Source organism: Serratia sp. LACPHL-BACT-2024-00286 (assembly GCF_043109535.1).
GTDB lineage: Bacteria > Pseudomonadota > Gammaproteobacteria > Enterobacterales > Enterobacteriaceae > Serratia > Serratia sarumanii.
This window is the reverse complement of record NZ_JBICNA010000001.1, coordinates 337,690-447,556: the sequence shown is the minus strand read 5'-3', so window position 1 is coordinate 447,556 and position 109,867 is coordinate 337,690. Positions and strand designations below refer to the sequence as shown.

121 protein-coding genes, 1 pseudogene and 1 riboswitch (2 of these 123 running past the window's edge) are annotated in these 109,867 nt (G+C 58.2%); of the genes and pseudogenes, 54 read left to right on the top strand and 68 right to left on the bottom strand.

Annotated features, from left to right (window positions below):
- Window positions 1–351, top strand: the 3' end of a protein-coding gene (locus tag ACF8MC_RS02225) for a glycoside hydrolase family 18 protein (protein WP_164104805.1). 927 nt of this gene lie to the left of the window's left edge; the window shows 351 of its 1,278 coding nt (coding positions 928–1,278); its start codon lies off the left edge, out of view; it ends in the stop codon at window positions 349–351.
- A gap of 46 nt (window positions 352–397) precedes the next feature.
- Here ACF8MC_RS02225 and ACF8MC_RS02220 read toward each other — a convergent pair whose 3' ends face one another.
- Both ACF8MC_RS02220 and msrB read right to left on the bottom strand, forming a co-directional pair.
- On the bottom strand, window positions 398–670 hold the full coding sequence (locus tag ACF8MC_RS02220; RefSeq protein WP_033634809.1) for a YeaC family protein: 273 nt from the start codon (window positions 668–670) through the stop codon (window positions 398–400).
- Window positions 671–733: 63 nt separating this feature from the next.
- Window positions 734–1,147, bottom strand: coding sequence for a peptide-methionine (R)-S-oxide reductase MsrB (msrB, locus tag ACF8MC_RS02215; protein WP_004932219.1), 414 nt, complete (start codon window positions 1,145–1,147; stop codon window positions 734–736).
- Window positions 1,148–1,495: 348 nt separating this feature from the next.
- Between msrB and gapA the strand changes: the two genes are divergently transcribed.
- Both gapA and ACF8MC_RS02205 read left to right on the top strand, forming a co-directional pair.
- Window positions 1,496–2,491, top strand: coding sequence for a glyceraldehyde-3-phosphate dehydrogenase (gene gapA / locus ACF8MC_RS02210; RefSeq protein WP_004932222.1), 996 nt, complete (start codon window positions 1,496–1,498; stop codon window positions 2,489–2,491).
- 83 nt (window positions 2,492–2,574) lie between these two features.
- Window positions 2,575–3,450, top strand: coding sequence for a D-hexose-6-phosphate mutarotase (locus ACF8MC_RS02205; protein WP_033634810.1), 876 nt, complete (start codon window positions 2,575–2,577; stop codon window positions 3,448–3,450).
- A 94-nt stretch (window positions 3,451–3,544) separates the two neighbouring features.
- On the opposite strand, the gene ACF8MC_RS02200 is transcribed toward ACF8MC_RS02205, so the two are convergent.
- Both ACF8MC_RS02200 and ACF8MC_RS02195 read right to left on the bottom strand, forming a co-directional pair.
- A complete protein-coding gene (locus tag ACF8MC_RS02200) occupies window positions 3,545–4,309 on the bottom strand; it encodes a MipA/OmpV family protein (protein WP_033647613.1) in 765 nt (254 codons plus the stop codon).
- 108 nt (window positions 4,310–4,417) lie between these two features.
- Window positions 4,418–4,693: a hypothetical protein gene (locus tag ACF8MC_RS02195; RefSeq protein WP_154067234.1), complete on the bottom strand. Its 276-nt coding sequence runs from the start codon at window positions 4,691–4,693 to the stop codon at window positions 4,418–4,420.
- A 42-nt stretch (window positions 4,694–4,735) separates the two neighbouring features.
- Here ACF8MC_RS02195 and yeaG point away from each other — a divergent pair, with 42 nt between their 5' ends.
- The 5 genes from yeaG to ACF8MC_RS02170 all read left to right on the top strand — a co-directional run bounded on the left by yeaG (window position 4,736) and on the right by ACF8MC_RS02170 (window position 9,952).
- A complete protein-coding gene (yeaG, locus tag ACF8MC_RS02190; protein ID WP_004932230.1) occupies window positions 4,736–6,670 on the top strand; it encodes a protein kinase YeaG in 1,935 nt (644 codons plus the stop codon).
- A gap of 132 nt (window positions 6,671–6,802) precedes the next feature.
- A complete protein-coding gene (locus tag ACF8MC_RS02185; RefSeq protein WP_033634813.1) occupies window positions 6,803–8,071 on the top strand; it encodes a YeaH/YhbH family protein in 1,269 nt (422 codons plus the stop codon).
- 337 nt (window positions 8,072–8,408) lie between these two features.
- Window positions 8,409–8,639 carry a hypothetical protein gene (locus tag ACF8MC_RS02180; protein WP_004932237.1) on the top strand — a complete coding sequence of 77 codons (231 nt, stop codon included), beginning with the start codon at window positions 8,409–8,411 and terminating at the stop codon, window positions 8,637–8,639.
- 53 nt (window positions 8,640–8,692) lie between these two features.
- Window positions 8,693–8,971 carry a hypothetical protein gene (locus tag ACF8MC_RS02175; RefSeq protein ID WP_164104806.1) on the top strand — a complete coding sequence of 93 codons (279 nt, stop codon included), beginning with the start codon at window positions 8,693–8,695 and terminating at the stop codon, window positions 8,969–8,971.
- 804 nt (window positions 8,972–9,775) lie between these two features.
- Complete coding sequence (locus ACF8MC_RS02170; protein ID WP_033634815.1) at window positions 9,776–9,952, top strand: GhoT/OrtT family toxin; 177 nt, start codon at window positions 9,776–9,778, stop codon at window positions 9,950–9,952.
- Between the two features lie 266 nt (window positions 9,953–10,218).
- Here the strand turns inward: ACF8MC_RS02170 and ACF8MC_RS02165 are convergent, their stop codons facing one another.
- Window positions 10,219–10,512 (bottom strand): hypothetical protein, encoded by a 294-nt coding sequence (locus ACF8MC_RS02165; protein ID WP_033647615.1) that lies wholly within the window; start codon window positions 10,510–10,512, stop codon window positions 10,219–10,221.
- A gap of 225 nt (window positions 10,513–10,737) precedes the next feature.
- Between ACF8MC_RS02165 and ACF8MC_RS02160 the strand changes: the two genes are divergently transcribed.
- Complete coding sequence (locus ACF8MC_RS02160; RefSeq protein WP_033654383.1) at window positions 10,738–11,220, top strand: hypothetical protein; 483 nt, start codon at window positions 10,738–10,740, stop codon at window positions 11,218–11,220.
- An 11-nt stretch (window positions 11,221–11,231) separates the two neighbouring features.
- On the opposite strand, the gene ACF8MC_RS02155 is transcribed toward ACF8MC_RS02160, so the two are convergent.
- Window positions 11,232–11,384, bottom strand: a complete 153-nt coding sequence (locus ACF8MC_RS02155) for a hypothetical protein (protein ID WP_223479875.1) — start codon at window positions 11,382–11,384, stop codon at window positions 11,232–11,234.
- A gap of 141 nt (window positions 11,385–11,525) precedes the next feature.
- Here ACF8MC_RS02155 and ACF8MC_RS02150 point away from each other — a divergent pair, with 141 nt between their 5' ends.
- Both ACF8MC_RS02150 and ACF8MC_RS02145 read left to right on the top strand, forming a co-directional pair.
- Window positions 11,526–12,086 carry a 3'-5' exonuclease gene (locus ACF8MC_RS02150; RefSeq protein ID WP_033634819.1) on the top strand — a complete coding sequence of 187 codons (561 nt, stop codon included), beginning with the start codon at window positions 11,526–11,528 and terminating at the stop codon, window positions 12,084–12,086.
- Between the two features lie 77 nt (window positions 12,087–12,163).
- Window positions 12,164–13,357: a multidrug effflux MFS transporter gene (locus tag ACF8MC_RS02145; protein WP_033647617.1), complete on the top strand. Its 1,194-nt coding sequence runs from the start codon at window positions 12,164–12,166 to the stop codon at window positions 13,355–13,357.
- 8 nt (window positions 13,358–13,365) lie between these two features.
- Here the strand turns inward: ACF8MC_RS02145 and dadX are convergent, their stop codons facing one another.
- Together dadX and ACF8MC_RS02135 are read right to left on the bottom strand one after the other, a co-directional pair.
- Entirely contained in the window at window positions 13,366–14,439 is a 1,074-nt protein-coding gene (dadX, locus tag ACF8MC_RS02140) for a catabolic alanine racemase DadX (protein WP_103829582.1), read from the bottom strand.
- A 76-nt stretch (window positions 14,440–14,515) separates the two neighbouring features.
- Entirely contained in the window at window positions 14,516–15,820 is a 1,305-nt protein-coding gene (locus tag ACF8MC_RS02135; protein WP_074026446.1) for a D-amino acid dehydrogenase, read from the bottom strand.
- 540 nt (window positions 15,821–16,360) lie between these two features.
- Here ACF8MC_RS02135 and ACF8MC_RS02130 point away from each other — a divergent pair.
- Entirely contained in the window at window positions 16,361–16,678 is a 318-nt protein-coding gene (locus ACF8MC_RS02130) for an antibiotic biosynthesis monooxygenase (RefSeq protein ID WP_060418882.1), read from the top strand.
- Window positions 16,679–16,724: 46 nt separating this feature from the next.
- Here the strand turns inward: ACF8MC_RS02130 and zinT are convergent, their stop codons facing one another.
- Window positions 16,725–17,354 (bottom strand): metal-binding protein ZinT, encoded by a 630-nt coding sequence (zinT, locus tag ACF8MC_RS02125; protein WP_181423049.1) that lies wholly within the window; start codon window positions 17,352–17,354, stop codon window positions 16,725–16,727.
- Between the two features lie 319 nt (window positions 17,355–17,673).
- Between zinT and ACF8MC_RS02120 the strand changes: the two genes are divergently transcribed.
- The gene (locus tag ACF8MC_RS02120) at window positions 17,674–19,209 is read left to right on the top strand and encodes a SpoVR family protein (RefSeq protein ID WP_004932268.1); all 1,536 of its coding nucleotides are present in this window, start codon (window positions 17,674–17,676) and stop codon (window positions 19,207–19,209) included.
- Between the two features lie 57 nt (window positions 19,210–19,266).
- Here ACF8MC_RS02120 and fadR read toward each other — a convergent pair whose 3' ends face one another.
- On the bottom strand, window positions 19,267–19,986 hold the full coding sequence (fadR, locus tag ACF8MC_RS02115) for a fatty acid metabolism transcriptional regulator FadR (RefSeq protein WP_033634827.1): 720 nt from the start codon (window positions 19,984–19,986) through the stop codon (window positions 19,267–19,269).
- Window positions 19,987–20,229: 243 nt separating this feature from the next.
- On the opposite strand from fadR, the gene nhaB reads away from it, so the two are divergent.
- On the top strand, window positions 20,230–21,795 hold the full coding sequence (gene nhaB / locus ACF8MC_RS02110) for a sodium/proton antiporter NhaB (RefSeq protein WP_049212905.1): 1,566 nt from the start codon (window positions 20,230–20,232) through the stop codon (window positions 21,793–21,795).
- 120 nt (window positions 21,796–21,915) lie between these two features.
- The gene (gene dsbB / locus ACF8MC_RS02105) at window positions 21,916–22,446 is read left to right on the top strand and encodes a disulfide bond formation protein DsbB (protein ID WP_060438577.1); all 531 of its coding nucleotides are present in this window, start codon (window positions 21,916–21,918) and stop codon (window positions 22,444–22,446) included.
- A 663-nt stretch (window positions 22,447–23,109) separates the two neighbouring features.
- On the opposite strand, the gene ACF8MC_RS02100 is transcribed toward dsbB, so the two are convergent.
- From ACF8MC_RS02100 to ACF8MC_RS02085, 4 genes are all read right to left on the bottom strand, one after another.
- Entirely contained in the window at window positions 23,110–23,556 is a 447-nt protein-coding gene (locus ACF8MC_RS02100) for a YcgN family cysteine cluster protein (RefSeq protein WP_025159803.1), read from the bottom strand.
- Between the two features lie 119 nt (window positions 23,557–23,675).
- A complete protein-coding gene (locus ACF8MC_RS02095) occupies window positions 23,676–24,332 on the bottom strand; it encodes a fumarylacetoacetate hydrolase family protein (RefSeq protein WP_033634830.1) in 657 nt (218 codons plus the stop codon).
- Between the two features lie 58 nt (window positions 24,333–24,390).
- The gene (locus ACF8MC_RS02090) at window positions 24,391–25,413 is read right to left on the bottom strand and encodes a lytic transglycosylase domain-containing protein (RefSeq protein WP_049212899.1); all 1,023 of its coding nucleotides are present in this window, start codon (window positions 25,411–25,413) and stop codon (window positions 24,391–24,393) included.
- Window positions 25,414–25,441: 28 nt separating this feature from the next.
- A complete protein-coding gene (locus ACF8MC_RS02085) occupies window positions 25,442–25,714 on the bottom strand; it encodes a YcgL domain-containing protein (RefSeq protein WP_033634832.1) in 273 nt (90 codons plus the stop codon).
- A 136-nt stretch (window positions 25,715–25,850) separates the two neighbouring features.
- Here ACF8MC_RS02085 and minC point away from each other — a divergent pair, with 136 nt between their 5' ends.
- Genes minC through minE form a run of 3 tightly spaced genes read left to right on the top strand, consistent with a single transcriptional unit; the run spans window position 25,851 to window position 27,657 of the window.
- Window positions 25,851–26,546 (top strand): septum site-determining protein MinC, encoded by a 696-nt coding sequence (gene minC / locus ACF8MC_RS02080; RefSeq protein ID WP_025303113.1) that lies wholly within the window; start codon window positions 25,851–25,853, stop codon window positions 26,544–26,546.
- A gap of 25 nt (window positions 26,547–26,571) precedes the next feature.
- Window positions 26,572–27,384 (top strand): septum site-determining protein MinD, encoded by an 813-nt coding sequence (minD, locus tag ACF8MC_RS02075; protein WP_016927452.1) that lies wholly within the window; start codon window positions 26,572–26,574, stop codon window positions 27,382–27,384.
- Window positions 27,385–27,387: 3 nt separating this feature from the next.
- Complete coding sequence (minE, locus tag ACF8MC_RS02070; protein WP_004932303.1) at window positions 27,388–27,657, top strand: cell division topological specificity factor MinE; 270 nt, start codon at window positions 27,388–27,390, stop codon at window positions 27,655–27,657.
- A 237-nt stretch (window positions 27,658–27,894) separates the two neighbouring features.
- Here the strand turns inward: minE and rnd are convergent, their stop codons facing one another.
- From rnd to ACF8MC_RS02045, 5 genes are all read right to left on the bottom strand, one after another.
- Window positions 27,895–29,016, bottom strand: coding sequence for a ribonuclease D (gene rnd, locus ACF8MC_RS02065; protein ID WP_164104807.1), 1,122 nt, complete (start codon window positions 29,014–29,016; stop codon window positions 27,895–27,897).
- Window positions 29,017–29,097: 81 nt separating this feature from the next.
- Window positions 29,098–30,786 (bottom strand): long-chain-fatty-acid--CoA ligase FadD, encoded by a 1,689-nt coding sequence (gene fadD, locus ACF8MC_RS02060; RefSeq protein WP_033654397.1) that lies wholly within the window; start codon window positions 30,784–30,786, stop codon window positions 29,098–29,100.
- Window positions 30,787–30,994: 208 nt separating this feature from the next.
- Window positions 30,995–31,585: a Slp family lipoprotein gene (locus tag ACF8MC_RS02055; protein ID WP_164104808.1), complete on the bottom strand. Its 591-nt coding sequence runs from the start codon at window positions 31,583–31,585 to the stop codon at window positions 30,995–30,997.
- A gap of 100 nt (window positions 31,586–31,685) precedes the next feature.
- Window positions 31,686–32,387, bottom strand: coding sequence for a tRNA (adenosine(37)-N6)-threonylcarbamoyltransferase complex dimerization subunit type 1 TsaB (gene tsaB, locus ACF8MC_RS02050; RefSeq protein WP_164104809.1), 702 nt, complete (start codon window positions 32,385–32,387; stop codon window positions 31,686–31,688).
- 79 nt (window positions 32,388–32,466) lie between these two features.
- Entirely contained in the window at window positions 32,467–34,383 is a 1,917-nt protein-coding gene (locus ACF8MC_RS02045) for an ATP-dependent DNA helicase (protein ID WP_164104810.1), read from the bottom strand.
- Window positions 34,384–34,516: 133 nt separating this feature from the next.
- Between ACF8MC_RS02045 and ACF8MC_RS02040 the strand changes: the two genes are divergently transcribed.
- Window positions 34,517–34,861, top strand: a complete 345-nt coding sequence (locus tag ACF8MC_RS02040) for a RidA family protein (protein ID WP_033634838.1) — start codon at window positions 34,517–34,519, stop codon at window positions 34,859–34,861.
- A gap of 62 nt (window positions 34,862–34,923) precedes the next feature.
- Here ACF8MC_RS02040 and mdtI read toward each other — a convergent pair whose 3' ends face one another.
- From mdtI to zwf, 4 genes are all read right to left on the bottom strand, one after another.
- Window positions 34,924–35,253 (bottom strand): multidrug/spermidine efflux SMR transporter subunit MdtI, encoded by a 330-nt coding sequence (gene mdtI, locus ACF8MC_RS02035; RefSeq protein WP_033634839.1) that lies wholly within the window; start codon window positions 35,251–35,253, stop codon window positions 34,924–34,926.
- Window positions 35,240–35,608 carry a multidrug/spermidine efflux SMR transporter subunit MdtJ gene (mdtJ, locus tag ACF8MC_RS02030; RefSeq protein WP_033634840.1) on the bottom strand — a complete coding sequence of 123 codons (369 nt, stop codon included), beginning with the start codon at window positions 35,606–35,608 and terminating at the stop codon, window positions 35,240–35,242. The genes mdtI and mdtJ overlap by 14 nt, the downstream gene beginning before the upstream one ends.
- Before the next feature lie 549 nt (window positions 35,609–36,157).
- Window positions 36,158–36,799 (bottom strand): bifunctional 4-hydroxy-2-oxoglutarate aldolase/2-dehydro-3-deoxy-phosphogluconate aldolase, encoded by a 642-nt coding sequence (locus tag ACF8MC_RS02025; RefSeq protein WP_033634842.1) that lies wholly within the window; start codon window positions 36,797–36,799, stop codon window positions 36,158–36,160.
- A gap of 154 nt (window positions 36,800–36,953) precedes the next feature.
- Complete coding sequence (gene zwf / locus ACF8MC_RS02020; RefSeq protein ID WP_033634844.1) at window positions 36,954–38,429, bottom strand: glucose-6-phosphate dehydrogenase; 1,476 nt, start codon at window positions 38,427–38,429, stop codon at window positions 36,954–36,956.
- 447 nt (window positions 38,430–38,876) lie between these two features.
- Here zwf and ACF8MC_RS02015 point away from each other — a divergent pair, with 447 nt between their 5' ends.
- From ACF8MC_RS02015 to ACF8MC_RS02005, 3 genes are all read left to right on the top strand, one after another.
- A complete protein-coding gene (locus tag ACF8MC_RS02015; RefSeq protein WP_033634845.1) occupies window positions 38,877–39,749 on the top strand; it encodes a MurR/RpiR family transcriptional regulator in 873 nt (290 codons plus the stop codon).
- A 189-nt stretch (window positions 39,750–39,938) separates the two neighbouring features.
- Complete coding sequence (gene pyk, locus ACF8MC_RS02010; RefSeq protein WP_019452801.1) at window positions 39,939–41,381, top strand: pyruvate kinase; 1,443 nt, start codon at window positions 39,939–39,941, stop codon at window positions 41,379–41,381.
- 88 nt (window positions 41,382–41,469) lie between these two features.
- Window positions 41,470–42,351 carry a leucine-rich repeat domain-containing protein gene (locus ACF8MC_RS02005; protein ID WP_041035471.1) on the top strand — a complete coding sequence of 294 codons (882 nt, stop codon included), beginning with the start codon at window positions 41,470–41,472 and terminating at the stop codon, window positions 42,349–42,351.
- 49 nt (window positions 42,352–42,400) lie between these two features.
- Here ACF8MC_RS02005 and lpxM read toward each other — a convergent pair whose 3' ends face one another.
- The 3 genes from lpxM to znuA all read right to left on the bottom strand — a co-directional run bounded on the left by lpxM (window position 42,401) and on the right by znuA (window position 45,809).
- The gene (gene lpxM, locus ACF8MC_RS02000; protein ID WP_164104811.1) at window positions 42,401–43,369 is read right to left on the bottom strand and encodes a lauroyl-Kdo(2)-lipid IV(A) myristoyltransferase; all 969 of its coding nucleotides are present in this window, start codon (window positions 43,367–43,369) and stop codon (window positions 42,401–42,403) included.
- 151 nt (window positions 43,370–43,520) lie between these two features.
- Window positions 43,521–44,843, bottom strand: a complete 1,323-nt coding sequence (mepM, locus tag ACF8MC_RS01995) for a murein DD-endopeptidase MepM (RefSeq protein WP_033654402.1) — start codon at window positions 44,841–44,843, stop codon at window positions 43,521–43,523.
- 21 nt (window positions 44,844–44,864) lie between these two features.
- Window positions 44,865–45,809 (bottom strand): zinc ABC transporter substrate-binding protein ZnuA, encoded by a 945-nt coding sequence (gene znuA, locus ACF8MC_RS01990; RefSeq protein ID WP_033654440.1) that lies wholly within the window; start codon window positions 45,807–45,809, stop codon window positions 44,865–44,867.
- A gap of 78 nt (window positions 45,810–45,887) precedes the next feature.
- On the opposite strand from znuA, the gene znuC reads away from it, so the two are divergent.
- Together znuC and znuB are read left to right on the top strand one after the other, a co-directional pair.
- A complete protein-coding gene (gene znuC / locus ACF8MC_RS01985; protein WP_004932357.1) occupies window positions 45,888–46,646 on the top strand; it encodes a zinc ABC transporter ATP-binding protein ZnuC in 759 nt (252 codons plus the stop codon).
- Complete coding sequence (gene znuB, locus ACF8MC_RS01980; protein WP_060427422.1) at window positions 46,643–47,428, top strand: zinc ABC transporter permease subunit ZnuB; 786 nt, start codon at window positions 46,643–46,645, stop codon at window positions 47,426–47,428. Before znuC ends, znuB begins: the two co-directional genes overlap by 4 nt.
- 66 nt (window positions 47,429–47,494) lie before the next feature.
- Here the strand turns inward: znuB and ruvB are convergent, their stop codons facing one another.
- From ruvB to ACF8MC_RS01945, 7 genes are all read right to left on the bottom strand, one after another.
- A complete protein-coding gene (gene ruvB, locus ACF8MC_RS01975; protein ID WP_049196087.1) occupies window positions 47,495–48,499 on the bottom strand; it encodes a Holliday junction branch migration DNA helicase RuvB in 1,005 nt (334 codons plus the stop codon).
- Between the two features lie 19 nt (window positions 48,500–48,518).
- Complete coding sequence (gene ruvA / locus ACF8MC_RS01970; protein ID WP_033634852.1) at window positions 48,519–49,133, bottom strand: Holliday junction branch migration protein RuvA; 615 nt, start codon at window positions 49,131–49,133, stop codon at window positions 48,519–48,521.
- Window positions 49,134–49,245: 112 nt separating this feature from the next.
- Entirely contained in the window at window positions 49,246–49,767 is a 522-nt protein-coding gene (gene ruvC, locus ACF8MC_RS01965; protein ID WP_004932367.1) for a crossover junction endodeoxyribonuclease RuvC, read from the bottom strand.
- Window positions 49,768–49,824: 57 nt separating this feature from the next.
- Window positions 49,825–50,568: a YebC/PmpR family DNA-binding transcriptional regulator gene (locus tag ACF8MC_RS01960; RefSeq protein WP_033647638.1), complete on the bottom strand. Its 744-nt coding sequence runs from the start codon at window positions 50,566–50,568 to the stop codon at window positions 49,825–49,827.
- Window positions 50,569–50,587: 19 nt separating this feature from the next.
- Window positions 50,588–51,034: a dihydroneopterin triphosphate diphosphatase gene (nudB, locus tag ACF8MC_RS01955; RefSeq protein WP_004932373.1), complete on the bottom strand. Its 447-nt coding sequence runs from the start codon at window positions 51,032–51,034 to the stop codon at window positions 50,588–50,590.
- Window positions 51,034–52,818: an aspartate--tRNA ligase gene (gene aspS, locus ACF8MC_RS01950; protein ID WP_392423142.1), complete on the bottom strand. Its 1,785-nt coding sequence runs from the start codon at window positions 52,816–52,818 to the stop codon at window positions 51,034–51,036. The genes nudB and aspS overlap by 1 nt, the downstream gene beginning before the upstream one ends.
- A 74-nt stretch (window positions 52,819–52,892) precedes the next feature.
- Window positions 52,893–53,084: an FmdB family zinc ribbon protein gene (locus tag ACF8MC_RS01945; protein WP_033632845.1), complete on the bottom strand. Its 192-nt coding sequence runs from the start codon at window positions 53,082–53,084 to the stop codon at window positions 52,893–52,895.
- A gap of 254 nt (window positions 53,085–53,338) precedes the next feature.
- On the opposite strand from ACF8MC_RS01945, the gene ACF8MC_RS01940 reads away from it, so the two are divergent.
- From ACF8MC_RS01940 to cmoB, 5 genes are all read left to right on the top strand, one after another.
- Window positions 53,339–53,917, top strand: coding sequence for a hydrolase (locus ACF8MC_RS01940; protein ID WP_164104812.1), 579 nt, complete (start codon window positions 53,339–53,341; stop codon window positions 53,915–53,917).
- A gap of 53 nt (window positions 53,918–53,970) precedes the next feature.
- Window positions 53,971–54,786: a DUF72 domain-containing protein gene (locus tag ACF8MC_RS01935; RefSeq protein WP_139286539.1), complete on the top strand. Its 816-nt coding sequence runs from the start codon at window positions 53,971–53,973 to the stop codon at window positions 54,784–54,786.
- 102 nt (window positions 54,787–54,888) lie between these two features.
- A complete protein-coding gene (locus tag ACF8MC_RS01930; RefSeq protein WP_004932387.1) occupies window positions 54,889–55,284 on the top strand; it encodes an MAPEG family protein in 396 nt (131 codons plus the stop codon).
- 102 nt (window positions 55,285–55,386) lie between these two features.
- Window positions 55,387–56,130 (top strand): carboxy-S-adenosyl-L-methionine synthase CmoA, encoded by a 744-nt coding sequence (gene cmoA / locus ACF8MC_RS01925; protein ID WP_164104813.1) that lies wholly within the window; start codon window positions 55,387–55,389, stop codon window positions 56,128–56,130.
- Complete coding sequence (gene cmoB, locus ACF8MC_RS01920; protein WP_033634857.1) at window positions 56,127–57,098, top strand: tRNA 5-methoxyuridine(34)/uridine 5-oxyacetic acid(34) synthase CmoB; 972 nt, start codon at window positions 56,127–56,129, stop codon at window positions 57,096–57,098. The genes cmoA and cmoB overlap by 4 nt, the downstream gene beginning before the upstream one ends.
- A gap of 36 nt (window positions 57,099–57,134) precedes the next feature.
- On the opposite strand, the gene ACF8MC_RS01915 is transcribed toward cmoB, so the two are convergent.
- From ACF8MC_RS01915 to cutC, 3 genes are all read right to left on the bottom strand, one after another.
- Window positions 57,135–58,967 carry an FKBP-type peptidyl-prolyl cis-trans isomerase N-terminal domain-containing protein gene (locus ACF8MC_RS01915; protein WP_164104814.1) on the bottom strand — a complete coding sequence of 611 codons (1,833 nt, stop codon included), beginning with the start codon at window positions 58,965–58,967 and terminating at the stop codon, window positions 57,135–57,137.
- Complete coding sequence (locus ACF8MC_RS01910; RefSeq protein WP_033654407.1) at window positions 58,964–59,368, bottom strand: hypothetical protein; 405 nt, start codon at window positions 59,366–59,368, stop codon at window positions 58,964–58,966. Before ACF8MC_RS01910 ends, ACF8MC_RS01915 begins: the two co-directional genes overlap by 4 nt.
- 428 nt (window positions 59,369–59,796) lie before the next feature.
- Window positions 59,797–60,555, bottom strand: coding sequence for a copper homeostasis protein CutC (cutC, locus tag ACF8MC_RS01905; protein WP_033634860.1), 759 nt, complete (start codon window positions 60,553–60,555; stop codon window positions 59,797–59,799).
- A gap of 101 nt (window positions 60,556–60,656) precedes the next feature.
- On the opposite strand from cutC, the gene ACF8MC_RS01900 reads away from it, so the two are divergent.
- Complete coding sequence (locus ACF8MC_RS01900) at window positions 60,657–61,805, top strand: MalY/PatB family protein (RefSeq protein WP_164104815.1); 1,149 nt, start codon at window positions 60,657–60,659, stop codon at window positions 61,803–61,805.
- Here the strand turns inward: ACF8MC_RS01900 and ACF8MC_RS01895 are convergent.
- Window positions 61,802–62,368, bottom strand: coding sequence for a VOC family protein (locus ACF8MC_RS01895; RefSeq protein ID WP_033647652.1), 567 nt, complete (start codon window positions 62,366–62,368; stop codon window positions 61,802–61,804). The two genes, ACF8MC_RS01900 and ACF8MC_RS01895, sit on opposite strands and share 4 nt — an antisense overlap.
- A gap of 828 nt (window positions 62,369–63,196) precedes the next feature.
- On the opposite strand from ACF8MC_RS01895, the gene argS reads away from it, so the two are divergent.
- Complete coding sequence (gene argS / locus ACF8MC_RS01890; protein ID WP_033634864.1) at window positions 63,197–64,927, top strand: arginine--tRNA ligase; 1,731 nt, start codon at window positions 63,197–63,199, stop codon at window positions 64,925–64,927.
- A 62-nt stretch (window positions 64,928–64,989) separates the two neighbouring features.
- Here argS and murJ read toward each other — a convergent pair whose 3' ends face one another.
- The 4 genes from murJ to rimJ form a co-directional block, all read right to left on the bottom strand.
- The gene (gene murJ / locus ACF8MC_RS01885) at window positions 64,990–66,525 is read right to left on the bottom strand and encodes a murein biosynthesis integral membrane protein MurJ (protein ID WP_033654412.1); all 1,536 of its coding nucleotides are present in this window, start codon (window positions 66,523–66,525) and stop codon (window positions 64,990–64,992) included.
- Between the two features lie 106 nt (window positions 66,526–66,631).
- Complete coding sequence (locus ACF8MC_RS01880) at window positions 66,632–67,552, bottom strand: Gfo/Idh/MocA family protein (protein ID WP_041035483.1); 921 nt, start codon at window positions 67,550–67,552, stop codon at window positions 66,632–66,634.
- Complete coding sequence (locus ACF8MC_RS01875) at window positions 67,545–68,192, bottom strand: YceH family protein (protein WP_033647660.1); 648 nt, start codon at window positions 68,190–68,192, stop codon at window positions 67,545–67,547. The genes ACF8MC_RS01880 and ACF8MC_RS01875 overlap by 8 nt, the downstream gene beginning before the upstream one ends.
- Window positions 68,193–68,201: 9 nt before the next feature.
- Window positions 68,202–68,786: a ribosomal protein S5-alanine N-acetyltransferase gene (gene rimJ, locus ACF8MC_RS01870; protein WP_033638511.1), complete on the bottom strand. Its 585-nt coding sequence runs from the start codon at window positions 68,784–68,786 to the stop codon at window positions 68,202–68,204.
- Between the two features lie 345 nt (window positions 68,787–69,131).
- Between rimJ and mdtH the strand changes: the two genes are divergently transcribed.
- The 5 genes from mdtH (at window position 69,132) to ACF8MC_RS01845 (ending at window position 73,823) form a co-directional block, all read left to right on the top strand.
- Window positions 69,132–70,337: a multidrug efflux MFS transporter MdtH gene (gene mdtH / locus ACF8MC_RS01865; protein ID WP_033654414.1), complete on the top strand. Its 1,206-nt coding sequence runs from the start codon at window positions 69,132–69,134 to the stop codon at window positions 70,335–70,337.
- Between the two features lie 73 nt (window positions 70,338–70,410).
- On the top strand, window positions 70,411–70,659 hold the full coding sequence (locus tag ACF8MC_RS01860) for a hypothetical protein (RefSeq protein ID WP_033634870.1): 249 nt from the start codon (window positions 70,411–70,413) through the stop codon (window positions 70,657–70,659).
- Window positions 70,660–70,786: 127 nt separating this feature from the next.
- Window positions 70,787–71,434, top strand: coding sequence for a glutaredoxin 2 (gene grxB / locus ACF8MC_RS01855; protein WP_033634872.1), 648 nt, complete (start codon window positions 70,787–70,789; stop codon window positions 71,432–71,434).
- A 32-nt stretch (window positions 71,435–71,466) separates the two neighbouring features.
- Window positions 71,467–73,107 (top strand): AarF/ABC1/UbiB kinase family protein, encoded by a 1,641-nt coding sequence (locus ACF8MC_RS01850; protein WP_164104816.1) that lies wholly within the window; start codon window positions 71,467–71,469, stop codon window positions 73,105–73,107.
- Window positions 73,108–73,259: 152 nt separating this feature from the next.
- Window positions 73,260–73,823, top strand: a complete 564-nt coding sequence (locus ACF8MC_RS01845; protein ID WP_004927555.1) for a lipoprotein — start codon at window positions 73,260–73,262, stop codon at window positions 73,821–73,823.
- Window positions 73,824–73,879: 56 nt separating this feature from the next.
- Here ACF8MC_RS01845 and yebF read toward each other — a convergent pair whose 3' ends face one another.
- From yebF to cspC, 5 genes are all read right to left on the bottom strand, one after another.
- On the bottom strand, window positions 73,880–74,239 hold the full coding sequence (gene yebF, locus ACF8MC_RS01840) for a protein YebF (RefSeq protein WP_164104817.1): 360 nt from the start codon (window positions 74,237–74,239) through the stop codon (window positions 73,880–73,882).
- 70 nt (window positions 74,240–74,309) lie between these two features.
- The gene (gene yqfB, locus ACF8MC_RS01835) at window positions 74,310–74,618 is read right to left on the bottom strand and encodes a N(4)-acetylcytidine aminohydrolase (RefSeq protein ID WP_004927562.1); all 309 of its coding nucleotides are present in this window, start codon (window positions 74,616–74,618) and stop codon (window positions 74,310–74,312) included.
- 39 nt (window positions 74,619–74,657) lie between these two features.
- On the bottom strand, window positions 74,658–74,981 hold the full coding sequence (locus ACF8MC_RS01830; protein ID WP_033654419.1) for a YebG family protein: 324 nt from the start codon (window positions 74,979–74,981) through the stop codon (window positions 74,658–74,660).
- A gap of 88 nt (window positions 74,982–75,069) precedes the next feature.
- Window positions 75,070–76,452, bottom strand: coding sequence for an ATP-dependent RNA helicase DbpA (gene dbpA / locus ACF8MC_RS01825; protein WP_164104818.1), 1,383 nt, complete (start codon window positions 76,450–76,452; stop codon window positions 75,070–75,072).
- A 147-nt stretch (window positions 76,453–76,599) separates the two neighbouring features.
- Window positions 76,600–76,809 (bottom strand): cold shock-like protein CspC, encoded by a 210-nt coding sequence (gene cspC, locus ACF8MC_RS01820; protein ID WP_004927572.1) that lies wholly within the window; start codon window positions 76,807–76,809, stop codon window positions 76,600–76,602.
- Between the two features lie 246 nt (window positions 76,810–77,055).
- On the opposite strand from cspC, the gene purT reads away from it, so the two are divergent.
- Window positions 77,056–78,234 (top strand): formate-dependent phosphoribosylglycinamide formyltransferase, encoded by a 1,179-nt coding sequence (gene purT / locus ACF8MC_RS01815; RefSeq protein ID WP_164104819.1) that lies wholly within the window; start codon window positions 77,056–77,058, stop codon window positions 78,232–78,234.
- A gap of 34 nt (window positions 78,235–78,268) precedes the next feature.
- Here purT and ACF8MC_RS01810 read toward each other — a convergent pair whose 3' ends face one another.
- Both ACF8MC_RS01810 and ACF8MC_RS01805 read right to left on the bottom strand, forming a co-directional pair.
- Window positions 78,269–78,514 carry a YoaH family protein gene (locus tag ACF8MC_RS01810; RefSeq protein WP_033634881.1) on the bottom strand — a complete coding sequence of 82 codons (246 nt, stop codon included), beginning with the start codon at window positions 78,512–78,514 and terminating at the stop codon, window positions 78,269–78,271.
- A 70-nt stretch (window positions 78,515–78,584) separates the two neighbouring features.
- The gene (locus tag ACF8MC_RS01805; protein ID WP_049211961.1) at window positions 78,585–79,586 is read right to left on the bottom strand and encodes a glycosyltransferase; all 1,002 of its coding nucleotides are present in this window, start codon (window positions 79,584–79,586) and stop codon (window positions 78,585–78,587) included.
- Between the two features lie 520 nt (window positions 79,587–80,106).
- Between ACF8MC_RS01805 and pabB the strand changes: the two genes are divergently transcribed.
- The 4 genes from pabB (at window position 80,107) to ACF8MC_RS01785 (ending at window position 85,720) form a co-directional block, all read left to right on the top strand.
- Window positions 80,107–81,480 carry an aminodeoxychorismate synthase component 1 gene (gene pabB / locus ACF8MC_RS01800; RefSeq protein WP_164104820.1) on the top strand — a complete coding sequence of 458 codons (1,374 nt, stop codon included), beginning with the start codon at window positions 80,107–80,109 and terminating at the stop codon, window positions 81,478–81,480.
- On the top strand, window positions 81,477–82,055 hold the full coding sequence (locus ACF8MC_RS01795) for a CoA pyrophosphatase (protein ID WP_033654422.1): 579 nt from the start codon (window positions 81,477–81,479) through the stop codon (window positions 82,053–82,055). The genes pabB and ACF8MC_RS01795 overlap by 4 nt, the downstream gene beginning before the upstream one ends.
- 446 nt (window positions 82,056–82,501) lie before the next feature.
- Entirely contained in the window at window positions 82,502–83,866 is a 1,365-nt protein-coding gene (sdaA, locus tag ACF8MC_RS01790) for an L-serine ammonia-lyase (RefSeq protein ID WP_033634884.1), read from the top strand.
- 267 nt (window positions 83,867–84,133) lie between these two features.
- The gene (locus tag ACF8MC_RS01785; protein ID WP_164104821.1) at window positions 84,134–85,720 is read left to right on the top strand and encodes an EAL domain-containing protein; all 1,587 of its coding nucleotides are present in this window, start codon (window positions 84,134–84,136) and stop codon (window positions 85,718–85,720) included.
- 16 nt (window positions 85,721–85,736) lie between these two features.
- On the opposite strand, the gene ACF8MC_RS01780 is transcribed toward ACF8MC_RS01785, so the two are convergent.
- Entirely contained in the window at window positions 85,737–87,281 is a 1,545-nt protein-coding gene (locus ACF8MC_RS01780) for a TerC family protein (protein WP_164104822.1), read from the bottom strand.
- A 563-nt stretch (window positions 87,282–87,844) separates the two neighbouring features.
- On the opposite strand from ACF8MC_RS01780, the gene manX reads away from it, so the two are divergent.
- The 5 genes from manX (at window position 87,845) to mntP (ending at window position 92,015) form a co-directional block, all read left to right on the top strand.
- Window positions 87,845–88,804, top strand: coding sequence for a PTS mannose transporter subunit IIAB (manX, locus tag ACF8MC_RS01775; protein WP_033654424.1), 960 nt, complete (start codon window positions 87,845–87,847; stop codon window positions 88,802–88,804).
- A gap of 56 nt (window positions 88,805–88,860) precedes the next feature.
- Window positions 88,861–89,661, top strand: a complete 801-nt coding sequence (locus tag ACF8MC_RS01770) for a PTS mannose/fructose/sorbose transporter subunit IIC (protein WP_033634888.1) — start codon at window positions 88,861–88,863, stop codon at window positions 89,659–89,661.
- Window positions 89,662–89,676: 15 nt separating this feature from the next.
- Window positions 89,677–90,519 carry a PTS mannose transporter subunit IID gene (locus tag ACF8MC_RS01765; RefSeq protein ID WP_033634889.1) on the top strand — a complete coding sequence of 281 codons (843 nt, stop codon included), beginning with the start codon at window positions 89,677–89,679 and terminating at the stop codon, window positions 90,517–90,519.
- 54 nt (window positions 90,520–90,573) lie between these two features.
- A complete protein-coding gene (locus ACF8MC_RS01760; protein WP_033647681.1) occupies window positions 90,574–91,032 on the top strand; it encodes a DUF986 family protein in 459 nt (152 codons plus the stop codon).
- A 218-nt stretch (window positions 91,033–91,250) separates the two neighbouring features.
- A riboswitch (yybP-ykoY riboswitch) is annotated at window positions 91,251–91,438 on the top strand.
- A gap of 7 nt (window positions 91,439–91,445) precedes the next feature.
- Entirely contained in the window at window positions 91,446–92,015 is a 570-nt protein-coding gene (gene mntP, locus ACF8MC_RS01755) for a manganese efflux pump MntP (RefSeq protein WP_033647683.1), read from the top strand.
- 66 nt (window positions 92,016–92,081) lie between these two features.
- On the opposite strand, the gene rlmA is transcribed toward mntP, so the two are convergent.
- Entirely contained in the window at window positions 92,082–92,900 is an 819-nt protein-coding gene (gene rlmA / locus ACF8MC_RS01750; protein WP_164104823.1) for a 23S rRNA (guanine(745)-N(1))-methyltransferase, read from the bottom strand.
- Window positions 92,901–93,061: 161 nt separating this feature from the next.
- Here rlmA and pgeF point away from each other — a divergent pair, with 161 nt between their 5' ends.
- On the top strand, window positions 93,062–93,778 hold the full coding sequence (gene pgeF / locus ACF8MC_RS01745; protein WP_033634893.1) for a peptidoglycan editing factor PgeF: 717 nt from the start codon (window positions 93,062–93,064) through the stop codon (window positions 93,776–93,778).
- Window positions 93,779–93,830: 52 nt separating this feature from the next.
- Here the strand turns inward: pgeF and cspE are convergent, their stop codons facing one another.
- The 3 genes from cspE to ACF8MC_RS01730 form a co-directional block, all read right to left on the bottom strand.
- Complete coding sequence (cspE, locus tag ACF8MC_RS01740) at window positions 93,831–94,040, bottom strand: transcription antiterminator/RNA stability regulator CspE (protein WP_002221949.1); 210 nt, start codon at window positions 94,038–94,040, stop codon at window positions 93,831–93,833.
- Between the two features lie 41 nt (window positions 94,041–94,081).
- On the bottom strand, window positions 94,082–94,198 hold the full coding sequence (locus tag ACF8MC_RS01735; RefSeq protein ID WP_002211058.1) for a DUF2627 domain-containing protein: 117 nt from the start codon (window positions 94,196–94,198) through the stop codon (window positions 94,082–94,084).
- A 682-nt stretch (window positions 94,199–94,880) separates the two neighbouring features.
- Complete coding sequence (locus ACF8MC_RS01730) at window positions 94,881–95,915, bottom strand: MBL fold metallo-hydrolase (RefSeq protein ID WP_164104824.1); 1,035 nt, start codon at window positions 95,913–95,915, stop codon at window positions 94,881–94,883.
- 220 nt (window positions 95,916–96,135) lie between these two features.
- Here ACF8MC_RS01730 and ACF8MC_RS01725 point away from each other — a divergent pair, with 220 nt between their 5' ends.
- On the top strand, window positions 96,136–96,426 hold the full coding sequence (locus tag ACF8MC_RS01725) for a hypothetical protein (RefSeq protein WP_033654429.1): 291 nt from the start codon (window positions 96,136–96,138) through the stop codon (window positions 96,424–96,426).
- Window positions 96,427–96,472: 46 nt separating this feature from the next.
- Here ACF8MC_RS01725 and ACF8MC_RS01720 read toward each other — a convergent pair whose 3' ends face one another.
- From ACF8MC_RS01720 to ACF8MC_RS01710, 3 genes are all read right to left on the bottom strand, one after another.
- Complete coding sequence (locus ACF8MC_RS01720; protein ID WP_041035524.1) at window positions 96,473–97,834, bottom strand: amino acid permease; 1,362 nt, start codon at window positions 97,832–97,834, stop codon at window positions 96,473–96,475.
- A 175-nt stretch (window positions 97,835–98,009) separates the two neighbouring features.
- Complete coding sequence (locus ACF8MC_RS01715; RefSeq protein WP_025303167.1) at window positions 98,010–98,246, bottom strand: DUF4060 family protein; 237 nt, start codon at window positions 98,244–98,246, stop codon at window positions 98,010–98,012.
- 74 nt (window positions 98,247–98,320) lie between these two features.
- Window positions 98,321–98,623 carry a phage protein NinX family protein gene (locus tag ACF8MC_RS01710; protein WP_004927682.1) on the bottom strand — a complete coding sequence of 101 codons (303 nt, stop codon included), beginning with the start codon at window positions 98,621–98,623 and terminating at the stop codon, window positions 98,321–98,323.
- A 170-nt stretch (window positions 98,624–98,793) separates the two neighbouring features.
- Between ACF8MC_RS01710 and fos the strand changes: the two genes are divergently transcribed.
- Window positions 98,794–99,201 (top strand): fosfomycin resistance glutathione transferase, encoded by a 408-nt coding sequence (gene fos / locus ACF8MC_RS01705; protein ID WP_033647693.1) that lies wholly within the window; start codon window positions 98,794–98,796, stop codon window positions 99,199–99,201.
- A gap of 36 nt (window positions 99,202–99,237) precedes the next feature.
- Here fos and ACF8MC_RS01700 read toward each other — a convergent pair whose 3' ends face one another.
- Together ACF8MC_RS01700 and ACF8MC_RS01695 are read right to left on the bottom strand one after the other, a co-directional pair.
- A complete protein-coding gene (locus tag ACF8MC_RS01700) occupies window positions 99,238–99,513 on the bottom strand; it encodes a YebO family protein (RefSeq protein WP_033647694.1) in 276 nt (91 codons plus the stop codon).
- Window positions 99,514–99,594: 81 nt separating this feature from the next.
- Complete coding sequence (locus tag ACF8MC_RS01695; RefSeq protein WP_004927688.1) at window positions 99,595–99,753, bottom strand: PhoP/PhoQ regulator MgrB; 159 nt, start codon at window positions 99,751–99,753, stop codon at window positions 99,595–99,597.
- A gap of 161 nt (window positions 99,754–99,914) precedes the next feature.
- Between ACF8MC_RS01695 and ACF8MC_RS01690 the strand changes: the two genes are divergently transcribed.
- Window positions 99,915–100,148, top strand: a complete 234-nt coding sequence (locus ACF8MC_RS01690) for a YobH family protein (RefSeq protein WP_004927690.1) — start codon at window positions 99,915–99,917, stop codon at window positions 100,146–100,148.
- A gap of 40 nt (window positions 100,149–100,188) precedes the next feature.
- On the opposite strand, the gene ACF8MC_RS01685 is transcribed toward ACF8MC_RS01690, so the two are convergent.
- Entirely contained in the window at window positions 100,189–100,428 is a 240-nt protein-coding gene (locus ACF8MC_RS01685) for a DUF2766 family protein (protein ID WP_004927692.1), read from the bottom strand.
- 184 nt (window positions 100,429–100,612) lie between these two features.
- On the opposite strand from ACF8MC_RS01685, the gene ACF8MC_RS01680 reads away from it, so the two are divergent.
- Window positions 100,613–100,825 carry a YccJ family protein gene (locus ACF8MC_RS01680; RefSeq protein WP_004927694.1) on the top strand — a complete coding sequence of 71 codons (213 nt, stop codon included), beginning with the start codon at window positions 100,613–100,615 and terminating at the stop codon, window positions 100,823–100,825.
- A 446-nt stretch (window positions 100,826–101,271) separates the two neighbouring features.
- Window positions 101,272–101,658 carry a helix-turn-helix domain-containing protein gene (locus tag ACF8MC_RS01675; RefSeq protein ID WP_004927697.1) on the top strand — a complete coding sequence of 129 codons (387 nt, stop codon included), beginning with the start codon at window positions 101,272–101,274 and terminating at the stop codon, window positions 101,656–101,658.
- A 21-nt stretch (window positions 101,659–101,679) separates the two neighbouring features.
- Here the strand turns inward: ACF8MC_RS01675 and ACF8MC_RS01670 are convergent.
- The 5 genes and pseudogenes from ACF8MC_RS01670 to lysM all read right to left on the bottom strand — a co-directional run bounded on the left by ACF8MC_RS01670 (window position 101,680) and on the right by lysM (window position 104,562).
- A pseudogene (locus tag ACF8MC_RS01670) lies at window positions 101,680–102,034 on the bottom strand (DUF1304 domain-containing protein).
- Window positions 102,035–102,461: 427 nt separating this feature from the next.
- The gene (locus ACF8MC_RS01665; protein ID WP_353038271.1) at window positions 102,462–103,403 is read right to left on the bottom strand and encodes a pirin family protein; all 942 of its coding nucleotides are present in this window, start codon (window positions 103,401–103,403) and stop codon (window positions 102,462–102,464) included.
- A 105-nt stretch (window positions 103,404–103,508) separates the two neighbouring features.
- Window positions 103,509–103,673 carry a hypothetical protein gene (locus ACF8MC_RS01660; RefSeq protein WP_162846224.1) on the bottom strand — a complete coding sequence of 55 codons (165 nt, stop codon included), beginning with the start codon at window positions 103,671–103,673 and terminating at the stop codon, window positions 103,509–103,511.
- Between the two features lie 23 nt (window positions 103,674–103,696).
- A complete protein-coding gene (locus ACF8MC_RS01655; RefSeq protein ID WP_162846225.1) occupies window positions 103,697–103,837 on the bottom strand; it encodes a hypothetical protein in 141 nt (46 codons plus the stop codon).
- Window positions 103,838–104,115: 278 nt separating this feature from the next.
- The gene (gene lysM / locus ACF8MC_RS01650; protein ID WP_033634902.1) at window positions 104,116–104,562 is read right to left on the bottom strand and encodes a peptidoglycan-binding protein LysM; all 447 of its coding nucleotides are present in this window, start codon (window positions 104,560–104,562) and stop codon (window positions 104,116–104,118) included.
- 228 nt (window positions 104,563–104,790) lie between these two features.
- Here lysM and ACF8MC_RS01645 point away from each other — a divergent pair, with 228 nt between their 5' ends.
- Together ACF8MC_RS01645 and ACF8MC_RS01640 are read left to right on the top strand one after the other, a co-directional pair.
- Window positions 104,791–104,982 carry a YebW family protein gene (locus ACF8MC_RS01645; RefSeq protein WP_004934567.1) on the top strand — a complete coding sequence of 64 codons (192 nt, stop codon included), beginning with the start codon at window positions 104,791–104,793 and terminating at the stop codon, window positions 104,980–104,982.
- 122 nt (window positions 104,983–105,104) lie between these two features.
- Window positions 105,105–105,329, top strand: a complete 225-nt coding sequence (locus ACF8MC_RS01640; RefSeq protein ID WP_033634903.1) for a biofilm development regulator YmgB/AriR family protein — start codon at window positions 105,105–105,107, stop codon at window positions 105,327–105,329.
- Window positions 105,330–105,571: 242 nt separating this feature from the next.
- Here ACF8MC_RS01640 and ompC read toward each other — a convergent pair whose 3' ends face one another.
- The 4 genes from ompC to astD form a co-directional block, all read right to left on the bottom strand.
- Window positions 105,572–106,654 (bottom strand): porin OmpC, encoded by a 1,083-nt coding sequence (gene ompC, locus ACF8MC_RS01635; RefSeq protein ID WP_353038266.1) that lies wholly within the window; start codon window positions 106,652–106,654, stop codon window positions 105,572–105,574.
- Window positions 106,655–107,221: 567 nt separating this feature from the next.
- Window positions 107,222–108,205: a succinylglutamate desuccinylase gene (astE, locus tag ACF8MC_RS01630; RefSeq protein ID WP_353038264.1), complete on the bottom strand. Its 984-nt coding sequence runs from the start codon at window positions 108,203–108,205 to the stop codon at window positions 107,222–107,224.
- 10 nt (window positions 108,206–108,215) lie between these two features.
- On the bottom strand, window positions 108,216–109,556 hold the full coding sequence (gene astB, locus ACF8MC_RS01625) for an N-succinylarginine dihydrolase (RefSeq protein ID WP_164104826.1): 1,341 nt from the start codon (window positions 109,554–109,556) through the stop codon (window positions 108,216–108,218).
- A gap of 52 nt (window positions 109,557–109,608) precedes the next feature.
- Window positions 109,609–109,867, bottom strand: the end of a protein-coding gene (astD, locus tag ACF8MC_RS01620; protein WP_103798923.1) for a succinylglutamate-semialdehyde dehydrogenase. 1,214 nt of this gene lie beyond the right edge of the window; the window shows 259 of its 1,473 coding nt (coding positions 1,215–1,473); the start codon falls outside the window, past its right edge; its stop codon occupies window positions 109,609–109,611.

Here is a 109,867-nt window from a genome sequence, read left to right as displayed (position 1 = left end):
TTCAGCGCGCGAGAAACCGCCCTGTTCAGCGCGCTGGGGCTGGATCTCAGCAAAGACACTTACTTTAAATACCACGATATCGTCAGTAAATTGCTCAACGATCCGCAGCATCGTTTTCGCGAGCACTGGGATGACGACGCCAAAGTGCCTTATCTGACGCTGCAATCCGCCGAAGGCAAGCCGCTGTTCGCAATCTCCTACGAGAATCCGCGTTCGGTGGCCATCAAGGCCGAATACATCAAAAGTCAGGGATTGGGCGGTGCGATGTTCTGGGAGTACGGCGCGGACGATAACAACCAGCTGGCGCAGCAGCTGGCGGAATCGCTGGGGATTAAGGGCGAAAAACGGTGAATCGACGGGGCGATGGCGACATCGCCCCGCTTTCATTAGGGAAGCCTTACTGCGGTTTGAGTTTGGCCAACGGCTCGGCAACGAACTGCTGTTTCAGCTCTTGCTTGCTCTTCATCACGATCTGCCCGTCGGTGCCGATGCTCATGTGCTGCGGATCGACGTTGTTCATCGACTGCCACAGCATCACCGCCTGCAGGCTGTTTTCTTTTTGCTCCGGCGTCAGCGCCACGCCGTCCGGCCATTTGCCCAGCTCAACCGCCTGTACCAGGCGCTGGTATATCTCGGGCGTCATCGCCGCAATCAGATCTTTCACGTCCATCAGAGCCCTTCTCGCTTACGGATGAATAATTAGCTGAATCGATTTTGTTGGTTAAATTACCACTTAACCGGCCGTTTGGTCGCCATTTTCGCCATCGGTAAAGCTCAGTGAAGCGGAATTGACGCAGTAGCGATCGCCGGTCGGCTGCGGGCCATCGGGGAAAACGTGCCCCAGGTGCGCGTCGCAATGGCCGCAGCGGATTTCAACACGATGCATATTATGTGAATTATCATCAAGATAACGGATAGCATCGGCGGAAACCGGCTCATAAAAGCTCGGCCAGCCGCAGCCGGAATCGTATTTGGTCTCGGAATAGAACAGCGGCTGGTTACAGCACAGGCAATGGTACACGCCCTCGCGCTTGTTGTGCAGCAATTTGCCGCTGAACGGCGCTTCGGTGCCGCGCTGTTGCGTCACATAACGTTGGATTTCATTCAGTTCCGTGACCGGATGACCGGGGGTTGTCTCTTTAGCCATTTGTGCTTATCTCTGAATGTGGATAATGTCAACGAAAACAATGATTAATAATAACAAAAAATTAACACCGCTGCAGGGGTTTTTGGCCTAAACTGTAGCCCATAAAGGCCACGTCACGATGATATGTGATAGCGATCACACATCTTGCGTATGCTGACTTTATACTTGGCGGCTTGTCCCCATATAACGGATGAGGCCGAGCGCAAATGGACTGTGCAATAAGCGTGCAAAACCACCCTTCCGGTTTGACTTGCCGCAAGAATTGACACGATTCCGCTTGACGCTGGGTAAGGTTTTTGTAATTTTACAACCAACCTTTTATTCACTAACAAATAGCTGGTGGAATATATGACTATCAAAGTAGGTATCAACGGTTTTGGCCGTATCGGTCGCATTGTTTTCCGTGCTGCTCAAGAACGTTCTGACATCGAGATCGTTGCAATCAACGACCTGTTGGACGCAGAGTACATGGCTTACATGCTGAAGTATGACTCTACTCACGGCCGTTTCAACGGTACGGTAGAAGTTAAAGACGGCCACCTGGTTGTTAACGGCAAAACCATCCGTGTTACCGCAGAGAAAGACCCGGCTAACCTGAAGTGGAACGAAGTGGGTGTTGACGTGGTTGCTGAAGCGACCGGTATCTTCCTGACCGACGAAACCGCACGTAAGCACATCACCGCCGGCGCCAAAAAAGTGGTTCTGACTGGCCCATCCAAAGATGCGACCCCAATGTTCGTGCGCGGCGCCAACTTTGATAAATATGCCGGCCAGGACATCGTGTCCAACGCCTCTTGCACCACCAACTGCCTGGCGCCACTGGCTAAAGTCATCAACGACAACTTCGGTATCGTTGAAGGCCTGATGACCACCGTTCACGCGACCACCGCCACTCAGAAAACCGTTGATGGCCCGTCCCACAAAGACTGGCGCGGCGGCCGCGGCGCATCCCAGAACATCATCCCTTCTTCTACCGGCGCAGCGAAAGCGGTTGGCGTTGTTCTGCCAGAGCTGAAAGGCAAACTGACCGGTATGGCGTTCCGCGTACCGACGCCAAACGTATCCGTTGTTGACCTGACCGTGCGTCTGGAAAAAGCGGCTACCTACGAAGAAATCAAGAAAGCCATCAAAGACGCCGCTGAAGGTTCTATGAAAGGCGTTCTGGGCTATGTTGAAGACGACGTGGTTTCCACCGATTTCAACGGCGAAGTGCTGACTTCCGTGTTCGATGCCAAAGCCGGTATCGCACTGAACGACAACTTCGTGAAACTGGTTTCCTGGTACGACAACGAAACCGGTTATTCCAACAAGGTTCTGGATCTGATCGCTCACATCTCCAAGTAATGGCATGATGTTAAGCTGATAATGAGGGCGACATTTTTGTCGCCCTTTTTTATTTGTCTCTCCGGCAAACAATAGGTCATGAAATGAACGAGAAAATTTTCACCCTGCCCGTTTCCGAACAGATTTCGCCATACATCAGCCAGCGGCAACTCGATGAGCTGGGCGTGGTTGTGGTGTCGCATCCGAAAGTGCGCGCGGCCGTCGCGCTGCAGGGCGCCCATTTGCTGGCCTGGCAGCCCAGCGGTGAGCAGCCGGTGATTTGGCTCAGCAACAATACCCCCTTCGCCAAAGGCAAGGCCATCCGCGGCGGCGTGCCGATCTGCTGGCCGTGGTTCGGCCCGGTGGCGCAACCCTCCCACGGTTTTGCCCGCAACCAGCCCTGGAGCCTGACGGCGCACGATGAAGATGACAACGGCGTCATCCTGACCTTTACGCTGAAAGACAATGAGCAGACCCGCAAACTGTGGCCGCACGCCTTCACGCTGATTGCCCGCTTCAAGCTGGGTGCGGAGTGCGAAATCGAACTGGAATCGCACGGCGATTATCAGGCCACGGCGGCGCTGCACAGTTACTTCCAGGTCGGCGACATCGATCGGGTCAGCGTGGCGGGCCTGGGCGAGCCTTATATCGACAAGGTGGCGGGCGGCGCAGAGGCGCTTCAGGAAGGCGAAGTGACCTTCGTCGGCCAAACCGACCGCGTCTATACCCGCCCGGAGGCCTTCAGCCAGATCCGCGATCCGGCGCTCGCGCGCACCATAGAGGTTCACCACCATCATATGAGCGACGTCATCGCCTGGAACCCCGGCGTGGAGCTCTCCTGCAGCATGGGGGATATGCCGAACGACGGTTACAAGACCATGGTCTGCATCGAGACCGGGCGCGTCAGCAAACCGCTGGTCGCCGCCGGCGAGCAACCCGCCCGTTTGGGCGTGACCTTCCGCAGCCGTAAGAAGGCCTGAGGCGCCGCGCGCGACAGCGCACTGCAGATGTGCAAAAGGGGCGCCTGCGCCCCTTTTTGATGCACGCCATGCACGATAATCGTGCAATGCGTGATTAGAAGGTGTAGCTCACACCCGTCATCAACAAACCGGTGTAGGATTTATCCACCATCGGGCTGTCTTTCACTTCATCCGACAACTTCACATAGCGGCCGAGGAAGAAGGCGTTCCAGCTTTTGTTGATCTGGTAATTGGCGCTCAGTTCGAGATACGGCGCCCAGCTATCGCCTGGGGTGTAGCTGTCCAGGCCGCTGCGGCGCGATTCATTGGCGCTAACTCCGTAGTAATATTTGTTCTGGTTTTTGCTGTTCCACATCACGCCTACGCCCGGGACCAGCGTCAGCGCGTCCAGATCAAACTTGTACAGATAAGCCACGTCGCCCACCAGCCCGTTGCTGTAGTTCAACGTGTCGCCGGTGAAGGTGGTGCGGAGGGTGCCCCACTCCGCGTGGTGCGAATAAGCCAGGCCGGCCATCAGCGTGCCGCGGCGTTTGTCGAGACGCTTCATGCGATCGTCATCGCTGTCGCCAGGGCGGTAGCCCCATGGCGTGTAGTAACCCATGATGCTCAGCTGGTTTTCTTGATCTTTCCACAGGTAGTAACCGGCGGTCAGAGTACGGAAGTAGAAGTCGTCACCTTCATAGTCGATGACGGGCACCGGATATACGCGATCCTGATAACCGCGATACGCGTCCGGGCTAACCAGCGCGCCGGCGCCGAGTGACCAGGTTCCCGCCTGAGCACTTTGCGCACAAACCATTGCGGAAGCGATAATTGCTAGCGTTTTGAGTTTTGAAATCTTCACTGGTTCTTTTTCCATAAATTACAGGGTTAATAGCCGCAATAGTTTATGTGAAAATTTAGTTGCGCGCCTAATCTTTACAATAGAAAACGACCAAGATCGAATAACTTATAGCGGAATTATGAATTAATCATGGCGGAACGATGACGTTTCATCCTGCAGGCCGCGCCAGACAAGGCATTTGGCTTCCACTGTAATAACTGAGTCATTGATATGACTTAAAAAAAGCTTTTTCTGCGGCAGGAAATTTTCCGGCAAGCAAACTAAGCTTAAATCAGAAGGTGAATTTATCCTGAGCCCAGTGGCAAACAGCGCAACTCGCGATAATAAGCGCACCAAGTTGGCATACGGGTTGCTGTACTCAGGCGTATTCTCATCTTCCGGGGGCCAGAACACTATCACACGCTCTCTTTAACCTGTGCTAATAACGAAAGGACGGGCATCATGAACATATTTGACCACTATCGCCAGCGCTACGAAGCTGCCAAGGACGAAGAGTTCACACTGCAGGAATTTCTTACCATTTGCCGGCAAGATCGCAGTGCCTATGCCAACGCGGCCGAACGTCTGCTGATGGCTATCGGTGAACCTGTGATGGTCGACACTGCGCTAGAATCACGCCTGTCGCGCCTGTTCTCCAACCGCGTGATCGCACGCTATCCGGCCTTTGAAGAATTCTACGGCATGGAAGAGGCCATCGAACAGATCGTCTCTTACCTGAAACACGCCGCGCAGGGCCTGGAAGAGAAGAAACAGATCCTTTACCTGCTCGGCCCGGTGGGCGGCGGTAAATCCTCGCTGGCGGAGCGTCTTAAGGCGTTGATGCAGCGCGTACCCATCTACACCCTCAGCGCCAACGGCGAACGCAGCCCGGTCAACGATCATCCGCTGTGCCTGTTCAACCCGCAGGAAGATGCCTCGATCCTGGAAAAAGAGTTCAACATCCCGAGTCGCTATCTCGGCACCATCATGTCGCCGTGGGCGGCGAAGCGCCTGCATGAGTTCGGCGGCGACATCACCAAGTTTAAAGTCGTCAAAGTGCGCCCTTCCATCCTGGAGCAGATCGCCATCGCCAAAACCGAACCGGGCGATGAGAACAACCAGGACATCTCGGCACTGGTCGGTAAAGTGGACATCCGTAAGCTGGAGAACCATGCGCAGAACGATCCGGACGCCTACGGCTACTCCGGCGCCCTGTGCCGCGCCAACCAGGGGATTATGGAGTTCGTCGAGATGTTCAAAGCGCCGATCAAGGTGCTGCACCCGCTGCTGACGGCGACCCAGGAAGGCAACTACAACGGCACCGAGGGCATCTCCGCCCTGCCGTTCAACGGCATCATTCTGGCGCACTCCAACGAATCCGAGTGGGTGACCTTCCGTAACAACAAGAACAACGAAGCGTTCCTCGACCGCGTGTACATCGTCAAGGTGCCTTACTGCCTGCGCGTGTCGGAAGAGATCAAGATTTACGACAAGCTGCTGGATCACAGCGAGCTGACCCACGCGCCCTGCGCGCCGGGCACCCTCGAAACGCTGGCGCGCTTTAGCGTGCTGTCGCGGCTGAAAGAGCCGGAAAACTCGAGCATTTACTCGAAAATGCGCGTGTATGACGGCGAAAGCCTCAAGGATACCGATCCGAAAGCCAAGTCCTATCAGGAGTACCGCGACTACGCCGGGGTTGACGAAGGCATGAACGGCCTCTCCACCCGTTTCGCCTTTAAAATCCTCTCGCGGGTATTCAACTTCGATCACGCCGAGGTGGCGGCCAACCCGGTACACCTGTTCTATGTACTGGAACAGCAGATCGAACGCGAGCAGTTCCCGCAGGATTTGGCAGAGAAATACCTGGAGCACCTGAAAGGCTATCTGATCCCGAAATACGCCGAATTTATCGGCAAAGAGATCCAGACCGCCTATCTGGAATCCTACTCGGAATACGGGCAGAACATTTTTGACCGTTACGTGACCTACGCGGACTTCTGGATCCAGGATCAGGAGTATCGCGATCCCGACACCGGTCAGTTGTTCGACCGCGAGTCGTTGAACGCCGAACTGGAGAAAATCGAGAAACCGGCCGGCATCAGCAACCCGAAAGATTTCCGTAACGAAATCGTGAACTTCGTGCTGCGCGCCCGCGCCAACAACAACGGCCGTAATCCGAACTGGACCAGCTACGAGAAGCTGCGCACCGTGATCGAGAAGAAAATGTTCTCCAATACCGAAGAACTGTTGCCGGTCATTTCGTTTAACGCCAAAACATCGACGGACGAGCAGAAGAAACACGACGACTTCGTCGACCGCATGATGGAGAAAGGCTATACCCGCAAGCAGGTGCGCCTGCTGTGTGAATGGTATCTGCGGGTCAGAAAATCCTCATAACGCCTCAGGTAAGCGGCATTATCAGGGCCATGTCCACAGTCATGGACGTTGCAGCGCAGCCCAGGGAGGGGCTGGCACATTGCGCTGTCGCGGCCGGGACATGAAGAGTTGGCAACGTCGTTTGGGGGAAGTATGGCCTATTTCATTGACCGGCGGCTGAACGGCAAAAACAAGAGCATGGTGAACCGCCAGCGCTTCTTGCGCCGTTATAAGTCGCAAATCAAACAGTCGATTGCCGAAGCCATCAACAAGCGTTCGGTCACCGACGTAGACAGCGGGGAGTCGGTCTCCATCCCCACTGACGATATCAACGAACCGATGTTTCATCAGGGGCGCGGCGGCACTCGCCATCGCGTTCACCCGGGCAATGACCACTTCGTGCAGAACGATCGCGTTGAGCGGCCTCAGGGCGGCGCAGGCGGTGGCGGCGGCCAGGGCAACGCCAGCCAGGACGGTGAAGGCCAGGATGAATTCGTCTTCCAGATCTCCAAAGACGAGTACCTCGATCTGCTGTTCGAGGATCTCGCCCTGCCCAACCTGAAAAAGAATCAGTACAAGCAGCTGACCGAGTTCAAAACCCATCGCGCCGGCTATACCGCCAACGGCGTGCCGGCCAACATCAGCGTCGTGCGTTCGCTGCAGAACTCGTTGGCGCGACGTACCGCCATGACCGCCGGTAAAAGACGCGCGTTGCACGAGCTGGAAGACGCGCTGACCCAGCTGGAAAACACCGAACCGGTGCAATTGCTGGAAGAGGAGCGGCTGCGCAAGGAAATTGCCGAACTGCGCAAGAAAATCGAAAGCGTGCCGTTTATCGATACCTTCGACCTGCGCTACAAAAACTATGAGCGCCGGCCGGAGCCTTCCAGCCAGGCGGTGATGTTCTGCCTGATGGACGTGTCCGGTTCAATGGATCAGGCGACCAAAGACATGGCCAAGCGCTTTTACATTCTGCTTTATCTGTTCCTGAGCCGAACCTACAAGAACGTCGAGGTGGTCTATATTCGCCATCACACCCAGGCGAAAGAGGTGGACGAACAGGAGTTCTTCTATTCGCAGGAAACCGGCGGCACCATCGTCTCCAGCGCGCTGAAGTTGATGAACGACGTGGTCGAAGAGCGTTATGACCCGGCGCAATGGAATATCTACGCCGCGCAAGCGTCGGACGGCGACAACTGGGCCGACGACTCACCGCTGTGCCATGAGCTGTTGGCGAAAAAGATCCTGCCGATGGTGCGTTATTACAGCTACATAGAAATCACTCGCCGCGCTCATCAAACGCTGTGGCGCGAATATGAGGATCTGCAGGCAAGATTCGATAACTTCGCCATGCAGCATATCCGAGAACCGGACGATATCTATCCGGTATTCCGCGAACTGTTTCGCAAACAGACCGTGTGAATAACGTCGCGTGAATGTCACCACAGCCGGAAAACGCCGTTTTCCGGCTGTTTCTTTTTCGCATTATATATTTACATCACCTATGTTTGATTTTTAGGCAATGGCAATATCAATAATAAGTCAGATTCCCCAGAACGGCCGTCTCTATTATTTGTTCTTCTGAGGTTATTCCTAAACATTCGCCTCTGTGCCCACACGGCTTGATAGGAATATTCCCATTCAGTTATCGTTACCCCGTCGCTTAAGTCTCTTCCTAAGCGAAATTTGCCTCATTTTATTTTTCTATGGCTTCTCAGCCCGCTGCGGCGGGCATTTACCTGTCAGCAGGTTAGACATCATGATCGATTACACCCTCTATGGCCTCAACAAGCACGATGTTGATGAATACCATAAGCAAATATGCTGCCTGCTCGGCAAAAACGTGCTGCTGGTGCTGACCGCCAACAAGCCGATAACCAAACAGAACCTGCTCGCCAGCCTTATCCAGGAGATAGAAAAACAGCCCGATGATTATTTTCAGCGGTTGCATCGTGCAGCCATAGAAATGATCGGCGTTAACGGACGCTAAGGCGATATACGTAAGGCAGGCATCTACGCCATTATTGCCGCCGCCGCGTGTCGATGATGCTGTTGATTATTAATATCGATAGCGATATCAGCGAAGGGATAGCCTGCCGCAGAATGTCATCTTTTAGTCCGAAAACCCTTTCTGCCCTTGCTGTATTTCGCGCCGGCCGCCTCATCAATCAAACCCGCCACCTCATCGGCGTGGAAACCAGCGAGGTCAACGCATTTCCACCGAATGAATCGCCGAATATCCCCTGCGCGACGCCGTCCCAGAATCAGCGTACCAGCACGATAATGGGTTGCGTGCTCATTGCCGACTCCTTCATCTCATAGACTGCGCCGTAGACAGATGAATGGCTCCCCTTAAGGGAGGCGCGTGGCTGCCTTCGGCGCCACGCAGTCCCCATTTTCTATAGTCAGCCTCAGGCGTTCAGCAATGGCGACGACGAGTTAGCGTTCCCGGTTTTCCGGCGTCGCCACGGCCTTATCGAAGCGGCTTACGCCGCAAGGGGGGAGAAAAAAACGATTAAAACTAGGATTTTTACCCATGTCGATCTAAAATTTCGCGCAAAAACAAAGAGAAGTAAATTTAGCCCAACGGGAAAAGGAATGAAGTTGTGAAGGAAATGATCTCCATTGTTTTTATGGCATGCCTGCTGGCGCTGCTGTTTTCGTGGCTGTTCGTCTACGGTCTTAACATTCATTAAACCCGCAACGTCCACAATCCCCCTCCCTGGCCGGCTGGCGGCGCATCGTGACAGATGCGCTAAAACCGGCACCTGAAGGGTTCACGTACCGCCAAACCCACGCCAGCTCACCTTAGCCGTCCGTCCGCCAATACATCATTAATTTTTATGAGTCATAACCCCCATCGCGTTCCCCCCTTCACCGGCTCTTTTACTGCTTAGGGGAGTCACCTCCAGAAAAAGGGTTTGCCTGACGCGAAATGTTACCGGTAACTATGCTGTTGATTTCTTTTGGTAATAAACGTAAGACCGTTAATAACCCTACGTTCTTTATAGAAATAAATTATGCATCCTTATGGATAAAGGTTTGAATAAACGGCCTTTAGTCATTGATTATCACCCGCCAAGCTCCTAGAATTCGCGCGTAAAAATACAACTGGGATCGGGTTTCATGTCGTCGCTGTGGGTTGCAACGCAATACTGTTATTTTATCGGCCTGTTAGTTTCTATGATTTTCACCTACCTGGTTAGCCGGGACACCGTCAAAATTCGCTGTATCAGCGCACTGACCATCGGGTTAACCTGGCCGTTAAGCCTGCCGGTGGTGTTGCTGTTTTCGCTGTTCTGACGCCCCCAATACCTCGCGTGGGTTTTTAACAGGCATGCTAATGAAAAGAGGCCGACCACCGGCGCAGTGGATTTTTGGCGCGGGATAAAAAAACGCCAGCGCAAGGCTGGCATGAAAACTGGAAGCAATGTGAGCAATGTCGTGCCGGATCGGGGGGCACAGAAGGAGACAACCCTTTTCCCCTCACCGGCGATTCAAATGATAATACGTCTCATTATTGAGTGTAAAGTCATTTCCCTGCGTAACTCTTCCCTCCTGGAAAAATATCAGCCGCGCGGCGCACGCCAGCGTTGATACAGCCGCCCTGCGCCCCACACCAGCAGCCAGAGAAAAATATTCAACCCCAACCATAACATCAGCAAGTAGAAGAAAGTCTGATAACCGGGTATGCCCCGATCGGCTGAAAACGGGTTAAAGTGGAAAAATTTAACGATCGCAAACGGGTTAAGATTGAAACGGTCAAACACGGCCGCCGTCAACAACGGCGGCAACAACGTATAAAACGCCAGGCTGAACAGCAGCAGGATTTTTGTGCCCGAAGTGTTTTTATAATCTTTCATATCAATGCATTACGTCTTCCATTGTGGTGCGAACACCGCCAAGCGTTCACACGCCAATCGACCCCGCAAGCGCAAAAGAGTTCCAGGCAAACGCGGAAATAAAGCCGATCCGGCGTTTAATTGTCATTTAGCGCTCGGGTGATATATACCCTGTGGATTTTAAATTACGATGTCGCCGCGCCGCCTTCAACCGCAGCGTTCGCATGGCATCATCAGGAGGCATTAATGAAACCGGACGCACTCTCTCTGCCGCCGAACCCGAAAAAGCTCAAGGTCATCTACGGCTGGTATATTTACGTGATCTATAGCCTGCTGGTTTTCAACATTTACATGGCGGTCTACAACGTCTGCGTTCGGCATCCGATCGAGGCCCCGCTGCTGTCGCTGTTTCACAGCCTGTTCCTCGCGCTGATGCTGCAACAGGTGCTCAAGAAGAACGTCGTTTTCGCCTGGGTCTTGCTCAGCTATTTTATTCTGATGCGCCTGTATTACGCCAATGTGCTGCATGTTGAGTTCACGCTGGTGAGCCGTGGCCTGGTGCTGCTGATTCTGACGCTGCTGCTTACCGGCGCCGTGGCCGTCGGGCAACTGGCCACGCCGCCGCAGCGGCATGACTGGCTGGCGAGGCTGGGCTGGCGGCAATGGGGAGCGCTCACGGCGCTGGCGGCCATCCTGACGCCGCTGATTACCACCGACTATCTGGGATAAACAGGGGGCTATTAGGGGATGTGCGGTTCGGAAATGTCTACGATACGGCAGATTTTAGTGTAGTTACCCGCCTTCTCACAGATCTTGTCCGTGACGAACATGCCAAGGTAGCCCAGCAGCAGCAAGTAGCCGACCATGCACAGAATAAAGATAAGCGTTCTCACCGATAGCGACCAACCTGACAAGAGTATCCCGAATATCATAACCTGAACGCGGCGCTTTAAAAGGATTTCATGCGCACACAGCCCTCATCGGCGCACGTTCTGTAGTAACATTAAGCCACCACGCAACCGCCGGATACGCCGATGCACCATCTGATGTTAGACATTGAAACCTTGGATATAAAACCCAGCGCCGTCATTCTGGTGGTGGCGGCGGTGTTTTTCGATCCCCGAACCGGGGAGCTGGGCGCCGAATTCGAAGCCGCCGTCAGCAGCCAGAAAGACCAGCCGGGCCGTACCATTAGCCTGGATACGGTCGCCTGGTGGGCGAAACAGTCCGATGAGGCCCGCAAACAGGCCTTCAGCGGCACCGAGAGCCTGAAACGCGTGCTGAGCAGCCTCAGCCGCTTTATCCATATGAACAGCACAGACACGGTGAAAGTCTGGGGCAACGGCAAAGAGTTCGACTGCGCGATCCTCGAACACGCCTTCCAGCAATTGGAAATGCCCTGCCCGTGGAAATTCTGGGATACCCAGGACGTGCGCACGGTGATCACGCTGGCGGAACTGCACGGCTTTAACCCGAAAAAAGCCCGCCCGTTCGAAGGTATGCCGCATCGCGCGCTGGATGATGCTCGCCACCAGGCCCGTTATGTGGCCGATACCGTCTCGGCGCTCTATTACCGCCAAGGGGCGCAGCGCTGACCCGCTTTGCCCCTTTTCATTTGCCGCCAGAGTCTCTACTCTAGCCCTCTTTGTCACTTGGACGTGCCTTTCCTGTTATGCAAAAGTTTCTGTTTATGCTTCTCAGCCTGGTGCTGCTCGGCCCATTAGGCATCGATCTTTACCTGCCGACCATTCCCGCCATTGCCGTCGGCCTGGGCAGCAGCGAAGCGCTGATCCAATCCACCATTTCACTGTTTATTCTGGTGCTTGGCCTCGGCCAGGTCATCGCCGGGCCGCTGGTGGATAACTATGGCCGCAAGCCGGTGGCGCTGGCCGGCATTATCCTCTACATGATCGGCGCCGCGATGGCGGCGCTGGCCACCAGCCCGACGATTTTCATCGCTTCGCGTCTGCTGCAAGGGGTGGCGGTTTGCTGTACCGCCGTCGTCGCCTTCAGCGGCGTGCGCGATCGCCTGAATGGCGACGATGCCGCCCGCGCTTTCGGCTTTCTCAACGGCACGCTGAACATCATCCCGGCGCTGGCGCCGCTGCTCGGCGGCCTGCTCGCCGAAGCCTTCGGCTGGCGCGCCCCCTTCTGGTTCCTGGTCGGCTACGCGCTGCTGGTGTTGGTGCTGATCGCGCTGCGCCTGCCGGAAACTCGCCCTGCCGACACCGTGCCGGTCAAAGGGCTGCCGGTGCGCCAATACGCGCGCATCCTCAGCGATCGCCGTTTCCTCTCCTTTGCGGTGGTGAACTCCGGGGCGATGGGCATGGCGCTGACCTACGTTTCTCTGGCGCCGAACGTGCTGATGGGCACCGCCGGCCTGACCCCGCTGCAATTCTCGCTGGTGTTCGGCGCCAACGGTTTCTGGATCATGCTGGTCAGCTTCTTCGCCAACCGCATCATCCACAAGGTCGGCCGCCCGGTTTGTCTGGCGACCGGCGGCATGTTGATGGGGCTGGGCTGTCTGGGCCTGCTGCTGGGCGTTATGCTGCTGCCCGCGACGGCGCAAGCGCACTGGCTGGCATACATGTTGCCGGTCGCCAGCGCCTGCGCCGGGTTGGCGTTCGTGATGGGCCCGGCCACCAGCTACGCGCTGGAACCGTATTCCAATGAGGCCGGCGTCGCGTCCGCGCTGGTCGGTTTCGTGCAGATGGCGGGCGGTGCCGCGCTGGGTCTGGTGGCGATGGCGTTGCCGCTGCAACCGAAGCTGTCGCTGGCGCTGGTGATGCTGGCAGGCTGCCTGCTGGCGCTGCACGCGCGGCGGCTCAGCAAGCAGATTAAAGGGCAGATCAGAAAAGTCGCCTGAGCCGCGGCTCAGGCTTCAATGGCGACCGGCACCCGCGCCGCTAACGCCGACAGCAGCTCATAGCCCAACGTCCCTGCCGCCGTGGCCACCTCGTCCACCGGCAGGCGTTTCCCCCACAGCTCCACTTCGGCGCCCAGCTCGACTTGCGGACAGGGCGTCAGATCCACCGCCAGCATATCCATCGATACCGTTCCCAGGGTGCGCGTCAGCACGCCGTCAACCCATACCGGCGTGCCGGTCGGCGCATGACGCGGATAGCCGTCGGCGTAACCGCAGGCCACCACGCCAATACGCTGCGCGCCGGCGGCGCTGTAACGGCCGCCGTAACCCACGCGATCGCCAGACTTCAGCTGCTGAATGCCGATGATCTCGCTGCTCAGCGTCATCGCCGGCTGCAACCCCGTCGCCGCAACGTCATTCCAGCACCCACTCGGCGAAGCGCCATACAGAATGATCCCTGGGCGTACCCAACTGCCGTGGGTCGAAGGATGCCACAGCGTGGCGGCCGAGTTGGCCAGGCAGCGCGGCAGCGGGATATCGGCAGCGGCCGCCTCGATGGTAGCCATCTGCTGAGTCACGCCTTCCGGGCCGTCGGCGGTGGCGAAATGGCTCATCAGCGTAAGCTCGCCGATGTTGGCAATCGCCTGCGCCCTGCGCCACACCTCGTGCAGCCGCTCGGGTGCGAACCCCAGCCGATTCATGCCGCTGTTCACTTTCAGATAGACATTGAGCGGCGCGCTCAGCGTGGCATCGGCGATCGCCGCCAGCTGCCAGTCGCTGTGCACCGCCGTCGTCAGGCGATAACGATCGAGCAACGCCAAATCCTGCGGCTGGAAGAAACCTTCCAGCAGAAGAATCGGCCCTTGCCAACCCGACTCACGCAGCAGCACCGCTTCGGCCAGATCCAGCATGGCGAAGCCGTCGGTTTGCGCCATGCTACGCCAAACGTGTTTGATGCCGTGGCCATAGGCGTTGGCCTTGACCACCGCCCAGACTTTGGCGCCGGGGGCGAAACGGCGCACCACCTGCAGGTTATTTTCAATTGCGCCAAGATGCATCGTGGCGGTTATCGGACGGGGCATCGCTTCTCCTTGGGGCAGCGTACAGCGGCCACGCGCGCCTGCGCGTGGCCGGGAAAGTCTATGACAGCGTCGACGATTAACGCGCGGGATGCACGTCGTTCAGCGGAACCGCGTGTTGCTGGCGAAACCCGGCGCTGTAACGCGCCACCGCCAGATCATCGGAAGGGATCGCCGGCGTAATGCCGGACATCAGATCGGACAACAACTGCCCGGAACCGCAGGCCATCGTCCAGCCCAACGTGCCATGCCCGGTATTGAGATACAGGTTCTTCAGCGAAGTGCGGCCGACAATGGGCGTACCGTCCGGCGTCATCGGCCGCAGGCCGGTCCAGAACGTCGCGTCTTCCACTCTGCCGCCGTTCGGGTAGAGATCGCGCACCACCATCTCCAGCGTTTCGCGCCGTTTTTGCTCCAACTGCGTATTGAAACCGACGATCTCCGCCATGCCGCCGACGCGGATGCGCTGATCGAAACGGGTGATGGCGATTTTGTACGTCTCGTCCAACACCGTGGAGAACGGCGCCGCCGCTTCATCGGTGATCGGAATGGTCAGCGAATAGCCCTTCAGCGGATAAACCGGGATAGAAACCAGGCCGCGCAGCAGCGCCGTGGAATACGAACCGAACGCCACCACGTAGCTGTCGGCTTTAAACACGTCCTCGCCGCACTGCACGCCGGCGATCTTGTCGCCCTCAACCAGCAGGCGGTCAACGCTGCGGTTGAACAGGAAGGTTACGCCCGCCTGCTGCGCCATTTTCGCCAGCTGCTGCGTAAACAGCTGACAATCGCCGGTTTCGTCGTTCGGCAGTTGCAGGCCGCCGGTCAGCTTGTGCGCCACCTGTGCCAGCGCCGGCTCGACGCTGCCGAGTTGGCCGGCTTCCAGCAATCTGTAAGGCACACCGGCATCTTCCAATACCGCAATGTCTTTCGCTGCGTTTTCGAACTGTTGTTGGGTGCGGAACAGCTGCAGCGTGCCGCCCTGGCGACCTTCGTACTGGATGCCGGTCTCCTGACGCAGCGCCTTGATACAATCGCGGCTGTATTCCGCCAGGCGCACCATGCGGCCTTTGTTGGTCATGTAGTGTTCGGTGTTGCAGTTTTTCAGCATCTGCCACATCCAGTTCAACTGGAAGCTGCTGCCGTCGAGGCGGATCGCCAACGGCGCATGGCGCTGGAACATCCACTTGATGGCCTTCAACGGCACGCCCGGTGCCGCCCAGGGTGCGGCATAACCCGGTGAAATCTGCCCGGCGTTCGCCGCGCTGGTTTCCAGTGCCGGGCCAGGCTGACGATCGATCACCGTCACCTCATGCCCTGCCTTCGCCAAATACCAGGCACTGGCTACGCCCACCACTCCACTACCTAAAATTACCACTCGCATCGCTGACTCCAGCCCAAGGCTTCACAAAGCATAATCTTCTGCTCACAGGAAATTAACTCAGTGAAAAAATCCGTCCAACAACTTCGTCATCAAACGTGACAATATTCACAATTAATTTATCGTCGATGAGCCGAGCATTTGCAATAGCCGCTCGTAAATAGCGATAAGATGCGGTTTAGAAGGGATTATAGCGTCAGACCGTCGCTGAATCGATAGCAACGCTATCAATGACAGCAGTCAAAAAAGGCGTAATAAGCAACATAGATTTAACAGAATATAAAAACACCAGCCAACACATAGACAGAATAAAAAACCGATAAAATAAAAAATACCAACATAACAGACAAAATGAATCCCCTCTCCCCGCAGCAGAAAAAACGCGTAAAATTTCGGCAAAAAATTAACCTTGTTTTCACTACTGGATTAAAACAGCCGAGCCCTTAGCCCCGCCCGTTTATGTTGAACGCGGCAGCACGATATGAACGTTGAAGCCAGAAGCAGATCCTAAAGTTCACACTGTCGCTTTTCTGGAGACCCCTTATGTTCATCGCCATCTACCGGTTCTCAGTCAAAACCGGGCACGAACATGCCTTTCGTCTGGCCTGGCTTGAGTTGACCCAAGGGATCTATCTGCAGCGCGGCAGCCTCGGCTCGCGCCTGCATCGAGATATGAGCGGGAAGTTTATCGGCTATGCGCAATGGCCAAGCCGAGCCGCATGGGAAAACGCCGGTGATATTCAGTTGGATGAACGCTACCGGCAAGCCCGGGAGCGAATGCGGGCGACCCTGTTGGCGGATGAAACGCTGTTTGAAATGGCAGTGACGGACGATTACCTGCAAATCAGACCGTTTGACTGAGCACAAGCCCACATAAGCGGGCTTGTGGTGACGTGAGCGAGTGGCATCAATGATGCAGCATCTCGTCCACGACTTCTTTGGTCTGCAGTTGGAATGGGTAATAAGTCGGCCAGTTGTCCATTTCTTTCAGCAACGCTTCCTGCGACGTGTTGCCCATAAAGATATGGAAATGCGCCGATTTGCGCGGGCCGATAATATGATCGCTGAACTGCACGAATTTCGGCGCCAGGCTGCCGGCATCCTGGCATTCGAACAGATAACGCACGCCCTTCTTACCAGAGACATACGTCAGGATCTTATGCCCGGCGTACTTATACTGACAGGCGCTGGATTGGTCGCCGCGATGAAACTCCATGACGCCGTTTTCAATGCCGATGGTATCCACATCGGTAGCATACCCTTTTCGGTAATACGCTTTTACTTCCTCGAAGGTCTTGCTCTTATCCTTTGCCGCTTTCTTCTTGAACACCGGGTCAAGATCCCCATTGAGCAGATAAGGATACACGGATTGCCAGACGCCCTCCCAATCCGCCAGATTGCGATCTTTGACGTCCTTATCGTCGAACACGCCCGCCTCCGCTTTTTTTTCCACCTCCGTCAGCGGCTTGCCATGTGAATGATGCCCGTGGGCAAACGCCTGCCCGCTGATAAACAGTGCGGCCAGCGCCACCGCCAGTTTGCCAAAATGCCTCGCCAAAATGCGCTCCTTGTCCGTTATTGAGAAAAATTAAAAGTTACAATATAACATAACATTTTTCAATCCCTGTCGCGCGGCAGGCAGTGTGTTGCGCGCCCTTGCCGCAGGGCTATACTCGGAGAGGGAGCCAAGTGCTGAGGCGCTTTCTGCCGGGACGGGCGCCGGATTCACCGCCGCTCGCTCCCTTGCGTACCGGCATTTTTATTTCACTGATTTGCAATGGTTAATTATGACTTGAACTATGCTTGATACAGGGTCTGCCGTTTGAGCAAGACCCGTGAATAATGAGGGTGCGCTGATGACTACTTCAACACATGAAAAGGTCAAGGATGACAAACGTCTGAGCGATGGACCGGACTGGACGTTCGAACTGCTGCAGGTGTATTTGGAGCAGATTGACCGCGTCGCCAAGCATTACCGGCTCGACACCTACCCCCATCAGATCGAGGTGATCACCTCCGAGCAGATGATGGACGCCTATTCGAGCGTCGGCATGCCGATCAACTATACCCATTGGTCCTTCGGCAAGAAATTCATCGAAACCGAACAGCGCTACAAACAGGGCCAGCAAGGGCTGGCGTATGAAATCGTCATCAACTCCAATCCCTGCATCGCCTACCTGATGGAGGAGAACACCATCACCATGCAGGCGCTGGTGATGGCGCACGCCTGCTATGGCCACAACTCGTTCTTCAAGAATAACTATCTGTTCCGCAGTTGGACCGACGCCAGCTCCATCGTCGATTATCTGCTGTTCGCCCGCCACTACATCAGCCAGTGCGAAGAACGCTACGGCGTCGATGAAGTGGAGCGGCTGCTGGACTCCTGCCACGCGCTGATGAACTACGGGGTCGACAGGTACAAACGCCCGCAGAAAATCTCACTGGTGGAAGAGAAAGCACGCCAGAAAAGCCGCGAAGAGTATCTGCAAAGCCAGGTGAACACGCTGTGGAAGACCCTGCCCCGCGTCGAACGTGAAGAGTCGCCGGAGCAGGCGCGCCGCTATCCGAGCGAGCCGCAGGAAAACATCCTCTATTTTATCGAGAAAAATGCGCCGCTGCTGGAACCCTGGCAGCGTGAGGTGCTGCGCATCGTGCGCAAAGTCAGCCAGTATTTTTATCCGCAAAAACAGACTCAGGTGATGAACGAGGGCTGGGCCACTTTCTGGCACTACACCATCCTCAACCATTTGTACGACGAGGGCCGTGTGACCGAGCGGTTTATGCTGGAGTTTTTGCACAGCCACACCAACGTGGTGTATCAGCCGCCGTACAACAGCCCGTACTATAACGGCATCAACCCTTATGCGCTGGGCTTCGCCATGTTCCAGGACATCAAGCGAATCTGCCAGTCGCCAACCGAAGAAGACCGCTACTGGTTCCCGGACATCGCCGGCAAAGACTGGCTGGACACCTTGCACTTCGCCATGCGCGACTTCAAGGACGAGAGCTTTATCAGCCAGTTCCTGTCGCCCAAAGTGATGCGCGATTTCCGGTTGTTCACCGTGCTGGACGACGATCGCAACAACTATCTGGAAATTGCCGCGATCCACAACGAGGCCGGTTACCGGGCGATCCGCCAGGAGCTGTCGGCGCAATACAACCTGAGCAATCACGAGCCGAACATTCAGATCTGGAACGTGGATCTGCGCGGCGATCGCTCGCTGACGCTGCGCTACATCCCACAGGAACGCGCACCGCTGGATAAGAGCCGCCGCGACGTGTTGAAGCACCTGCATCGCCTGTGGGGCTTCGACGTGATCCTCGAACAGCAAAACGAAGACGGCAGCGTGGAGTTGCTCGATCGCTGCCCGCCGCGGCCGACGCCGCTGTAACCGCCACAACGACAAAGGGCGCCGCATGGCGCCCTTCGTTATTTCATCGACACGCGATTAGCGACGCGCTTCGGTCAGATCGCTCGGCATGGTGCCCTGCATGCTCTGCCAAATCGCCCCGCTGTCTTTACCGTAGTTGCGCACGGTATCCATCACCTGGTCGTACAGCTTCTCATGGCACAGCGTGGACAGCTTGCTGTAGAAGGCCAACGCCAGCTTGCGCGCTTCCGGGTTGGAGAAGTAGTAACGGCCCACGCGGGTATACAGCCCTTTCAGGCCGTTGAAAATCAGGCCGTAGATCGGGTTGCCGGAAGCGAACGCCAAGCCGCGGAAGATCTCGTAATCGAGCAGATTGAAAGCGTCCGCCTGATCTTCCACCTCGGCGGCTTTCGCCAGCACTTCCTGCGCCTGCTCAGGATGATTGCGCACCGCGGCGCGAATAAAGATCGACGCGATATTGGTGCGCACGGACAACAGGTTATCGATCAGCTGCGGGACGCTTTTGTGATCGAGACGGGCTACGGTCTCAAGGATATTGAGGCCGGACGTTTCCCAGAAATTGTTCACTTTGGTCGGTTTGCCATGCTGAATGGTCAACCAGCCATCGCGGGCCAGACGTTGCAACACTTCACGTAACGTAGTGCGCGTGACGCCAATCAACTCCGAAAGCTCACGCTCCGCGGGCAAAATAGAGCCAGGGGGGAAGCGATTATTCCAAATACTCTCAATAATGTACTCTTCCGCGAAACCGGCAGGACTCTGCGCCTTTATGACCATGTGTTTGACGTTCCGTTGCGACGATAAAATCAGTAAAAGTAATCAGCTCATCATACCAGATCGCGCTGACATGACATAGCGTGAGCGAAAAACAATAAACGAAAGTGTGCATAACGTGGCAAAAAACGAGCAAAAACACCGGCCGGCAGAAATTTGCCGCCGTAAAACAAGCTCCGGTTGCGCCCGCCCCCGCCGCATTGTTAGGGTACGTGCTACGACTGATTTAAGGATGCATAAAGGACAATGGAAACAACCTTGCGCAGCGCCCTGCTCAAAAATTTTCTGGGGCAATCTCCCGACTGGTACAAACTGACCATTCTCATTTTTCTGGCGATCAACCCCCTGGTGTTCTTTTTCGCCAGCCCGTTTATCGCGGGCTGGCTGCTGGTGGTCGAGTTCATCTTTACCCTGGCGATGGCGCTGAAATGCTATCCGCTGCTGCCGGGCGGCCTGCTGGCGCTGGAGGCGGTGGCCATCGGCATGACCAGCCCGGCGCAGGTTTCGCAGGAAATCGAACATAACCTGGAAGTGCTGCTGCTGCTGATCTTTATGGTGGCCGGCATCTACTTTATGAAGCAGCTGCTACTGTTCGTGTTCACCAAGCTGCTGCTCAATATCCGTTCGAAAACGCTGCTGTCGCTGGCGTTCTGCCTGGCCGCCGCCTTACTTTCCGCCTTCCTCGACGCGCTGACGGTCGTGGCGGTAGTGATCAGCGTGGCCACCGGCTTTTATTCCATCTATCACAACGTGACCTCGAATCGCCCCGATGGCGACATCGGCGATGACAGCGATTTCGCCGGTGAAGAGCGTAAACAGACGCTGGAGCAATTCCGCGCCTTTCTGCGCAGCCTACTGATGCACGCCGGCGTCGGCACCGCGCTCGGCGGGGTCATGACCATGGTGGGCGAGCCGCAGAACCTGATCATCGCCAAAAACGCGGGCTGGGGCTTTATCGATTTCTTCCTGCGTATGGCGCCGGTCACGCTGCCGGTGCTGGTGTGCGGCCTGCTGGTTTGTTGGCTGGTAGAACGTTTTCGCCTGTTTGGCTACGGCGCGCAGTTGCCGGAGGCGGTGCGCGACGTGCTGAAAGAGTATGACCGCAAGGCCACCGCGGGCCGCAGCAAGCAAGAACGGCTCAAACTGGTGATGCAGGCGCTGATCGGCGTTTGGCTGGTGCTGGCGCTGGCCTTCCACCTGGCGGAAGTGGGGCTGATCGGCCTGTCGGTGATCGTGCTCGCCACCTCCCTGTGCGGCGTGAACGATGAGCACGCCATCGGCAAAGCGTTCCAGGAAGCGCTGCCGTTCACCGCTCTGCTGACGGTGTTTTTCACCGTGGTCGCGGTGATCATCGAACAGCACCTGTTCAGCCCGGTGATCCAGTTCGTGCTGCGCGCCGAGCCCGCCTCTCAGCTTTCGCTGTTCTATCTGTTCAACGGCCTGCTGTCGTCGGTTTCCGACAACGTGTTCGTCGGCACGGTTTACATCAACGAGGCGCGCACCGCGCTGGAAACCGGCGCTATCGGGCTGAAGCAGTTCGAGCTGCTGGCGGTCGCCATCAATACCGGCACCAACCTGCCATCGGTTGCCACCCCTAACGGGCAAGCGGCGTTTCTGTTCCTGCTGACGTCGGCATTGGCGCCGCTGGTGCGTCTGTCGTATGGCCGTATGGTGTGGATGGCCCTGCCTTATACGGTGGTGCTGACGGTGGTTGGCTTGCTGTGCGTCCAGTTCACGCTGGAACCGGCGACCGAGCTGTTGACCCAGTGGCATTGGCTGACGCTGCCGCCCGTCGACGCCGTCGGCCACTGAAACGGTGCCGGCAGGGTGAACCGACTATTTTTACGCTGAATCCAGCCCAGGTGGCTGGCAGCGAGGAGGAATTGGTTTACACTGCCGGTTCAATTGCTTACTGCATGGAAGAATCTAGATATGTTGCAATTCTTTAACCGCTGTTCACAAGGACGCGGCGCCTGGCTGCTAATGGCCCTGACAGCGTTGGTGTTGGAACTGGTCGCGCTCTATTTTCAGCACGTTATGCTGCTGCAGCCGTGCGTGATGTGCATTTATGAGCGTTGTGCGCTGTTCGGCATTCTCGGTGCCTCTCTGGTGGGCGCCATCGCGCCGAAAACCCCGCTGCGCTACGCGGCGATCTTGCTGTGGATCTACAGCGCCTGGGAAGGCCTCCAGCTGGCGTGGAAGCACACCATGATCCAGTTGCACCCTTCGCCGTTCAATACCTGCGACTTCTTCGTGAGCTTCCCTTCGTGGCTGCCGCTGGACAAATGGCTGCCGGCGGTGTTCCACGCTTCCGGCGACTGCTCCGTGCGCCAATGGCAATTCCTGACGCTGGAAATGCCGCAGTGGCTGGTCGGCATCTTCGGCGCCTATCTGCTGGTGGCGCTGATTGTGCTGATCGCACAATTTGTTCGCCCACGTCGCCGCGATCTGTTCGGCCACTGATCGGCTGACAAACAACAACGGCGCCGAAAGGCGCCGTTTTTTTAGGTATTGCTGTCACATTCCGAGATAAAACCCTCTCAGGTATGTGTAAGGAAGTAAACGAGCACGATCAGCGCTCCAGCCACGGCAAACAGACGGACCATTTTCATTGTTATACTCTCGAACTTGCGGGAGAGCGGCCAAATTACCCAACTTATCGTTTGAAAAGAAGCATCCTGGCGCGGTTAAGCGCGTAATTTACATAACATTAAACTTCTGCGACGCCGGCGGGTAAAAACAGGCTGCGCCAGCGCGGCCCTCCCTACCTACAGGCATCAATAAATTACCGTTACTAATGAACGACTGCACCTTTGTCACATTCAGAGCACAATATTTTGGTGAAGTTTACCCATAAAATCCTTATAGTATCGGCAAAGTGAGTACTACCGATTTCCCTGGTGTTGTTGTGTGTCTTGCCCCTCATCTTTGCAGGGGCTTTTTTCCCCCTACCTCCTATTACGCAAGCCCCTATCATCCTTGAATCAAATGTTGAAATTTCCCTCTGTCCGGCCTCGAGCGTCAACGCCATTCGCACGCCAATGGTTAAATAATGCAAGAGGGCGGCATGTCTGAACACGCCGCCCTCTTGCATGAAGCCCCATTTTGCCCTGCAGGCGCCCGCCTTTATCTGGCCCAGTCCGGCTTGTTGAGGATATGGTCCTGCCAGTCCACCACTTCGCTCTCGCGCACCGCGATATGCCGCACCGTGATGCGCTCGCCGTGCATCGCCGCCTTGGAGCCGCTCAGCAGCGGATGCCAGGGGAACAGCGGCTTGCCTTCGCCGATCAGGCGATAGGCGCAGGTCGGCGGCAACCAATCGAAGGTGGTGAGGTTCTCGCGCGTCAGTTTGATGCAGTCTTCTTCCAGCTCGAAGCGCCGCTCGTAGTTGCGGCATTGGCAGGATTTGATGTTGAGCTGGTTGCAGGCTACGTTGGTAAAATAAATCTCGTCGGTATCTTCGTCGATCAGCTTATTCAAACAGCATTGCCCGCACCCGTCGCACAGCGATTCCCACTCTTGTTCTGACATTTCCGCCAGCGTTTTCTGTTGCCAAAAAGCGAGTTGTGACATGTTAGCGTCCGGTTTCGGTAAATGGATAAGTCACCTGCGCACAGGTTCGAGGGGGGACTATATAGACATTTTAGCCGCAAGATGCAAGCTTTGCCGCCGACGGCGCCGGCGGCGAGAGATCAGATCACGCGGGTGCTGAGCATTTTGCCGTTCAGACTGATTTTCAGCATGTCGCCGGAGGCCATCGGGCCTACGCCCTGCGGCGTGCCGGTCAGGATGATGTCGCCGGCGCGCAGCGTGAAGAAACGGCTCATGTAACTGATAAGCGGCAGGATCGGCGTGATCATGTCACGCGTATTGCCCTGCTGGCGCAGTTGATCGTTAACGGTCAATGACAGCTCGGCGTTTTGCGGATCGCCAAATTCCGCCACCGGGATAAACCCCGACATCGGGCAGGAACCGTCGAAAGCCTTGGCCTTTTCCCACGGCTGACCGGCCTTTTTAAAACCCGCCTGCAGATCGCGCAGCGTCAGATCGAGCGCCACGCCGTAGCCAGCGATCGCCCGCGCAACGCGGTCTTCGTTGGCCTGTTTCAACGGCGTGCCGATCAATACCGCCAGCTCCACCTCATGGTGCACCGCACCGAACTCTTTGGGGATAGCCACCGGCTGACGAATATCGCACAGCGCCGTTTCCGGTTTGATGAACACCACCGGCTCGACGGAAACCGCACTGCCCATTTCTTTGATGTGATCGGCGTAGTTGCTGCCGACACAAACCACCTTGTTCACCGGAAAATCGAGCAGCGAACCCTGCCAGTCTCTATGTTGATACATACCGCTTCTCCCAAACTGTGGAGGCTTGGCGCGCCAAGCCGATTATTGATGTGCCGGATCAATGCCCGATCGCGTCCGCCATCATACCCACGGCGATGGCGAAATAGTAAGAGCGATTCCAGTGCATGAGGGTGCGGAAATTATCATAGACCAGGAACGTCCGCCCCTGGAGATCATCCGGCGCGATGATCCAACCGCGCTGGACGGCATGCGGCAATGCACTGCCATCCGCACGACGCACCCCGCGCTGTTGCCAGGCGTTGACGCTGCGCGCCTGCGCGTCTTTCAACCCCAGCTCGGATCGCTTGAAACCGGCGGGCAGTTTAACCTCGCGCCCCCAGCCGATACCGGGCTGCCAGCCCTCCTTGGACAAGTAACTGGCCGTAGACGCAAAGACGTCATCAATGTTATTCCAGATATCGATGCGCCCGTCACCGTCGCCGTCCGCCGCGTAACGCAAGAAGGAGCTCGGCATAAACTGGCATTGCCCCATCGCGCCGGCCCAGGAGCCTTTCAGCGGCGTATCGCCGACGTGCCCCTGCTCGACTATCCGCAGTGCCGCCATCAGCTCCTGGCTGAAAAAGGCCTCGCGGCGCCCTTCAAACGCCAGCGTCGCCAGCGCGGACACCACGTCTTCCCGCCCCTGAATCTTGCCGTAGGCGCTCTCCATGCCCCACAGCGCAATGATATAGCGCCCCGGCACCCGGTAGCGCTCGCTGGCGCGCGCCCATTGCGCCTGGCGCTGCCGATACAGTTCGCGCCCTTGACGCATCTTAATGGGCGACATCACCCGCCGCAGGTAGTCGTCCAGGGTAATTTTCTGCTCCGGCTGATTGCGATCGGCCTTGATCACCCGATCGACGAAATGGATTTGCGCAAAAGCGCGGTCAAGGGTGCCCTGGCTGATGCCCTGCTCCCGCGCCCGGCGCTTGAGCTGCTCGACATACGCCGGGAACTGCGCCGGATCGCGGCCGCTCGCCGCCAGCGTCACCTCCTGTGCCGCCTGCGGCGCGCCGGGCATCAGCACACCGCCCAGCGCCAGCCAAGCGGCCAATACGGTTCTTCTCGCCGAACGTATCATCGCGCCTCCCTTGGCCGTGGCGACTGTCTCAGGCCTTGTCGCCCGCCAGATGCTGATTGAGCAGGTTTTCAACCGGCGGCGGGAACTGCAGGTAATAGCCTTCGTCTTTCAACGCCTGCTTCACCTTTTCGATATCCGCCGAGGCCAATTTCTTGCGCTCATCGAGCGAAAGCATCATGGCGAATTGCGGCACGCCGAAACTTTTCATCAGATCCTCTGGCACACGAGAGAAATCGTCTTTTTTTTCGACATAAAGATAAGTTTGATCGCGTTTCGGGCTTCTATAGATCACACAAAGCATTTTTTTAACTCTATTTAATTGAGGGAGCGTCTTGCCTGGATATAACTCTGACTATAACATGCTTATAGTACATCGGAATATCGCACCCCGAGTGGTATTCCGGGGATTTAAAGTTGCTGAGACTGAGTCAGGATAGATGTCACAATCGCCAATTGAGCTAAAAGGCAGCAGTTTTACCCTATCGGTTGTTCATTTGCATAATTCGCAGCCCGAGGTAATACGTCAGGCGTTACAGGAAAAAGTTGAGCAAGCGCCCGCTTTTCTGAAAAACGCCCCTGTTGTTATCAACGTCGCAACGCTGGAAGGCGATGCGAACTGGAAAGAACTTCAACAGGCTGTCGCGGCAGCAGGTCTGCGCGTTGTGGGTATCAGCGGTTGCAGAGATGAGCGTCAAAAGCGCGCGATAGCCCGCGCCGGGCTGCCGCTGCTGAGCGAAGGCAAAGGCCAGAAAATGGCGGCGCCGGAGCCTGCACCTGCGCCCGTGGTGGCGGATAACGCCCCCGCCAAAACGCGCATCATCAGCACGCCTGTCCGTTCCGGCCAACAGATTTACGCCCGCAACTGCGATCTTATCGTGACCAGCAGCGTCAGCGCCGGCGCCGAACTGATTGCCGACGGCAACATTCATGTTTACGGCATGATGCGCGGTCGCGCACTGGCAGGCGCGTCAGGCGACACGCAATGTCAGATTTTTTGCACCCACCTGGCGGCTGAGCTAGTCTCTATCGCAGGGCAGTACTGGTTGAGCGACCAAATCCCGTCCGATTACGTCGGGCAGGCCGTACGACTCAGCCTGTTGGATAACGCTTTAACCATACAACCTTTAAATTAAGCCCTTTTGACAAGGAATCCATTTCATGGCACGCATTATTGTTGTTACATCGGGTAAAGGGGGCGTTGGCAAGACCACTTCGAGCGCGGCCATCGCTACCGGCCTGGCCCAGAAAGGCAAGAAAACCGTCGTGATCGATTTCGATATCGGCCTGCGTAATCTTGACCTGATCATGGGCTGCGAACGTCGGGTAGTGTATGATTTCGTGAACGTGATTCAGGGCGATGCCACGCTGAATCAGGCGTTGATCAAAGACAAACGCACTGAAAACCTCTATATCCTGCCTGCTTCGCAGACGCGCGACAAAGACGCGTTGACCCGCGAAGGCGTTGAAAAAATTCTCAACGATCTCGGCGAGATGGATTTTGACTTCGTGGTGTGCGATTCACCGGCCGGTATCGAAACCGGTGCGCTGATGGCGCTGTATTTCGCCGACGAAGCTATCATCACCACCAACCCGGAAGTGTCTTCGGTACGCGACTCCGACCGTATCCTGGGCATCCTCTCCTCCAAGTCACGCCGCGCCGAGAAAGGCGAGTCGCCCATCAAGGAACACCTGCTGCTGACCCGTTACAACCCGGGCCGCGTCAGCCGTGGCGACATGCTGAGCATGGAAGACGTGCTGGAAATCCTGCGCATTCCACTGGTGGGTGTGATCCCGGAAGACCAGTCCGTGCTGCGCGCTTCCAACCAGGGTGAGCCTGTCATTCTGGATGCCGAGTCAGACGCCGGTAAGGCGTACGACGATACCGTTTGCCGCTTGTTGGGGGAAGAACGCCCATTCCGCTTCATTGAAGAAGAGAAGAAGGGTTTCCTGAAACGCCTTTTTGGGGGATAAACCATGGCCTTATTAGACTTCTTTCTGTCCCGCAAAAAACAGACAGCCAATATAGCCAAGGAACGGCTGCAGATTATCGTCGCAGAGCGTCGTCGCGGGGACAGTGAGCCCCCGTATCTGCCTGATCTGAAACGCGATATTCTGGCGGTTATTTGCAAATACATTCAGATCGATCCTGAAATGCTGCACGTGCAGTTCGAGCAGAAAGGGGACGATATTTCGGTACTTGAACTTAACGTGACATTACCGGAATCGGAAGAAGCAGCTAAATGATTGCGACGCATTAATTACCCCCTGTATATTTTATGCAGGGGGTAACTGTATGTGCATCCAGTTATTAAGCTTTATCGGCAGCAAAAAAGCGATTTTTCCCTTTGGGACTATTCCCAATTAACTTTGCCGCCGCCTCGTTTAAAGTAAATTCTGGCCAGATTTACCTTCAACGCATTATTTCCTGCCTATATTCACCCGAGCAGAGTTTCCCTACCCTGCCCTGGTGATAATCAGCGATTAATAATCTTTCAGGATGTCCTGCAGCGGTGCCATTAATAGATCGCCGCGCCAGCCGCTGATTAATTCAGGACGACTTTCGCCGTCTTTCAGTTGCCAATGCCAGTTCAGCAATTGGTTAATTTGGCGACGGGATGCCAGCAGCTCGCTGCTCAACCCGCTTTGCACGCTGACGGTAGCGATCGCCGCCTTGATGTCTTTGAACACCTTCTTGTAGCCCGGCTGATCGATCAGGTTTGCCAACGGCGCCGGCAGCTCGGATTCGTCCAGCGCTTCGGCCTCCGCCACCAGCGCCAGCAGCGTTTTACCGTGATAACGGATCTCCGGCCCGCTCAGGCCCAGCGAATCCAGTTCTCCCAGCGAAGACGGCATATAGCGCGCCACCTGCCACAGGTTTTCCTCACGCACCACGAAGTTCACCGCCAGATCGCGCTCGCGCGCCTGGCGCAGCCGCCATTGCGCCAACTTCTGCAAACAACCGAGCTGACGCGGGCGCAGCTGCCAGGCATTGCTGATTTCGCGATAGGCCAATTCCGGCGCCAGCGCCTCGCTGCGGCGCTGGCACAGCAGCAGGCACTCGTTGTTGGCCGCCGCGGTCCAACCGGCCTCTTCGGTCTCCTGCACCAGCTGTTTGGCCATCGGCAGCAGATAGAACACGTCGGCGGCTGCGTACACGCACTGCCTTTCGGTCAGCGGGCGCGCCAGCCAGTCGGTGCGCGACTCGCTCTTGTCCAGCTCAACTTTCATATACTCCGCCACCAGCGTCGCGAAACCGCAGGAGAGCGGCCGGCCGGTAAACGCCGCCAGGATCTGGGTATCGACCATCGGCGTCGGCAGCGTTTTAAAGGCGTTGAGAAACACTTCAAGATCTTCACTGCCGGCATGCAGGAACTTCACCACGGCGGTATCGGCCAGCAGGTCGACAAACGGCTGCCATTGCTTGATCGGCAGAGGATCGATAAGGGAGAGTTGTTCACCGTCGTAGAGCTGGATCAGGCCCAGCTGCGGATAGTAGGTGCGCGTTCTGACAAACTCGGTGTCCAGCGCAATCTGGGCATGCTTTCTCGCCTGCTCGCAGACCTGCTGCAATCCGGCATCGGTAGTGATCAACTGATAATTCAAAACATCATTCTCTTGTAGGATTCAAACACAACAACGCCGGCATTCACCGGCGTTGTCGATAGTCAGGCGCAAGAGCGAAACCTAGGCGGCATCGGCCGGTTTCGGCGTTTTTAGCTCATCGCGCAGTTCTCGCCGCAAAATCTTGCCGACGTTCGACTTCGGCAATTCATCGCGGAACTCAACAATTTTAGGCACTTTATACCCGGTCAGGTGCCGACGGCAATGGGTCAACAGCTCTTCCTTGGTCAGCGAGGCGTCTTTCTTCACCACGCAGATCTTCACCGTCTCGCCGGAGACCTCGCTGGGTACCCCGATCGCCGCACATTCCAGCACCTTCGGATGCTGGCTGACCACGTCCTCGATCTCGTTCGGGTAAACGTTGAAACCAGAGACCAGGATCATGTCTTTCTTACGGTCGACGATGCGCACAAACCCCTGCTCGTCCACGGTCACCACATCACCGGTCGCCAACCAGCCATCTTTCAGCACTTCGTCGGTAGCTTCCGGGCGTTGCCAATAGCCTAACATAACTTGCGGGCCTTTGACCCACAGTTCGCCCGGTTCTCCCGGCGGCACATCCTGGCCATTGTCGTCCAACAGCCGAATATCCGTCGACGGCACCGGCAAACCGATGCTGCCGCTGTAGTGTTTCAGATCGTAAGGGTTGCCGGCCACCAGCGGCGCGCACTCCGTCAGGCCATAGCCTTCCAGCAGGTGTTTGCCGGTGGTTTTCTCCCACTTCTCGGCCACCGCTTTTTGCACCGACATGCCGCCGCCGACCGAGAAACGCAGCGTGGAGAAGTCGAGTTTGTGGAACTCTTCGTTGTTCAGCAACGCGTTGAACAAGGTATTCACCCCGCTCATGGCGGTGAACGGGTATTTGCCCAGCTCCTTCACCAGCCCCGGAATATCGCGCGGGTTGGTGATCAGCAAATTGCGCCCGCCCAGATCGATAAACAGCAGGCAGTTCACCGTCAGCGCGAAAATGTGGTACAGCGGCAACGCCGTCACCACCAGTTCCTGCCCTTCACGGAACAGCGGCGAGTAGGCGGCTTTGGCCTGTTCGAGGTTGGCCTGCATGTTGCGGTGCGTCAGCATCGCGCCTTTCGCTACGCCGGTGGTGCCGCCGGTGTATTGCAGGAAGGCCAAATCGGTATTAATGATGTCCGGCTTTACATATTGCAGACGGCGTCCGCGCTGCAGCGCGCTGCGGAATGAAATGGCGTCCGGCAGGTTATATTTGGGCACCAGGCGCTTGATGTACTTGACCACAAAGTTGACCAGCGTGCCTTTGGCGGCCGAAAGCTGATCGCCCATGCGCGTGAGGATCACGTGCTTGACCTGGGTGTTGAACACCACTTTTTCCAACGTATGGGCAAAGTTGGAGACGATGACGATGGCGCTGGCGCCGCTGTCGTTCAACTGGTGTTCCAGCTCGCGCGGGGTATACAGCGGGTTGACGTTAACCACCACCATACCGGCGCGCAGAATGCCGAACAGGGCGATGGGGTATTGCAACAGGTTAGGCATCATCAGCGCGACGCGGTCGCCCTTCTTCAGGCCCAGTTCATTTTGCAGGTAAGCCGCGAAAGCCCGGCTGCGCTCTTCCAGTTTGCGGAAGGTCATCACCTCGCCCATGTTGATAAAGGCGGGCTGATCGGCATAGCGCTGCACGGCATGCTCAAACATTTCGATCAACGACGAATAGCGATCGGCATCAATCTCTGCGGGCACATCTGCCGGATACCGTTTTAACCAGACCTTATCCAAGGTATTACTCCTGAAATCATTACTAATTATCATCGCAGCCTCAAACTCGCAGCCTAACCATAACAATATTTTAACTCAGCAGACCAGTGCAGGTTTTAAACATTATTCAGGTTGCGATGTACGTCACTAATTGTCGGATATTCCTTATCCCAAAAAGCAAAAGGGCGGCCTGAGCCGCCCTGTCAAATGTGATCACATCAAGCGTATGCTACTCGGTTACGATGGTTTGCACCTGTGCCGGGCCAGGATTGTACCAACCATAGCCTGCGCCCCAACCGGGTCCCCACGGGCCACCGCGCCAGCCCCAGGGGCCCATTGGCGCAGGCGGCATCACCACCTGCTGCACCAGGTGCCAGCGTTTGAAACCGGTCACGTTCATCGTCACGAAGCGATACGGCGTCATGCCGATACGCCCCTCTTTCAGACCGGTAATGGTGCCGACGACGGTCACCAACTGGCCTTTGAAATCGACCGGTTCGAGGAAACCGTTTACCGTGGCCAGCAAGCGGCCGCGCGACGGTTCGCCCAAAATCGGCCGCGCACCGCTGTCGAGCGGCACCGCCGCGATCTCCAGCACCGTGCGCCCTTGCTCGTTGGCGACGTTAACCACGGTGCCGCCGAAGCGGGCTTCCGCGCCGGTAAACAGATTAGGTGCATTTTGTACCGAGGAAAGCTGAGTCACCGGCGAAGGGGTGGAACCTCTGATAGCATCCGGTACGGTGACGCACCCGGACAGAACCAGCGCGCCGCAGGCGACGGCCAGCAGCGACAGCTTTTTACTTGCAGTGCGGATTAACATGGTCGCAATCTCCTGAAATGGCTGTAACTTTGACCGCGTTTCATCGTTCAAGTTGCAGGCTTTCATCGCCCGGCCTCAACAACAGCACAATAGGCCGCGCTTACTCGCGGCCCGGCAGTTTTTTCCAGGTGACTTCATTGCGCAGATAGGTCGGCTCGGCGTTTTCCACCGCCACCGCCAGCCCCAGTTGCCAGGCGTGCAGCGCCAGCGGCAGCATGTCTTGCGCCTGCGGCAACAGCATCTGCCCGTCACGCACGCTCAGCGTAGACTCCTTGACCAGATCGGGATAGGTTTGCCAGCCGGTGCCGACGTGGGCCCATTCGCCCTGCAGGCGCTGCGCACGCTCCAGCGCCTGCGCCGGCGACAACACCGCCTCGCCTTCGCTTTCCAACCAGCTACCGTCCGCCTGGCGTTCGAACTGCCCCCAGTAGACTTCACCCATGCGCGCATCTATCGCCGCCAGCACCCTCTCCGCGCCGCAGACGCGCCAGGCGCCCTGCGCCATGGTTTGCAGCGTGGAAATGCCGAGCATCGGCAGATCGGCGCCCAGCGCCAGGCCCTGAGCGATGCCAATGCCGATGCGCACCCCGGTAAAGCTGCCGGGGCCGCGGCCAAAGGCCAGCGCATCGAGCTGGTTGAGCGCCAGGCCGGATTCCGCCAGCACCTGCTGCACCATAGGTAAAATACGTTGCGTATGCTCGCGTGGGCACAGCTCAAACAGGGCGTGGATTTCGCCTTGATTCCAGACGGCGACGGAACAGGCTTCCGTCGCGGTATCGATCGCTAAAATTCGCGTGGACATGCCAACCTCTGGCGGGAATAAAACTGGGTTTTTCATACAGGGCGCGCATTGTAGCACAGCCCCGTAAGCCCTTCATCTTTCACGTGGCCGACGTGTCGGCGGCCTGCAGGAAGGCGATCGCCTGCTTCAAATCGCGGGTGCGCGGCGTAGGCGGCAGGCTATTGAGGAACACCTCGCCGTAGGGCCGCATGACCAGACGGTTATCGCAAATCACCAGCACGCCGCGATCGTCGGTGTCGCGGATCAAACGGCCGACGCCCTGTTTCAGGGTGATGACCGCATCCGGCAGCTGCACGTCATTGAACGGATCGCCGCCGCGCAGGCGGCAATCTTCAATGCGCGCCTTCAGCAGCGGATCGTCCGGTGAAGTGAACGGCAGCTTATCGATGATGACGCAGGACAGCGCATCGCCGCGCACGTCCACCCCTTCCCAGAAGCTGCTGGTCGCCACCAGCAGCGCGTTACCGGCGGCGACGAACTGCGCCAGCAGCTGCCCTTTGCTGGTTTCCCCTTGCAACAGCACCGGCAGCGTCATCGTGGCGCGGAACTCTTCCGCCAGCTCGCGCATCATCTGGTGCGAGGTGCATAAAAAGAAGCAGCGGCCGTTGTTGGCTTCAATTAATGGCCGCAGCATGCGCGCCAGCTGGCGCGCTCCGCCGCGCTGATTCGGCGAAGGCAAAAAGCGCGGCACGCACAGCAGCGCCTGCTTGGCATAGTCGAACGGGCTCGGCAACAGCAGCGTTTTGGCCTTGGTCAGCCCCAGCCGTTCGGTGAAGTGGCCCAACCGATCGTTGACCGACAGCGTGGCCGAGGTAAAGATCCAACTGCCCGGCTTCTCGTCCAGCATTTCGCGGAACCGATCGGCTACCGTCAGCGGCGTCAGCGCCAGCACGAAATGGCGCGAGTTGCATTCATACCAATAGCTGTAGCCAGGCTCCGTCACCGCCTTCAGCCGCTTGAGGCGCGCGCGGTACAGCGTGGCGCGCTCAAAGGCGGCGTCCAGCAGCGCCGAACGCCCCAGCGACAGTTTCATCACGTCATAACACAGCTCCAACGCGTCATCGAGCAGCAACAGAGCGCGCTGCACGTTCGGTTCACCGAGCACGTCACGCAGATTGCCGCGAAAACCCGGCTCGCCCAGATTCAGACGGAAATCTTGCGTGCTCAGGCTGAGACGGTCGGCGCTTTTTTGCAGTTGAGCGGCGTCGCGCACCTCGGTGCGGTAGGCGATGGTGATGTCCTTCGCCAGATCCAACAATTGGCGGCTGGTGAGCTGTTGGCCGAAATACTGGCTGGCGATGTCGGGGATTTGGTGCGCTTCGTCGAAAATCATCACCTCGGCTTCCGGGATCAGCTCGGCGAAACCGCCCTCTTTCACCACCATATCCGCCAGGAACAGGTGATGGTTTACCACCACCACATCCGCATCCATCGCGCGGCGGCGAGCCTTGACCACGAAGCAATCCTGATACAGCGGGCAATCGCTGCCCAGGCAGTTGTCATTGGTGCTGGTCACTAATGGCCAGACGAAGCTGTCTTCCGCCACTTCGCTGCAGGTGCTGATGTCGCCCTCTTTAGTCTGCGACGACCACTTGCGCAGCAGCACCAGATCGATCAGCGTCTGCCCCGCCAGCTCGCCGCCGGCCATCGACTGCTGCTCCAGCCGCTCCAGACACAGATAATTGGAGCGCCCCTTCAGCAGCGCCAGCTTGCCTTTGTACTTCAACGCTTTGGCGACGGTGGGCAGATCGCGCGCATACAGCTGATCCTGCAACGCTTTCGAACCGGTAGAGATGATCACTTTGCGATCGGAGCGCAGCGCCGGCGCCAGATAAGCGAAGGTTTTGCCGGTGCCGGTGCCGGCTTCCACCACCAGCTCCTGCTTGAAATTGATCGCCTCGGTGACGGCTTGCGCCATCTGCCGCTGCGGCTCACGCGGTTTGAATCCCTTGATAGCCTGCGCCAATGCGCCGTCTGTTGCAAAATCGTCTGTCACGCTGTCTCTCTGCCGGTGTCATTCAGCGGTGATTATGCCAAGCCTGCCGCCCGGCTACCACTCACTTTATCGCCGCGCTTTTTCATTACCGGCTGTGCTACCCTTAGCGGGACTATGATATGGAGATAAGCAAATGAATATCGAAAGAATTGATCCCGATCAGCGCTGGTCCGAAGCCGTGGTGCACAACGAGACCGTTTACTACACCAGCGTGCCGGAGAACCTGGACGACGACGCGACCGCGCAGACCGCCAACGCCCTCGCCGCCATCGACGTGCTGCTGGCGCGCGTAGGTTCGGACAAAAGCCGCATTCTGGACGCCACCATTTTCCTGGCCAACAGCGCCGACTTCGCCGCGATGAACGCCGCCTGGGACGCCTGGGTGGTCGCCGGCAGCGCGCCGGTGCGCTGCACCGTGCAGGCGCAGCTGATGAATCCGAAGTACAAGGTGGAAATCAAAATCATCGCCGCGCTGTAAGCCTGAGCGCAGACGAAAAAAAACCGCAGACGGCAACGCCTGCGGTTTTTTATTGCCCGTTATCAGGACAGTTTAAGGATCACCATCCCCATCAGCAGCAGCGCCAGGCCAATCCAGCCTTTGGCGTTCAACCGCTGGCCGAACATGATCCAGCCTGCGGCGATGGTGGCGGCGATACCGAAACCGCCCCACAGCGCATAAGCGATCGACAGATCGATGCCCTTCACCGCCTGCGCCAGGGCGCTGAACGCGCCGAGCACCGACAGCAGCGACAACAGCCCCAGCCAAATTTTACGGAAGCCGTCCGACATCTTCAGGAAGATGTTGGCGATGATTTCCAGCACGATCGCCAGCCCCAGGAACCCAATGTGGTACAACTCAAACTGTTGCATGGTTGTTACCTCGCGGGCTGACCTGTTTTCGCTCTTTGCGGGTACCGGATTTCACCAGCATGATGCCGGCGATCAGCGTAGCCAGACCCAGCACCTTCAGCGCCGAGATTGGCTCGTCGAACCACAGCACGCTGAACAGGGTAATGAACAGAATACCGATGCCTTCCCACAGCGCATAGGCCACGCCCAGCGCCACGCGTTTTACCGCTACGGACAGCAACACATAAGACGCGGTGATCATCACGTACATCACGATGTGCCCAATCATGCCGCCATTGACGCTGGCGTATTTCATCGACAAGGTGCCGATGATTTCGGTCATGATGGCCAAACCTAAAAAGATCCAATAAATCATAATTTTTCTCCCAAACGGCGAATAACGCGCGCCAAGGCATATTTATCCCGATTTATCTCGTCAAACGGCGCATTGCGGCGCGCAAGACGCAGAGATCCCTGGGGATAAACTGACCCAAACGCAAAAAGAATGTTTGCCCGGCTGAACGGTAGAGCGAAGGCGAAAGCCCGCTACCGGCACCGGTTAAGGGAGAAAGACGCTATAGCTCGCTGCACCAGTGATGCTCACTGGCAAGGATCGCAGACAGGAAGAGTTGGCACGTAGAGGTTCTGAGGGTAATTCCGTTAATAGTCATCATAATCGTTCTCTATTATCAGCCGCACACCGTGCGATTTGCCCAATATCCTCATGAAATTAAAATTTTCGACTGAGATATTTTTACCACAGCCAAAATAAGAAAGCAAACTGCCGTTTTCATAAAAATCGAAAAAAAACGGTTTAAAAATAAGAACGTTAATCACGATAAAAATTAAAAAAGGCTCAACGGAGCGTTGAGCCTTGCGATACTCGCGGCGCGCAAATAAGCGCCAACCCCAGGCGCGGCGCGGGTTACAACGCGGCCCCGCTGACGGCGCTGCGCGCCAGTTCAGTGATGCGCGCGTAGTCGCCGCTTTCGAGCGCGTCCGCCGGCACCAGCCAGGAACCGCCGATGCAAAGTACGCTGTTCAGCGCCAGATAATCGCGGTAGTTGTTCGGCGTAATGCCGCCGGTCGGGCAAAAACGCACCTGCGGGAACGGGCCGCCGATCGCCTGCAGCGCCTTCACGCCGCCGTTGGCTTCCGCCGGGAAGAATTTGAACTCGCGCAGGCCGTGATCCATGCCCTGCATCAGCTCGGAAACGGTGCTGATGCCCGGGATCAGCGGGATTGGCCCCGCCGTCGCCGCCTGCAGCAAGGCTTCGGTCAGCCCCGGGCTGATGGCGAACTGCGCTCCCGCCTCGGTCACCTCCCGCAGCTGCTGCGGATTGATCACCGTACCGGCGCCGATGATGGCCTCCGGCACCTCTTTGGCGATAGCGCGGATCGCCTCCAGCCCGCAGGCGGTGCGCAGCGTCACCTCCAATACCCGCACGCCGCCGGCAACCAGCGCTTTCGCCAGCGGCACCGCCTGCTCCAGCTTGTTGATCACGATAACAGGCACCACCGGCCCTGCCGTCAGGATCTGCTCGGCGCTGGTTTTCCAGTTTTTCATCGTTATTTCTCCATTACTCGCGGTTAACAATGGCACGCCCCTGCCACAGGGCTCCGCGCAAATGCGCGGACGTCCGGCCGTACCGTAAGTGATGTGGCCCACGCGCAGATCGCAGGCAAAAAAAAGCCGGCAGACAGGCTGCCGGCATTGCACATTACTCGAACTCGTTCCAGGAACGGCCGTCGCGGGTGATCATCGCCACCGAGGCCACCGGCCCCCAGGTGCCCGCCTGATAAGGCTTCGGCGCCTCGTTGTCGGCTTTCCATGCGTCCATGATGGAGTCGACCCACTTCCAGGCCTCTTCCACTTCATCGCGGCGCACAAACAGCGCCTGAATGCCGCGCATGGTCTCCAGCAGCAGGCGCTCGTAGGCGTCCGCCACGTGCTCCTGGTTGAAGGTTTCCGAGAAGCTCAGATCCAGCTTGGTGGTCTGCAGACGGTGCTTGTGATCCAGCCCCGGCACCTTGTTCAGCACCTGAATTTCGATGCCTTCGTCCGGCTGCAGGCGGATGGTCAGCTTGTTCTGCGGCAGCTGCTGGTAAGAATCGCTGAACAGGTTAAGCGGTGGGTTCTTGAAGTACACCACCACTTCCGAACATTTGGTCGGCAGACGTTTACCGGTACGCAGGTAGAACGGCACCCCGGCCCACTGCCAGTTGTCGATATCCACGCGGATGGAGACGAAAGTTTCGGTGCTGCTGCTCTTGTTCGCCCCTTCCTCTTCCAGATAACCCGGCACTTTCTTGCCCTGGACGAAACCGGCGGTGTACTGACCGCGCACGGTGGTTTCCCGTACATTGGTCTGATCGATGCGGCGCAGCGAACGCAGTACCTTCACCTTCTCGTCGCGGATACGGTCAGTGGTCAGATCCGCTGGCGGCGACATGGCGATCATGGTCAGGATCTGCAGCAGGTGGTTCTGGATCATGTCGCGCATCTGGCCGGCCTGGTCGAAGTAACCCCAACGCCCTTCGATGCCCACCTCTTCCGCCACGGTGATCTGCACCGAATCGATAGTGCGGTTATCCCAGTTGGATGCGAACAGCGAGTTGGCGAAACGCAGCGCCAACAGGTTCAGCACCGTCTCTTTGCCGAGATAGTGGTCGATACGGTAAACCTGGGATTCGTTGAAGTACTCCGCCACCTGGTCGTTGATCACGCGGGAAGACGCCAGATCGGTGCCCAGCGGCTTCTCCATCACCACGCGCGCCGGCTCATGGTTCAGTTTGGCTTCGCCCAACCCTTTGCAGATGGCGCCGAAGGTGCTTGGCGGCATGGCGAAGTAGTTGATGGTGGTGCGGTGTTTCTGATCCAGCATTTTACCCAATTTGGTAAAGTTCTTGCTGTCGTTGACGTCCAGATTGCAGAAGTCCAGGCGTGCGCTCAGCGTGGCCCAGAGTTCGTCATCCAGTTTTTCCTTCATGAAGGTGCCAAGCGCTTCCTTGACCACTTCGGTATAGGCTTTTTTATCCCACTCCGCGCGGCCGACGCCGATGATCCGCGTTTCCGGGTGGATGTGTCCGGCTTTCTCTAACTGGTACAGGGAAGGCAGCAGCTTACGGCGCGCCAAATCACCTTTCGCGCCGAAAATAACCAGGTCACACGCCTGGGCTGTAGAGGTTACCGCCATGTTCATCTCCTCGTTGCAGGATATTTGTAATTTTCTTACATTACTAATGTACTCTGTTTGACTACGGCCAGCAAACCCAGCGCAGAAGCAGAAAAAAAGACCTCAATATTCCAGTGGAAGCGCCAATGTGCGCCAGCGCCCTCGTCCCGGGCAAAACTGTAATTTTTCGTCTTTTTTGACGCTCTGTTACCATTATGAAAGTTAGACACAGGTCATATTCTGGTGAAAAAAGCCTGCATACGCCCTGTCGAGACTGCCAACGGTTACCAGCACGTAGTATATTTTCACTAAACCGGCATTGATTTCTCCTTTGTTTGAAATCGTCATACCCTATCGATTCCAGGTTACAGCCGCTCGTTTGGCGTCTGCTTGTACGGCGAACACGGGCGAGATTCGACGCTGTTGCTTGAAAGCCACAGGGATAAAACCATGAGTGACTCTCGTTATATGAATACGCTGGACAAAATCCAGAGCCATCTGGAACTCCTGAGCAAATCTGAAAGGAAAGTCGCCGAGGTGATCCTGGCCTCCCCGCAGACCGCCATTCACTCCAGCATCGCCACGCTGGCGCGCATGGCCGACGTCAGTGAACCCACCGTCAACCGTTTTTGCCGCCGCCTTGATACCAAAGGCTTTCCCGACTTCAAACTGCATCTCGCCCAAAGCCTGGCTAACGGCACGCCCTACGTAAACCGTAACGTCGAGGAAGACGACAGCGTCGATGCTTATACCAGCAAGATCTTCGAATCGGTCATGGCCAGCCTGGATACAGTAAAGGCAAATTTGGATATTGCCGCAATCAATCGTGCGGTTGACCTACTCACCCAGGCAAAAAAGATCTCTTTCTTCGGCCTGGGCGCCTCCGCGGCGGTAGCGCACGATGCGATGAACAAATTTTTCCGCTTCAACATTCCGGTGGTCTACTTCGATGACATCGTTATGCAGCGCATGAGCTGCATGAACTCCGGCGAAGGCGACGTGGTGGTGCTGATCTCACACACCGGCCGCACCAAGAATCTGGTGGAGATGGCCCACCTGGCGCGAGAAAACGACGCTACGGTACTGGCTATCACCTCGCGCGACACCCCGCTCGCCCAGGCGGCGACCCTCGCTCTGCTGCTCGACGTGCCCGAAGACACCGACGTTTACATGCCGATGGTGTCACGGATCGCGCAATTAACGCTCATTGACGTGCTCGCCACAGGATTTACCTTGCGCCGAGGGGCTAAATTCAGAGATAACTTGAAGCGGGTCAAAGAAGCGCTCAAAGAATCGCGCTTTGATAAAGGCGTGGTCATTCCCAACAGTTTTGATTCGTGACCCGACGAAGAAAAAATCGCCGTTCAACAGACATTTGAATGACGGCATCAGAGGCGGTACCCTGTTAACATGCTCATGCGGGTAACCCGGGTGAAATATCAGTGTTGTAAAATTACATTTCACGCCTGGTTTCGTTATCCGACGTTATCGCAACACCAATATTTGCTTCACCAGTCAACGGAGTAATACATGTCCAGACGGCTCAGAAGAACCAAAATCGTTACCACCCTGGGTCCGGCTACTGACCGCGACAATAATCTGGAAAAGATCATTGCCGCCGGCGCCAACGTAGTTCGGCTTAACTTCTCCCACGGCAGCCCGGAAGATCACCAGGCTCGCGCTGACAAAGTGCGCGAAATCGCCGCAAAACTGGGACGTCACGTCGCTATACTCGGCGATCTGCAAGGGCCGAAAATCCGCGTCTCCACCTTCAAGGAAGGCAAAATCTTCCTCAACGTGGGCGATAAATTCCTGCTGGACGCCAACCTGTCAAAAGGCGAAGGCGATAAAGAAAAAGTCGGTATCGACTATAAAGGCCTGCCTGCCGACGTGGTGCCGGGCGATGTCCTGCTGCTCGACGACGGCCGCGTTCAGTTGAAAGTGCTCGAAGTTCAGGGCATGAAAGTGTTTACCGAAGTGACCGTCGGCGGCCCGCTGTCCAACAACAAGGGCATCAATAAGCTCGGCGGTGGCCTGTCGGCCGAAGCGCTGACCGAAAAAGACAAGGCGGACATCGTGACCGCCGCCAAGATTGGCGTCGACTATCTGGCGGTTTCCTTCCCGCGCACCGGTGAAGACCTGAACTATGCCCGCCGCCTGGCGCGCGACGCCGGCTGCAACGCCAAGATCGTGTCCAAGGTTGAGCGTGCCGAAGCGGTCTGCAGCGACGAAGCGATGGACGACATTATTCTGGCCTCCGACGTGGTGATGGTTGCCCGTGGCGATCTCGGCGTCGAAATCGGCGATCCGGAACTGGTCGGCATTCAGAAGAAACTGATCCGCCGCGCCCGTACCCTGAACCGCGCGGTGATCACCGCAACTCAGATGATGGAGTCGATGATCACCAACCCGATGCCGACCCGCGCCGAAGTCATGGACGTGGCCAACGCCGTGCTGGACGGCACCGACGCCGTTATGCTGTCGGCGGAAACCGCCGCCGGCCAATACCCGGCGGAAACCGTGGCGGCGATGGCGCGCGTTTGTCTGGGCGCCGAGAAGATCCCGAGCATCAATGTTTCCAAACACCGCCTGGACGTGCAGTTCGACAACATCGAAGAAGCGATTGCCATGTCTTCGATGTATGCCGCCAACCACCTGAAAGGCGTTACCGCGCTGATCGCCATGACCGAGTCCGGCCGCACCGCGCTGATGATGTCGCGCATCAGCTCCGGCCTGCCGATCTTCGCCATGTCGCGTCATGAGCATACGCTGAACCTGACCGCGCTGTATCGCGGCGTGACGCCGGTGTATTTCGACAGCCACAAAGACGGCGTGATCGCCGCCAATGAAGCCGTCAATCGCCTGCGCGACAAGGGCTTCCTGGTCTCCGGCGATCTGGTGATCGTTACCCAGGGCGACGTGATGGAAACCGTCGGCACCACCAATACCAGCCGTATCCTGCGCGTCGAGTAATCCACGCCGCAGACGAAATGCCGGCCGGCTCACGTTGGCCGGCATTTTTTTTTTTGCCCCTGCACCGCCATGAACGACGGAGAACGCCATGCTCCACCAACACACTCCCGCAGCGAGCGGTGATGAGCTCGATCTCGACGGCCACGGCCTGACGCAGCTCGACGAGTCGCCGTTAGCCGGCCACGCGCTGCGCAAGATTAGCCTGTACGACAATCAGCTGACGGCCCTCCCTGTCGCCCTCTTCAGGCACCGAAATCTGCGGGTGCTGAATATCTCCTGCAATCAGCTCGACCGCCTGCCGCCGGAGATTGGCCAGTTGCAACAGCTCGAGATGTTCGACTTTGGCCACAATCGCGCAAACGAACTCCCCGAAGAACTGGGGCAGCTGCATCGGTTGAAATACCTCTATCTGAGCGATAACGGCTTTAGCGATCTGCCGCGCTCGCTGGCGCAGCTGCAGCAGTTGGTTTACCTCAACGCGACCGACAACCATTTAACCGTTTTGCCACAGGCGATACCGAGGCTGGCGGCATTGCAGGAGCTGCGTTTATACAACAACCGCATCGGCAACCTGCCCGCCGAAATCGGGCAACTGCACGCGCTGCGCGAACTGCATATCATGAAAAATGCCCTGACCTCGCTGCCGGCGGAAATGGCTCAGCTCGGTGAGCTGGAGATACTCGACGCGGCTAACAATGCCATCGCCGAGCTGCCGCAGGCCTTCTGTCGGCTGCCGCGGCTGAGCGAGCTGAACCTGCGTTTCAATCAGCTGACGCGCCTGCCGGAAAATATCGGCGAGCTGACGGCGCTGAGAAGTCTGGATCTGCGCGCCAACCGCCTGAGCGACCTGCCGGAAAGCCTCGGCGAACTGAGCCGCCTGCGCAAGCTGGACCTGCGCTGGAATGATTTCACCCGCACGCCTAAAGTCGTCGACATCCTGCGGGCTCGCGGCTGTAGGGTGCATATATGAAGAGACGCCGGCCGGATTGCGGCCCGGCCGGCGTTAGCGGCAGAAAGGATTAACGATACAGATCGTCGCGCGAGTAAGGTTCAACCTCCCCTTCCTTGCGCGTCTTCAGCAGTTTGAGGATCCAGGTATACTGCTCCGGATTCGGGCCCACCAGATTTTCCACTTCTTCATTCATGCGGCGGGCAATGCGCGGATCGTCGGCTTCGGCCAGATCGTCCATCGGCTCGCGAATATAAATATCCAGCATGCTGGTTTTGCCGTCGTACACCGGGAACAAAGGCACGATCGCCGCGCGACACACCTTCATCAGCCGCCCCACCGCCGGCAGCGTCGCCTTATAGGTGGCGAAGAAATCGACGAACTCGCTGTGCTCGGCGCCGTGATCCTGATCGGGCAGATAGTAACCCCAATACCCCTGCCGCACCGAACTGATAAACGGTTTGATGCCGTCGTTGCGCGCGTGCATGCGGCCGCCGAATTTACGCCGCACGGCGTTCCACAGGTAGTCGATCAGCTGATTGCGCTGGTTGTGGAACATCGCCGCCATCGGTTGGCCGCGCGCGGCCATCAGCATCGCCGGCACATCCACCGCCCAGCCGTGAGGCACCAGGAAAATCACGTTGCGTCCTTCCGCCCGGATCTTGTCCAACACCTCTTCACCGTGCCAACGCACGCGCTTGAGCACTTTCTCGGGCTTGGTGCAAGCCAGCTCAGCCATCAGCACCATCGACTGCGGCGCACAGGCGAACATCTGGTCGATAATGTGCTCGCGGTCGCTTTCCGGCAGCCCCGGCAAGCAATACAGCAGGTTGATGCGGGCACGACGGCGCGCGCCCTTCGCCAGCTTGCCGGCCAGTTTGCCGACCGCACCCAGCACCGGATCGCGCAGGCGCGCGGGCACCAGCGAAATGCCGGCCATCAGGCCGGTTCCCAACCACACGCCCCAGTAGCGCGGATATAAAAAGGCTTTTTGAAACTGCGGGATGAACTCTACGTTCGATTTCTTCTCGTTTTGCATGCACATGCTCTTAGCTTAGCGATTCGGCTAATCATAATTGCCATCACCGATTTTGCAATTAACAACCGCGAACCGCCCAGATAAAACAGCATCGGCCCGCAATCAGGCCGATGAAATTAGCGGCGCCGAAGCGCCGGAAAAAGGGCGGGCGTTAATCCAACTGCAGTTGAGGAACCACTTCCTTCACCTGCGCCAGATAATCGCTGCGGTCTTTGCCGCCCAGCCCTTCGGAACGCGGCAGCTTGGCCGTCAGCGGGTTCACCGCCTGTTGGCCGGTCCACAGTTCAAAGTGCAGGTGCGGCCCGGTGGAGCGGCCGGTGTTGCCGGAGAGCGCAATGCGATCGCCGCGTTTCACCTTCTGGCCCGGTTTCACCAGCAGCTTTTTCAGGTGCATATAGCGCGTGGTGTACTGGCGACCGTGACGGATCGCCACATAGTTGCCCGCTGCGCCGCTGCGCTTGGCGATCACCACTTCACCGTCGCCGACCGCCAGCACCGGCGTGCCGACCGGCATGGCGAAATCGACGCCTTTGTGCGGCGCCACGCGACCGGTCACCGGGTTCACGCGGCGCGGGTTGAAGTTGGAGGAGATGCGGAACTGTTTCATGGTCGGGAAACGCATGAAGCCGCGCGCCAGGCCTGAGCCCTGGCGATCGTAGAATTTGCCGTCTTCGGCGCGGATCGCGTAGTAATCCTTGCCGCCGGTGCGCAGACGCACGCCCAACAGCTGGCTTTGCGATTTCTTGCCGTCGAAATGCTCGCGCGACATCAGCACGGAGAACTGGTCGCCTTTGCGCAGCTTGCGGAAATCGAGCTGCCACTGCAGCGCCTTAATCACCGAGTTGATTTCGTTACGGCTCAGCCCGGCGTCGCCGGCGCTGCTGACAAAGCTGCCGTTGACCCGGCCGCTGATCACGTTGTTGCGCCATTCGCCCTGCTGCGCCTCTTTCGACTCTTTGAAGCTGTTGCCGACGCGGTCATAGGTGCGGGTTTCGCGGCGGGAAACTTCCCAGGTCAACTGCTGCAGATCGCCCGCATCGTTCACGGTCCACGACAGCTGTTGGCCAATCTTCAGATTACGCAGATCGCGGTTTTGCGAGGCAAGCAGCGTGACATCCGACATATCGATGCCATATTGCGTCAGAATGCTGCCGAGGGTGTCGCCGGTGGAAACCACATATTCATGCACGCCATCGTCGCCGGCGTCTTTCTGATCCAGCTCATCCTGCGGGATTTCGTCATCGGGAGTGGGTTGGTCGGCATCAATCGGCTCACTGGCTTCGGGGAGCAATGACCGCATCTGGCTGGATTCTAACTCGACGCTCTTGGCGATGGGATTGTGTTCTGGGTGGTAAACAAAAGGCCGCCAAACAGCGACGGCCAATGTGACGACTGTCAGCGACCCCAGCATGACGCGGTGGGGCCGAGGCAGGTTGTTATACGCCAGAGCGATAGTTCGGACTATCTGCTGCACTCGATATTATCCTCATAAGCTTTACTTCAGGCAGCTCACGTACTGGTTTGACAGCTGAGTCAGGAATTTCCCGTAGCTGTCCTTCCCCAGCGCGATGCCGACGCCCAGCGGGTCCAGCGTTCCGGAACGCACTTTGGTACCCTTGGCGACGGCATTGATTACGGCCGGCCTGAATTGTGGCTCAGCAAAAACGCATACCGCTTTCTGCTCAACCAACTGTGTTCGAATTTGGTGTAGGCGCTGTGCTCCAGGCTGAATTTCGGGATTGACGGTGAAATGGCCCAGCGGACTCAAACCGTAGTGTTTCTCAAAGTAGCCGTAAGCATCATGAAAAACAAAATAACCCTTACCTTGCACAGGCGTAAGCATGTTACCAACATTTTTGTCAGTTTGCGTCAGCAGATTCTCGAACTGGCGCAGGTTTGCGTCTAATTTGTCCTTATTTTGCGGCATAAGTTCCAACAATCTGTCGTGAATCGCGATCGCGGTCACTTTTGCTATCTCCGGCGACAGCCAAACGTGCATATTGTACTCGCCGTGATGATGCCCATGATCGTCATCGGCATGGTTATGCGCTTCGCCTGCATGATCATGATCGTCGTCCTCTTCGCCTTTCATCAGCAACGGCTTCACCGCCGGCAGTTCGCTGATGGCCAGCTTTCTGGTCGCCGAGATCGGCACCAGCGCCTTGTTCAGGAACGCTTCCATGTCCGGCCCAACCCACAGCACCAGGTCCGCGGAACGCAAGCGTTGGATATCGGAAGGACGCAACGCAAAATCGTGCGGTGAAGCGCCATCCGGCAGCAACACTTCGGTCGGCGTCACGCCATCGGCGATGGCCGAAGCGATAAAGCCCAACGGACGAATCGAGGTCACCACCGCCGCGGAAGCGCTGCTCAGCGGGCCGGCCATCAACAGTGCGCTGGCCAGCAGCGTGCGCTGCAGCCATTTATTTTTCTTTGCCATCATCAGTAATCCCATCGTTTTCATCAACAAGGCGTGATATTATAACATTCGCTTCGTTCTGCAACCTGTAATCTCGAGATGTCTACACTGATAACGCTAAAAAATATCTCCGTCGCCTTCGGCAGCCGCAAGGTGCTGTCGAACATTTCCCTCAGCCTGCAGCCCGGCCGTATTCTCACGCTGTTGGGCCCGAACGGCGCGGGCAAGTCTACGCTGGTGCGCGTGGTGCTGGGATTGGTCAAACCGACCGCCGGCACGCTGGAGCGTGAGCCCGATCTGCGCATCGGCTACGTGCCGCAAAAGTTGCACCTCGACGCCACCCTGCCGCTGACCGTCAGCCGCTTTATGCGCCTCAAGCCCGGCGTCAAGAAAGCCGACATTCTGCCGGCGCTCAAGCGCGTGCACGCCGCCCACCTGCTCGACCAGCCGATGCAAAAGCTCTCCGGCGGTGAAAACCAACGCGTGCTGCTGGCGCGAGCGCTGTTGAACAAACCGCAACTGCTGGTGCTGGACGAACCCACGCAGGGAGTGGACGTCAACGGTCAGCTGGCGCTCTACGATCTGATCGATCAACTGCGTAAAGAGCTGGGCTGCGCCGTGCTGATGGTGTCGCACGATCTGCATCTGGTGATGGCGAAAACCGACGAGGTCTTGTGCCTCAATCAGCACATCTGCTGCTCAGGGGCGCCGGAGGTGGTGTCGATGCATCCCGAATTCATCGCCATGTTCGGCAACCGCGGCGCAGAGCAGCTGGCGGTGTATCGCCACCATCACAATCACCGCCACGACCTGCAGGGAAGAATTGTCTTGAAGAAAACCGGGAGCCGCGAAGCATGATCGAACTGTTACTTCCCGGCTGGCTGGCCGGCGTGTTGTTGGCCGGCGCCGCCGGGCCGCTGGGCTCCTTCGTGGTCTGGCGCCGCATGTCCTACTTTGGCGATACCCTGGCGCACGCCTCGCTGCTCGGCGTCGCCTTTGGTCTGCTGCTCGACATCAATCCTTTCTATGCGGTGATCGCCATTACGCTGCTGCTGGCTCTGGCCCTGGTGTGGCTGGAACGCCGCCCGCAGCTTTCGGTGGATACCCTGCTCGGCATTCTGGCCCACAGCGCCCTGTCGCTGGGCCTGGTAGTGGTGGCGCTAATGTCCAACGTGCGGGTCGATCTGATGGCCTACCTGTTCGGCGATCTGCTGTCGGTCACGCTGAGCGATATCCTGATGATCGCCGGCGGCGTCGCCGTGGTGCTGTTGGTGCTGTGGTGGCAGTGGCGCGATCTGCTGTCGATGACCATCAGCCCGGAGCTGGCGCACGTCGACGGCGTCAATCTGGCGCGGGCGCGCACCGTGCTGATGCTGGTGACCGCGTTGACCATCGGCCTGGCGATGAAATTCGTCGGCGCGCTGATCATCACTTCGCTGCTGATCATTCCCGCAGCCACCGCTCGCCGCTTCGCGCACACGCCGGAACAGATGGCCGGCGTCGCGGTGCTGCTCGGCATGGTGGCCGTCACCGGCGGCCTGACTTTCTCGGCGTGTTACGATACGCCGGCCGGCCCTTCGGTAGTGCTCTGCGCCGCCGTGCTGTTCACGCTGAGCCTGTTCAAAAAACAGCAGGCTTGATTGAAGCCAGAACCAGAATATGACGAGGGCCGCAGATGCGGCCCTTTTGTATGGAGGATGGCAAACTTATGCTTCGCGTTCCAGCCCGAAATGCCGGTAGGCATGCTGGGTCGCCAAACGGCCGCGCGGCGTGCGCTGGATAAAGCCCTGCTGAATCAGGAACGGCTCGATCACGTCCTCGATGGTTTCGCGCTCTTCGCCGATCGCCGCCGCCAGGTTGTCCAGCCCGACCGGGCCGCCGGTAAACTTGTCGATAATCGCCAGCAGCAGCTTGCGATCCATATAGTCGAAACCTTCGGCATCGACGTTGAGCATATCGAGCGCCTGCGCCGCCACCGCGCCGCTGATCACGCCGTTGGCGCGCACCTCGGCAAAGTCGCGCACCCGGCGCAACAGGCGGTTGGCGATACGCGGCGTACCGCGCGCACGGCGAGCCACTTCATGGGCGCCCTCGTCGGACAGGTCCAGCCCCAGGCAGCCGGCGCTGCGCGAGACGATGTGCTGCAGATCCGCCACCTGATAAAACTCCAGCCGCTGGACAATGCCGAAGCGATCGCGCAGCGGCGAGGTCAGCGAGCCGGCGCGGGTGGTGGCGCCCACCAAGGTAAACGGCGGCAGATCGAGCTTAATCGAACGCGCCGCCGGCCCTTCACCGATCATGATATCCAGCTGATAGTCTTCCATCGCCGGATACAGCACCTCTTCCACCACCGGAGATAAACGGTGGATTTCGTCGATGAACAACACGTCGTGCGGTTCGAGGTTGGTCAGCATCGCCGCCAAATCGCCCGCCTTCTCCAGCACCGGGCCGGAGGTGGTGCGCAGATTCACGCCCATTTCGTTGGCCACGATGTTGGCCAGGGTGGTTTTCCCCAGGCCCGGCGGGCCGAAGATCAGCAGATGGTCGAGCGCGTCGCCGCGCTGCTTGGCCGCCTGGATGAAAATCTCCATCTGCTCGCGCACGTGCGGCTGGCCAACGTATTCGGTCAACAGCTTGGGACGAATGGCGCGATCGAGGACTTCTTCCTCGTTGATCGGTTCGGCGGAGATCAGGCGATCGGCTTCAATCATTATCTACCTCTTAGCGGCCTTACAAAGCCGCGCGCAGCGCGTCGCGGATCAGGGTCTCGCAGTCGGCGCCCGGTTTGGCAATTTTGCTGATCATGCGGCTGGCTTCCTGCGGCTTATAGCCCAGCGCCACCAACGCCGAGACAGCTTCGGCTTCTGCGTCCGCTTCCGGCGCGTTGGCGGCGGCGGACGGCAGGCTGATCTCGCTGCTGCTGTTGAACAGATCGCCGTTCAGCCCTTTGAAGCGGTCTTTCATCTCTACCACCAGGCGCTCGGCGGTTTTCTTGCCTACGCCCGGCAGCTTGACCAGCGCGGTGATCTCTTCGCGCTCCACCGCGCTGACGAACTGCTGCGCAGACATGCCCGACAGGATCGCCAACGCCAGTTTCGGCCCGACGCCGTTGACCTTGATCAGCTCGCGGAACAGCGCGCGTTCCTGCTTGTCGTTGAAACCATACAGCAGCTGCGCGTCTTCACGCACCACGAAGTGGGTAAACACGATGGCCTCTTGCCCCAGTTCCGGCAGCTCGTAAAAGCAGGTCATCGGCATGTGTACCTCATAGCCCACGCCGTTCGCCTCCAGTAACACCAGCGGCGGCTGCTTTTCCAGAATATTTCCTCTGAGACGACCTATCATTTACCCTCCTGCAGAATGACCGGGCATGGCGCCCTGCCATGCCGTTGCTGGTAAAGCTTATAACATAAAAAAGGCTGGATGAATATCCAGCCTGAGCAATCATCGCTTTGCGTCAGCGCAAACGCCCGCGCGCCAGGTTCAACCGCCCTTCGCTCATCCGCAGTACGTTCTGGCTGAGGTGGCAGTGGGTAATGGCGATGGCCAGGGCATCGGCGGCGTCCGCCTGCGGGTTGGCCGAGAGTTTGAGCAGCGAGCGCACCATGTGCTGTACCTGCGCCTTTTCGGCCGCGCCGGTGCCGACCACGGTCTGTTTGACCTGCCGCGCCGCATACTCGAACACTTCCAGATTCTGATTCACCGCCGCGACGATCGCGACGCCGCGCGCCTGGCCGAGCTTGAGCGCCGAGTCCGGGTTCTTGGCCATAAACACCTGTTCGATGGCGAAGAAATCGGGCTGAAACTGGGTGATGATCTCGCTGACGCCGGCGTAAATCAGCTTCAGCCGCGTCGGCATGTCGTCCACCACCGTGCGGATGCAGCCGCTGGCGATATAGCTCAACTGACGCCCCTGCTGGCGGATAAGGCCATAGCCGGTGACGCGTGAGCCGGGATCGATACCGAGTATGATCGCCATATCTACATCCACCTTGCATGCACGGCGCCGCCGAACGGCGGCGCCCGTTTTACCGGATTACAGCGTCGCCGCCACTTCGTCGGAGATTTCACCGTTATGGTAAACTTCCTGCACGTCGTCGCAGTCTTCCAGCATATCGATCAGGCGCAGCAGCTTAGGCGCGGTTTCCGCGTCCATGTCGGCCTTGGTCGATGGGATCATCGACACTTCCGCCGCTTCGGCTTCGAAGCCCGCCGCGGTCAGCGCGTCTTTCACCGCGCCCAGGCTTTCCCAGGCGGTGAACACATCGATGGCGCCGTCGTCATAGGTCACGATGTCTTCCGCACCGGCTTCCAGCGCCGCTTCCATCACGGTGTCTTCATCCAGGCCCGGTGCGTAGGTGATCACGCCCTTCTTGGTGAACAGGTAAGCCACGGAACCGTCGGTGCCGAGGTTGCCGCCGCATTTGGTGAAGGCGTGGCGCACTTCCGCCACGGTGCGGTTGCGGTTGTCGCTCAGGCATTCGATCATCACGGCGGTGCCGCCAGGGCCGTAACCTTCATAGATGATGGTTTCCATATTGGTATCATCATCGCCGCCCACGCCGCGCGCAATCGCACGGTTCATGGTGTCGCGCGTCATGTTGTTCGACAGCGCCTTGTCCATCGCCGCGCGCAGACGCGGGTTGGAATCCGGATCGCCGCCGCCCAGCTTGGCGGCCGTGACCAGCTCACGAATAATCTTGGTGAAAATTTTACCGCGCTTGGCGTCCTGCGCCGCTTTACGGTGCTTTGTGTTGGCCCACTTACTATGACCTGCCATAAAAAATCTCCGAAAAAAACTACTGGACTGAATTGATCACGAACTCTTCAATCGCCTGCTGATTGCTCCACGACTTGGTCAACTTCACGGCCTCGGCCGCCTCAAGCCATTGGTAAGCGTGATGCTCGGTAATCACCGGATCGCGCTCCTCGGGCAACGCCAGACAGAACCAGTGCTCTTTATTGCGCGTGGTTCCCGGCGCATAGCGATGTCGCAAATGGACAAAGAGTTCAAACTCCACGCAGCGCTGGCAATCGAACAACGGCAGGTGCTCTGCTTCGATATCGATGCCGACTTCTTCCATGACTTCACGCCGCGCGGCATGCGGTGGCGACTCATCCTGTTCCAGGCTGCCGGTGACCGACTGCCAGAACTCGGTATCGTCGCGCCGCTGTAACATCAGCACCCGACCACTGGATTTCGCGTAAATCACTACCAGGATAGATTCAGGGCGCTTGTAACTCATCACTCGCTCTCTTGTTCCGCACCGGCTTTCTTTACCACGCTGATCGCCAGCTCCTGCAGCGCAGCCGGGTTGGCGAAGCTCGGCGCGTCGGTCATCAGACAGGCCGCCGCGGTGGTTTTCGGGAAGGCGATGACGTTGCGGATGTTGTCGGTGCCGGTCAACAGCATCACCAGACGATCCAGGCCGAAGGCCAGGCCGGCGTGCGGCGGCGTACCGTACTTCAGCGCGTCCAGCAGGAAGCCGAACTTCTCGCGCTGTTCGTGTTCGTTAATGCCCAGAATGCTGAACACCGTCTGCTGCATTTCGCTACGGTGGATACGCACCGAACCGCCGCCCACTTCGTAACCGTTGATCACCATGTCATAGGCGTTGGCGATGGCGTTGACCGGCGCTGCCGCCAGCTCTTCCGGGCTCATGTCGCGTGGCGAGGTGAACGGGTGGTGCATGGCCGCCAGGCCGCCCTCTTCGTCTTCTTCGAACATCGGGAAGTCAACCACCCACAGCGGTGCCCAGCTGTCGAGTTGGGTCAGCGCCAGATCGCGCCCCAGCTTCAGGCGCAGCGCGCCCATCGCATCGGTGACAATCTTGACGCTGTCGGCGCCGAAGAACAGGATATCGCCGGTCTGCGCATCGGTGCGCGCCAGGATGCCTTCCAGCACGTCTGCACTGAGGAATTTGGCGATCGGGCTCTGCACGCCTTCCATGCCGGCGGCGCGGTCGTTGACCTTCAGCCACGCCAGGCCTTTGGCGCCGTAGATGTTGACGAAAGCGCCGTACTCGTCGATCTGCTTGCGGGTCAGCTGCGCGCCGCCCGGTACGCGGATCGCCGCCACGCGGCCTTTGGCGTCGTTGGCCGGGCCGGAGAAGACTTTAAACTCGACGTCTTTGACCAGGTCGGCCACGTCCACCAGCTCCAGCGGGTTACGCAGGTCCGGCTTGTCGGAGCCAAAGCGACGCATCGCTTCGGCGAAGGTCATGACCGGGAAATCGCCCAGATCCACGCCCTTCACGTCCAGCCACAGTTCGCGCGCCAACTTCTCCATCACTTCACGCACCTGATCGGCGGTCATGAAGGAGGTTTCGACGTCGATCTGGGTGAATTCAGGCTGACGGTCCGCACGCAGGTCTTCGTCGCGGAAGCATTTGACGATCTGGTAGTAACGATCGAAGCCGGACATCATCAGCAGCTGTTTGAACAGCTGCGGGGACTGCGGCAGCGCGTAGAATTTGCCCTTGTGTACGCGGCTCGGCACCAGGTAATCGCGGGCGCCTTCCGGCGTCGCCTTGGTCAGCATCGGCGTTTCGATATCGAGGAAGCCGTGGCTGTCCATGAAGCGGCGCACGAAGCTGGTGATTTTGGCGCGGGTCTTCAGACGCTCGGCCATTTCCGGGCGGCGCAGATCCAGGTAGCGGTATTTCAGGCGCGCTTCTTCGCTGTTGACCTGATTGGAGTCCAGCGGCAGCGGCTCGGAGCGGTTGATGATCTCCAGCGCGTGGGCGAACACTTCCACTTCGCCGGTGGCCATATCTTTATTGATCTGGCTGTCCGGACGCGCACGCACGGTGCCGACGATCTGGATGCAGAACTCATTGCGCAGGTCGTAGGCCTTGTCGAACGCCACTTTCTGGTCCGGATCGAAGAACACCTGCACGATGCCTTCGCGGTCGCGCATATCAATAAAGATCAGGCCGCCGAGATCGCGACGACGATTGACCCAACCACACAGAGTGACTTCCTGGCCCACGTGGGACAGATTCAACTGCCCGCAATATTCAGTACGCATACGCTATCCTTTTACACAGCCGATGCCGCGCCGGGCTACTGCGCCCCTGTCGCGCGGCTGTTATCTGATAAATTCTACTTGTTACCCGGTTTAAAATCCGTCGCATACCAGCCGGTGCCCTTAAGCTGGAAACCGGAGGATGAAATCAACTTGGTCAACGCGGGCTGCCCACACGCCGGGCAGTCTGCCAGCGGCGCATCGGAAAATTTTTGCAATTTCTCTAACCGATGGTTGCAAGCACCACATGCATATTCATAAATCGGCATAGGTCGTTGGATTAAAGAGTGTTGAAAAAAGGGAGTCATTATAAAGGAAATTCATCCGCCCGATAAGTGCGAACACAGCATTGTTACTGCACTAAATGGCGCGTTTTTGCTCGAATCAACACATCGGTTAACAAATTTCCCATTAACCTGCGACAGTTTTTTCACGTAGCCTGATTCTCCCCCGGTTTTGCGCCGAACGCAGCTCGCCCGGCGCGCCGAACAGTTTTTATCCACTTCGCAACGAGATGAAATCCATGCTGAAACTTGACGCCCAAACCACCGCTCTGGTGCTGATCGATTTGCAAAACGGCATTCTGCCCTACGCCGGCGGCCCGCACAGCGCCGACCAGGTGGTGGCGAACGCCGCCCTGCTGGCCGCCCGTTTTCGTCTGCTGGGCGCGCCGGTGCTGCTGGTGCGCGTCGGCTGGTCAGACTCCTTCGCCGAAGCGCTGAAACAGCCGGTGGACAAGCCGGCTCCCGCGCCCGCCGGCGGCTTGCCGGCCAGTTGGTGGGAGTTCCCCGCGCCGCTGGCGGTCTGCGACAGCGATATTCTGGTCACCAAGCGCCAATGGGGCGCCTTCTACGGCACCGATCTGGATTTGCAGCTGCGCCGTCGCGGCATCAAATCCGTGGTATTGGGCGGCATATCCACCAATATCGGCGTGGAATCCACCGCCCGCGCCGCCTGGGAACACGGCTATGAGCTGGTGATCGCCGAAGATGTCTGCAGCACGCAGAACGCGGAAATGCACCGTTTCGCGTTCGAACACATCTTCCCGCGTTTGGCGCGGGTGCGCGACACTGGCGAAATTCTTGCCGCGCTCGAGCGGTAACGTTAAGTTGTAGCCTGATAAGCCAAGGACAAGTAAAGGAAGACGACGCCGTGATCTACATCGGACTGCCGCAATGGCAACATGCAGCCTGGAATCGCATCGGGCTGCGTGATTTGGCGGATTACAGCCGCTATTTCAACTGCGTGGAAGGCAATACCACCTTCTACGCGCTGCCGAAGCTGGAAATCGTGCAGCGCTGGCGCGACATGACCGGTGACGATTTTCGCTTCTGCTTCAAATTCCCGTCGGACATCAGCCACAAGGCCGCTCTGCGCAACTGCGCCGCCGAGCTGCAGGCGTTTTACCACTGCCTGAGCCCGGTGCATCAACGCATCGGCCAACTGTGGCTGCAGTTGCCCGCCGCCTTCGGCCCTGACGAGCTGCCGCGCATGTGGCAGTTCTTCGCAAGCCTGCCGAAGGAATTCACCTACGGCGTAGAAGTGCGTCATCCGGCGTTTTTCGCCAAGGGCGAGGAAGAGCGTGCGCTGAATCAGGGATTGCACCAGCGCGGCATCAATCGGGTGATCCTCGACAGCCGCCCGGTGCATCACGCCGCCCCCAACACCGCCGCCGTGCGCGATGCCCAGCAGAAAAAGCCGAAGCTGCCGGTGCACGCTCTGGTCACCGCCGACCAACCGCTGGTGCGCTTTATCGGCGGTGACCAATTGGCCGACAACCTGCGCTGGTTCGACGCCTGGCAGCAAAAACTGCCGCTGTGGCAGCAACAGCATCAGCCCTATCTGTTTATTCATACGCCGGACAACGGCGATTCGCCCCAGCAGGCGCAAAAAATTTGGCAGCAGCTACGGCTGGCGATCCCCGATTTGCCTGCGCCGCCGGACTGGCCAGAACAAGATGCACTGTTTTGACCTATTAATCTGACCAATAACATCAAATATTTCCCCGCGACAGTGAATACAATGACGGCTATGATGCTGGCTGCCAGTTTTGGTTAGGGAACGGAGTTAAAAATGGTAAGCGCGCTTTATGTGGTGCTCGGCGCATTGTTGTTGATCAAACTCTCTTATGACGTAGTCAGATTAAGGATGCAGTACCGCGTAGCCTATGGCGACGGCGGTTTCTACGAATTGCAGACCGCCATCCGCGTGCATGGCAACGCCGTTGAATACATTCCGATTGCTGCCGTCTTGCTGGTGATTATGGAAATGAACGGCGCGGAAATCTGGATGATTCACCTTTGCGGCCTGATGCTGATGGCCGGGCGACTGGTGCATTACTACGGTTTACGCAACCGCGAGGTTCGCTGGCGCCGTTCGGGCATGGCCGCGACCTATATCTCTTTGTTGTTGATGGTTCTGGCAAATATCTTCTATCTGCCCTGGGATCTGATTTTCAGCCTGCACTGATCCCGTTTTATCATCAGGCGGCCGCGCCGCCTGCTTCCGCTCCGCTTTTTTGCGCTTTTCTGTTAGACTACGCAGCTTCGAATTCTGAACTGATTTGCCGCTATGCCAAACCGCGATACCCTTTTTTCCGCCCCCATCGCCAAACTGGGCGACTGGACCTTTGACGAACGCGTCGCCGAAGTGTTCCCCGACATGATCCAACGCTCCGTTCCCGGCTATTCCAACATCATATCGATGATCGGCATGCTGGCCGAGCGCTTTGTGCAACCCGACAGCCGGGTGTATGACCTGGGCTGCTCGCTGGGCGCGGCGACGCTGTCGATGCGGCGGAATATCAAGGTGCCCGGCTGCAATATCGTCGCCGTCGACAATTCGCCGGCGATGGTGGAACGTTGCCGCCGCCATATCGATGCCTTCCGCGCCGACACGCCGGTCGATGTCATCGAAGCCGACATTCGCGACATCGAGATCGAGAACGCCTCGATGGTGGTACTGAACTTTACGCTGCAGTTCCTCGAACCGGCCGATCGCCTGCGTCTGCTGGAGAAAATCTATCGTGGCCTGCGCCCGGGCGGCGCACTGGTGCTGTCGGAGAAGTTCAGCTTTGAGGACGCTGAAGTCGGCGAGCTGCTGTTCAACATGCACCACGATTTCAAACGCGCCAACGGGTACAGCGAGCTGGAGATCAGCCAAAAACGCAGCATGCTGGAAAACGTGATGCTCACCGACTCGGTGGAAGCGCACAAGGCGCGCCTGCAACATGCCGGGTTCGAGCATGCCGAAGTGTGGTTCCAATGCTTCAACTTCGGTTCGCTGATCGCCCTGAAAGCGGGGGATGCGCAATGATCGAGTTCGGTGATTTCTATCAACGCATCGCCAAAAGCCCCCTCAGCCATTGGCTGGACACGCTGCCTGCGCAGCTGAGCGCCTGGCAACGCGAATCGCTGCACGGCAAATTCAAACAGTGGTTCAACTCGGTCGAGCATTTGCCGACGCTGACCCCAACCCGCCTCGATCTGCTGCACGGCGTGCGCGCCGAGATGGAGCCGGGTCTGTCGCCGGGCCAGCTTGAAGGCATCGAGAAAATGCTGCGCACCCTGATGCCATGGCGTAAAGGGCCCTTCTCGCTGTATGGCATCGATATCGATACCGAATGGCATTCCGACTGGAAGTGGGATCGCGTGCTGCCGCACATTTCCCCGCTGGCCGGCCGCACCATTCTCGACGTCGGCTGCGGCAGCGGTTATCACCTGTGGCGCATGATTGGCGCCGGCGCACACCTCGCCGTCGGCATCGATCCGATGCAGCTGTTCCTGTGTCAGTTCGAAGCGGTGCGCAAGCTATTAGGCGGCGATCAGCGCGCCCACCTGCTGCCGCTCGGCATCGAGCAGTTGCCGGAATTGGCGGCATTCGACACCGTGTTCTCGATGGGGGTGCTGTATCACCGCCGCTCGCCGCTCGATCATCTGTATCAGCTGAAAAACCAGCTGGTGGCTGAAGGTGAACTGGTGCTGGAAACGCTGGTGGTGGAAGGCGATCGCCACCAGGTGCTGGTGCCGGGCGATCGTTATGCGCAGATGCGCAACGTGTATTTCATCCCTTCCGCCGAGGCGCTGAAATGCTGGTTGGAGAAGTGCGGCTTCGTCGACGTGAAGATCGCCGATATGTGCGTCACCAGCCTCGAAGAACAGCGCCGCACCGGCTGGATGACCAGCGAATCACTGGCCGAATTCCTCGATCCGAACGATCGCAGCAAAACGATCGAAGGCTATCCGGCGCCCCTGCGCGCCGTGCTGACCGCCAAAAAGCCCTAGCGCTCGCTAATCGGGCCGGCCTGGGCCGGCCCGACGTTACCCGTTGTTGACATCGACAATCCGCAGCTCATACACCATGGTCGCGTTCGGCGGGATCTGCGGCGCATAGCCCGTTTCACCGTACGCCAACGCCGGCGGCACCACCATCGTCAGCGAACCATGATTTTTCAGATGGCCGATCGCCTCGCGGAACAACGGCGGATAGGCAGAGAGCGGCTGTGACATCACCTTCCCACTGCGATCCATATCCTGAATCACGCTGCCGTCGGTTAAACTTTCCTTCACCACGATGTCCACCCGCGCGTTTTCCTTAATGGCTTCATCACCCGCATAATCGATGCGATACCAGAAACCGGAAGGCGACTTCTGCGTGCCCTTTTTCTTTTTAAACTCGGTGACGAACGCCTCGCCCTTGCTGGTTTGCATCTTCGCTGCCTGGTTCCGGGCGTCGTTCACCGCTTTTTCCGACTCCGCCAGCGCACGGGTCAACTGCGCATCGCTTAGCTGGTAATGGCCGTTGAAGGTATCGATCACGCCCGCCAGCAGCACGGTTTTATCGGGATTGATGCCCCAATTTTTACGCTCCGCCAGCATCGTTTGAATATCGCGCCCCAAAGCGACACCGGCAGCATAGCTCTGTTGCGCCGGCTTTTTCTCGAGCGCCTGTGCATCCGGCAGCCATTTGGCGCGAGAGCGCAGCCCATCCAGCTCCTCACGCAATGCCTGCTGCGTTTGGTTGGCGTCCGCTAGCGCCAATGCGTTTTTTTTCGCCTGCTCCGTCGTTTTCGCCAGTTGCAGCGTTGATTTTCCGCTTTCCGCCACCGCCGTTGCCAGCCGCTGCGCCAATGCCTTCGCCTGCTCGGTTTGCGTCTTGTTTTTTTCCTGTAGCTGCGCCAGCTGTTGCTGAAGTTCACCCGTCGCCTTGGCGGCTTCCGCCTTTTGCTGTTCCAGCGCCGTTTTCAGGCTTTTCTCTTGCCGCTCGGCCTGTTGGCGTTGTTCATCCAGCTCTTTCTGCCGCAGTGCCAGCTGCTGCTGAAGTTCTCCCGTCGCCTTGGCGGCTTCCGCCTTCTGTTGCGCCAGCGCGGTCTTCAGGCTTTTCTCTTGCTGCCCATCCTGTTGCCGTTGATCCTCCTGCTCTTTTTGCAGTTGCGCCAGCTGCTGTTGCAATGCGCCCAGTGCCTTGGCGGCTTCCGCCTTCTGTTGCGCCAGCTCAGCGGCGGCCGCTTGTTTGTCCTGCTCATAACGCTGGCGCGCTTTATCGTTGGCGGTCTGCGCCGCCGTCAGTTTCTCCTGCCAGGCGCTATCCGCCTGTTCAGGCAACGCCACCAGCCGTTGTTCCAGCAAGGCGATACGCCGATCGCGCTCCTCGGTTTGTTGTTTTTCCTGCGCTAACGCTGCCTGCGCCTCGGCGATCTGCGCCTGAGCCTTGCGCTCCTGCGGCGTCAGGTTCAGCGCCCGTCGCACGCCGCTGGCGAAGTCGCTCAACGCGCTCAGATCGGGAGCAGCTGTCGGTTTATCGGCAGTCGTCAGGGACGACGCAACCCGCAACGCGGTCAGCTCCTGCTGCAGTGATTGAATAGCGGTTTGCTGTTGCTCCAATCGAGCCTCTTTCTCGCGCAGCGTCTTTTGCAACTGCGCCAGTTGCTTTCTCTGCGAGCTCGTTTCACGCGGTTGAACCGGCCGGGGCGCCGGCTTTTGGGTTTCCTGGGAGGGAGTAACCGCGGCGTCAGCTGCCGGGGCGTCCTGCCGCTGGTAGCGCTCGGCGAACTGCAGTAATGCCGGCACATCGTCATCCGCTGCGGCCATCGCTGGCGCAAACGCCAGCGGTATCATCAGGCTCAGTAATGCCTTTCTCGCTCGAGGGGTCATTGGGCGCGCTCTCCGCGCTCAGCCAGGCCGGTCATCATGGCAGAACTGATGTCTGCGCACAGACGGCTGGTGCGGTAACGATACAGGGCGTCGACGGTTTCCTGCGTGCCCGTGTTGACCCGCTGGCGCACCCCGGCATACTGCGCGGCGCCGCCCATCAAGGTATCGAATTCGCGTTTGAATTTTTGGTATTTTTCGTTATCCATGCCGCGCATGGCATCCAACTCGCGCTGGCACTGCTGTATACGCTCGGCTTCACGCTGCCGCTTGTCTTGTTCCGCAATGTCTTCTGCACTGGGCGGCTTACTTAATGTAGAAACAGGCCGCTTGGCGGTCTGGCAGCCGCTCAGGGTCAAGGTCAGCAAAAGCGCAGCGGTCAAACAGTGTGCCGTTCGGGTCATTATCGTTATCTCCTTGTTAAGTCCGCCGCCAACGCGCTCCGCGGCTGCATCGACGGCTCTCCTCATTAATGCTGTGATGTTCCGGCCATAGGCCGGCGATGAACGGGTATGAAAATGCAGACGTGGCGATGAGCGGCAGAGCGCAAATCATTCACCACGAAAATGCATACCAAAAAATCATTTAATATTATGATATTTAAAGGATTTTAACTCACAAACTTATCAGCAGGGCATGATGAGCGCAAGAAGAGATGGGGGGCAGTGCGACAGAGAAACAGCGTGAAACGGGCACCGCGTCTTCGCAAGACATAAAAAAAGCCCCGGCAAAACGCCGGGGCCTGGTACTTGCGTGATCGCCGAGGGCTCAGTGACACGCAAAGGGGTCTTACGGCCCGGAAACCGGTTGTCAAACGCGGTTAGCTGCGTGTTTATGCGCTTTGCGCCAGGGGATCAACCAAGGCCAGCGCGTTTTTCATCGCCTCCACCATTTCGCCATCCACGCAATAATGGCTAAATTCGTCAAACTCGTTATCGGAGCACATGGTGACGCCCGCCTTGCGGTAACGCATGGTCGACGGCACCAGGTGACCGGAAGAGCTGTGCAGTTCATGCAGGCCAATATCGACAAACTTGTGCAGATTGCTGAGGCGCACGCCGGCACCCGCCATGATTACCGGGCCCTGACTGGCCTGGCGCAAATCGCGCAGCAACGGCAGGCCCAGTTCGGCGCTCTGCTGCTGGCCGGAAGTCAGAATGCGCGCCACGCCCAGCTCGCTCAGTTGCTCCAACGCCACCATCGGGTTCTGGCACATGTCGAACGCGCGATGGAACGTCACCGCCATGCCCTCGCACAGCCTCATCACTTCGCGCATGCGCGGCAGATCGATGTGCCCTTCTTCGTCCAGCATGCCAACCACTACGCCGGGGAACCCCATCTCGCGGATCTGGCGGAGATCCTGTTTGATCACCTCGAAATCCACCGCGCCGTAGCAGAAATCGCCACCGCGAGGGCGAACGATCGGATGCACCGGGATCGAAACCCGCTCGCGCGCCAGACGCAGCGTGCCATAGCTCGGCGTCAATCCCCCCTCGCTCTGGCTGGCGCACAACTCAATGCGATCGGCGCCCGCCCGTTCGGCCGTCAGCGCACAGTCGACGCTAAAGCAACAAACTTCCAGTTTTATCATTGTCACCCCCAGATAACGGCCAACATACGGCGGCAATTGTTCATTTCTTCATTTCTCACGTAGGCTCATGCATAGGCATAAACCGGCTCAGGGTTGTAACTATGGCATTCAATTTTGATCAATGGGTAGACCGCAGTCACAGTGACAGCGTTAAGTGGGATAAATATCGCGGCAGCGACATCATCCCGCTTTGGGTCGCCGACAGCGATTTCACCTCACCACCGGCGGTGATCGAAGCCTTGCAGCGGCGCGTGGCGCACGGCGTATTCGGCTACACCCACCCATCCCCTGATCTTATTGAGGTTTTTACCCGCCGCATGGTAGAGCGCTACGGCTGGCACATCAAGCCTGAATGGATCATTTTCCTGCCTGGGCTGGTGTGCGGCCTGAATTTGTGCGTGCGCGCCTGCACCGAAGGACATCAGAGCACGCTGGCCCCCTCTCCCATTTATCCGCCGTTTCGCAAAGCGGCCAAATTCGCCGGGCGCGAGCATCTCGCGGTGCCGCTGAAGGCGACCGGCCAACGCTGGGTGCTGGATTTTTCCTCGCTGCATGATCGGCTGAACGGCAACGAGAAACTCCTGTTGCTGTGCAACCCGCAGAACCCCGGTGGCACCGTTTATCGCCGGGATGAACTGTTGCAGCACCATCAGTTCGCTCGCGAACACGATTTAATCGTCTGTTCCGATGAGATCCACTGCGAACTGCTGCTTGAGCCCGGCGTGCGGCATATCCCTTTCGCCACCCTGAATGACGATGCGGCCCAACGCAGCGTGACGCTGATGTCGCCGTCAAAAACGTTTAATCTCGCCGGACTGGGCGCTTCACTGGCGATCGTTCCCAACGAAGCGCTGCGACAAAAGCTGAAACGCGCGCGCAGCGGTATCGTGCCGGAGGTCAATCTGTTGGCGCTGGTGGCGGCGCAGGCGGCTTATCAATACGGGCAACCCTGGCTGGATGAGCAGTTGATTTATCTGCGCGCCAATCGCGATCGGCTGATAAAGCGTATCAACGCCATGCCGGGATTGACGTTGCTGCCTGTCGAGGCCACCTACCTGGCCTGGATAGACTGCAGCGCGTTGCCGGTGGATAACCCGCATCAGTTCTTCGAACGTGCGGGCGTTGGGCTAAGCGCCGGTTTGGACTTTGGCGATCGGCGCTTTGTGCGGCTTAACTTTGGTTGCCGATGGGCCCTGCTCGATGAAGCGCTCGATCGCATGGCGCGAGCCTGTGCGGCACTGCCTGGCTAACCTTGTTCGCTGGCGACGATGTCTCGAATGGAATAAGGATGAAACTTGATCGTGACCGTTCCGTCGGTGATGGCCAGCGTCGGGTTCGGCAGCCGTTCGCCCTCGCCTTTTGGCGAGCTTTGCTTCAGCTTGATCCCCGGCGCCAGCAACGCTTCATCGGCCAGGTGGCTCAACGCCCGGGCGTACAGCGTCTGCGGATCGCCACTGAGCACTAATTCGACGTGTTCCCAGCCTTCGTGCGGATAGCGTTTCTCCCCCGGATACGGCAGTTCGATGCAGTCTATCCGCCATGGCCCAACGGCCAGCGGCTGAGACAAGTCGAACAGACAGATAGGCCGCCCGTTGATCATTGATTCGGACAGCAATGTCCCGCACTGCATCAGCCCCTGGCGCCAGCGCTCGGCGGTAGCGTTCTGGTGACAGCGCAGTGAGATGTGATCGGCGGTAAACGCGGACAGATCAAGCCGCAATTTGGCGGCAAATTGGTGCAACGCCTGTTCGAAACGCGGCAGGTCGAGCTTCAGATCGTCAAGCTCGGCAATGGCCTGCAAGGGAGTGGTCATAGGAACCTCAAAACAACGGGGCGCAAAGTTAAACGCCGTAATTTACACGCTGGCGACAGCGCTCGCCAGCGTTGCGAGGTTTTTCGGCGGCAGTTCAACATGATTTTTGGTTGCGGACAGGGAGAATAAAAGCCGGATTTTTATTAAGGTGACAGCTTATTAAATCAACGGAAAAATAAAAAATAAGATTTTTCGCAAGACATTATACCTTTTCTTTATGACGCTATGATTTAAGTTATTTTGCACAAAATCCTCTGCAGGCCATTGGTCAAGCCGATTGAATCGCTGGGTTTAATCAAAACGACTCACTTATCAATGTCGCACAAATCCGCAATCACAACCCATTGTAAAAAAAGAAAATAAAACGCATTAATTGATTAAAAGCTAAGGATTATCTTAATTTAACCCCAGACAATTGATTCACCAAGACAACTCGGCTACTTTGGAGGAAATTTAAATTCGAGATGATCATTATGTTATTGCTGACGATATCCTTGGTGTTGATAATTATCGCCGTATACGCCATCTACCGTCATTTCAAATCACGCAGCGTCAACACGCTGGATGCCGGTCGCCGCAATAAAAAGCGCTAGCTTCGCAACTCTCCCCTCCGTACATTCTGTTCAGCTCATTCCGCTTTTCACCTTCCGGCAATCAACGCGCCGCACCCGACAACTGTTTCATCGCAGCGGCCGCGCCAACTGCTGACGGACTCCGTCAGATCGGTTACAATTGCAGGCTGTTTTGTGGCGGTCGCCCATCGCGCCCGCCACCGTTGAATCCCACAGGGGCTGGCTTCAGCCCCTCGTTCGTCATTAAGGTAACCCGGTGAATATTCAGGTTCTTCTTTCAGATAAAGTCAGCCAGGCGCTGATCGCCGCTGGCGCGCCAGCCGATTGCGAAGCGCAGGTCCGCCCTTCCGCCAAGGCGCAGTTTGGTGATTACCAGGCCAACGGCGTGATGTCCGTCGCCAAAAAGCTGGGCATGCCGCCCCGGCAGCTGGCGGAAAAAGTGGTGCAACTGCTGGATCTCGGCGACGTCGCCGGTAAAGTGGAAATCGCCGGTCCCGGCTTTATCAACATTTTCCTGAACAGCGACTGGGTCGCCCGCCAGGCCGACCAGGTGCTGAACGCACCGAAACTGGGCATTGCGCCGGTTGAGCCGCAAACCATCGTTATCGACTACTCCGCGCCGAACGTGGCGAAAGAAATGCACGTCGGCCATCTGCGCTCCACCATCATCGGCGACGCCGCGGCGCGTACCCAGGAGTTTCTGGGCCATAAAGTGATCCGTGCCAACCACGTCGGCGACTGGGGCACCCAGTTCGGCATGCTGATTGCCTACCTGGAAAAAATGCAGAACGAAAACGCCAGCGACATGGGCCTGTCCGATTTGGAACAGTTCTATCGCGAAGCCAAGAAGCATTACGACGAAGACGCCGAGTTCGCCGAGCGCGCGCGCGCTTACGTCGTCAAGCTGCAGGGCGGCGATCAGTACTGCCTGAAAATGTGGCGCAAGCTGGTCGACATCACCATGGCGCAAAACCAGCTGACCTATAACCGCCTGAACGTCACGCTGACCGAAGACGACGTGATGGGCGAAAGCCTGTATAACGCGATGCTGCCGGGCATCGTCGCCGATCTGAAAGCCAAAGGGCTGGCGGTGGAAAGCGAAGGCGCCACCGTGGTGTTCCTCGACGAATACCAGAACAAGGACGGCGATCCGATGGGCGTCATCATCCAGAAAAAGGATGGCGGCTATCTCTACACCACCACCGATATTGCCTGCGCCAAGTACCGCTACGAAACCCTGGGCGCCAATCGCGTGCTGTATTACATCGACTCCCGTCAGCATCAGCACCTGATGCAGGCCTGGACCATCGTGCGCAAGGCCGGTTACGTGCCGGAGTCCGTCTCGCTGGAACACCACATGTTCGGCATGATGCTGGGCAAAGACGGCAAGCCGTTCAAAACCCGCTCGGGCGGTACGGTGAAGCTCTCCGATCTGCTGGATGAGGCCATCGAACGCGCCGAACAGCTGATCGCCGGCAAAAACCCGGACATGCCGCAAGACGAAATGAAGACCGTGGCCCGCGTGGTCGGCATCGGCGCGGTGAAATACGCCGATCTGTCGAAAAGCCGCACCACCGACTATGTCTTCGACTGGGATAACATGCTGGCCTTCGAAGGCAATACCGCGCCTTATATGCAATACGCCTATACCCGCGTGGCATCGGTATTCAAGCGCGCCGGGATCGACGAAAGCAGCCTGACGCTGCCGCTGACGCTGACCGAAGAGCGTGAAATTGCGCTGGCTACCCGCCTGCTGCAGTTCGAAGAGGTGCTCACCACCGTCGCGCGTGAAGGCACGCCTCACGTCATGTGCAGCTACCTGTACGATCTGGCCGGCTTGTTCTCCGGTTTCTACGAGCACTGCCAGATCCTGAACGCCGACAGCGAAGAAGCGCGTCAGAGCCGCCTGAAGCTGGCGCTGCTGACCTCGAAAACGCTGAAAACCGGTCTGGATACGCTGGGCATCGAAACCGTCGAACGCATGTAAACCGCACCGCGCGGAAAGCAAAAAGGTCGCCTGGGCGACCTTTTTTTGTTCTTGCTTTCGGCTCAGGCGGCGCGGCGCGCAAAGTCGCGCGGGCGGAAGCCCAACCCTACCAGCACGCCAAAGTAGGCCACCACACCGGCCACCACCACCGCAGCCAAACGCAGCAAACGTTCCAGCATATTGCCCTGATCCCAGGCCGGCATCAGCCACATCACGCCAATCAGCACCGCCGACATCACCAGCACGGCGATCACCAGCTTGGTAAGGAACAGCGCCCAACCCGGCTGCGGCTGGAAAATCTTCTGCTTGCGCAGTTGCCAATACAGCAGCGAGGCGTTCAGGCAGGCCGCCAAACCGATCGACAGCGCCAGGCCGGCATGCTTCAGCGGGCCAATAAACGCCAGGTTCATCACCTGCGTCATAATCAGCGTGATGATGGCGATCTTGACCGGCGTTTTAATGTCCTGCCGCGAATAGAAGCCCGGCGCCAGCACTTTAACCACGATCAGCCCCATCAGCCCAACCGAGTAAGCCACCAGCGCGCGTTGCGTCATCGCCGCGTCAAAGGCGCTGAACTTGCCGTACTGGAACAGCGAAACGGTCAATGGCTTGGCCAAAATGCCGAGCGCGATGGCGCTCGGCAACGCCAGCAGGAAGCACAGACGCAGCCCCCAATCCATCAGGCGCGAATACTCGTCGTGGTTGCCGCTCGAGAAGCTTTTGGCCAGCGACGGCAGCAGGATGGTGCCCAGCGCCACGCCCAGCACGCCGGAGGGAAACTCCATCAGGCGGTCGGCGTAGTACATCCAGGACACCGAGCCGGACACCAGGAACGAAGCGAAAATGGTGTTGATGATCAGCGAGATTTGGCTGACCGACACCCCGAGGATCGCCGGCCCCATCTGGCGCATCACTCGCCAGACCCCGGCATCGCCCAGCTTGAGGCGCGGCAGCACCAGCATGCCTATCTTGCGCAGATGCGGCAGCTGATACCCCAGCTGCAGCACGCCGCCCACCACCACCGCCCAGGCCAGCGCCAGCACCGGCGGGTTGAAATACGGAGCGGCGAACAGCGCGAAACCGATCATGCTGACGTTAAGCAGCGTTGGCGCAAAAGCCGGGATCGAGAAGCGGTTCCAGGTATTGAGGATCGCCCCCACCAGCGACGCCAGTGAGATCAACAAAATATAGGGGAAGGTGATGCGCAGCAGCGCCGACGTCAGGGCAAACTTGTCGGGCGTATCGGTAAAGCCCGGCGCAGTAATGTAAATAACCCAGGGCGCGGCCAGCATCCCCAGCACCGTCACCACCGCCAGCACCAGCGTCAGCAGCCCGGAGACGTAGGCAATAAAAGTGCGCGTCGCCTCTTCACCCTGCTGGCTCTTGTATTCGGCCAGGATCGGCACGAAGGCCTGCGAAAACGCCCCTTCGGCAAAGATACGGCGTAACAGATTCGGGAGTTTGAACGCCACGAAAAAGGCGTCCGTTGCCATGCCGGCCCCGAACACGCGCGCGACGATCGCATCGCGGGCAAAGCCCAACACCCGCGAAAACATCGTCATCGAGCTGACGGCAGCCAAGGATTTGAGTAGGTTCATGTGGTTGTCTGATAGGTACCGTAAATATCAACGCCTGCAACAGCAGGCGTCAGTGAAACAATCGGCTCAGTTTACGCATCCGGAAAAGAATAGCTACCGCCATATGTTACATAGAGTTATCCCGCAGCAAACGCTCGACCACCCGCTGGGCGGCCAGCGCCTGTTCGCCGCCGGTTTCCGGCGCGCTCTGATTGGCGACGGCATCAAGGAAATGCCGCACCGCCCCGTCGAAGCCGCGTTGCACCAGCGTGCTTTGCCAGCCCGGCACCGGCTGCTCCAACTCGCCCTGCGCATCTTCACGCAGCCAGTGGCGCATATCGGTCAACTGATACAGCGCGCCGTCGGTCACCGCCTGCACGCTTTCGCGCTGGCTGCCGCCGCGGCGATGCATACTGGTCGTCACCTGCGTGTCGCCGCAGGCGAAGTGATGCTCGGCGTACAGCATTTCACCGGCGGCGTTGGCGCGCAGGCTGCCGCTCAGCAGTTGCTCCCGCCCGCCCGCCAGCCACAGCGCAGTGTCCACCACGTGCAGGTAATCATCCAACAGGGTAAAACGCAGATCGTGCGGGCCGACGCTGTCCGCCCGATGTTTATCCATGCGAATGGAGGCGGGCTGATTCATTTGCTGTTTGAGCTGCCGGTAAAGCGGCGCGAAACGGCGGTTGAACCCCACCATCAGCGTTTTGCCTCGCCGCTCGGCCTGCTCAAGCAGCTGCTCGCCCTGCTCCAACGTCTCCGCCAGCGGTTTATCGACGTAAACGTGCACGCCGCGGTTCAGCAGCTCGCCTATCACCGAAAAATGGCTGGCGGTGCTGCTGTGAACAAAGACCGCATCGCACTGTTCGGCCAGGCTGTCCAGACGGGAGAAACAGGCCATACGGTAGCTGTCGCACAGCGGCTGCGCTTTTTGCTGATTGGGCGAAAAACCGCCCACCAGCGTCCAATCCGCCGCCTGGCCGAGGATTGGCAGATACGCCTTCTGCGCGATACTGCCCAACCCCACCACGCCTACACGCAATTTAGTCATTCGCATCCCTCGCCAACAGCTGTTGCAACTGCCGTTTCAGCTCCGCCACTTCGCTTTCCAATGCGCTGACTCTGGCGCTCAGTTCGCCGTCGTCCTCAGCGTCGAACGCCGCCGGCGGCGCTTCATCAATCTGGCCGCTGAACAGATGCATGAACCGGCTTTCGCGCTTGCCCGGCTCACGCGCCAGGCGCACCACGAACGGGCCATCTTCGCGCGTGGCCAGTTGCTGCAGCACCTGTTCGACCTCGCTGACATCGCTGAACTCGTGCATCCGATTGGTGCGGGTGCGCAACTCGCCCGGCGTTTGCGCGCCGCGCAACAGCAAGGTGGCGATCACCGCCAGTTCGGCAGGCGAGAGTTTCAGCTGGCCGAACTCGGAGTTGCAAAACCGCTGTTCGTACTTCACCACCCGATTGCCGAACCCGCTGAGGGTGCGCAGGAAATGTTTGCGCAGCAACAGATCGAGCAGTTGCTGCACTTCGCTTTCGCTCAGGTCCATCACCGGTTCGCGGTTGGTTTTTTGGTTGCATGCCAGCGTAATGGCATTCAGCGAAAGCGGGTATTGATCCGGTGTCGTGACCTGTTTTTCCAACAGGCAGCCGATAACCCGAGCCTCTCTGGCGTTCAATTCATATTTCATCGTTTGGCCTCAACGTGGGGGTAGCCACTCTTTATTGGTGTATGCCGTCAAAACGTGGTCTTGCCACTGGCCGTCGATCAGCAGGTAATCCTTGGCGTAACCTTCGCGTTCGAATCCCAGACGCGTCAGCAATGCGCCGCTGCGCTGGTTGTGTGGCATATAGTTGGCCATGATGCGGTGCATGCGCTGTTGGCGCAGCATATAGCGGATGGCGGACTGCAAGGCTTCGAACATCAGCCCTTGCCCCTGCCACTTTTCCCCCAGCGAATAGCCGAGGAAACAGGCATGAAACGAACCGCGCAGCACGTTGCTGAAGTTCGCCACGCCGCGCACTTCCTGCTCTTCTGGATCGAGCAGGATAAAATAGTAAGCGCTGCCCTGCTTTTGCATTTCGGTGATCATGCCCAGACGCGCCTGCCAGCCGGAAGGATAACAGTGGCTTTCGTCGCGCACCGGCTCCCAGGGTTTGAGAAAGGCTCGGTTCTCGGCATAATAATCCGCCAGACGGTAGGCATCCCGTTCATTCACTAAACGGACCACCATCCGGTCGGTTGTAAGACGTACTTTTGGCGATGCAGAGCGATAGCCGAACATCATTTCCCCCGCAGTCAAAACGGTTCGATAAGAAGTATTTATTGGGAAGCCGCGTGGATAATTATCCGGCGCCGATCTGATGCCATGACTTTATTTTGCCAATAGCGCCTCAGAACCGCACTTCCCCGCATTCAATATAACCGTAGCCCGCCCCCGAGGTAAAATCCCGGTCGCTCAGTAAATCGCCGAATACGCGTTTTACGGCGTTTTTCCGCCCATTTTGCAGCACAGGTAACACCTTGACGATAAAAAATATTATCTACACGCCCCCTGTCGCCGTAGGGGAATTGGGTAGAGAATGGAAGCGTTGTTCTCCCCTCTTTCTTTAATTGCTCATGGTGAAGCATGTCTCTGGTGTCGCAAGCACGCAGCTTGGGTAAATATTTTCTGTTGCTCGATAATCTGCTGGTGGTTTTAGGCTTCTTTGTCGTTTTTCCGCTTATTTCGATCCGCTTTGTCGATCAATTAGGATGGGCGGCGCTGATCGTCGGCATCGCGCTGGGTTTGCGGCAGCTGTTGCAACAAGGGCTCGGCATCTTTGGCGGCGCCATCGCCGATCGCTTCGGCGCCAAGCCGATGATCGTCACCGGCATGCTGCTGCGCGCCGCCGGTTTCGCCACCATGGCGATGGCCGATGCCCCCTGGATCCTTTGGTTCTCCTGTGCGCTTTCCGCCCTCGGCGGCACGTTATTCGATCCGCCGCGCACCGCTTTGGTGATCAAGCTGACCCGTCCGCACGAACGCGGCCGTTTTTTCTCGCTGCTGATGATGCAGGACAGCGCCGGAGCGGTAGTCGGCGCGCTGATCGGCAGTTGGCTGCTGCAGTACGACTTTCACTTTGTCTGCTGGGTTGGGGCGGCGATCTTCGTGCTGGCCGCCGGCTGGAACGCCTGGCTACTGCCGGCTTATCGCATCTCTACCGTGCGCATACCGATGAAGGAAGGCATGTTGCGGGTCCTGCGCGATCGCCGCTTCCTCACCTATGTCCTGACGCTGACCGGTTACTACATGCTGGCGGTGCAGGTGATGCTGATGATGCCGATCGTGGTCAACGAAATCGCCGGTTCACCGGCGGCGGTGAAATGGATGTATGCGATTGAAGCGGCGCTGTCGCTATCGCTGCTCTATCCGCTGGCGCGTTGGGGAGAAAAACACTTCCGGCTAGAGCAGCGCCTGATGGCGGGCCTGTTGCTGATGACGCTCAGCCTGCTGCCGATCGGTCTCGCCACCAGCTTGCAGGGTGTATTCACGCTGATCTGCTGCTTCTATCTGGGATCGATCATCGCCGAACCGGCGCGCGAAACGCTGAGCGCTTCGCTGGCCGATCCGCGTGCGCGCGGCAGCTATATGGGCTTCAGCCGCCTCGGCCTGGCGCTGGGCGGCGCGTTGGGTTATACCGGCGGCGGCTGGATGTACGATACCGGCCGGACGATGAACATGCCGGAGCTGCCCTGGTTGCTGCTTGGTGCAGTAGGCTTCGCTACGCTGCTGGCGCTGTACTGGCAGTTCAGCCCGCGGCGCAGCGCGTCGATGATGCTGCGCGGCGGTTGACGCCATAGAAATCCGGCCGAATCGGCAACAGCTGCTATCCTGTTAGTAAAAACATCCACAGGAGCCCGTCGGCATGAGTGAAGAAGCAAAATTACCGCAACTACTCGAACATATGATACTGAACTTGCGCATGATTTATGCGCGCGCCACCCTGGTGGAGAAGGCGCTGGCCCATATCCTCGCCAGCGACGCCGGCCTGAAAAACGATATTATCAAACAGCTGCAGGTCGTCACCGCCGCCAACGAACGTGACCGAATCGATCTGGATGAAGCTCGCATTCACCTGATCGATGTGCTCAACTCAGTACCGGCCAAGAAATAACGCCCCCTGGCCCGCGCCGATGCGCGGGCAATTTCGCAATAACGCACCATCCAACACACGCACGTCAAGACAGCCTCGATAAGCTGTGGTAACTATTGCTGTTAAAACCTGACAACCCGGAGCAAGCATGAAACTGTTTATTTACGATCATTGCCCATTCTGCGTGAAAGCCCGCATGATTTTCGGCCTGAAACGTCTGCCGATTCGCCTGGTCACGTTGCTCAACGACGATGAAACGACTCCGTTTAACCTGATCGGCCAAAAAATGGTGCCTATCCTGATCAAAGACAACGGTGAAGCGATGCCGGAAAGCCTGGATATCGTGCGCTATGTCGATGCTCTGGACGGCAAGCCGGTACTGACCGGCCGCACCAACCCGGCCATCGCCGAGTGGCTGCAGCGGGTCGGCGGTTACAGCGCGAAATTGTTGTTGCCGCGAATTGCGCATGCCGATTTCGAAGAGTTTGCCACCGACAGCGCCCGCCGTTACTTTATCGATAAAAAGCAGGCGTCAATCGGGGATTTCGCCGAGCATCTCGCCAATAGCGCCGATCTGATCGCCCAGTTGGAAGCCGATCTGCAAGCGCTGTCGCCGCTGATCGTCTCCGCCGACGCGGTGAACGGCGAACTGTCCGAGGACGATATTCACCTGTTCCCGCTGCTGCGCTCATTGTCGATCGTCGCCGGGGTTGCGCTGCCGGATAACGTGGAAGCCTACCGCAACCGCATGGCGCAGCGCAGCGAGGTGCCGTTGCTGCTGGATATGGAACAATAACGTTTGAGCAACCAAAAGGATATGGCGTACTGATGCTGAAAATGGTGCTCGCCACCGCTCGCGATCGGGCGCGGCTGAAGGAAATAACCTCCGTTCTGATTCGTTACGGTCTGCAAGACGTTCTGCGTCTGCTGGGCCTGGGAGCCTTGTTGCACGGCGCCCGCGCTGGATCCGCCCAACAGGACGCCCAAACCCTGCCTGAGCGGCTGCGCGAAGCGCTCGAGGCGCTGGGGCCTACCTTCGTCAAATTCGGCCAGATCCTGGCCACGCGTTCCGACCTGCTGGATCCGGCCTGGACCGACGAACTGGATCGCCTGCACAGCCGGGCGGCGGTGTTGCCATGGGAAACGCTGGCGCCACAGATCGTTGCCGACCTGGGCGGCGAACCCGAGCGGCTGTTCGCCGAATTCGATCGCACGCCGCTGGCGGCGGCGTCGATGGCGCAAATCTACCGCGCACGCCTGCACAGCGGCGAACAGGTGGTGGTGAAAGTGCTGCGGCCCGGTCTGGCGAAAACCATCCACGCCGATTTGCGGCTGCTGGCCTCGCTGGCGGAAACCGTAGAGCAGCAGAGCCCCGCACTGGCGCGCTATCGGCCGCGGCAGATGGTCCGAGCGCTGGCGACGGCGCTCAATCATGAACTGGATTTGACCCACGAAGGGCATAACTGCGACCGCGTCGCCGGGATGTTCGCCCATCAACCTGACGTCGTCGTGCCCAAAATCTATTGGCAATGGTCTTCCCCGCGCCTGTTAGTGCAGGAATACCTGCCCGGCACCGCGCCGGAAAACCCTCAGCAGCTGGCGGCGGCGGGCTTTGACGGCCCGCTGCTGGCGCAACGCGGCGCCCGCGCCTTTATGAGCATGGTACTGGAGCATCGGCTGTATCACGCCGACCCTCACCCCGGCAACGTCATGGCGCTGAGCGGTGACCGCGTCGGCTTTATCGACTTCGGCATGGTGGGCCAGCTGTCCGAGCGGCGGCGCAACCAGTTGCTCCTGCTGCTGCAGGCCATCGCCGATCGTCAGTCCGAAGGCATCGTCAACACGCTGATCGCCTGGTCGGACAGCGAACCGCTGGATTTGATGGATCTGGAGCTGGCGGCGCAAAACTTTCTCGACAAACAGGCCGCCGCCACTCTGACCTTGGGCAAGGCCCTGACCGACCTGCTGGTGATGGCGCGTGAGCACCAACTGGCGCTGCCGCCCGATCTGGTGCTGCTGTTCAAGGCGTTAATCACCGCCGACGGCGTGCTGCACCGATTGGATCCGGCCTTCGACATCGTCGCCACGCTCAAACCGATGCTGCAACAAACGGTGCTGCAACGCTATGCCCCGGACGCCGTGCGCCAGCGGCTGTTGGCTCTGGGCGGGGAAGCGCTCGACGCCGGAGAAGAACTGCCGCAAACCCTGCGGCTATTGGTTCGCCGTCTGAAACGCGGGCAGCTCAATGCCGATATCAACGTCAGGAACCTCGGTCAGTTGAGCAAAGCGCTGGAGCGCGCCGCCGTCACCCTGGCCATCGCTATCGTCACCGCCGCTTTTGCCCTGGGCCTGGCGCCTTATCTGATGCATTCTTCGCTGCGGCTGTGGGGCATTCCGCTGTTCCCGCTGTTGGGGGGCGCGGCCTGCCTGGCCGGCGTGGCGCTCTTGGCGCTGCGATTGCGGCGTTGACGCTTTCGGCGTTATCCGATAGGTGTCGCCCGCTTTTGCGCGCACTATCCCCTGCACATCGCCGCCTGCCGTTTTCAGGGGCAGGCGGAACGTTTATAATGATTAATCAATTATCTGCAGCACTTTTCGCCAGCAGTCGCAATGAGGCATTAATGAAGAAGATCCTGATGGGCGCAGCCGCCCTGCTGTTCGCCGGCGTATTGGCCGGTTGCAATCAACTGACCCAGTACACCCTGAGCGAGCAGGAAGTGAATGATTACCTGCAGAAACACAACGACTATCAGAAGCAGATCGGCGTGCCCGGCCTGGTGGACGCCAACATCGTACTGACGCAGCTGCAAAGCCAGATTGGCCGCAGCGAGCCGGGCAAGGTCACCCTTTCCGGCGATGCCAAGGTCAATATCACGTCGATTCTCGGCCCGCAGGCGGCGGATCTGAAGCTGACGCTGAAAGCGCAGCCGGTTTACGACCGTGCACAGGGCGCCATTTACCTTAAAGACATGGAACTGACCGATTACAGCGTGCAGCCGGAAAAAATGCAGACGGTGATGAAAGCGCTGACGCCATATCTGAATCAGTCGCTGAAGTCTTACTTCGACCAAAAGCCGGCTTATGTGCTGAATCCTGACAACAGCAAAACCGAAGCGCTGGCGAAAAAACTGGCGAAGGGATTGGAAGTGAAGCCGGGCGAGTTGGTGATCCCGTTTAGCGACTGACCGCCTCTTGATGCATCAAGCCCGCCGCCAGGCGGGCTTTTTATTGCGGGAAACGATTACTGCGGCGCGCTGTAGGCGATCTCGCCGGTGTTGCAGTTGAGCGTCACGTTGTAGGTTTTATCCGCCTTGGTGCCGCGCACCGTCAGCGGCACCTGCCACACCTGATCCTTGCCGGTGATGGCATCCGGGCTGACCCAGGCGATCGGCGTTGCGGTGCCCAGCAGTTTTTTGTCCGCCTCCCAGCGCGTGATGCGGTTCTGCAAGAAGTCGCGCTTGACCTGGGCGGCGATAGCCGCCGGCTGCAGCCCCGCACACTGCCCCACCTTGGCGCTGCGTTGCTCTTGAACCTGCGCCCACACCGCAGTCGATGCTCCCATCATGGCCAACAAGGCGATAGCCAAAGCCGTTTTTTTCATGTGTCCTCCCGTTGTGATTAGCGCTATCCGGGCGCCCATCCCTGGCTCACAACAGGGTTTCGGCAAAGGGTTACCGTTTGACGAACTCGATGACAAACAGCGCATCCAGGCCCGGATAGATTTCCTTGATCACCTGCTTCAGTTCGCCGAGCGACATGTTCTCCTGCTGTGCATGGCGTTCGGTCAGCGCATCCAGGCGCACCGGCGTTACCGACAGCACTTCGATAAAGCAGAAAAATACGCCGTCTTCATTGCGGCTTACGCGCAATACCTCGCCCGGTTCGAAGTGCGACTCACTGGCATCCCGAATGGTGATGGTTTTGCGCCCGGCCAGAATGTCTTGCTCAAAGCGGCTGAAGAAAGTTATTTCACGGCTCATTTTAGATCCTTTTTCATCACAACACCGCAACATAAGCCATTATGCCGCTTGCTTTTCTGACGCAGATCCCTCTTTTGAGTTAGAGACCGTTTTTTTCGCTTTCGCTTCCGTCGGTTTCTTGCCGGTTTCCGCCGGTGATGCGCCGCGCAGGATCAGCCCCAGCGCATCCTTATTCTCCGCCAGGAAGAAGCTCAGCCCTTCGCGCTGTTCGTCGTCCAGCTTCAGCGGCGCCTGTTGCAACCACTCTCCGAGGTTATCCGCCAAATCCAGCATTTTGTCGTAGGCGTCGGCTTCTTTCTTGCTCGCGAAAGTCATTTTTTCCTCACCGTTTCTCACCACCACATATTTAACTTCAACCGCCATGCGTGCGTCCTCAAATACTCAAACAACTGTAAATAAATACAGTACAAATGGATGGCGGCGGGAAGGCAAACCGCCGCCCGCCTTCGGCTTATTTCAGCAGCCGCACCTTGCAGCTCTTGCCTTTGATTTTGCCCTGTTGCAGCTGTTGCAGCGCCTTGCGTGCGCTGGCTTTACGGATCGCGACGTAGGCATGCACCGGGAACATGTCGATCTTGCCCACTTCCGCCGCCGTCAGCCCGGCATCGCCGGTCAGCGCGCCGAGGATATCGCCGGGGCGGATCTTCGCCTTGCGGCCGCCGTCGATGCACAGCGTCACCATCTCCGCCTCCAGCGAACCGCTGGCGGCCCCGCTCAGCTCGGACACCGGCGCCCAATCGACGGCCATCTGCAGGTAGTCTTCAATCGCATGCGCCCGCGCCATTTCCTGCGGCGTGCACAGGCTGATCGCCAGCCCGCTCATGCCGGCACGGCCGGTACGGCCAATACGGTGCACGTGCACTTCGGGATCGAACGCCAGTTCGTAGTTAACCACCAGCTCCAGCTCTTTGATGTCCAGCCCGCGAGCGGCGACGTCGGTCGCCACCAGCACCCGGCAACTGCGGTTGGCGAAGCGCACCAACACCTGGTCGCGATCGCGCTGCTCCAGATCGCCATGCAGCGCCAATGCGCTGATGCCGCGGGCCTCCAAAGCCTCAAGCACCGTCTGACAATCGCGTTTGGTATTGCAGAACACCACGCAGGACGCGGGTTGATGATAACGAATGGCCGACACCAGCAGCGCCGGGCGCTGATCGCGCGTGGTCTCATAGAAGCGTTGTTCGATGGCGGTCTGCGCTTCGTCATCGTCCACTTCGACGCTCAGCGGCTGGCGCTGAACGCGTTCGCTGATGCGTTCGATACCCGCCGGATAGGTGGCGGAAAACAGCAGCGTCTGACGCTGCGGCGGCGTGTAGCTGATCACATCGTCGATATCGTCGGCGAAGCCCATGTCCAGCATGCGGTCGGCCTCATCCAGCACCAGCACCTTCAGTTCGTCCAGCAGCAGCGTTTTCTTGCGCAGGTGCTCCTGAATGCGCCCCGGCGTCCCCACCACGATGTGCGGCGCGTGCACCAGCGAATCGAGCTGCGGCCCCATCGGTTGGCCACCGCACAGCGTCAGGATTTTGATGTTTTGCGTGAAACGCGCCAGGCGACGCAGCTCTTTGCTCACCTGATCGGCCAATTCGCGGGTGGGACAGAGCACCAGCGCCTGCGTGGCGACCTGAGCGACGACGATATTATTCAGCAGACCAATGCCGAACGCCGCCGTTTTGCCGCTGCCGGTTTTCGCCTTGGCGCGCACGTCCCGCCCTTGCAGAATGGCGGGCAACGCGGCGGCCTGCACCGGCGTCATTTTGGCGTACCCCAGTTCGTTGAGGTTGGCCAACTGTTCGGCTGGCAGCGGCAGGGAAGAAAAAGAAACTGTGCTCACGGCGATAACTCTTATATGACGAATGGAATGGCGGCGCGCCCGCAGGTTGGCGCCGAATCAGCGGCAAATGATAACAGAGATGGGCGGCGTTACGGGCAGCGGGCATAAAAAAACCCGCCGGCGGCGGGTTTCTTGGCGGCTCCGTCGTTAAATGGCGACGACGTTGGCTGCGGCAGGGCCACGTTGGCTGTCCTGGATGGAGAACTCAACCTGCTGGCCTTCAGCCAGAGTCTTGAAACCATCGCTAACGATAGCGGAAAAATGAACGAAAACGTCTTTAGAACCGTCGGCAGGCGTGATGAAGCCGAAACCTTTGCTTTCGTTGAACCATTTAACGTGACCAGTGATCTTGCTCATTTGTGTTTCCTTTACTTGATAAACCTGCCTTGACGGCACGAGACGCGAAAACCATGCGATATGTGGGTCTTCTTTCGTCGTCGGTTATTAACGCATAATCGCCCATGCAGGGCAAATATTTCTGCTTGTTATAAAAACAGTAAGTTAGCAACAAACTTGGCGCAGCGGCTGCGCACGCAATCGTTTTCGTATATACTGCCCGCCGATCATCAATCCGCTTACTTTCACCGATCCAGGTACGAAACTATGTTAACGATTGGAACCGCCCTGCGCCCTTCCGCCACCCGCGTTATGTTGCTCGGCTCCGGGGAGCTGGGTAAAGAAGTCGCCATTGAATGCCAGCGCCTCGGCCTGGAAGTGATCGCCGTCGATCGCTATCCCGACGCCCCCGCCATGCACGTGGCGCACCGCAGCCACGTCATCAATATGCTGGACGGTGACGCGCTGAAAGCCGTTATCGAACAAGAGCGGCCGGACTATATCGTTCCCGAAATCGAAGCGATCGCCACCGCCATGCTGGTCGAGCTTGAACGCCAGGGCCACCGCGTGGTGCCCTGCGCCGAAGCCACGCGCCTGACCATGAACCGTGAAGGCATCCGCCGCCTGGCGGCGGAAGAGCTTGGCCTGCCCACCTCCAGCTACCGCTTTGCCGACAGCGAGGCGACTTTCCGGCAGGCGGTCGAGCACATCGGCTACCCGTGCATCGTCAAACCGGTGATGAGTTCTTCCGGCAAAGGACAAAGCCTGATCCGCACGCCTGAGCAACTGCAAAGCGCCTGGGATTACGCCCAACAGGGCGGCCGCGCCGGCGGCGGCCGGGTGATCGTCGAAGGGCTGGTAAGATTTGATTTTGAAATTACGTTGTTGACCATCAGCGCCGTGGACGGCGTACATTTCTGCGCGCCGATCGGCCATCGTCAGGAGGATGGGGACTATCGCGAATCCTGGCAGCCGCAGCGCATGTCAGCTGCGGCGTTGAGCCGCGCTCAGGCTATCGCGGAGAAGGTGGTGAAGGCCCTGGGCGGTTTCGGCCTGTTCGGCGTGGAGCTGTTCGTCTGTGGTGACGACGTGATCTTCAGCGAGGTGTCTCCGCGGCCGCACGATACCGGCATGGTCACGTTGATCTCACAGGATCTGTCCGAGTTCGCCCTGCACGTTCGCGCATTTCTCGGGTTGCCGATTGGCGCCATCCGCCAGTTCGGCCCTTCCGCTTCGGCGGTGATCCTGCCCCAGCTGACCAGCAGCGATGTGCGCTTCGGCGGCCTGGAAAACGCGCTGCGCGGGCACAGCCAGCTGCGCCTGTTCGGCAAACCGGAGATCGCCGGGCAGCGTCGCCTGGGCGTGGCGCTGGCGACGGCGGACACGACGGAACAGGCGGTGGAGCAAGCGAAACAAGCCGCCGCAGCCGTGGCGGTCAACGGCTGATACTCACGGGGCCGCTTGCGCGGCCCCGATAACGTCAATAGTCTTCGTCTTCTTCAGCATCGTCATTCCGCGACGCCTCCGGGGCGGCCTCATGCTGCTCGTCTTCATCATCGTCATCGAACAGTACCGCAACCTGAGCGCCCTGATGCTTCTCGCGAATTTCCTGCGCAACGCGAGCAATGGCTTCACCGCTGCTCATGCCCTGCTCCATCAGTTGATGGATGCGATCCGCCGCTTCCTGCTGCTCCGCGTGACTCAGTAATGGCATACCTGCATGCATGTGTCGTTTTCTCCGGCAAAAGGGAGAAGGAGTATACGCGCTAACGCGGCGGATCCCAACGTCTTGTGGCTCAGGCCGGTTGCGAGCAGCCGTTATCGCTGCGCCACTGCTTCAGCCGATGCAGCCACAGCATGACATGCCACCCCTGTTTCAGACCGCGCGCATTGGCGAACATCGCTCTGTCGATGCCGCGCTGATAGAACTCTTCGGTGATCTGACTCTGGGCAGCCGGATCCGGCTCACGACGAATGCTGTGGCAAATGCCCAGCGCTTCGCGGGTGATTTGCCAATGGAAAGCCGGGCGAATGGCGACAGTGCCGGCATAGCGCCGGTTGAGCCGCTCCAGCATCTCGACGATTTTCATATAGTGGCGTTGATAATCCACGTTCGCCTGACCGGTGCGACGGCGGTTGCTGATCGATTTGTCGTGCACCCGTTGACGGTACAGCGGCGTGCTTAAATATTTGACCCGTTTGGCATTAAACATGACTTCCGTTGTCCAGGGAATATCCTGGTGATGCAATCCCGGCTCGAAATAAAGGCGATGCTGGCGAATAAAGTCGAGACGATATATTGCCAGCCATACAACGTGAATAAACTTTCGCGATTTCAGCGCACGTTCAAACCACTGTACGCCGGTGATAACGTCGGTGGTGCGCAAACGCGCCTCGGGAAAAATCGGCTGCAATTCATCCTGGCTGGTGAAATAGCGTTCGCCATTGCATTGCATCACGTCTAATTGGTGTTGTTCCGCCTGTTCCAGCAGCGTGGAATACATATCCGGCGCCAGCACATCGTCGGCATCGGGAAACGCCACATATTTGCCTCGGGCAACGGCGAGCCCGGCATTGCGCGCGTTAGAAACACCGGCATTGGCTTGATCGATCACACGAATATGCGGATGCGCCGCCGCGTAACGGTGTGCGATCTCCCCCGAACCGTCGGTGGAACCATCGTTAACGATGATCACCTCCAACCGCTGCTCACGCTGGGCCAGCAGCGAGGCCAGGAAAGGCTCCAATAATTCCCCCGCATTGTGCATCGGGACGATCACGCTCAGCATTAACGACATAGGCAGCTCTTCAAGGATAATGTAACAAAATAATAATTTTACTTTTCTAAAAGACGCATAGGGTTCAGCGCACGCTGAAATAGCGTGACGCCTGCAAATTCCCGCAGCGGCTAATGGAACCGAACCTGCTTTTCTTTATTCAAAGCAGCGTCAGAAAGCGCTAAGTAATTAACCCATTAATTCCAAAGGGCGGCGACGCTGGCTAAAATCAGGCAAAACCACGCCGCTCCGCATCTAATAACAAGCAGAAATAATAAATTTATGAAATTAACGAATCTTTTTTTATATTTTTCGGGCCTTGCGCCCGCGGCAAATAGGCTTCCAGTGCATTTGACGTTAAATTTTTAACATATCGAAGTATAATCAATGGCGCAAAAAATGCCTTATTTCAGGTTTATTGAACTGCCGTTTATGTGAACTGTGCTGCATGCCGCGTATGGCAAAACATGCATGACGTGACCGTCTATGGCACACTAGCCGCCAGATATCGCCGCCCTCACAGCCAGGTTTATTGACGTTCATGAGCGTAACCGCCCCAAACATAAAATCGTTGTCCTACAGCCGCAGTGTCCTGATGACGCTTTTCGCCCCGCTTTCAGCACAGCCCTGGGCGATGCTGCTGCATTCTGGCTTCGCCGACCATTCGCATAACCGCTTCGATATCCTGGTCGCACAGCCGCGCGTTACGCTCACCACCCAGGGCGACGGCACGACAATCGAAAGTGACAGCGTCACCATTGAGTCTCAGGAGGATCCGTTCTCCCTGCTGCACCAGCAGCTGGCGGCGCAAGGCTGGCAGCCGGCGTTTAACCCGGATCTGCCGTTTCAGGGCGGCGCCCTGGGGCTGTTCGGTTATGATCTCGGACGCCGGGTGGAAACCTTGCCGCAGTTGGCTGAAGCCGACCTCGCTCTGCCGGACATGGCGGTGGGCATTTATGACTGGGCATTGATTGCCGACCACCAATTGCAAACTCTGACGCTGCTCAGCTATGGCGATGTGGAGCAGCGCTGGCGCTGGCTCACTAGCCAAACCGCGCCGACGGAGCGCCCCTTCACGCTGCTGAGCGGCTGGCGTGCCAATATGAGCCGCCGGCAATACGGCGAGAAGTTCCAACGTATTCAACACTACCTGCGCAGCGGCGACTGTTACCAGATTAATCTGGCGCAGCGGTTCTCCGCCGACTATCAGGGGGATGAATGGCAGGCGTTTTGCCGACTGAGCGCCTGCAACCGCGCGCCGTTCTCCGCTTTCCTGCGGCTGCCGCACAACAGCGTGCTGAGCGTCTCTCCCGAGCGCTTCCTGTGGCTGGCGCAGCAGCGCATCCAAACCCGCCCGATCAAGGGCACGCTGCCGCGGCTGGCGGACGCGGAACAGGACGCCGCACAGGCGCGCCGATTGGCCGATTCGCCCAAGGATCGCGCTGAAAATCTGATGATCGTCGATCTGCTGCGCAACGATATCGGCCGCGTCGCCCAGCCCGGCAGCGTACGGGTGCCGGAACTGTTCGTCGTGGAGCCGTTCCCCGCCGTGCACCACCTGGTGAGCACCATTACCGCCACCCTGCCGGAGCAGGCCTCGGCCACCGAGCTGCTGCGCGCCTGCTTCCCCGGCGGTTCGATCACCGGCGCGCCCAAGGTGCGCGCGATGGAAATCATCGAAGAGCTGGAGCCGCAGCGGCGCAACGCCTATTGCGGCAGCATCGGTTACCTGAGCGCCTGCGGCACCATGGACACCAACATCACCATCCGCACGCTCGTCACCGAAAACGGCCGCATCCACTGCTCCGCCGGCGGCGGCATCGTGGCGGACAGCCAGGAGCAGGCGGAATACCAGGAGACCTTCGACAAGGTTGGCCGTATTCTGCCGCAGCTTGGGGAGTATGCCCCGTCGTGATCCCATCGAACTCACCGGCCTCGCTGCACGCCTTTATCAGCCGTTTTCAGCTGCAGCTGCCGCAGGCGGCGCAGATCTCGCACAATGTGCGCCCGGCGGCGGTGCTTATCCCGATCGTCTGCCGCGCCGAGCCGACGCTGCTGTTGACCCGCCGCGCCGACTCGCTGCGCAAACATGCCGGCCAGGTGGCCTTCCCCGGCGGCAAGACCGACGCCGAAGACGGATCGGCGATCGTCACGGCGCTGCGGGAAGCTCAGGAAGAAGTGGCGATACCGCCGCACGCGGTGACCGTCCTCGGCCAAATGGCGCCGCTCGACAGCAGCACCGGATTTCAGGTCACGCCTATCGTCGGCCTGATCCCGCCGGACGTGCAGTTCCGCGCCAACGAGGGCGAAGTGGCGGACGTGTTCGAGATGCCCCTGCGGGAAGCGCTGACCCTGTCGCGTTACTACCCGCTGGATATTCATCGCGCCGGCCGCACGCACCGCATTTATCTCTCCTGGTATCACAGCCAGTTTATCTGGGGGCTGACCGCCGCCATCATTCGCCGCCTGGCGCAGCAGGTCAGTATTTAGCCCGCATTGCGTGATCTGACTCGCAATCTGGCATGGCCGTCGGCGTCAGCTGCAGGTAAAGCGATCGAAATCACTTCATTTGATCGCTTTTTCAACTACCGTTCCGGTTGAATGGTTTTAAAAAAACTGTAAACCCTCTCTTAAACCTTACGAAATACCTGTAAAATACCACCGTCCGAGATAAACCACTGTAGAAACAGGGATTAAGCCGGCGGCGTTCAGCACGGAAGGCTGGCGCGATTACCGCTAATGGAGCTTGGGCGAAAGCGGATACCCCGCTTAAGGGTTCGCCCCGGGTAATCAGGAAAAAAAGCGACACCACGGATTATTTAATTTCATGCGAAAAAGGCAGCCGAACCCGCACGGCCCTTTTACAATATCGCTGTTCCCTGCGCGGTTTTTAACCGCCGCAGCCATAACAATACGTCTCTTTAAGGAGTTTTAGCGTGATTAGCGTTTTCGACATGTTTAAGATCGGCATCGGCCCGTCCAGCTCTCATACGGTTGGACCGATGAAAGCCGGCAAACAGTTTGTCGACGATCTGGTAAATAAAGGCCTGATGCCTTCTATCACGCGTGTTGCCGTAGACGTTTACGGCTCACTCTCATTGACCGGCAAAGGTCACCATACCGATATCGCCATCATTCTCGGCCTGGCCGGCAACATGCCGGACACCGTCGATATCGATAGCATTCCGGGTTTTATTCGCGATGTAGAACAACGTCAACGCCTGATGCTGGCCAACGGCCTGCATGAAGTCGATTTCCCGCGCGACGGCGGCATGGTCTTCCGCAGCGACAACCTGCCGCTGCATGAAAACGGCATGCAGATCCACGCCTTCGCCGGCGATAAAGAAGTGTACAGCAAGACCTATTACTCTATCGGCGGCGGTTTCATCGTCGACGAGGAGAACTTCGGTAAGGACGCCGAGCAAGAGCTGCAAATGCCCTATCCGTTCAACTCCGCGCGCGAAATGCTCGATCACTGCCGCGAGACCGGGCTGTCGCTGTCCGGCATGGTGATGCAGAACGAACTGGCGCTGCACAGCAAGCAAGAGATCGAGACCTACTTCGGCAACGTCTGGCAAACCATGCGCGCCTGTATCGATCGCGGTCTGAACACCGAAGGCGTGCTGCCGGGGCCGCTGCGCGTGCCGCGCCGTGCCTCCGCGCTGCGCCGCATGCTGGTGGCGTCGGACAAACTGTCCAGCGATCCGATGAACGTGATCGACTGGGTCAACATGTTCGCGCTGGCGGTTAACGAAGAAAACGCCGCCGGCGGCCGCGTGGTCACCGCGCCGACCAACGGCGCCTGCGGCATCGTGCCTGCGGTACTGGCTTACTACGATCACTTCATCGAGTCCGTCAGCCCGGATATCTACATCCGCTACTTTATGGCGGCGGGCGCCATCGGCGCGTTGTACAAGATGAACGCCTCCATTTCCGGCGCCGAAGTCGGCTGCCAGGGTGAAGTCGGCGTAGCCTGCTCCATGGCGGCGGCCGGCCTGGCCGAACTGCTGGGCGGCAGCCCTGAACAGGTGTGCGTGGCGGCGGAGATCGGCATGGAACACAACCTGGGGTTGACCTGTGACCCGGTCGCCGGCCAGGTGCAGGTGCCGTGCATCGAGCGCAACGCCATCGCCTCGGTCAAGGCGATCAACGCCGCCCGCATGGCCCTGCGCCGCACCAGCGAGCCGCGCGTTTCGCTGGATAAGGTGATCGAGACCATGTACGAAACCGGCAAAGACATGAACGCCAAGTACCGCGAAACGTCACGCGGCGGCCTGGCAATCAAGGTGCAATGCGACTGACAGATAACCCCGCCGCCCGGCGGGGTTTTTTATGGGTAATCAATTCATTGAACGTTTTAGTGACAATGTCACCAGAAAAAATCCTGCATTTTTCTCATCGATCCGGCGGTTAGCCTGCAAATTGGCCTTCTGTTTTACCAAACTGAAATAATTTACTGAGTTACCATCAATCTTGTATAACCTCAGGCTAGAATTAGCCGAGCGCAACTTAAGGATCAATCGCCTGACTGTGACTCGGAGCTGGATTACCGAACAAGGATTTACCGGATGTTGATGACCCACCTCGCCGCGTCCCGATATCGTTACTACCGTTGGCTGCTGGCCGGAGCGGTGGGCGCGGCTATTCTGTTGGTATCGCTGTATACCCGTTACTATCAAGAGGTCAAAAGCATCGAGTTGAGCCAACACACGTTGGCCACCCGCACCGTCGGCAAACTCAACCAGTTGCTGACGCCGGCGCAGCTGCAGGCGGAACGCAGCATGGACATGCTGAACCAGCCCTGCGAGAACGTGTCATCTACCCTGCGCTTTCGCGCCGCGCAAAATCAGGCGCTGCGCGCCATGTTGCTGGTGAAGAACGGCATTATTTATTGCTCCAGCCTGTTTGGCGCCCGTCATTATCAGCTGGCCGCGGTGATGCCTACTTTCGTCAACAGCGACGCCAGGCTGGCGCTGCGCCCCTCGCTGGCGGTGAGCAAAGGTCTGCCTACGCTGGTGCTGTGGACGCCATCTCCCCGCGATAAAACCAGCGGCGTGCTGCACGTGTTTAATATCGAACTGCTGTCCAACTTTTTACTCGAGCCGCAGGAGCCTTACGTTCAGCGCGTGGTGCTGAACGTGGCCGACAGCAGCCTGGAATACGGCCGCCGCGAAATCCTGAGCCGCGATACCCTGACCAACGATCTGCGCTACACCGCTGGCTCCGCGCTGTATCCGTTCTCGATTTCGCTGTTCGGCCCGCAGATCGGCATGCTGGCGCTTTCCGCCCTGCCGCGCCATATTCCGCTGGCGCTGCTGATCAGCCTGTTGGCCGCCTATGTGGTCTATCTGCTCACCGCCAACCGCATGAGCCTGTCTTATCACATCGGCCATGCCATCACCCATCGCGAGTTCCGTGTCTACTGCCAGCCGATCATCCACAGCGATACCGGGCGCTGCGCCGGCGTCGAGATGCTGCTGCGTTGGAAAAAGAAACGGCAAGGGTGGATCTCGCCCGACGTGTTTATTCCGCTGGCCGAGCAGCATGAGCTGATCATTCCGCTCACCCGCTACCTGATGAGCACCGTGACGGAAAATCTGCAGCTGTTCCCGCCCCGGCCGTCGTTCTACATCAGCATCAACGTCGCCGCCGAGCATTTTAAAACGCTCAATATCATCGACGATATTCGCCAGATTTGGCTGCCGGCGCACCCGATGCCCTCATTGATGCTGGAGCTGACCGAACGCACCGCGCTGTCGGCAATTCAGTATGACCAGATTCGCACGCTGAAAGACATGGGGATCATGCTGGCCATCGACGATTTCGGCACCGGCCACAGCTCGCTGAGCTACCTGAAGAGCCTCAGCCCGGACGTCTTGAAGATCGATCGCGGGTTTACCGCCGCCATCGGCACCGACGCGGTCAACGCCACGGTGACCGACACCATCATTACGCTGGCGCAGCGCCTGAAGCTGAAACTGGTGGCAGAGGGGGTGGAAACGGAGGAACAGGCCGACTATCTGCGCTCACGCGAGGTCAATGCCCTGCAGGGATATTATTTCGCCAAGCCGATGCCGATCCACGTTTTCCCGCTGTGGTTGCAGCAGTACGAATCGCGCGTCAGGAAAGCGGAAGAGGATCCGCCGGAGGCCTGAGCCCCCGGCGGGAGGGTTACGCGTGCGCCGTCTCGTCCAGGACGACGCGGGTAACGCGCACCAGTTCGATACGGTATTCGGACACCTCAACGATATCGAACCGCAGGTGGTTCAGCTCAATGCTATCTCCCGCCACCGGCATCTGCCCGTAGTGAGCCAACAGCAGCCCCGCCAGGGTGGCGTAGTCGGCGGTGGGGCTGACCAGGTCATCGCAGGCCAGCGCCTGTTCCAGCGAGTGCAGATCGGTTCCGCCCTTCACCAGCCAGCTGTCACCTTCCGCCACGATGTCCGGCGTTTCGTCCTCGTCCGGGAATTCACCGGCAATCGCTTCCAGCACGTCCAGCGGCGTCACCAGCCCCTGCACCACGCCGAACTCGTTGGTGACCACCACCAGCCGCCCTTTGGCGCGGCGCAGCACCGCCAGCAGCTTGATGACGTCCATGGTTTCCGGCACCACGATCGGCGGCGTGCGGGCGGCGAACTCGGCGATATCTTCCCCTTGCTCCAGCGCCACCAGCAGATCCTTGGCGCGTACCACGCCGACGATCTCATCCACCGAGTCGCGGCACACCGGGAACAGGCTGTGTGGCGTATCCAGCAGCTGTGCGCGCACCTCCTCGCGGGAGCGCTCGCAGTCGACCCAGGAAATGTCGGTGCGCGGCGTCATCACGCTGCGCAATGAACGCGAGGCCAGCGTCAACACGCCGCTAATCATATAGCGCTCTTCCGCCGCAAAGGTTTCATCCCGCGGCAAGGCGACCGCATCGTCCGTCTGCTGCGCACGCTGCTGCCCCATCAGGCGCATGATCGCTTCCGCGGTGCGCTCGCGCATCGGACGACGCGCTTGATGCTTGATAAAGTTGCGACGCGCGATCTGGTTGAACAATTCAATCAGAATCGAGAAGCCGATAGCGGCATACAGGTAGCCTTTAGGAATGTGCAAACCGAAGCCTTCGGCGATCAGGCTCAGGCCGATCATCAACAGGAAGCTCAGGCACAGCACCACGATGGTCGGGTGCGCGTTGACGAAGTTGGTCAACGGCTTCGACGCCAACAGCATCACCGCCATCGCGATCACCACCGCCGCCATCATCACCGGCAGATCGTTCACCATGCCCACGGCGGTAATCACCGCGTCGAGCGAAAATACCGCGTCGAGGATCACGATTTGCACCACCACCGCCCAGAACTTGGCGTAACCGCGGTTAGCGCCGTCTTGATGCGTCTGCCCTTCCAGCCGTTCATGCAGCTCCATGGTGGCCTTGAACAGCAGGAATACCCCGCCGAACAGCAGGATCAAATCGCGGCCGGAGAAGCTGAAATCGCCGACGCTGAACAGCGGCGTGGTCAGGGTTACCATCCAGGAGATCACCGACAGCAGGCCCAAACGCATCAGCAATGCCAGCGACAGGCCGATAATGCGCGCCTTGTCGCGCTGCTTCGGCGGCAGCTTGTCGGCCAAAATGGCGATGAACACCAGGTTGTCGATGCCCAGCACGATTTCCAGCACCACCAGCGTCAGCAACCCCGCCCAAATAGAGGGGTCCATTAAAAATTCCATATCAGACTCCAGAGAAAAGTGGGAATGAGCGCACGCCGCTCAGACGTGACGATGCCGCCGCTGCATGGGTGCAGTCGACAATAGCAAGGTGACGGGATGGGATTGCCGGGAGATGGCCGAAGGGCCGAACAGCATATGCAACGCCAGCGGGTGGCGGGTGAAACCTGGGAAAACAGTAACTTCGGTGACAGTCCATAGGGAGGGCTGAGGCCCTTCACTCCTTAGTAATGAAAGAAGGAATTACTGTATCAGGATTTTTCTGGGGGACAAAGCGGCTTTTTCAACGGCGGTTTAGGGTGACGCCCCCGTCATGTCATCTGCGACAGCTAAGATTTCTCCGAGCATTCAATAGCGGAGCAGCGTCACAAAAAATATTTTTTCACTCACTAAAATAAATGTCGCGTTCGTGAAGTATTGCGCACAGGCATTTGAAACTGCGTGAGAAATGTTAGGCGTGCGTTTCTTTTTTTCTACCATAATGTATCTGAACCGCGGAAGTGACTGCCAAGACGGCGCGGAGAAACGACACAAACCGCGCCTAGAGTTCAACGAGGAGGTAGCGAGTGGCAATAGCTATTATCATCGGCACACACGGGGCTGCAGCGGAACAACTGCTGAAAACGGCGGAGATGCTATTGGGCGAGCAGGACAACGTCGCCTTTATAGACTTCGTTCCCGGTGAGAATGCCGAGACGTTAATCGTCAAGTACAACGAGAAAATCAGTGGGTTGGATACCAGCGGCGGCGTGCTGTTCCTGGTGGATACCTGGGGCGGCAGCCCGTTCAACGCCGCCAGCCGCATTGCGGTCGACAAGGAAAACTATGAGGTCGTCACCGGGGTCAACATTCCGATGCTGGTGGAAACCTTCATGGCGCGGGACGACAACCCCGCCTTCGATGAACTGGTGGCGCTGGCGTTGGAAACCGGCCGCGAAGGCGTGAAAGCGCTGAAAAAACCGCAGGAAGAACCCGCAAAACCCGCAGCACCCGTCGCCAAAGCCGCTGCCCCTCAGGCGCCGCTGGGGCCGAATGACCACATGAAAATCGGCCTGGCGCGCATCGATGACCGCTTGATTCACGGCCAGGTCGCTACCCGCTGGACCAAAGAGACCAACGTCAGCCGCATTATCGTCGTCAGCGATGAAGTCGCCGCCGACCATGTGCGCAAAACCCTGCTGACCCAGGTCGCCCCGCCGGGCGTCACCGCTCACGTGGTGGACGTGGCGAAGGCCATCCGCGTCTGGAACAACCCGAAATACGCCAACGACCGCGTGATGCTGTTGTTTACCAACCCGACCGACGTCTTGCGTCTGGTGGAGGGCGGCGTGGATATTCAATCCGTCAATATCGGCGGCATGGCGTTCCGTCAGGGGAAAACCCAGGTGAACAACGCCGTTTCCGTCGATGAAAAAGATATCGAAGCGTTTAAGAAACTGAACGATCGCGGTATCGAGCTGGAGGTGCGCAAGGTCTCGTCCGACAGCCGGCTAAAAATGATGGACCTGATTAACAAACTCAATTAGTGGCGCCAGCCGCTGATTATTTTACTCAGAGCTTTTTTGGTCATAGGAGAAGTGCAATGGAGATCACCACTCTTCAGATTGTGCTGATATTTATCGTTGCCTGTATCGCCGGGATGGGTTCCGTCCTCGACGAGTTTCAGTTCCACCGTCCGCTGGTCGCCTGTACCCTGATCGGCTTCATTCTCGGCGATATGAAAACCGGCATCATTATCGGCGGTACGCTGGAAATGATCGCCCTGGGCTGGATGAACATCGGTGCGGCGGTCGCGCCGGATGCCGCCCTGGCGTCCATCATCTCGACCATTCTGGTCATCGCCGGCGGGCAAAGCGTCGGCGCCGGTATCGCCCTGGCCATTCCGCTGGCGGCGGCCGGCCAGGTGTTGACCATCATCGTGCGCACCCTCACCGTGGCCTTCCAGCACGCGGCGGACAGCGCGGCGGAGCGCGGCAGCCTGCGGGCCATCACCTGGATCCACATCGGCGCCCTGCTGCTGCAGGCGATGCGTATCGCCATCCCGGCGGTCATCGTCGCCATCTCGGTCGGCACCGCCGGGGTACACGCCCTGCTCAACTCGATCCCGGAAGTGGTCACCAGCGGCCTGAACATCGCCGGCGGCATGATCGTGGTGGTCGGTTACGCGATGGTGATTAACATGATGCGCGCCGGCTACCTGATGCCGTTCTTCTACCTGGGTTTCGTGACCGCCGCCTTCACCAACTTCAACCTGGTGGCGCTCGGCGTCATCGGCGTGGTGATGGCCGTGCTGTACATCCAGCTTAGCCCGAAATACAACAAGTCTCAGGTTGTCCAGGCCGGCCCGGCTAACGCGAACGATCTCGATAACGAACTCGACTAGGAATAGGTGAGAGAAATGGTTGATACAACTGCTCAAAAGAAACTCACGCCGGCCGATATTCGCGGCGTATTCCTGCGCTCGAACCTGTTCCAGGGTTCGTGGAACTTCGAACGCATGCAGGCGCTGGGTTTTTGCTTCTCGATGGTGCCGGTGATCCGTCGCCTGTATCCGGAAAACAATGACGATCGCAAACAGGCGATCAAGCGCCACCTCGAGTTCTTCAACACCCACCCTTACGTGGCGGCGCCGGTGCTCGGCGTAACCATGGCGATGGAAGAGCAACGCGCGAACGGCGCGCCGATCGACGACGGCGCGATCAACGGCATCAAGGTCGGTCTGATGGGGCCATTGGCGGGCGTCGGTGACCCGATCTTCTGGGGCACCGTGCGGCCGGTGTTCGCCGCGCTCGGCGCGGGCATCGCCATGAGCGGCAGCCTGCTCGGGCCAATCCTGTTCTTCGTGCTGTTCAACCTGGTGCGCCTGCTGACCCGCTACTACGGCGTGGCCTACGGTTACCGTAAAGGGGTGGATATCGTCAACGACATGGGCGGCGGCTTCCTGCAGAAACTGACGGAAGGGGCGTCCATTCTCGGCCTGTTTGTCATGGGGGCGCTGGTCAACAAGTGGACGCACGTGAATATCCCGCTGGTGGTGTCCAAGATCACCGACCAGACCGGGCATACCAACGTGACCACGGTGCAGACCATCCTCGACCAATTGATGCCGGGCCTGGTGCCGTTGCTGCTGACCTTCGCCTGTATGTGGCTGCTGCGCAAGAAAGTCAACGCGCTGTGGATCATCATCGGCTTCTTCGTCATCGGTATCTTTGGCTATTGGATTGGCCTGCTGGGCCTGTAATCGTTCGAAACGGCCGGGGGGCAACCCCCGGCTTTTTTATGTGTGGAGCAAGAGATGTCACTGACCGACGCCGTACTGATGCTGTTTATTACCCTGCTGTTGCTGTACTCGCTGTATGACGAATTCGGCATGGATCTGCTGAAAGGCAAAACGCGCCTCAAGGTGCTGCTCAAACGCCGCCACCGCCTCGACAGCCTGATTTTCGTCGGCCTGATCGCCATTCTGATTTACCGCAATGTCACCGACAATGGTGCGGTATTAACCACCTACCTGCTTATTTCCTTGGCGCTGCTCGCTATCTATGTTTCTTATATTCGCGCTCCAAAGATGGTGTTTAAAGCGCAGGGTTTTTTCTTCGCCAATGTGTTTGTTGAATATAACCGCATTAAAGCCATGAATTTATCGGAGGACGGTATTCTGGCCATCGACCTGGAACAGCGCCGGCTGTTGGTTCAGGTGACACACCTGGACGACCTGGAGAAGATTTATCAATTTTTCGTTGATAATCAATAGATAAATAAATAACCGCTTTGTTACCGCTCAAACCTTGCGCAGCCCGTGGGTAATTAATGGGCTGCGTCACTTTCACTCTGACTATTATTTCCGCAACATTGTTACCCACGTCTACATTATATTCCCGCATGAAATTAGATTAATGAAAACGAGTCTCAATTAAGCGCGAACATCACGCCAGAATAAAGTTGTCGGTGACGGAAATAATATGGTATGGTTGCGCCGTCATTGGGGAGTAGCCGGTTTCTGGAGAATAAAACGCCAGAAACGCCCGTATCAACATACTCGTTTCGCCGTATGAAACGTGGTGCGGGCAGCCAGGTAAGGTTGGCGAGACCATAGACACGTAACTCCGTCGTTTGGTTGGGGGTGGGTTACGTGTATATGGAGCCACCCGGCCGAGGCTATTTCACATGAACCTTTCAGCAACACTCATTCTCGCTTTCGGCATGTCCATGGATGCTTTCGCCGCTTCGATCGGCAAAGGCGCCAGCCTGCATCAACCCCGTTTCCGCGAAGCGATCCGCACCGGCCTGATCTTCGGCGTGGTCGAAGCGATCACCCCGCTCATCGGTTGGGCCATCGGCCTGTTCGCCAGCCAATACATCATGGAATGGGATCACTGGGTCGCCTTCTCGCTGCTGTTCATTCTCGGCATGCGCATGATTGTCGAAGGGGTGCGCAACAAGCCCGATGAAGAAGAGAAGGTCAAACGCCACGGTTTCTGGATCTTGGTGGCTACCGCTATCGCCACCAGCCTCGACGCCATGGCTATCGGCGTCGGCCTGGCCTTCCTGCAGGTCAATATCGTGCACACCGCCATGGCCATCGGTTGCGCCACCATGATCATGGCGACGCTGGGCATGATGATCGGCCGCTTTATCGGCCCGCTGCTGGGCAAACGCGCCGAGATCCTCGGCGGCGTGGTGCTGATCGGTATCGGCGTCAACATTCTGCTGGAGCATCTCGGCTACCTGGCCTGAGGCGCTCGCGCTACAAAAAAAAACCTGCCGCGGCAGGTTTTTTTGTTTCTGGGCTCACTGCGCCTGTTAAGTGCGGCGCCGGTACAACGCCAGCACGAAATCCGTTTCGCACTCAAACTCGCCGCCGTGCGCCAGCCGCTGCTGCACCTCCGGCGTAGCGCGCCAGGCGAACGGCGTCATCTGCAGCAGGTTGGCGGCCTGTGCACCCGGCAGGGCCATCGTATAGGCCAGCGCCTCTTTACGCTCGCACTCGAAACCGTCGAACTGTTCGTCCTGTTCGGCATGCAGCTGCGCCTGCTGGTACACCTGCTCTTTCAGCTGGTACAGATGACGCGGGCCCGGCGAAACCGTCACCACCACGCCGCCCGGCTTCACCACTCGCGCCAGCTCCGCCGCCTTGCAGGGCGCATAGATGCGCAACACCGCATCCAGCGCCCCGTCGGCGAACGGCAGGCGATGGCTGGAGGCGACGCAGAACGAGACCGCGGGATAACGCTTGGCAGCGTAGCGGATCGCCACCTTGGCGACGTCCAGCCCATAAACCGCCATATTGCGCTGCTGCGCCAGCCGTGCGGCCACGGCGGCGGTGTAATACCCTTCCCCACAGCCTATATCCAATAACGCGCCTGCATCGGCCGCCAGCGCCAAATCCAGCCACTCTGCCACCTGCTGCTGCAGCGGCTGATAAAAACCGCCGTCGAGAAACGCGCGCCGCGCCTGCATCATTTCCGCGCTGTCTCCCGGCTGCTTCGATCGCTTGTGCTGTACCGGCAGCAGATTGACGTAGCCTTCTTTGGCTTGATCGAACTGATGATTGCCGTCGCAACGCCAGCGTTGCGATGAAAAATGCAGCGGTTGATGACACAGAGGGCATTGATAGGACATGAATGGGCTTCCAGAAAGACAGGGCGCGGCTAGTCTAAAGAAGGCGTCGGCTCGATGCAAGGCGCATCCCCGCTCGCTTTCGCCGCCAACAACGCCTGGTCAAGCGGGGAAAAAGCTGGCTACACTGTGAGTCTGTTTTCTCACGCAGGTGAAAATAACTTATGAGCGATCGTTCCGCGCTGCTCGATGCGGTGCCCCACATTCAGCACGGCTTCGGCAGCAAACTCGCGCTGCTGCCGGGGCATCTGCTGCCCTACAGCGCCACGCTGCCGGAAAAGAAGCAGGTGCACGGCACCCGTATCGTCGAGGTGCTGCAACCGGCGCAGGCGTGCGGTGAAGCCGACGGCTTCTACACCCGCCAGCCCGGCATTCTGCTCGGCGTGCTGACGGCGGACTGTCTGCCGGTGCTGTTCAGCCGCCGCGACGGCGGCGCCATCGCCGCGGTTCATGCCGGCTGGCGCGGGTTGCTGGACGGCATTCTGGAACAGATGGCAGCGCGCATTCGCCAGGACGGCGACACCGCCGACTGGGTGGTCTCTATCGGCCCCGCCGCCGGCGCGTGCTGCTACGAAGTCGACGAAGCGCTGGTGGAGAATTTTAAACAGCGCCTGCCGCTGCCCGCCACGCTGATCAGCCCGCATTACCGGCATCTGGATTTGGCTGCGATTGCCGAACACAAGCTGGCGGCGCTGGGCTTCGCCGCCGTTGACCGCGCCGGCAGTTGCACCATCTGCACGCCCGACGTCGACCCGCAGCGGCCGCAGCGCTTCAAGTACACCAGCTATCGCCGCAACAGCCACCGGCGCGCGCAGGATCCGACGCATCCGGGGATCAAAGGCCGCAACCAGTATGCCGGCATCATCATCGCCGCCGGATGACGGAAACGAAAAAGCCCGCGCGGAGGCGGGCTTTTTGTACAGCTGACGCTGATTAGATAGCAGTAACGTTTACTGCAGATGGGCCTTTCTGGCCATCTTGGATTTCGAACTCAACGTTCTGGCCTTCAGCCAGGGTTTTGAAGCCGTTACCCTGGATTGCAGAGAAGTGTACGAACACGTCTTTGCTGCCGTCAGCCGGGGTGATGAAACCGAAACCTTTAGACTCGTTGAACCACTTAACTTGACCTTTGATCTTTGCCATCTTGAGTATTTCCTTTGGATTGTTTAAACCGCCCGTGGGCGTTACATAGACAAACTAGAGTCGTTACTGCTTGAGGCACTAAGATAAGGATCGGCAGAGAAGCGGTATTCAACGCTAACGTCTTTACTCAGAACTTCTTTACTGAAAATGCCACACATATACAGAACTGTACCTCGTTTTACCCAGATGCGTTATCACATACTCTGTATGCGATGGCAAGCCATTTTTAATCACTGAACGACATGTCGCACATATTTGAAACGGTCGAGCGCCGCATTTGCTTAAATAGCCCAAAAGATGTTGAAGCATCGGCTATTTTCTGCTTGCCAAAATCACTGCGCCAGACCCCGCATTCTGATAGCGTTTTAACAAAACTTTCATCGTTTTGACGCCTCTCCCTCTCGGCACTTTCGCTTTTTTGCCGCTTATAGCGTTAAAAAATTTGAATCTTTATGGAATGTCATATGCAACATTTGAATATCGATGAACGGGGGCCAATTTATTCAATGCTGCTCCGACCCTTTAGCGCCGGAAAGCGCATTCATCGTCGGTCTTCAACCCTGCCGCCACAGGGTGAGAACCCCATCGCGTCGGAAGGCGCAAGTGAAGCGGGTACCGCGGGCAACGGTTGCATAAGCATGCAACCTCCAGACGCCTCTCCCGCTGGCCGGTTGTTTCATCCTAAATAATCCGAAAGCCACGAGTCTGAATAACCGGAATAATCTTATGAATAGCGAAAGTGTGGCATGGAATTAAATCTTGAAGATCGGGTGGTTATTTGAATCACCACCCGTGCTTATCGATTCTGCTAATTACCGCCACGCTTTCAAACCGTTGATCTTATTCTTTCCCCGGTACCGCAGGGCGAAGAGAGAACGCTTGCTGCGAGCCCTGCAACGCGATGCGCTCGCCAATCTTCAACGGGTGGAATTGATGCTGATCCAGCCCCGCCTCGCTCAGCGCCAGGTTCAACTGCTGCGGCGGCTCGTCGAGCGATTCGTCCGCCAATTCGAATACCCCCCAATGGATGGGAATGGCGCGCGGCTGATTCAGCTCGCGATACAACGTCACCGACTGCTGCGGATCCATATGCTGCTCCTGCATGAACCAGCGCGGCGCATAGGCGCCAATCGGCAGCGCCGCCACGTCGAACGGCCCCAGCCGTTGACCGATCTCCGCCAGCCGTTCCGAATAGCCGCTGTCGCCGGAAAAATAAAACCGCAGCGCCGGATGGTGGATCACCCAGCCGCACCACAACGAACGATTGCGATCCCACAGCGTGCGCATGCTCCAATGCCGCGCCGGCGTGGCGTAGACCGTCAGTTCGCCCAGCGACAGGCTCTGCCACCAGTCCAGTTCATGCACCTTCAGCCGATAGCGGCGAAACCAGCGCTTCAATCCGAGCGGCACGATAAACTCGGCCTGTGGAAAGCGCCGCGCCAGCTGCCGCACCGTGCGCCTGTCGAGATGATCATAATGATTATGGGAGATCAGCACCGCATCCACCGCCGGCAGTTGCCCCACCGTCAGCGGCGTCGGCGTTCTGCGCTTCGGGCCGTAGAAGCTCAGCGGCGATGCGCGTTCGGACAACACCGGGTCGATCAGGATATAGCGCCCGCCCAGCCGCAGCAGCATTGACGCATGCCCAAGCCACCAGATGCTGTCATCGCCGCCGCTGAGATCGGCGGGTTGCCACCAACGCTCGGTAAATTGCGCGTAGCCCTGCTGCGGCGGCCTGGGCAGCCCCTGCCGCTTGCGTTCATCCTGCCAACGCTGCAGGTCGCCTTCCTGGCGCTGCGAAGGTTCCGGGTTGCGAAATCCCTCCGGCGTGTGATGCGCCTTGGCCGCGTCGTAATAACGGTTGATTCTCTTCATCCTGCCTTTTCTCCCGACCACTGCGCCCTGCACGGGCATGACTTTCAGTGTAACAAACCCGATGAAGCTCGCACTTTGTCAGCCGTGCGCTGCATCTCGGGACCTTTTGCCGTATGCTGTTGTCTCACTCCGGTGAGACAGCCAGGGCCGCCAAGAGCCCGTTAAGACTCTCTTAAGATCTTTGTGATTGACTTGTAGGGCATACAGAAAAGGAGAAGTTATGAGTCGTTCTACATCCCGCAAATCAGGCATCGGCCTGGGGCGCCGTATTCGCAGCGCGCTGCTGGCGCAGAAGCAATACTGGAAAATGTATTTCGCCATGAAGCTGCGCCGTCTGCGCGTACCTGCCCCGCTGGTGGTGCTGGGCGGTTCGCTGCTCGGATTCTTCATGCTGGCCCTGCTGATGCTCAGCGTGGTCGCCATCGACGTGATCAGCACCCTGCTGCTGCTGTGTCGGAAACTGCTGGGGCGGGGGCATAGTGAGGGGCGCGCCTTTATGCCGCGCGGCTAACGAGAAGAGAAGCGGAGGCGCGCAATACGCCTCCGCAGCATACCGATTAACGCTTGGCGCCTTTACGGCGCGTCAGCATAAACCCGCACCACAGCACCGCAATCCACACCGGCATCAGCAACACCGAAATGCGGATCCCTTCGCTGAAATACATAATCAACAGAATCAGGCTGAGGAACGCCAGGCACAGGTAGTTGCCGAACGGGTACCACAGCGCCTTAAAGCTGGGAATGACGCCCTGGCGGTTCTTGGCGGCGCGGAATTTCAGGTGCGCCAGGCAGATCATCACCCAGTTGATCACCAACGTTGAAACCACCAGCGCCATCAGCAGCTCAAACGCCTTGCCGGGCATCAGGTAGTTAATCAGCACGCCGATCGAGGTAATCAACGCCGATAGCGCAATGGACAGCACCGGCACGCCGCGCTTGTTAACCCGCGTCAGCGCCTGCGGCGCATTGCCCTGGCTGGCCAGCCCGAACAACATGCGGCTGTTGGCGTAAACGCCGCTGTTGTAGACCGACAGCGCGGCGGTCAACACCACCACGTTGAGCACGGTCGCCACCAGATTGCTGTTCAGCGCATGGAAAATCAGCACGAACGGGCTGCCCCCCTCCACCACTTGCCCCCACGGATAGAGCGACAGCAGCACGGTCAGCGAGCCGATATAGAAGATCAGAATGCGGTACACCACCTGATTGGTGGCTTTGGGAATGCTGCGGCGCGGATCGGCGGCTTCCGCCGCGGTGATGCCGACCATTTCCAGGCCGCCGAACGAGAACATGATCACCGCCATCGCCATCACCAGCCCGGAGAAGCCGTGCGGCATAAAGCCGCCCTGCTGCCACAGGTTGGTGATGCTGGCCTGCGGCCCGCCGTTGCCGCTGACCAACAGCCAGGCGCCGAACACGATCATGCCGACAATCGCTACCACTTTGATGATGGCGAACCAAAACTCGGTTTCGCCGTACAGGCGCACGTTCACCAGGTTAATCAGGTTGATCAGCACGAAAAACAGCGCGGCGGAGGCCCAGGTGGGGATCTCCGGCCACCAGTACTGAATGTAGATGCCGACAGCGGTCAGTTCCGCCATGCCGACCAGAATGAACATCGCCCAATAGTTCCAGCCGGAAAGAAAGCCGGCGAAGTCGCCCCAATATTTATAGGCAAAGTGGCTGAACGATCCGGCGACCGGCTCCTCCACCACCATTTCGCCCAACTGGCGCATGATTAAAAACGCGATAAAACCACCGATGGCGTAACCCAACAGCACGGCGGGGCCGGCCATTTTAATGGTTTGCGCAATGCCGAGAAATAAACCGGTACCGATGGCGCCCCCGAGGGCAATAAGCTGTATATGTCTGTTTTTTAAGCCGCGTTTTAGCGGAGTATCCTGATGCTGACCGCCCATCTTATCCTCATATGGCGTACACCCTTGCCGCTATCGGCCAAGATTTCACCAATCAATAAATGTATCTGCGGGCGGCTTTTTAACACTTAACCCCGTGAGCATCAAGGAGAAGCGCCCCGAGACGGCGGGCCGGAGCGCGATTTTTTTACCGTGAGAAAGCGGATAAGAGCGGCGTTTAGCCCGGCATTCCGCACAGTTTGGTCAGGTTGCGCGCGCCGATCATCAGCGTGGCGACATAGGATTGGCGACGCGTGACCACTTCCACCGCCACGCGATCGTTTTGATATTTTATCAGGTAGGTCGAGGGCCAGCCCTGACGGCGCTGGCCGAAGCTTTCGGCATGACGATCGATCGCCGCATGGGCAATCACCAGATGAGACAAGTTTTTATCACCTTTGATAATGCGCTTCATAAACAGCCTCCGCCAACGACAGCTCTGTTATTAGAAAAAGGAGAAACTCTTACCAATCACCGGTATTGTTCGACTCAGTTAGCCTGTCGGCTCATCAGGAAGCAGATCATCGCCGCGCGCAGCGGGCTGGCGCTGTCCGCCTGCCATTCACCGCCCTGGGTGCTCATGCGCGCCTGCCATTGCGGGCTGTCGCTTTGGTTATCGGGGTTCAGACTGATTTTGTTGGCGCAAATGATCGGCCAGGCATCGGAGGGATTCTTGCAGTAATCTTTACCTTTCACACCACCGTAGGGATACCACTTGTCCGGGTTCTCTCCGGTCAGCAGCGCGATGCTGCGGTTCACTTCGGCATCGCTTTCTTCGTACCATTTAATCATCGGCTTCATCCATCTTTCGTAAGGTTCGCGCTACATTACGATGTCTGTACGACAGTTTTATGACAGCGCCGCCGGTTTTCACATTATCTCTACTAATGCTTTGCCCCCTTTATCTTTCCTGAGCGCCTGCGTACACTTTTCTCTCTGTTCTGCGCCCAGGAAACGCATGCATGTTGACCGGCCTCAACCATCTGACGCTTGCCGTCAGCGATCTCGATCGCAGCTTCGATTTTTATCGTCATCTGTTGGGTTTTACCCCGCACGCCCGCTGGCAAGGCGGCGCCTATCTTTCGTTGGGGCCGTTGTGGCTATGCCTGTCGCTGGATGAAAAGCGCACGCAACAACACGAGCGCGATTACACCCATTACGCCTTCAGCGTAGCGCCGGAACACATTGAACAGGCCAGTCAGCGGTTGCGCCAGGCCGGAGTAGAAGAGTGGAAAAGCAATCGCAGCGAAGGCGAATCGCTCTATTTTCTCGATCCTGACGGGCATCAATTGGAGATCCATGCCGGCGATTTGGCCAGCCGCCTGGCGGCATGCCGGGAAAAACCTTATCAGGGCATGGTGTTTTACTGAGGCGCCCCGGCGGCAGTGCCAGCCGGAGCATCATGCTCAACGTTCGGGGATAAAACCTTTGAAATCCAGCGCGGGGCTGAGATCGTCGTCGTCAGCAGCAGCGCCGTCAGTGCCAGCGCGGTGCGCCATACGCTTCAACAGCGCCGTTTGCTGACGCTGTTGCTCGGCAATCTCTTGCAGCAGGCGAATCTGCTCGTTGGCGCGCACGCTGGCGCGGTTCACCAGGAACCAAACCCACAGCCCGGCCAGCAACGCCACGGCGGCAAGGGCCAGCGACAACAGGCCGTTCTGGCCAAAACCTAAATCGTACATGGAAAACCCTATCTACTGCGACATTCAGGCCGCCATCTTAACACTCGCGGCGGCCGTGCGAACATCCCTGCCGAAAATTGCTTACCAGGGCACGAAGCGGGTCACCGAACAGATGCCCAACGCAAAATTTCCACCATCGTCGCAATAGCTGTCCAGCGCCAGCAGGTAGAAAAACAGGCAGGCAGCGACGGCCGTCATTATCACGAGGATTTTTTTTCGCAACAAATTTAGCAGCCTCATTGTTATCCGGGTAATCTATCGCGCATGTTATCACAGCGAAGTTAAACGAAGTTTAACTTTTCGTTTAGATTTCTGGCTATCGCCCGGTTTTCAGACTGTTACCCTTGCCCTCGCATGCGCGCCGTGGCTAGATGCTCCCTCAGGGACAACGAGGAAATGCGATGAGTAAATTGATTAAGTGGGTACTGGTGTTGGCGGTCATTTACGGCGGCTTTTTGATCTCGGGCTACGGCGTGCTGATCGGCAGCAACAAAAACGTTGGCGGGTTGGGATTGCAGTGCAAATACCTGACGGCGCGTAACGTGGCGATCGCCCAGTACGTGAATGGCGACAACGGTTTCATCGGCGTAGCCGACTGCCCGCTGTTCAAGAAAATCGAAACGGTGGTGGATTAACCGCCACCGCCCGACGCCGCCGCTCTGCGGCGGCCCCGCCTCAGTTGCGGGTAAACTTCATCTCGATCAGCGCAATCGCCTTGTCAATCGCTCGGCGGGTCACCGGATCGGCGCCAGCAGGGTGCGTGGAGAAATCGATGCTTTTGAGCTGACCCGCCATCTTGTCGCGCACTTCGGTCGGCGCAATCACGTCGATAACGTCCAGAATCTGTTTGATGACCAGTTGGCAAGCGACCAGATCGGAAGCCAATTCCTGCTCGTTGCTCAGCATGTCAGACATAATAACTTTCCTTCTTGATTCAAACGCCGCACAGAATAGCATGGCGTCCGCGCCATTGCCCGCTCTCCCCGTCTTTTTCCCCCTTCTGCGCACCGCCGGGCAAAAGCCCGCGGCGGATTAGCCTATACTTGCAGCATGACGGTGGCAAAAACCACCCCCAAGCCACAACCAACAGGAGAAAGTTATGGCGAATCACAATGTGAAATCCTGGGCGACAGTGCGTGAAACTTCGGTGGAGATCGCCGAAGCCATTTTTGAACTGGCAGGGAACGACGAAGTGTTGGCGCAGAAAATCTGGGAAGAAGGCAGCGACGAAGCGCTGGAGAAGGCCTTTGCCAAAACCACCGCCGACCAGCTTTATTGGGGAGAGGAAACCGTCGAGCGGAAAAACGTTTGAGCGCCTGCGCAACAAAAAGCCCGGGTTTCTGACCCAGGCTTTCCCGATTGGCGTTCGCCCCGCTCAGCGGCGTGCAATATCTCTTGCTCTCACGGTTCTTCACCTCCCACACCTTCCGCGTTTTTCATGCTCATCACCGGCATCGCCATAAAAGCGCCGACGCCCACGATTACAACCAGAGTAATAATCACTGTCATTAACATGCGATCACCCCATCAACGTTGAGTTGTTACGGCTGACTCTGTTTTGGCGGTTACTTGCTGCGGCCTTCTTTGCGTCCCCCACCGAGGCGGTGACCGTCTCAGATTAGCCGTTTTTCCTTTCGGCTGACAAGCGGCGGTTACGCGGTTTTCCGAATAATTGCCGCCCGACACCGGCGGCGTTTTTGTCCACGGCGGCAAGTTGTGTATACTTCACCGCTATGTAGGTCTCACACTGACGCACTGATGATACAAGAACACCACCTCTCATTGGTCTGCGCCCTCAGCAAATGGGTCGAAACTCACCTCGGACGAGTGATCCATCTCGAAGAGCTGGCCGAGTACTCCGGCTACTCGCTGTGGCACATGCAGAAGCTGTTCAAAGAAGCGACGGGAATTTCGCTCGGCAAATACATTCGCGAACGCCGTCTGGCCGGCGCGGTCTACCAACTGCGCAGCAGTGAAGCGTCGATCTTCGATATTGCCCTGGACTTTGGCTTCGGTTCACAGTCTCACTTCACGTACATGTTCAGAAAGCGTTTTAATATCACGCCCTATGATTTCCGCCAGGATTTGAGCGTCGATCTGCATATCGATCCGCCGCTGCACGTCATTCACCAAAAATCCGCCTGAAGCCCGCCGCAAACCGGCGGGTTAACGCGCCGCCCATGCCGCCAGTATCGCGATCGCGGCCGGCAGCGCCTGCACCCACAGAATTTTGCGGCTGGCGGTCAGCCCGCCGAACACGGCCGGCCGCCAACACGCACCCGAGAAAGAACAGCTGCAGCGCCATATCCCCACGCCAGTAGCTCCATGCCAACCCCACCGCCAGAAAGCCGTTGTACAACCCCTGATTGGCGGCCAGCACCCGGGTGGCGGCGGCGAACTCCGCCGTCGTGCCGAATGCGCGCCTGCCGAGTGGCGTACGCCACAGGAACATTTCCAGCACCAGGATATAAAGATGGAGCGCTGCGATGAGCAGCAGCAAAATATCGGCAAAGAGCTTCATGAGGATCCCGGTCGTTTATTGAAGATGTCATCAATTATAAACTCCGCCTCTCATCTTCCCATCGGCGGAGATAAAAAAACCCGCCGAGGCGGGTTTATGCAGGAGTCATTTTTTGAGGTTAGTTTAATACGGCGACCAACAATGCCGCGACAGAGGCCCAAAACAGCGCCGTGGCAACCACGACATGGGACAGTCTTGCACGATAGAGTACCTGGCTCATAATGACCTCACTGACATCTGACTAACGGGAGACAACCTTACTTCCTGAGGATTATCCTAAACTTCTTCTCGCTGTCATTATATGCGCCAGATCACTTTTCCGCCGATAAACCTTATATTGTCGTAAAGCTGGAGCCGCGATCACATTAATTGCGCCTTATTAGAGCGAAATAAGCCGAATAATCGCGGCGATTATATCCTAATGCTATCAAACATCGCTCCAGGGCAGGCGTGGCGCGGTCATGCGCTCACCAGAATAACCGCTAACTGCCGGGAAGCGCGGCGCCCCTTGTTCCCAATCATGCTGAGCCCGAGTAATTTCAGCCTTGCTATGGCCAACGAAATTCCACCAGATAAGGCTCTCTTCGTTTAATGGCGCCCCACCGATTAATAATCCCCGGCTCCCCTTTTGCGCATTTAACCCAATAGAGTTATTCTTCATGCCCAAATAGGCGAACTCATCAGGTGAAAAAGTTTCACCATTAAGTTCAAATGCACCAATAAGGGGCAAAAAGCCGATTTCATAATCATCGCGCAGCGGCAATTCGATCCTCGCCGCTTCCTGCCATTCCAGGTCAATGGCGATTAATGGCGAAAGCGTAAACACCGGTGAACGGTAAGCGCCAAATTCCCCAACCAGCAAACGGTGATTCACGCCGTTATTCTGCCATTGCGGCAAGTCAGGATAATGATCGAAGCGTGGCGCCATGTCGGCATGTTCGGCCGGCAGCGCGATCCATAATTGTGCGGCATGCAATCGCCGTTGCTCACCCACCGACTGTTCGGTATGCGCAATGCCGCGCCCTGCGGTCATCAGATTAACCTGGCCCGGGCGAATCACCTGCTCACTGCCGAGGCTGTCTCGGTGCAGCACCTCCCCCTCTATCATCCAGGTGAACGTTTGCAGCCCGATGTGCGGATGCGGCCCCACATCCATGCCGGGCGAGGTGCCGTTGAATACCGTCGGCCCGGCGTGATCGAGAAAACACCAGGCGCCGACGGTGCGCCGCTCCCGGGTTGGTAACGCGCGGTTGATCGGGATGCCCCCCACTTCTGCGTTACGCACGGCAATACGTTGTATCTGGCGCACGCCGTCAACGACAGGGCATTCGCGTGCAGGTGAAGAGAGCGTAGGACGTGACTGACTCATCGCAAAGACCTCCTGAATGGCGCCGATTCGCCAAGGGTAACCGCCCAAGCTTAACACAGGACAGCTTCCCCACAGAGCGGCGACGCTCCGGCGCAGTTGCGCGGATCAGGACGCTTTGATATAGCAGCTCATGATGTCTATATCGTCCTGCGCGTGCCTGAGATCGGAGAAATAGGTCACGCCAAAGAGAATTGATACCACCAGCAGCACGGACACCAACAGGCCGATAATCGCCAGCAGTTTGGTCTCATCATGGAGATTAGGCTCCATTTTATCTCCCCTAGTTAATCGCGTCAGGTCACCCACAGCGTGACCGCCAGCGTAAAGATAATCAGTGAGCAGGACGCCACCGCCAACACGACGATCGCAAATTGCGCATCACCCAAGGTTTCTCGATAGTTTTTATCCGTTGAGGCGTTACGCTGTTGTTTCACTAAATCGGTTTCACTCGTTCAACTGCTGCATTGCTGTTTGACGGGGCAAAACATCCCCTCAGAATAAGGCGCCAACGTTGCCGCCTTGGTCGTTCCGGCTCAACCGGGGGATGACGCTATCAATTTTCCCCATCAGGGTCAACACCGCGCCTGCCGGCAAGCGAGCGGGTACACAGGGGAAATGTAACCGGCATCAAGATCGCAGGGAAATAAGAGACACCTATTGCAGAGGACAAAAAAAAGCCCGGTACGCAACCGGGCTATGGCAGACCGACGCGTTATTGCGGGATACGCAACACCTGCCCAGGATAAATCTTGTCCGGGCTCGACAGCATCGGCTTGTTGGCTTCGAAAATCTTGTTGTACTGATTGGCGTTGCCGTACATCTCTTTAGAGATGGCGCTCAGCGTATCGCCCTTCTTCACGGTATAGAAGCGGCTCTCGGCGTCGGGTTGCGTCACCGCCACCTTATCCTCCACGCCGCTGATGCCCGCCACGTTGCCGACAGCCACCAGGATCTTCTCTTTTAACTCCTGGCTGACGGCGTCGCCGGTCACTACGGCTTTACCATCGATCACCTGCACATTGACTTTGTCGGTGCCCGGCAAGCCGCTCTTATCTAGATGCTCCTTGAGTTTGGCGCCTTGATCTTCGGCGGAGGCATTGCCGGTGACTGTGTCCCACAGTTTTTCGCCCGCTTCTTTGACGAAGTTAAACAAGCCCATATTCACTCCTTTTGATGGTTTCACTAATGCGTTTAAGTAAGGCTAGTTAAGCTTAGCATCGACAAAAGGATATGCCATCCGCTCACGGCGTCAGAAACGGTTAGAGTATTCCGAAAGTGTCGTCAGCGGCGTTTCGGTGGCGATTAATCGCGCAATGATGCTGAAAAATCGCGCTTTTTTACCTACACTGTTGCAGACAGAGCAACTCGACGAAGGAGGCGTGCAACGATGTACGCATTGGTGATGTTTGTCTGTTATCTGGATGGTGGCTGCAGTGAAATGGTGGTCGACATATTGCGCGACGAGCCGCAATGCCTGGTCGCGATGAAGGAACAGAACTTGCGACACGCCGGCTGTTATCCCATGGAAGAGTTTATCGACGGCTTCTGGTTGCCAGCCAGCGAATATTCGGATTTTTAACGCCCTCCCGCGCGACGCTGAGGAATTTCTGATTTCATCGGAAACTGCGTCTTCCTCCGAGGCATAAGGCCGCTGTTTTGCTAAATTGCGGCTCCCGAAGAAGAAAGAGACAGAGAAAGGTCATGCCAGCATCGGCTCACTCCAACGAGCAATATGAAACTCTGCTGCACGACGTCAGCCTGGCGTTAGGCGACGCAGTGTTGCAGTTAATCCAAAACCATAAAAAGGTCTCCGGCGGCAATATTCTTTCACAGCTGGTGAACGAAATAGAGCGTGAGCAGGATCAGCAACGTTTCGCCGCGCTGCGTTCCGCCATTGAGCTGGTCGGGCTGGCGCCCAAAGGCTGAGATCCCGATAAAACGAAGGCCGGGCTTGCGCCCCGCCTGAGGTGAATGACAAGCCTGATGACATTGCCAGGTTTACCGAAAACAGCATTTAAAATAAGGGAAATCAATTCATTGATTTTCGGTTGCTCACCACAAAGAAGGAAAAACCACGCTTTTTCCGCCTTTGTCAACGAGCTAAGGCGGGGCTTGCGCCCCGCCTGATTACCAATCCCGACACAGGATGAAGGTAAGGGAATTGCAGATTAGAAGCGATACGTCAGGCTGACGGCAACGATATCATCGTTGGCCAATTTCAGTTTGTTATCGTCGCTCAGCTGGTTGATTTGGTAATCAACGTAGGTGTACATATTTTTGTTGAAGTAGTAAGTCGCCCCCACTTCCACGTATTTCACCAGGTCGGCATCACCGATCCCTTCGATATCCTTGCCTTTGGACTGCACGTAAGCCACGGAAGGACGCAGACCGTTCTCGAATTGATACTGGGCCACAACTTCGAAGTTTTGCGTTTTATTGGCGAAACCGGAAGTGCCGTTGACGCTGATCGGCGTCATGTTGCGGGTTTCGGCATACATCGCAGCCAGGTAAACCTGGTTGGCATCGTATTTCACCGCGCTGGTCCATGCGGTGGCGCTGTCGCCTTTACCGTACTGCAGCGCTTTTTGAGCGCTGGTGCGGTTGGAGTCGGAGAACGCCGCCGCTACGCCGATGCCGGAACCGCCGATGTCCTGATAGTCCAGAGACAGGCCGTAACCGTCGCCGTTTTGCTTGGTCACGCTGCGGCCGTCGCCATCGTTTTTACCCTGGTACTGCACCGCCAGATTCAGGCCGTCCACCAAACCGAAGAAATCACGGTTGCGGTAGGTGGCCAAACCGTTGGAACGGGCGGTCATAAAGTTATCGGTATAGCTGTAGGAGTCGCCGCCGAACTCCGGCAGCATGTCGGTGTAAGCCTCGGCGTCATAGACCACACCATAGTTACGGCCGTAGTCGAAAGAACCGTAGTTGCCGAATTTCAGCCCCGCGAAGCCCAGACGCGTTTTGGTGCCGGTAGTGCCCTGCGCTTCGTCGTGATTGGCCTGGACGTTGTATTCCCACTGGCCGTACCCGGTCAACTGATCATTGATTTGCGTTTCGCCTTTGAAGCCCAGGCGAACATAGGTCATATCACCGTCGTTGGATTTACTGTCGCTGAAATAATGCTTGGCGTTAACACGGCCGTACAGGTCGAGTTTATTGCCATCCTTATTGTAGATTTCAGCCGCGTTGGCGAAGGAGGTGATCGCCCCGAGGGCGACAGCTAAGGCTAATACACTGCGTTTCATCATTTATTTTCCTAGATATTATAATTAGAACCCTGCCCGTCACGCCCATTTATAATTTGGGCTGTGATTTTATCTTTTGGTATTTTATGAGCACCCCTAATACGGGGGTGATGTGACATTAGCATCATGAATCAAAACTTAAAATCAAAAAGTTCATGAAACAACGAGGAGAAAGCATGTTTATTTGTAACTAAACATTACAAAGAAAGCCTCACACAACCCATTGAATATATGAATATTTTGCCACATAAGTTATAACCAAAATGGTGCAACGCACCAATATGGTGCATTTAGGTTTCGTTTTGCGTGCTTTCTGCGCGATTCAAATGTAACAACAAAATTAGCATGGTTATTAAAAACGTTACTTATTTCACATTTTTGTCTTAACATATTCACCAGGCAATTAAGACTTTCAGCTAATCATCTGACACCGCCTTTTATTCATTCACATAAGGGAATCTCTTCGGAACGAATAAAATTCGCCTTACGGCAATTAAAATAGCGGGAAATAGCAGACTAAAATAATGAAGGGAATAACGGCGGCGCGCTGAGGGCGCCGCCGTGGATAAATCAATACAGCGTAGAACGGGAAACTTCGCTCAACAACATACCGGCACGCAGGCCCAACGCCACACCGGGGTTAGGGAACAGTATCCACGCCCCCTCCTGGCCCACGCGATACTCCTCCTGCGGCTGCTCGCACAGCAACATCCCCGGTTTCAGCTCGGTGAAGTTGGCCGTGTCATCGTCCAGGTGCAGCTTGAAATCTTCGCTGTGCTTGATCAACGAGTGCATCACACGGAAAACCCGAATCTCGGCGCCCGCACGCACCGGCGGCGGCCCTTCGCTGACCGCCGCCCGCAGCGCGCGATCGATGGCGGCGAATTGCTGCAGATTGTTACTGCCGAACGGCCGCGCCTTGCCCAACTCGAGCGTACAGCTCGCCGCATTGAGATGTTCGCTGGAGTAGTGGCTAAAGGTACCGCCCGGCGCGCTGTGCACCACCAGCGCATCCAGATCGGCGGCATCCAGCAGCTGCAACATCGGCTCGCTGTACGGGCGTTTCTGGAAGGGCAGAATGCCGAAGCGCGGCAAACGCGATTCACGGATGGCGGTGTGCAAATCGTAGTGGAAACGCGCCGCCTGCTCGCCATCGAAAAAGGCGGCGAGCGCACGCTCCAACTGCTGCGCGCGCACGGTTTCGCCGCTGGCGGCGAAGTTGCGGTAGCGGCCGCCGAACATGCGGTTCATATCGCTGTGCAGATAACGCTTGCCGGCCCGCATCGCCGCCGGGTTACCCAGCACCACCAACAGCCGCACCTTCAGCGGCAACCGGCCGGCCAGCAGATCGCCGACCAGCTGATTGAGCAGTTCAATCGGCGCGGTTTCGTTGCCGTGCACGCCCGCCGACATCACCATCGCCTGGCGGTAAGGCTGCCGCGGCGTGAGCTCCAGCACCCCTTCCCCCTGCCAGCGCCAGCGCAGCTGTGGTGTTTCACCCTGCCATTCGACGGGTTCGTTCCCTTCCAGCGTCAGGGGCAGTAGATCGATCATGCCGCCTCCGTTAGCGTTGGAATGGATAGATGGAACCGAGGCCGAGGATCGACGTCAGCGCATCCAGCGCCTCGCGCCCTTCGCGCAGCAGCAGCGGATCGGCCAGGTCATCCTGCGTCAGGCGATCGCGGTAATGACGATCCACCCATTCGTTCAGCGTCGCAAACAGCCGCTCGTTCATCATCACGCGCGGATTGACCGCTCTCAACTCTTGTTCGTTGAGCGCCACCCGCAGCCGCAGGCAGGCCGGGCCGCCGCCGTTGCGCATGCTTTCGCGCAGGTCGAACACGCGGATTTCATCGATCGGGCCGCCGCTGCCGACCATGTCGTTCAGATAACGCCACACGCCGGCGTGCTGACGCGACTCTTCCGGCACCACGATCATCATCCTGCCGTTCGGTTTGGTAAGAATTTGGCTATTGAACAGGTAGGTCGCCACCGCGTCCGCCACCGAAACGCGCTCGGTCGGCACCTCGATCGCCACCAGCTCGCTGTCCAGCGACGCCATCTTGCGGCGCACTTCATCCAGCGCCTGCTGCTGGCGGTGAAACGCCTGCTGGTGGTGGAACAGTACATTTTGGTTGCTGACCGCAATCACGTCGTTATGGAACACGCCCTGATCGATCACCGCCGGGTTTTGCTGCACAAAGACCGTATGCTGCTCGTCCAACTGGTGCAGGCGAGCGATCGCCTCGCCAGCTTCGCGCGTCTGGCGCGCCGGATAACGCGCCGGCGCCGTTTCGCCGCCGAACTCCTGCCGACCGTAGACGAACACCTGCACGCTGCGCCTGGCGTAGTCGCCGCCCAAACGGTTGTGGTTGGCGGCCCCTTCGTCGCCGAACAACGCCACCTGCGGCAACGCCTCATGGTGGGCGAAATGCCGATCGTCGCTGAACATCGCCCGCAATACGGCGGTGGTGGTTTCCGCTTCGATGGCGCGGTGGAATTTGTTGTTCAGGTTGGCGGCGGTGAAATGCACCTTGCCGTCGGCGCTGTCCGCCGAAGGCGACACGGTGGCCGCATTGGCGGTCCACATGCAAGATGCCGAGCTGAGCGCCGACAGCAGGCGCGGCGACTGACGCATCGCCTGCGCCAGCACCGCCTCATCGCTGCCGCTGAAACCCAGGCGCCGCAGCATCGGCAAGTGCGGCCGCTCCTGCGGCGGCAATACCCCTTGCTGGAAACCGAGATCGGCCAGCGCCTTCATTTTCAGCAAACCTTGTTTCGCCGCCAGCTTCGGGTTCGATACGCTGTTTTGGTGCTGCGTCGAGGCCTCATTGCCGAACGACAGCCCGGCATAGTGGTGCGTCGGCCCCACCAAACCGTCGAAATTGACTTCATATCCTGACATGGCTATCCCCTGGGGATGGCCTGCGGCGGCGCCATCGCGCCGCCGCAGACGATTAACGGAACGACAAGCCCGGCGAGAGCGTCGCCGGCAGCGACAGGCTTTCGCTTTCCAGCGACGCCATCGGCCAGGCGCAATAGTCCGCCGCATAGAAGGCGCTTGGGCGATGGTTGCCGGAGGCCCCCACGCCACCGAACGGCGCCGCGCTGGACGCCCCGGTCAGCGGCTTGTTCCAGTTGACGATGCCGGCGCGCGCTTCCAGCAGCAGCCGCTCGAACAACTCGCGCTGCGGCGATACCAGCCCCACCGACAGG

Bases quoted from the DNA above. Each gene is read 5' to 3' on its own strand.
- fos (WP_033647693.1), top strand. From the start codon at position 98,794: ATGTTGACCGGCCTCAACCATCTGACGCTTGCCGTCAGCGATCTCGAT.
- dadX (WP_103829582.1), bottom strand. From the start codon at position 14,439: ATGCCCCGTCCGATAACCGCCACGATGCATCTTGGCGCAATTGAAAAT.
- ACF8MC_RS01760 (WP_033647681.1), top strand. From the start codon at position 90,574: ATGTCACTGACCGACGCCGTACTGATGCTGTTTATTACCCTGCTGTTG.
- zwf (WP_033634844.1), bottom strand. From the start codon at position 38,429: ATGGCGGTAACCTCTACAGCCCAGGCGTGTGACCTGGTTATTTTCGGC.
- ACF8MC_RS02135 (WP_074026446.1), bottom strand. From the start codon at position 15,820: ATGCGAGTGGTAATTTTAGGTAGTGGAGTGGTGGGCGTAGCCAGTGCC.
- ACF8MC_RS02145 (WP_033647617.1), top strand. From the start codon at position 12,164: ATGCAAAAGTTTCTGTTTATGCTTCTCAGCCTGGTGCTGCTCGGCCCA.
- ACF8MC_RS01640 (WP_033634903.1), top strand. From the start codon at position 105,105: ATGCCAGCATCGGCTCACTCCAACGAGCAATATGAAACTCTGCTGCAC.
- ACF8MC_RS01850 (WP_164104816.1), top strand. From the start codon at position 71,467: ATGCTGAAAATGGTGCTCGCCACCGCTCGCGATCGGGCGCGGCTGAAG.
- pgeF (WP_033634893.1), top strand. From the start codon at position 93,062: ATGAGCGATCGTTCCGCGCTGCTCGATGCGGTGCCCCACATTCAGCAC.
- ACF8MC_RS01715 (WP_025303167.1), bottom strand. From the start codon at position 98,246: ATGAAGCGCATTATCAAAGGTGATAAAAACTTGTCTCATCTGGTGATT.
- rimJ (WP_033638511.1), bottom strand. From the start codon at position 68,786: ATGTTCGGCTATCGCTCTGCATCGCCAAAAGTACGTCTTACAACCGAC.
- ACF8MC_RS02170 (WP_033634815.1), top strand. From the start codon at position 9,776: ATGTCGTCGCTGTGGGTTGCAACGCAATACTGTTATTTTATCGGCCTG.
- ACF8MC_RS02120 (WP_004932268.1), top strand. From the start codon at position 17,674: ATGACTACTTCAACACATGAAAAGGTCAAGGATGACAAACGTCTGAGC.
- ACF8MC_RS01665 (WP_353038271.1), bottom strand. From the start codon at position 103,403: ATGAGTCAGTCACGTCCTACGCTCTCTTCACCTGCACGCGAATGCCCT.
- ACF8MC_RS02180 (WP_004932237.1), top strand. From the start codon at position 8,409: ATGATCGATTACACCCTCTATGGCCTCAACAAGCACGATGTTGATGAA.
- nudB (WP_004932373.1), bottom strand. From the start codon at position 51,034: ATGAGTTACAAGCGCCCTGAATCTATCCTGGTAGTGATTTACGCGAAA.
- nhaB (WP_049212905.1), top strand. From the start codon at position 20,230: ATGGAAACAACCTTGCGCAGCGCCCTGCTCAAAAATTTTCTGGGGCAA.
- ompC (WP_353038266.1), bottom strand. From the start codon at position 106,654: ATGATGAAACGCAGTGTATTAGCCTTAGCTGTCGCCCTCGGGGCGATC.
- purT (WP_164104819.1), top strand. From the start codon at position 77,056: ATGTTAACGATTGGAACCGCCCTGCGCCCTTCCGCCACCCGCGTTATG.
- pyk (WP_019452801.1), top strand. From the start codon at position 39,939: ATGTCCAGACGGCTCAGAAGAACCAAAATCGTTACCACCCTGGGTCCG.
- ACF8MC_RS01845 (WP_004927555.1), top strand. From the start codon at position 73,260: ATGAAGAAGATCCTGATGGGCGCAGCCGCCCTGCTGTTCGCCGGCGTA.
- ACF8MC_RS01810 (WP_033634881.1), bottom strand. From the start codon at position 78,514: ATGCATGCAGGTATGCCATTACTGAGTCACGCGGAGCAGCAGGAAGCG.
- znuA (WP_033654440.1), bottom strand. From the start codon at position 45,809: ATGGCAAAGAAAAATAAATGGCTGCAGCGCACGCTGCTGGCCAGCGCA.
- ACF8MC_RS02025 (WP_033634842.1), bottom strand. From the start codon at position 36,799: ATGAAAAACTGGAAAACCAGCGCCGAGCAGATCCTGACGGCAGGGCCG.
- ACF8MC_RS01765 (WP_033634889.1), top strand. From the start codon at position 89,677: ATGGTTGATACAACTGCTCAAAAGAAACTCACGCCGGCCGATATTCGC.
- ACF8MC_RS01895 (WP_033647652.1), bottom strand. From the start codon at position 62,368: ATGACCACTCCCTTGCAGGCCATTGCCGAGCTTGACGATCTGAAGCTC.
- cmoA (WP_164104813.1), top strand. From the start codon at position 55,387: ATGCCAAACCGCGATACCCTTTTTTCCGCCCCCATCGCCAAACTGGGC.
- ACF8MC_RS02015 (WP_033634845.1), top strand. From the start codon at position 38,877: ATGAATACGCTGGACAAAATCCAGAGCCATCTGGAACTCCTGAGCAAA.
- yebF (WP_164104817.1), bottom strand. From the start codon at position 74,239: ATGAAAAAAACGGCTTTGGCTATCGCCTTGTTGGCCATGATGGGAGCA.
- ACF8MC_RS01785 (WP_164104821.1), top strand. From the start codon at position 84,134: ATGTTGATGACCCACCTCGCCGCGTCCCGATATCGTTACTACCGTTGG.
- ACF8MC_RS01960 (WP_033647638.1), bottom strand. From the start codon at position 50,568: ATGGCAGGTCATAGTAAGTGGGCCAACACAAAGCACCGTAAAGCGGCG.
- ACF8MC_RS01780 (WP_164104822.1), bottom strand. From the start codon at position 87,281: ATGGAATTTTTAATGGACCCCTCTATTTGGGCGGGGTTGCTGACGCTG.
- ACF8MC_RS01735 (WP_002211058.1), bottom strand. From the start codon at position 94,198: ATGTGTGGCATTTTCAGTAAAGAAGTTCTGAGTAAAGACGTTAGCGTT.
- ACF8MC_RS01660 (WP_162846224.1), bottom strand. From the start codon at position 103,673: ATGGAGCCTAATCTCCATGATGAGACCAAACTGCTGGCGATTATCGGC.
- ACF8MC_RS02205 (WP_033634810.1), top strand. From the start codon at position 2,575: ATGAACGAGAAAATTTTCACCCTGCCCGTTTCCGAACAGATTTCGCCA.
- znuC (WP_004932357.1), top strand. From the start codon at position 45,888: ATGTCTACACTGATAACGCTAAAAAATATCTCCGTCGCCTTCGGCAGC.
- astB (WP_164104826.1), bottom strand. From the start codon at position 109,556: ATGTCAGGATATGAAGTCAATTTCGACGGTTTGGTGGGGCCGACGCAC.
- ACF8MC_RS01675 (WP_004927697.1), top strand. From the start codon at position 101,272: ATGATACAAGAACACCACCTCTCATTGGTCTGCGCCCTCAGCAAATGG.
- astE (WP_353038264.1), bottom strand. From the start codon at position 108,205: ATGATCGATCTACTGCCCCTGACGCTGGAAGGGAACGAACCCGTCGAA.
- aspS (WP_392423142.1), bottom strand. From the start codon at position 52,818: ATGCGTACTGAATATTGCGGGCAGTTGAATCTGTCCCACGTGGGCCAG.
- ACF8MC_RS02185 (WP_033634813.1), top strand. From the start codon at position 6,803: ATGGCCTATTTCATTGACCGGCGGCTGAACGGCAAAAACAAGAGCATG.
- cutC (WP_033634860.1), bottom strand. From the start codon at position 60,555: ATGATAAAACTGGAAGTTTGTTGCTTTAGCGTCGACTGTGCGCTGACG.
- gapA (WP_004932222.1), top strand. From the start codon at position 1,496: ATGACTATCAAAGTAGGTATCAACGGTTTTGGCCGTATCGGTCGCATT.
- ACF8MC_RS01685 (WP_004927692.1), bottom strand. From the start codon at position 100,428: ATGTCTGACATGCTGAGCAACGAGCAGGAATTGGCTTCCGATCTGGTC.
- mntP (WP_033647683.1), top strand. From the start codon at position 91,446: ATGAACCTTTCAGCAACACTCATTCTCGCTTTCGGCATGTCCATGGAT.
- ACF8MC_RS02040 (WP_033634838.1), top strand. From the start codon at position 34,517: ATGAATATCGAAAGAATTGATCCCGATCAGCGCTGGTCCGAAGCCGTG.
- ACF8MC_RS01860 (WP_033634870.1), top strand. From the start codon at position 70,411: ATGAGTGAAGAAGCAAAATTACCGCAACTACTCGAACATATGATACTG.
- znuB (WP_060427422.1), top strand. From the start codon at position 46,643: ATGATCGAACTGTTACTTCCCGGCTGGCTGGCCGGCGTGTTGTTGGCC.
- cspE (WP_002221949.1), bottom strand. From the start codon at position 94,040: ATGGCAAAGATCAAAGGTCAAGTTAAGTGGTTCAACGAGTCTAAAGGT.
- minE (WP_004932303.1), top strand. From the start codon at position 27,388: ATGGCCTTATTAGACTTCTTTCTGTCCCGCAAAAAACAGACAGCCAAT.
- ACF8MC_RS02160 (WP_033654383.1), top strand. From the start codon at position 10,738: ATGAAACCGGACGCACTCTCTCTGCCGCCGAACCCGAAAAAGCTCAAG.
- ACF8MC_RS02150 (WP_033634819.1), top strand. From the start codon at position 11,526: ATGCACCATCTGATGTTAGACATTGAAACCTTGGATATAAAACCCAGC.
- ACF8MC_RS02090 (WP_049212899.1), bottom strand. From the start codon at position 25,413: ATGATACGTTCGGCGAGAAGAACCGTATTGGCCGCTTGGCTGGCGCTG.
- ACF8MC_RS01770 (WP_033634888.1), top strand. From the start codon at position 88,861: ATGGAGATCACCACTCTTCAGATTGTGCTGATATTTATCGTTGCCTGT.
- ruvA (WP_033634852.1), bottom strand. From the start codon at position 49,133: ATGATAGGTCGTCTCAGAGGAAATATTCTGGAAAAGCAGCCGCCGCTG.
- mdtH (WP_033654414.1), top strand. From the start codon at position 69,132: ATGTCTCTGGTGTCGCAAGCACGCAGCTTGGGTAAATATTTTCTGTTG.
- ACF8MC_RS02200 (WP_033647613.1), bottom strand. From the start codon at position 4,309: ATGGAAAAAGAACCAGTGAAGATTTCAAAACTCAAAACGCTAGCAATT.
- ruvB (WP_049196087.1), bottom strand. From the start codon at position 48,499: ATGATTGAAGCCGATCGCCTGATCTCCGCCGAACCGATCAACGAGGAA.
- ACF8MC_RS01805 (WP_049211961.1), bottom strand. From the start codon at position 79,586: ATGTCGTTAATGCTGAGCGTGATCGTCCCGATGCACAATGCGGGGGAA.
- ACF8MC_RS01645 (WP_004934567.1), top strand. From the start codon at position 104,791: ATGTACGCATTGGTGATGTTTGTCTGTTATCTGGATGGTGGCTGCAGT.
- yeaG (WP_004932230.1), top strand. From the start codon at position 4,736: ATGAACATATTTGACCACTATCGCCAGCGCTACGAAGCTGCCAAGGAC.
- ACF8MC_RS01875 (WP_033647660.1), bottom strand. From the start codon at position 68,192: ATGAAATATGAATTGAACGCCAGAGAGGCTCGGGTTATCGGCTGCCTG.
- ACF8MC_RS01725 (WP_033654429.1), top strand. From the start codon at position 96,136: ATGAGTCGTTCTACATCCCGCAAATCAGGCATCGGCCTGGGGCGCCGT.
- ACF8MC_RS02005 (WP_041035471.1), top strand. From the start codon at position 41,470: ATGCTCCACCAACACACTCCCGCAGCGAGCGGTGATGAGCTCGATCTC.
- ACF8MC_RS01690 (WP_004927690.1), top strand. From the start codon at position 99,915: ATGAGTAAATTGATTAAGTGGGTACTGGTGTTGGCGGTCATTTACGGC.
- fadR (WP_033634827.1), bottom strand. From the start codon at position 19,986: ATGGTCATAAAGGCGCAGAGTCCTGCCGGTTTCGCGGAAGAGTACATT.
- ACF8MC_RS02100 (WP_025159803.1), bottom strand. From the start codon at position 23,556: ATGTCACAACTCGCTTTTTGGCAACAGAAAACGCTGGCGGAAATGTCA.
- msrB (WP_004932219.1), bottom strand. From the start codon at position 1,147: ATGGCTAAAGAGACAACCCCCGGTCATCCGGTCACGGAACTGAATGAA.
- ACF8MC_RS01700 (WP_033647694.1), bottom strand. From the start codon at position 99,513: ATGTACGATTTAGGTTTTGGCCAGAACGGCCTGTTGTCGCTGGCCCTT.
- ACF8MC_RS02085 (WP_033634832.1), bottom strand. From the start codon at position 25,714: ATGCTTTGTGTGATCTATAGAAGCCCGAAACGCGATCAAACTTATCTT.
- minD (WP_016927452.1), top strand. From the start codon at position 26,572: ATGGCACGCATTATTGTTGTTACATCGGGTAAAGGGGGCGTTGGCAAG.
- ACF8MC_RS01900 (WP_164104815.1), top strand. From the start codon at position 60,657: ATGGCATTCAATTTTGATCAATGGGTAGACCGCAGTCACAGTGACAGC.
- lpxM (WP_164104811.1), bottom strand. From the start codon at position 43,369: ATGCAAAACGAGAAGAAATCGAACGTAGAGTTCATCCCGCAGTTTCAA.
- ACF8MC_RS01830 (WP_033654419.1), bottom strand. From the start codon at position 74,981: ATGGCGGTTGAAGTTAAATATGTGGTGGTGAGAAACGGTGAGGAAAAA.
- mdtJ (WP_033634840.1), bottom strand. From the start codon at position 35,608: ATGATTTATTGGATCTTTTTAGGTTTGGCCATCATGACCGAAATCATC.
- tsaB (WP_164104809.1), bottom strand. From the start codon at position 32,387: ATGTCCACGCGAATTTTAGCGATCGATACCGCGACGGAAGCCTGTTCC.
- cmoB (WP_033634857.1), top strand. From the start codon at position 56,127: ATGATCGAGTTCGGTGATTTCTATCAACGCATCGCCAAAAGCCCCCTC.
- ACF8MC_RS02130 (WP_060418882.1), top strand. From the start codon at position 16,361: ATGTTCATCGCCATCTACCGGTTCTCAGTCAAAACCGGGCACGAACAT.
- ACF8MC_RS02055 (WP_164104808.1), bottom strand. From the start codon at position 31,585: ATGTTAATCCGCACTGCAAGTAAAAAGCTGTCGCTGCTGGCCGTCGCC.
- murJ (WP_033654412.1), bottom strand. From the start codon at position 66,525: ATGAACCTACTCAAATCCTTGGCTGCCGTCAGCTCGATGACGATGTTT.
- ACF8MC_RS01930 (WP_004932387.1), top strand. From the start codon at position 54,889: ATGGTAAGCGCGCTTTATGTGGTGCTCGGCGCATTGTTGTTGATCAAA.
- dsbB (WP_060438577.1), top strand. From the start codon at position 21,916: ATGTTGCAATTCTTTAACCGCTGTTCACAAGGACGCGGCGCCTGGCTG.
- ACF8MC_RS01910 (WP_033654407.1), bottom strand. From the start codon at position 59,368: ATGACCCGAACGGCACACTGTTTGACCGCTGCGCTTTTGCTGACCTTG.
- minC (WP_025303113.1), top strand. From the start codon at position 25,851: ATGTCACAATCGCCAATTGAGCTAAAAGGCAGCAGTTTTACCCTATCG.
- ACF8MC_RS01695 (WP_004927688.1), bottom strand. From the start codon at position 99,753: ATGAGGCTGCTAAATTTGTTGCGAAAAAAAATCCTCGTGATAATGACG.
- rlmA (WP_164104823.1), bottom strand. From the start codon at position 92,900: ATGTCCTATCAATGCCCTCTGTGTCATCAACCGCTGCATTTTTCATCG.
- grxB (WP_033634872.1), top strand. From the start codon at position 70,787: ATGAAACTGTTTATTTACGATCATTGCCCATTCTGCGTGAAAGCCCGC.
- ACF8MC_RS01730 (WP_164104824.1), bottom strand. From the start codon at position 95,915: ATGAAGAGAATCAACCGTTATTACGACGCGGCCAAGGCGCATCACACG.
- ACF8MC_RS02220 (WP_033634809.1), bottom strand. From the start codon at position 670: ATGGACGTGAAAGATCTGATTGCGGCGATGACGCCCGAGATATACCAG.
- ACF8MC_RS01720 (WP_041035524.1), bottom strand. From the start codon at position 97,834: ATGGGCGGTCAGCATCAGGATACTCCGCTAAAACGCGGCTTAAAAAAC.
- ACF8MC_RS01940 (WP_164104812.1), top strand. From the start codon at position 53,339: ATGCTGAAACTTGACGCCCAAACCACCGCTCTGGTGCTGATCGATTTG.
- pabB (WP_164104820.1), top strand. From the start codon at position 80,107: ATGAGCGTAACCGCCCCAAACATAAAATCGTTGTCCTACAGCCGCAGT.
- ACF8MC_RS01710 (WP_004927682.1), bottom strand. From the start codon at position 98,623: ATGATTAAATGGTACGAAGAAAGCGATGCCGAAGTGAACCGCAGCATC.
- cspC (WP_004927572.1), bottom strand. From the start codon at position 76,809: ATGAGCAAGATCACTGGTCACGTTAAATGGTTCAACGAAAGCAAAGGT.
- ACF8MC_RS01880 (WP_041035483.1), bottom strand. From the start codon at position 67,552: ATGACTAAATTGCGTGTAGGCGTGGTGGGGTTGGGCAGTATCGCGCAG.
- ACF8MC_RS01680 (WP_004927694.1), top strand. From the start codon at position 100,613: ATGGCGAATCACAATGTGAAATCCTGGGCGACAGTGCGTGAAACTTCG.
- ruvC (WP_004932367.1), bottom strand. From the start codon at position 49,767: ATGGCGATCATACTCGGTATCGATCCCGGCTCACGCGTCACCGGCTAT.
- ACF8MC_RS01915 (WP_164104814.1), bottom strand. From the start codon at position 58,967: ATGACCCCTCGAGCGAGAAAGGCATTACTGAGCCTGATGATACCGCTG.
- lysM (WP_033634902.1), bottom strand. From the start codon at position 104,562: ATGGGCTTGTTTAACTTCGTCAAAGAAGCGGGCGAAAAACTGTGGGAC.
- ACF8MC_RS02165 (WP_033647615.1), bottom strand. From the start codon at position 10,512: ATGAAAGATTATAAAAACACTTCGGGCACAAAAATCCTGCTGCTGTTC.
- yqfB (WP_004927562.1), bottom strand. From the start codon at position 74,618: ATGAGCCGTGAAATAACTTTCTTCAGCCGCTTTGAGCAAGACATTCTG.
- ACF8MC_RS01945 (WP_033632845.1), bottom strand. From the start codon at position 53,084: ATGCCGATTTATGAATATGCATGTGGTGCTTGCAACCATCGGTTAGAG.
- mdtI (WP_033634839.1), bottom strand. From the start codon at position 35,253: ATGCAACAGTTTGAGTTGTACCACATTGGGTTCCTGGGGCTGGCGATC.
- ACF8MC_RS02095 (WP_033634830.1), bottom strand. From the start codon at position 24,332: ATGTATCAACATAGAGACTGGCAGGGTTCGCTGCTCGATTTTCCGGTG.
- ACF8MC_RS02175 (WP_164104806.1), top strand. From the start codon at position 8,693: ATGATGCTGTTGATTATTAATATCGATAGCGATATCAGCGAAGGGATA.